110 protein-coding genes, 1 tRNA gene, 1 other RNA gene and 8 pseudogenes (2 of these 120 cut by a window edge) are annotated in these 113,574 nt (G+C 55.5%); 63 read left to right on the top strand and 57 right to left on the bottom strand.

The features are described from left to right. From A3OI_RS0102035 to A3OI_RS19075, 5 genes are all read right to left on the bottom strand, one after another. Positions 1–26, bottom strand: partial view of a 5-formyltetrahydrofolate cyclo-ligase gene (locus A3OI_RS0102035; RefSeq protein ID WP_018402686.1) — the start only. 616 nt of this gene lie to the left of the window's left edge; 26 of the gene's 642 nt are visible here — the first part of the coding sequence; it begins with the start codon at positions 24–26; its stop codon lies beyond the left edge, outside the window. Positions 27–30: 4 nt separating this feature from the next. Next, positions 31–211: non-coding RNA, 6S RNA (gene ssrS, locus A3OI_RS21435), on the bottom strand. Between the two features lie 95 nt (positions 212–306). Further along, entirely contained in the window at positions 307–585 is a 279-nt protein-coding gene (locus A3OI_RS0102030; protein ID WP_018402685.1) for a cell division protein ZapA, read from the bottom strand. Beyond that, a complete protein-coding gene (locus A3OI_RS0102025) occupies positions 585–791 on the bottom strand; it encodes a TIGR02449 family protein (protein ID WP_018402684.1) in 207 nt (68 codons plus the stop codon). The genes A3OI_RS0102030 and A3OI_RS0102025 overlap by 1 nt, the downstream gene beginning before the upstream one ends. Before the next feature lie 100 nt (positions 792–891). Continuing rightward, positions 892–1,299: an FtsX-like permease family protein gene (locus A3OI_RS19075; protein WP_018402683.1), complete on the bottom strand. Its 408-nt coding sequence runs from the start codon at positions 1,297–1,299 to the stop codon at positions 892–894. 401 nt (positions 1,300–1,700) lie between these two features. Between A3OI_RS19075 and A3OI_RS21430 the strand changes: the two are divergent. From A3OI_RS21430 to A3OI_RS0101995, 5 genes and pseudogenes are all read left to right on the top strand, one after another. After that, positions 1,701–2,893: pseudogene (locus tag A3OI_RS21430) on the top strand (IS66 family transposase). Between the two features lie 200 nt (positions 2,894–3,093). Next, positions 3,094–3,702, top strand: coding sequence for a UPF0149 family protein (locus A3OI_RS0102010; RefSeq protein ID WP_018402681.1), 609 nt, complete (start codon positions 3,094–3,096; stop codon positions 3,700–3,702). A 27-nt stretch (positions 3,703–3,729) separates the two neighbouring features. After that, positions 3,730–5,049 (top strand): Xaa-Pro aminopeptidase, encoded by a 1,320-nt coding sequence (pepP, locus tag A3OI_RS0102005; RefSeq protein ID WP_018402680.1) that lies wholly within the window; start codon positions 3,730–3,732, stop codon positions 5,047–5,049. A gap of 2 nt (positions 5,050–5,051) precedes the next feature. Continuing rightward, positions 5,052–6,338, top strand: coding sequence for a 2-octaprenyl-6-methoxyphenyl hydroxylase (gene ubiH, locus A3OI_RS0102000; protein ID WP_018402679.1), 1,287 nt, complete (start codon positions 5,052–5,054; stop codon positions 6,336–6,338). Further along, positions 6,331–7,590: an FAD-dependent oxidoreductase gene (locus A3OI_RS0101995; protein ID WP_018402678.1), complete on the top strand. Its 1,260-nt coding sequence runs from the start codon at positions 6,331–6,333 to the stop codon at positions 7,588–7,590. The genes ubiH and A3OI_RS0101995 overlap by 8 nt, the downstream gene beginning before the upstream one ends. A 47-nt stretch (positions 7,591–7,637) precedes the next feature. Here the strand turns inward: A3OI_RS0101995 and A3OI_RS0101990 are convergent, their stop codons facing one another. The 9 genes from A3OI_RS0101990 to ubiE form a co-directional block, all read right to left on the bottom strand. Next, the gene (locus A3OI_RS0101990) at positions 7,638–8,357 is read right to left on the bottom strand and encodes a 16S rRNA (uracil(1498)-N(3))-methyltransferase (RefSeq protein ID WP_018402677.1); all 720 of its coding nucleotides are present in this window, start codon (positions 8,355–8,357) and stop codon (positions 7,638–7,640) included. Further along, a complete protein-coding gene (tatC, locus tag A3OI_RS0101985; RefSeq protein ID WP_018402676.1) occupies positions 8,354–9,142 on the bottom strand; it encodes a twin-arginine translocase subunit TatC in 789 nt (262 codons plus the stop codon). The genes A3OI_RS0101990 and tatC overlap by 4 nt, the downstream gene beginning before the upstream one ends. Further along, positions 9,139–9,606, bottom strand: a complete 468-nt coding sequence (tatB, locus tag A3OI_RS0101980) for a Sec-independent protein translocase protein TatB (protein WP_018402675.1) — start codon at positions 9,604–9,606, stop codon at positions 9,139–9,141. The genes tatC and tatB overlap by 4 nt, the downstream gene beginning before the upstream one ends. Before the next feature lie 23 nt (positions 9,607–9,629). Next, positions 9,630–9,872 (bottom strand): twin-arginine translocase TatA/TatE family subunit, encoded by a 243-nt coding sequence (gene tatA, locus A3OI_RS0101975; RefSeq protein ID WP_007348467.1) that lies wholly within the window; start codon positions 9,870–9,872, stop codon positions 9,630–9,632. An 86-nt stretch (positions 9,873–9,958) separates the two neighbouring features. Next, positions 9,959–10,288, bottom strand: coding sequence for a phosphoribosyl-ATP diphosphatase (locus A3OI_RS0101970; protein WP_018402674.1), 330 nt, complete (start codon positions 10,286–10,288; stop codon positions 9,959–9,961). Further along, positions 10,281–10,724, bottom strand: a complete 444-nt coding sequence (hisI, locus tag A3OI_RS0101965) for a phosphoribosyl-AMP cyclohydrolase (protein ID WP_018402673.1) — start codon at positions 10,722–10,724, stop codon at positions 10,281–10,283. Before hisI ends, A3OI_RS0101970 begins: the two co-directional genes overlap by 8 nt. 21 nt (positions 10,725–10,745) lie before the next feature. Beyond that, positions 10,746–12,389, bottom strand: coding sequence for a ubiquinone biosynthesis regulatory protein kinase UbiB (gene ubiB, locus A3OI_RS0101960; protein WP_018402672.1), 1,644 nt, complete (start codon positions 12,387–12,389; stop codon positions 10,746–10,748). Continuing rightward, complete coding sequence (locus A3OI_RS0101955) at positions 12,386–13,048, bottom strand: ubiquinone biosynthesis accessory factor UbiJ (protein WP_018402671.1); 663 nt, start codon at positions 13,046–13,048, stop codon at positions 12,386–12,388. Before A3OI_RS0101955 ends, ubiB begins: the two co-directional genes overlap by 4 nt. Continuing rightward, a complete protein-coding gene (gene ubiE / locus A3OI_RS0101950) occupies positions 13,048–13,839 on the bottom strand; it encodes a bifunctional demethylmenaquinone methyltransferase/2-methoxy-6-polyprenyl-1,4-benzoquinol methylase UbiE (RefSeq protein WP_018402670.1) in 792 nt (263 codons plus the stop codon). Before ubiE ends, A3OI_RS0101955 begins: the two co-directional genes overlap by 1 nt. Positions 13,840–13,952: 113 nt before the next feature. Between ubiE and A3OI_RS0101945 the strand changes: the two genes are divergently transcribed. After that, positions 13,953–14,231 carry a polyhydroxyalkanoic acid system family protein gene (locus A3OI_RS0101945; RefSeq protein WP_018402669.1) on the top strand — a complete coding sequence of 93 codons (279 nt, stop codon included), beginning with the start codon at positions 13,953–13,955 and terminating at the stop codon, positions 14,229–14,231. A gap of 199 nt (positions 14,232–14,430) precedes the next feature. Here A3OI_RS0101945 and A3OI_RS0101935 read toward each other — a convergent pair whose 3' ends face one another. Beyond that, a complete protein-coding gene (locus tag A3OI_RS0101935) occupies positions 14,431–15,351 on the bottom strand; it encodes an alpha/beta fold hydrolase (RefSeq protein ID WP_018402668.1) in 921 nt (306 codons plus the stop codon). 231 nt (positions 15,352–15,582) lie between these two features. On the opposite strand from A3OI_RS0101935, the gene A3OI_RS0101930 reads away from it, so the two are divergent. The 4 genes from A3OI_RS0101930 to msrB all read left to right on the top strand — a co-directional run bounded on the left by A3OI_RS0101930 (position 15,583) and on the right by msrB (position 19,736). Then, the gene (locus A3OI_RS0101930; RefSeq protein ID WP_018402667.1) at positions 15,583–16,992 is read left to right on the top strand and encodes a WS/DGAT domain-containing protein; all 1,410 of its coding nucleotides are present in this window, start codon (positions 15,583–15,585) and stop codon (positions 16,990–16,992) included. Positions 16,993–17,114: 122 nt separating this feature from the next. Further along, positions 17,115–18,494, top strand: coding sequence for a class II fumarate hydratase (locus A3OI_RS0101925; RefSeq protein ID WP_018402666.1), 1,380 nt, complete (start codon positions 17,115–17,117; stop codon positions 18,492–18,494). A 163-nt stretch (positions 18,495–18,657) separates the two neighbouring features. Next, positions 18,658–19,293 (top strand): peptide-methionine (S)-S-oxide reductase MsrA, encoded by a 636-nt coding sequence (gene msrA / locus A3OI_RS0101920; RefSeq protein ID WP_018402665.1) that lies wholly within the window; start codon positions 18,658–18,660, stop codon positions 19,291–19,293. Positions 19,294–19,304: 11 nt separating this feature from the next. Beyond that, positions 19,305–19,736 carry a peptide-methionine (R)-S-oxide reductase MsrB gene (gene msrB / locus A3OI_RS0101915; RefSeq protein ID WP_018402664.1) on the top strand — a complete coding sequence of 144 codons (432 nt, stop codon included), beginning with the start codon at positions 19,305–19,307 and terminating at the stop codon, positions 19,734–19,736. Here msrB and A3OI_RS24195 read toward each other — a convergent pair. After that, positions 19,733–19,864: a hypothetical protein gene (locus tag A3OI_RS24195; protein ID WP_267283265.1), complete on the bottom strand. Its 132-nt coding sequence runs from the start codon at positions 19,862–19,864 to the stop codon at positions 19,733–19,735. The genes msrB and A3OI_RS24195 overlap by 4 nt on opposite strands. A gap of 346 nt (positions 19,865–20,210) precedes the next feature. On the opposite strand from A3OI_RS24195, the pseudogene A3OI_RS24190 reads away from it, so the two are divergent. After that, positions 20,211–20,433: pseudogene (locus A3OI_RS24190) on the top strand (malate:quinone oxidoreductase); the annotation flags it as partial. A 56-nt stretch (positions 20,434–20,489) separates the two neighbouring features. After that, positions 20,490–21,716: an ISAzo13 family transposase gene (locus tag A3OI_RS0101900; RefSeq protein ID WP_018402662.1), complete on the top strand. Its 1,227-nt coding sequence runs from the start codon at positions 20,490–20,492 to the stop codon at positions 21,714–21,716. A 27-nt stretch (positions 21,717–21,743) separates the two neighbouring features. Here the strand turns inward: A3OI_RS0101900 and A3OI_RS21425 are convergent. Next, a pseudogene (locus A3OI_RS21425) lies at positions 21,744–21,992 on the bottom strand (IS4-like element ISHch2 family transposase); the annotation flags it as partial. A 53-nt stretch (positions 21,993–22,045) separates the two neighbouring features. Here A3OI_RS21425 and A3OI_RS0101885 point away from each other — a divergent pair. The 8 genes from A3OI_RS0101885 to A3OI_RS0101840 all read left to right on the top strand — a co-directional run bounded on the left by A3OI_RS0101885 (position 22,046) and on the right by A3OI_RS0101840 (position 32,630). Next, positions 22,046–22,759, top strand: coding sequence for a M48 family metallopeptidase (locus tag A3OI_RS0101885; protein ID WP_018402660.1), 714 nt, complete (start codon positions 22,046–22,048; stop codon positions 22,757–22,759). 428 nt (positions 22,760–23,187) lie between these two features. Continuing rightward, complete coding sequence (locus A3OI_RS0101875) at positions 23,188–24,558, top strand: site-specific integrase (protein WP_018402659.1); 1,371 nt, start codon at positions 23,188–23,190, stop codon at positions 24,556–24,558. A 122-nt stretch (positions 24,559–24,680) separates the two neighbouring features. Further along, positions 24,681–25,628 carry a DUF6387 family protein gene (locus tag A3OI_RS0101870; RefSeq protein WP_018402658.1) on the top strand — a complete coding sequence of 316 codons (948 nt, stop codon included), beginning with the start codon at positions 24,681–24,683 and terminating at the stop codon, positions 25,626–25,628. A gap of 163 nt (positions 25,629–25,791) precedes the next feature. Next, positions 25,792–26,148 (top strand): hypothetical protein, encoded by a 357-nt coding sequence (locus A3OI_RS0101865; protein WP_018402657.1) that lies wholly within the window; start codon positions 25,792–25,794, stop codon positions 26,146–26,148. Positions 26,149–26,235: 87 nt separating this feature from the next. Continuing rightward, entirely contained in the window at positions 26,236–27,171 is a 936-nt protein-coding gene (locus A3OI_RS19065; RefSeq protein WP_018402656.1) for a toprim domain-containing protein, read from the top strand. Next, positions 27,168–28,700, top strand: a complete 1,533-nt coding sequence (locus tag A3OI_RS0101855) for a DUF3631 domain-containing protein (protein ID WP_018402655.1) — start codon at positions 27,168–27,170, stop codon at positions 28,698–28,700. Before A3OI_RS19065 ends, A3OI_RS0101855 begins: the two co-directional genes overlap by 4 nt. 427 nt (positions 28,701–29,127) lie before the next feature. After that, entirely contained in the window at positions 29,128–30,108 is a 981-nt protein-coding gene (locus A3OI_RS0101845) for an AAA family ATPase (RefSeq protein WP_018402653.1), read from the top strand. A gap of 8 nt (positions 30,109–30,116) precedes the next feature. After that, complete coding sequence (locus tag A3OI_RS0101840; protein WP_018402652.1) at positions 30,117–32,630, top strand: S8 family peptidase; 2,514 nt, start codon at positions 30,117–30,119, stop codon at positions 32,628–32,630. A 343-nt stretch (positions 32,631–32,973) separates the two neighbouring features. On the opposite strand, the gene A3OI_RS0101835 is transcribed toward A3OI_RS0101840, so the two are convergent. From A3OI_RS0101835 to A3OI_RS0101825, 3 genes are read right to left on the bottom strand one after another with little or no spacing between them, the layout of a single operon-like run. Then, positions 32,974–36,231 (bottom strand): type I restriction endonuclease subunit R, encoded by a 3,258-nt coding sequence (locus tag A3OI_RS0101835; RefSeq protein WP_018402651.1) that lies wholly within the window; start codon positions 36,229–36,231, stop codon positions 32,974–32,976. After that, positions 36,224–37,489: a restriction endonuclease subunit S gene (locus A3OI_RS20980; RefSeq protein WP_155902992.1), complete on the bottom strand. Its 1,266-nt coding sequence runs from the start codon at positions 37,487–37,489 to the stop codon at positions 36,224–36,226. Before A3OI_RS20980 ends, A3OI_RS0101835 begins: the two co-directional genes overlap by 8 nt. Beyond that, positions 37,489–39,588, bottom strand: coding sequence for an HsdM family class I SAM-dependent methyltransferase (locus A3OI_RS0101825; protein ID WP_018402649.1), 2,100 nt, complete (start codon positions 39,586–39,588; stop codon positions 37,489–37,491). The genes A3OI_RS20980 and A3OI_RS0101825 overlap by 1 nt, the downstream gene beginning before the upstream one ends. A 206-nt stretch (positions 39,589–39,794) precedes the next feature. On the opposite strand from A3OI_RS0101825, the gene A3OI_RS21420 reads away from it, so the two are divergent. Continuing rightward, on the top strand, positions 39,795–40,061 hold the full coding sequence (locus tag A3OI_RS21420) for a GIY-YIG nuclease family protein (RefSeq protein WP_081622860.1): 267 nt from the start codon (positions 39,795–39,797) through the stop codon (positions 40,059–40,061). A 417-nt stretch (positions 40,062–40,478) separates the two neighbouring features. On the opposite strand, the gene A3OI_RS0101815 is transcribed toward A3OI_RS21420, so the two are convergent. Further along, a tRNA-Arg gene (locus tag A3OI_RS0101815) sits at positions 40,479–40,555 on the bottom strand. 134 nt (positions 40,556–40,689) lie between these two features. Next, entirely contained in the window at positions 40,690–41,226 is a 537-nt protein-coding gene (locus A3OI_RS0101810) for a YaeQ family protein (RefSeq protein WP_018402647.1), read from the bottom strand. Positions 41,227–41,329: 103 nt separating this feature from the next. Here A3OI_RS0101810 and A3OI_RS0101805 point away from each other — a divergent pair, with 103 nt between their 5' ends. The 12 genes from A3OI_RS0101805 (at position 41,330) to A3OI_RS0101750 (ending at position 52,771) form a co-directional block, all read left to right on the top strand. Continuing rightward, entirely contained in the window at positions 41,330–41,698 is a 369-nt protein-coding gene (locus A3OI_RS0101805) for a CidA/LrgA family protein (protein WP_018402646.1), read from the top strand. Then, positions 41,691–42,422 carry an LrgB family protein gene (locus tag A3OI_RS0101800; protein WP_018402645.1) on the top strand — a complete coding sequence of 244 codons (732 nt, stop codon included), beginning with the start codon at positions 41,691–41,693 and terminating at the stop codon, positions 42,420–42,422. The genes A3OI_RS0101805 and A3OI_RS0101800 overlap by 8 nt, the downstream gene beginning before the upstream one ends. 178 nt (positions 42,423–42,600) lie before the next feature. Beyond that, complete coding sequence (locus A3OI_RS0101795) at positions 42,601–44,163, top strand: ABC transporter substrate-binding protein (protein ID WP_018402644.1); 1,563 nt, start codon at positions 42,601–42,603, stop codon at positions 44,161–44,163. A gap of 123 nt (positions 44,164–44,286) precedes the next feature. After that, on the top strand, positions 44,287–45,336 hold the full coding sequence (locus A3OI_RS0101790; protein WP_018402643.1) for an ABC transporter permease: 1,050 nt from the start codon (positions 44,287–44,289) through the stop codon (positions 45,334–45,336). After that, positions 45,333–46,265 (top strand): ABC transporter permease, encoded by a 933-nt coding sequence (locus tag A3OI_RS0101785; RefSeq protein ID WP_018402642.1) that lies wholly within the window; start codon positions 45,333–45,335, stop codon positions 46,263–46,265. Before A3OI_RS0101790 ends, A3OI_RS0101785 begins: the two co-directional genes overlap by 4 nt. Positions 46,266–46,269: 4 nt before the next feature. Next, a complete protein-coding gene (locus A3OI_RS0101780) occupies positions 46,270–47,268 on the top strand; it encodes an ABC transporter ATP-binding protein (RefSeq protein WP_018402641.1) in 999 nt (332 codons plus the stop codon). Next, positions 47,265–48,278 carry an ABC transporter ATP-binding protein gene (locus A3OI_RS0101775; protein WP_018402640.1) on the top strand — a complete coding sequence of 338 codons (1,014 nt, stop codon included), beginning with the start codon at positions 47,265–47,267 and terminating at the stop codon, positions 48,276–48,278. The genes A3OI_RS0101780 and A3OI_RS0101775 overlap by 4 nt, the downstream gene beginning before the upstream one ends. A 62-nt stretch (positions 48,279–48,340) precedes the next feature. Continuing rightward, positions 48,341–49,258, top strand: a complete 918-nt coding sequence (locus A3OI_RS0101770; RefSeq protein ID WP_026223945.1) for a LysR family transcriptional regulator — start codon at positions 48,341–48,343, stop codon at positions 49,256–49,258. After that, positions 49,248–50,552, top strand: a complete 1,305-nt coding sequence (gene pepQ, locus A3OI_RS0101765; RefSeq protein WP_018402638.1) for a Xaa-Pro dipeptidase — start codon at positions 49,248–49,250, stop codon at positions 50,550–50,552. Before A3OI_RS0101770 ends, pepQ begins: the two co-directional genes overlap by 11 nt. Positions 50,553–50,628: 76 nt before the next feature. Continuing rightward, positions 50,629–50,835: a bacterioferritin-associated ferredoxin gene (locus tag A3OI_RS0101760; protein ID WP_018402637.1), complete on the top strand. Its 207-nt coding sequence runs from the start codon at positions 50,629–50,631 to the stop codon at positions 50,833–50,835. Between the two features lie 94 nt (positions 50,836–50,929). After that, the gene (bfr, locus tag A3OI_RS0101755; RefSeq protein ID WP_007350328.1) at positions 50,930–51,406 is read left to right on the top strand and encodes a bacterioferritin; all 477 of its coding nucleotides are present in this window, start codon (positions 50,930–50,932) and stop codon (positions 51,404–51,406) included. A 9-nt stretch (positions 51,407–51,415) separates the two neighbouring features. Continuing rightward, positions 51,416–52,771: a phosphohexomutase domain-containing protein gene (locus A3OI_RS0101750; RefSeq protein ID WP_018402636.1), complete on the top strand. Its 1,356-nt coding sequence runs from the start codon at positions 51,416–51,418 to the stop codon at positions 52,769–52,771. Between the two features lie 110 nt (positions 52,772–52,881). On the opposite strand, the gene A3OI_RS19055 is transcribed toward A3OI_RS0101750, so the two are convergent. Beyond that, the gene (locus tag A3OI_RS19055; RefSeq protein ID WP_018402635.1) at positions 52,882–53,862 is read right to left on the bottom strand and encodes a phospholipase A; all 981 of its coding nucleotides are present in this window, start codon (positions 53,860–53,862) and stop codon (positions 52,882–52,884) included. A gap of 235 nt (positions 53,863–54,097) precedes the next feature. Continuing rightward, complete coding sequence (locus A3OI_RS0101740; protein WP_018402634.1) at positions 54,098–54,433, bottom strand: hypothetical protein; 336 nt, start codon at positions 54,431–54,433, stop codon at positions 54,098–54,100. A gap of 198 nt (positions 54,434–54,631) precedes the next feature. On the opposite strand from A3OI_RS0101740, the gene A3OI_RS0101735 reads away from it, so the two are divergent. Then, positions 54,632–55,045: a c-type cytochrome gene (locus A3OI_RS0101735; protein ID WP_018402633.1), complete on the top strand. Its 414-nt coding sequence runs from the start codon at positions 54,632–54,634 to the stop codon at positions 55,043–55,045. A 46-nt stretch (positions 55,046–55,091) separates the two neighbouring features. Here the strand turns inward: A3OI_RS0101735 and rep are convergent, their stop codons facing one another. Continuing rightward, the gene (rep, locus tag A3OI_RS0101730) at positions 55,092–57,110 is read right to left on the bottom strand and encodes a DNA helicase Rep (RefSeq protein ID WP_018402632.1); all 2,019 of its coding nucleotides are present in this window, start codon (positions 57,108–57,110) and stop codon (positions 55,092–55,094) included. A 345-nt stretch (positions 57,111–57,455) separates the two neighbouring features. Between rep and A3OI_RS24545 the strand changes: the two are divergent. From A3OI_RS24545 to gshA, 3 genes and pseudogenes are all read left to right on the top strand, one after another. Next, positions 57,456–57,614: pseudogene (locus tag A3OI_RS24545) on the top strand (EAL domain-containing protein); the annotation flags it as partial. A gap of 60 nt (positions 57,615–57,674) precedes the next feature. After that, the gene (locus A3OI_RS0101720; protein WP_018402630.1) at positions 57,675–60,038 is read left to right on the top strand and encodes a Tex family protein; all 2,364 of its coding nucleotides are present in this window, start codon (positions 57,675–57,677) and stop codon (positions 60,036–60,038) included. 39 nt (positions 60,039–60,077) lie between these two features. Continuing rightward, positions 60,078–61,634: a glutamate--cysteine ligase gene (gshA, locus tag A3OI_RS0101715; RefSeq protein WP_018402629.1), complete on the top strand. Its 1,557-nt coding sequence runs from the start codon at positions 60,078–60,080 to the stop codon at positions 61,632–61,634. A gap of 15 nt (positions 61,635–61,649) precedes the next feature. Here the strand turns inward: gshA and A3OI_RS19050 are convergent, their stop codons facing one another. Beyond that, positions 61,650–61,889, bottom strand: a complete 240-nt coding sequence (locus A3OI_RS19050) for a flagellar basal body-associated FliL family protein (protein WP_018402628.1) — start codon at positions 61,887–61,889, stop codon at positions 61,650–61,652. Positions 61,890–61,920: 31 nt separating this feature from the next. Here A3OI_RS19050 and A3OI_RS0101705 point away from each other — a divergent pair, with 31 nt between their 5' ends. Then, positions 61,921–62,451, top strand: a complete 531-nt coding sequence (locus A3OI_RS0101705) for a disulfide bond formation protein B (protein WP_018402627.1) — start codon at positions 61,921–61,923, stop codon at positions 62,449–62,451. A gap of 114 nt (positions 62,452–62,565) precedes the next feature. Beyond that, positions 62,566–63,048 (top strand): Rsd/AlgQ family anti-sigma factor, encoded by a 483-nt coding sequence (locus A3OI_RS0101700; RefSeq protein WP_018402626.1) that lies wholly within the window; start codon positions 62,566–62,568, stop codon positions 63,046–63,048. Positions 63,049–63,118: 70 nt separating this feature from the next. Here A3OI_RS0101700 and A3OI_RS0101695 read toward each other — a convergent pair whose 3' ends face one another. From A3OI_RS0101695 to A3OI_RS0101685, 3 genes are all read right to left on the bottom strand, one after another. Next, complete coding sequence (locus A3OI_RS0101695; protein WP_018402625.1) at positions 63,119–63,835, bottom strand: FKBP-type peptidyl-prolyl cis-trans isomerase; 717 nt, start codon at positions 63,833–63,835, stop codon at positions 63,119–63,121. Positions 63,836–64,011: 176 nt separating this feature from the next. Further along, positions 64,012–64,392 carry a DUF4124 domain-containing protein gene (locus A3OI_RS0101690; protein WP_018402624.1) on the bottom strand — a complete coding sequence of 127 codons (381 nt, stop codon included), beginning with the start codon at positions 64,390–64,392 and terminating at the stop codon, positions 64,012–64,014. After that, positions 64,389–64,949, bottom strand: coding sequence for a TIGR02444 family protein (locus tag A3OI_RS0101685; protein WP_018402623.1), 561 nt, complete (start codon positions 64,947–64,949; stop codon positions 64,389–64,391). The genes A3OI_RS0101690 and A3OI_RS0101685 overlap by 4 nt, the downstream gene beginning before the upstream one ends. A 37-nt stretch (positions 64,950–64,986) precedes the next feature. On the opposite strand from A3OI_RS0101685, the gene A3OI_RS0101680 reads away from it, so the two are divergent. Further along, positions 64,987–66,927: an ATP-binding cassette domain-containing protein gene (locus A3OI_RS0101680; protein WP_026223942.1), complete on the top strand. Its 1,941-nt coding sequence runs from the start codon at positions 64,987–64,989 to the stop codon at positions 66,925–66,927. 80 nt (positions 66,928–67,007) lie between these two features. Here the strand turns inward: A3OI_RS0101680 and ppx are convergent, their stop codons facing one another. Then, positions 67,008–68,534 (bottom strand): exopolyphosphatase, encoded by a 1,527-nt coding sequence (ppx, locus tag A3OI_RS0101675; RefSeq protein ID WP_018402621.1) that lies wholly within the window; start codon positions 68,532–68,534, stop codon positions 67,008–67,010. A gap of 279 nt (positions 68,535–68,813) precedes the next feature. Between ppx and trxA the strand changes: the two genes are divergently transcribed. Together trxA and mobA are read left to right on the top strand one after the other, a co-directional pair. Next, a complete protein-coding gene (gene trxA / locus A3OI_RS0101670) occupies positions 68,814–69,140 on the top strand; it encodes a thioredoxin TrxA (protein WP_018402620.1) in 327 nt (108 codons plus the stop codon). Between the two features lie 114 nt (positions 69,141–69,254). Further along, positions 69,255–69,860: a molybdenum cofactor guanylyltransferase MobA gene (mobA, locus tag A3OI_RS0101665; RefSeq protein WP_018402619.1), complete on the top strand. Its 606-nt coding sequence runs from the start codon at positions 69,255–69,257 to the stop codon at positions 69,858–69,860. Between the two features lie 8 nt (positions 69,861–69,868). On the opposite strand, the gene A3OI_RS0101660 is transcribed toward mobA, so the two are convergent. From A3OI_RS0101660 to moaB, 4 genes are all read right to left on the bottom strand, one after another. After that, positions 69,869–70,351 carry a molybdenum cofactor biosynthesis protein MoaE gene (locus A3OI_RS0101660; RefSeq protein ID WP_018402618.1) on the bottom strand — a complete coding sequence of 161 codons (483 nt, stop codon included), beginning with the start codon at positions 70,349–70,351 and terminating at the stop codon, positions 69,869–69,871. A gap of 3 nt (positions 70,352–70,354) precedes the next feature. Beyond that, a complete protein-coding gene (gene moaD / locus A3OI_RS0101655) occupies positions 70,355–70,615 on the bottom strand; it encodes a molybdopterin converting factor subunit 1 (protein WP_018402617.1) in 261 nt (86 codons plus the stop codon). Between the two features lie 2 nt (positions 70,616–70,617). Beyond that, positions 70,618–71,832 carry a molybdopterin molybdotransferase MoeA gene (locus A3OI_RS0101650; protein WP_018402616.1) on the bottom strand — a complete coding sequence of 405 codons (1,215 nt, stop codon included), beginning with the start codon at positions 71,830–71,832 and terminating at the stop codon, positions 70,618–70,620. Between the two features lie 95 nt (positions 71,833–71,927). Then, the gene (gene moaB / locus A3OI_RS0101645; RefSeq protein ID WP_018402615.1) at positions 71,928–72,500 is read right to left on the bottom strand and encodes a molybdenum cofactor biosynthesis protein B; all 573 of its coding nucleotides are present in this window, start codon (positions 72,498–72,500) and stop codon (positions 71,928–71,930) included. Between the two features lie 432 nt (positions 72,501–72,932). On the opposite strand from moaB, the gene rho reads away from it, so the two are divergent. The 3 genes from rho (at position 72,933) to A3OI_RS0101630 (ending at position 76,916) form a co-directional block, all read left to right on the top strand. Then, positions 72,933–74,195 carry a transcription termination factor Rho gene (gene rho / locus A3OI_RS0101640; RefSeq protein WP_026223940.1) on the top strand — a complete coding sequence of 421 codons (1,263 nt, stop codon included), beginning with the start codon at positions 72,933–72,935 and terminating at the stop codon, positions 74,193–74,195. 206 nt (positions 74,196–74,401) lie between these two features. Next, positions 74,402–75,913 (top strand): 4-hydroxy-3-polyprenylbenzoate decarboxylase, encoded by a 1,512-nt coding sequence (gene ubiD / locus A3OI_RS0101635; RefSeq protein ID WP_018402613.1) that lies wholly within the window; start codon positions 74,402–74,404, stop codon positions 75,911–75,913. 1 nt (position 75,914) lies between these two features. Beyond that, the gene (locus A3OI_RS0101630) at positions 75,915–76,916 is read left to right on the top strand and encodes a 2Fe-2S iron-sulfur cluster-binding protein (protein WP_026223939.1); all 1,002 of its coding nucleotides are present in this window, start codon (positions 75,915–75,917) and stop codon (positions 76,914–76,916) included. A gap of 68 nt (positions 76,917–76,984) precedes the next feature. Here A3OI_RS0101630 and A3OI_RS0101625 read toward each other — a convergent pair whose 3' ends face one another. The 6 genes from A3OI_RS0101625 to A3OI_RS0101600 form a co-directional block, all read right to left on the bottom strand. After that, positions 76,985–78,226, bottom strand: coding sequence for a heme biosynthesis HemY N-terminal domain-containing protein (locus A3OI_RS0101625; protein WP_018402611.1), 1,242 nt, complete (start codon positions 78,224–78,226; stop codon positions 76,985–76,987). Continuing rightward, complete coding sequence (locus A3OI_RS0101620) at positions 78,223–79,386, bottom strand: uroporphyrinogen-III C-methyltransferase (RefSeq protein WP_018402610.1); 1,164 nt, start codon at positions 79,384–79,386, stop codon at positions 78,223–78,225. Before A3OI_RS0101620 ends, A3OI_RS0101625 begins: the two co-directional genes overlap by 4 nt. A gap of 13 nt (positions 79,387–79,399) precedes the next feature. Next, positions 79,400–80,206, bottom strand: a complete 807-nt coding sequence (locus A3OI_RS0101615; protein WP_018402609.1) for a uroporphyrinogen-III synthase — start codon at positions 80,204–80,206, stop codon at positions 79,400–79,402. Then, complete coding sequence (hemC, locus tag A3OI_RS0101610) at positions 80,187–81,128, bottom strand: hydroxymethylbilane synthase (RefSeq protein ID WP_018402608.1); 942 nt, start codon at positions 81,126–81,128, stop codon at positions 80,187–80,189. Before hemC ends, A3OI_RS0101615 begins: the two co-directional genes overlap by 20 nt. Before the next feature lie 129 nt (positions 81,129–81,257). Then, the gene (locus tag A3OI_RS0101605) at positions 81,258–82,007 is read right to left on the bottom strand and encodes a LytR/AlgR family response regulator transcription factor (RefSeq protein WP_018402607.1); all 750 of its coding nucleotides are present in this window, start codon (positions 82,005–82,007) and stop codon (positions 81,258–81,260) included. A gap of 22 nt (positions 82,008–82,029) precedes the next feature. Then, complete coding sequence (locus A3OI_RS0101600; protein ID WP_018402606.1) at positions 82,030–83,100, bottom strand: sensor histidine kinase; 1,071 nt, start codon at positions 83,098–83,100, stop codon at positions 82,030–82,032. Between the two features lie 118 nt (positions 83,101–83,218). Between A3OI_RS0101600 and argH the strand changes: the two genes are divergently transcribed. The 10 genes and pseudogenes from argH (at position 83,219) to A3OI_RS0101550 (ending at position 92,627) form a co-directional block, all read left to right on the top strand. Continuing rightward, a complete protein-coding gene (gene argH, locus A3OI_RS0101595; protein WP_018402605.1) occupies positions 83,219–84,634 on the top strand; it encodes an argininosuccinate lyase in 1,416 nt (471 codons plus the stop codon). A gap of 4 nt (positions 84,635–84,638) precedes the next feature. After that, on the top strand, positions 84,639–84,824 hold the full coding sequence (lptM, locus tag A3OI_RS24540) for an LPS translocon maturation chaperone LptM (protein ID WP_018402604.1): 186 nt from the start codon (positions 84,639–84,641) through the stop codon (positions 84,822–84,824). 13 nt (positions 84,825–84,837) lie between these two features. Then, positions 84,838–86,088 (top strand): diaminopimelate decarboxylase, encoded by a 1,251-nt coding sequence (lysA, locus tag A3OI_RS0101585; RefSeq protein ID WP_018402603.1) that lies wholly within the window; start codon positions 84,838–84,840, stop codon positions 86,086–86,088. Next, entirely contained in the window at positions 86,085–87,095 is a 1,011-nt protein-coding gene (gene dapF / locus A3OI_RS0101580; protein WP_018402602.1) for a diaminopimelate epimerase, read from the top strand. The genes lysA and dapF overlap by 4 nt, the downstream gene beginning before the upstream one ends. A gap of 15 nt (positions 87,096–87,110) precedes the next feature. Beyond that, positions 87,111–87,854 (top strand): DUF484 family protein, encoded by a 744-nt coding sequence (locus A3OI_RS0101575; RefSeq protein WP_018402601.1) that lies wholly within the window; start codon positions 87,111–87,113, stop codon positions 87,852–87,854. A gap of 3 nt (positions 87,855–87,857) precedes the next feature. Further along, positions 87,858–87,980 (top strand): annotated as a pseudogene (locus A3OI_RS24375) (tyrosine recombinase XerC); the annotation flags it as partial. Continuing rightward, positions 87,981–88,394: a tyrosine-type recombinase/integrase gene (locus A3OI_RS24370; protein ID WP_407635506.1), complete on the top strand. Its 414-nt coding sequence runs from the start codon at positions 87,981–87,983 to the stop codon at positions 88,392–88,394. A 39-nt stretch (positions 88,395–88,433) separates the two neighbouring features. After that, a pseudogene (locus A3OI_RS24185) lies at positions 88,434–89,074 on the top strand (diguanylate cyclase). 56 nt (positions 89,075–89,130) lie between these two features. Beyond that, a complete protein-coding gene (locus tag A3OI_RS0101555; protein ID WP_018402599.1) occupies positions 89,131–92,004 on the top strand; it encodes a transporter substrate-binding domain-containing protein in 2,874 nt (957 codons plus the stop codon). Between the two features lie 23 nt (positions 92,005–92,027). Beyond that, positions 92,028–92,627, top strand: coding sequence for a hypothetical protein (locus A3OI_RS0101550; RefSeq protein WP_018402598.1), 600 nt, complete (start codon positions 92,028–92,030; stop codon positions 92,625–92,627). Positions 92,628–92,647: 20 nt separating this feature from the next. Here the strand turns inward: A3OI_RS0101550 and cls are convergent, their stop codons facing one another. Further along, positions 92,648–94,078, bottom strand: a complete 1,431-nt coding sequence (cls, locus tag A3OI_RS0101545; RefSeq protein WP_018402597.1) for a cardiolipin synthase — start codon at positions 94,076–94,078, stop codon at positions 92,648–92,650. Between the two features lie 190 nt (positions 94,079–94,268). Between cls and A3OI_RS0101540 the strand changes: the two genes are divergently transcribed. Both A3OI_RS0101540 and A3OI_RS0101535 read left to right on the top strand, forming a co-directional pair. Further along, the gene (locus A3OI_RS0101540; RefSeq protein WP_018402596.1) at positions 94,269–95,078 is read left to right on the top strand and encodes an alpha/beta fold hydrolase; all 810 of its coding nucleotides are present in this window, start codon (positions 94,269–94,271) and stop codon (positions 95,076–95,078) included. Between the two features lie 127 nt (positions 95,079–95,205). After that, entirely contained in the window at positions 95,206–96,186 is a 981-nt protein-coding gene (locus A3OI_RS0101535; RefSeq protein ID WP_018402595.1) for an NADP-dependent oxidoreductase, read from the top strand. Positions 96,187–96,190: 4 nt separating this feature from the next. Here A3OI_RS0101535 and A3OI_RS19040 read toward each other — a convergent pair whose 3' ends face one another. The 3 genes and pseudogenes from A3OI_RS19040 to tcdA form a co-directional block, all read right to left on the bottom strand. Further along, positions 96,191–96,724, bottom strand: coding sequence for a hypothetical protein (locus A3OI_RS19040; protein ID WP_407635505.1), 534 nt, complete (start codon positions 96,722–96,724; stop codon positions 96,191–96,193). A gap of 52 nt (positions 96,725–96,776) precedes the next feature. Then, positions 96,777–97,007 (bottom strand): annotated as a pseudogene (locus A3OI_RS24535) (sodium:proton antiporter); the annotation flags it as partial. 18 nt (positions 97,008–97,025) lie between these two features. Further along, a complete protein-coding gene (gene tcdA / locus A3OI_RS0101525; protein WP_051078052.1) occupies positions 97,026–97,817 on the bottom strand; it encodes a tRNA cyclic N6-threonylcarbamoyladenosine(37) synthase TcdA in 792 nt (263 codons plus the stop codon). A 200-nt stretch (positions 97,818–98,017) separates the two neighbouring features. Here tcdA and A3OI_RS0101520 point away from each other — a divergent pair, with 200 nt between their 5' ends. After that, positions 98,018–98,596 carry an SDR family NAD(P)-dependent oxidoreductase gene (locus A3OI_RS0101520; RefSeq protein ID WP_081622859.1) on the top strand — a complete coding sequence of 193 codons (579 nt, stop codon included), beginning with the start codon at positions 98,018–98,020 and terminating at the stop codon, positions 98,594–98,596. Between the two features lie 46 nt (positions 98,597–98,642). On the opposite strand, the pseudogene A3OI_RS23575 reads toward A3OI_RS0101520, so the two are convergent. From A3OI_RS23575 to glnK, 3 genes and pseudogenes are all read right to left on the bottom strand, one after another. After that, a pseudogene (locus tag A3OI_RS23575) lies at positions 98,643–98,789 on the bottom strand (anti-sigma factor); the annotation flags it as partial. 165 nt (positions 98,790–98,954) lie between these two features. Further along, complete coding sequence (locus tag A3OI_RS0101515) at positions 98,955–100,223, bottom strand: ammonium transporter (protein ID WP_018402591.1); 1,269 nt, start codon at positions 100,221–100,223, stop codon at positions 98,955–98,957. A 72-nt stretch (positions 100,224–100,295) separates the two neighbouring features. Continuing rightward, positions 100,296–100,634, bottom strand: a complete 339-nt coding sequence (gene glnK, locus A3OI_RS0101510; RefSeq protein ID WP_007350272.1) for a P-II family nitrogen regulator — start codon at positions 100,632–100,634, stop codon at positions 100,296–100,298. Between the two features lie 409 nt (positions 100,635–101,043). Between glnK and A3OI_RS0101505 the strand changes: the two genes are divergently transcribed. The 3 genes from A3OI_RS0101505 to trmB all read left to right on the top strand — a co-directional run bounded on the left by A3OI_RS0101505 (position 101,044) and on the right by trmB (position 103,701). After that, positions 101,044–101,295, top strand: a complete 252-nt coding sequence (locus A3OI_RS0101505; RefSeq protein WP_018402590.1) for an accessory factor UbiK family protein — start codon at positions 101,044–101,046, stop codon at positions 101,293–101,295. Positions 101,296–101,323: 28 nt separating this feature from the next. Next, a complete protein-coding gene (locus tag A3OI_RS0101500) occupies positions 101,324–102,859 on the top strand; it encodes a YifB family Mg chelatase-like AAA ATPase (RefSeq protein WP_018402589.1) in 1,536 nt (511 codons plus the stop codon). A gap of 101 nt (positions 102,860–102,960) precedes the next feature. Next, on the top strand, positions 102,961–103,701 hold the full coding sequence (gene trmB, locus A3OI_RS0101495) for a tRNA (guanosine(46)-N7)-methyltransferase TrmB (protein ID WP_018402588.1): 741 nt from the start codon (positions 102,961–102,963) through the stop codon (positions 103,699–103,701). A 76-nt stretch (positions 103,702–103,777) separates the two neighbouring features. Here the strand turns inward: trmB and A3OI_RS0101490 are convergent, their stop codons facing one another. The 9 genes from A3OI_RS0101490 to A3OI_RS0101450 form a co-directional block, all read right to left on the bottom strand. Further along, positions 103,778–104,326 (bottom strand): hypothetical protein, encoded by a 549-nt coding sequence (locus A3OI_RS0101490; protein ID WP_018402587.1) that lies wholly within the window; start codon positions 104,324–104,326, stop codon positions 103,778–103,780. A gap of 82 nt (positions 104,327–104,408) precedes the next feature. Next, complete coding sequence (gene hemW / locus A3OI_RS0101485) at positions 104,409–105,560, bottom strand: radical SAM family heme chaperone HemW (RefSeq protein WP_018402586.1); 1,152 nt, start codon at positions 105,558–105,560, stop codon at positions 104,409–104,411. Next, entirely contained in the window at positions 105,557–106,168 is a 612-nt protein-coding gene (gene rdgB, locus A3OI_RS0101480) for an RdgB/HAM1 family non-canonical purine NTP pyrophosphatase (protein WP_018402585.1), read from the bottom strand. The genes hemW and rdgB overlap by 4 nt, the downstream gene beginning before the upstream one ends. 22 nt (positions 106,169–106,190) lie before the next feature. Continuing rightward, a complete protein-coding gene (locus tag A3OI_RS0101475; RefSeq protein ID WP_018402584.1) occupies positions 106,191–106,646 on the bottom strand; it encodes a DUF4426 domain-containing protein in 456 nt (151 codons plus the stop codon). Next, positions 106,643–107,248: a methionine biosynthesis protein MetW gene (metW, locus tag A3OI_RS0101470; RefSeq protein ID WP_018402583.1), complete on the bottom strand. Its 606-nt coding sequence runs from the start codon at positions 107,246–107,248 to the stop codon at positions 106,643–106,645. The genes A3OI_RS0101475 and metW overlap by 4 nt, the downstream gene beginning before the upstream one ends. After that, positions 107,245–108,393 (bottom strand): homoserine O-succinyltransferase MetX, encoded by a 1,149-nt coding sequence (gene metX, locus A3OI_RS0101465; RefSeq protein ID WP_018402582.1) that lies wholly within the window; start codon positions 108,391–108,393, stop codon positions 107,245–107,247. The genes metW and metX overlap by 4 nt, the downstream gene beginning before the upstream one ends. Positions 108,394–108,506: 113 nt before the next feature. Then, positions 108,507–109,091, bottom strand: a complete 585-nt coding sequence (locus tag A3OI_RS0101460; RefSeq protein ID WP_018402581.1) for a YggT family protein — start codon at positions 109,089–109,091, stop codon at positions 108,507–108,509. A gap of 25 nt (positions 109,092–109,116) precedes the next feature. Continuing rightward, complete coding sequence (gene proC / locus A3OI_RS0101455; RefSeq protein ID WP_018402580.1) at positions 109,117–109,947, bottom strand: pyrroline-5-carboxylate reductase; 831 nt, start codon at positions 109,945–109,947, stop codon at positions 109,117–109,119. A 73-nt stretch (positions 109,948–110,020) separates the two neighbouring features. Further along, positions 110,021–110,725 (bottom strand): YggS family pyridoxal phosphate-dependent enzyme, encoded by a 705-nt coding sequence (locus A3OI_RS0101450; RefSeq protein WP_018402579.1) that lies wholly within the window; start codon positions 110,723–110,725, stop codon positions 110,021–110,023. Between the two features lie 137 nt (positions 110,726–110,862). Between A3OI_RS0101450 and A3OI_RS0101445 the strand changes: the two genes are divergently transcribed. Both A3OI_RS0101445 and A3OI_RS0101440 read left to right on the top strand, forming a co-directional pair. Further along, positions 110,863–111,897 carry a type IV pilus twitching motility protein PilT gene (locus tag A3OI_RS0101445; protein ID WP_026223935.1) on the top strand — a complete coding sequence of 345 codons (1,035 nt, stop codon included), beginning with the start codon at positions 110,863–110,865 and terminating at the stop codon, positions 111,895–111,897. Positions 111,898–111,970: 73 nt separating this feature from the next. After that, positions 111,971–113,092, top strand: a complete 1,122-nt coding sequence (locus A3OI_RS0101440; protein ID WP_018402577.1) for a PilT/PilU family type 4a pilus ATPase — start codon at positions 111,971–111,973, stop codon at positions 113,090–113,092. A 227-nt stretch (positions 113,093–113,319) separates the two neighbouring features. Here the strand turns inward: A3OI_RS0101440 and polA are convergent, their stop codons facing one another. Then, positions 113,320–113,574: the end of a DNA polymerase I gene (gene polA / locus A3OI_RS0101435; protein WP_018402576.1), read on the bottom strand. 2,541 nt of this gene lie beyond the right edge of the window; only the last 255 of its 2,796 coding nucleotides appear in the window; the start codon falls outside the window, past its right edge — the gene reads right to left on this strand; the stop codon is at positions 113,320–113,322.

The following is a 113,574-nucleotide window of genomic DNA, read 5'->3' as shown; positions in this document are numbered from 1 at the left end:
GAGGGGTGGGCGATGTTGTCGCTCAAAATAAAGCTTCCCGGGCTGCCGTTATCGGATGTAGGCCCTTGAACCCGAAGTTCAAGGTCGGTGGCCGCTGTGACATATTAGGCTTTCCCCCGCAGGGGACGTGCACACAATGCCCTAAAGTGGCCACCTGGGTAAAGCGCATCGGCTCGAGGACGTACCCGACGAGCGCACAGTCCAGGAAGGTGATTCTATTATAGGGTCAAGATGGGGGTTTATTGCAAGTGCTCTTGGTTATTCCGTTAAAAAACGCCACTCAATGCTGTTTTATATGCTTTTTTGTTACTTTAGGGCGATGTTTAGCTTGTCGTCCATGGCCTTTAATAAGGTGCTGCTGCCTTCTGACATGGTGTCGCGCTCCAGCATTTCGTTGGTGATATTCAGCGCCGCCATCACCGCAATTCGCTCGGTTCCAAACACCTTACCGCTGTTACGGATCTCCCGCATTTTACGGTCCAAATATCGTGCCGATCGCAACAATGCTTCCTGTTCCTCTTCGGAGCAGGTAACCAGGTATTCCTTGTCGAGAATTTTCACCTCAAACGTAGATTTGGTGGACATTAATGCTGCTCCAGTGCCCGCAGGCGGCCTATCATGGCTTCAAGTTTGGTTTTCGAGAGGTCGTTCTTGTGAACCAGTTGAGCCCGCTCGCGAATCCAGTCTTCCTGGCGACTTTTTAGTGCCTGGTTTTCCAGTTCAAGTTTGCCGTAGCGCTCAAGAAGCTGATCCAGCTTGTCCGCCAACACCTGTACTTCGGGCTGTTCCATGGGGCGCCTGATCTCGATGGGTGATAAGAACTGTCAACTATAAGTGCGCACGGGATACCGGTCAATTTACAGCTCTGTTATCCCCTTTTGGGTAAAGATTTCAGACGTCATCCAATACTTGCCAACCCGGTCGCCAGGCGCTCAGCGCAGGCACCAAACCAATCACCAGTGCAGCAACCGGCACCGCTGCCAGCAGAACCCACTCGACCTGATTCAGTGGGCGCAGTGTGAGCAAGACGCCGTAGTTAGCTTGCAGCCAAGGGCTGACGGCGGCTATACCGGCAGCGCCCAGCGCCAACGCTAAAACGCAGGCCAGCAGCGCAATTGCCAATGATTCCAGCAGATACAGGCTGGCAATTAAACCCGCAGAGGCGCCGGTTGCACGAAGTATGGCGATTTCGGCTGATCGCTGGGCCTGTAACGTCAGCAGCACCGTGGCCAGGCTAATCAGACATACCACGACCACAAAGCCGGTGATGCCCAGTAGCGCTTTTTCAAACTGGCCCAACAGGCGCCAGAGCTCGCTCAGGGCAACGCCGGGCAGTATCGCGGTTAGCGGCTCTTTACCATAGGTGTTGATGTCGCGCTGGATACGAAAGGTCAGTACTTTGCGTTCTACGCCGGCAAATGCGGCGGTAATGGTAACTATTCAGCTCAAAAAACCTGTGAAAGTTCTTGACAGGGTTTTTGCTTGAATCTCCTCACCTTATCGGCATACGCACCGATGCTACTAGACAGGCCATAAGCGACGACAGGAGAGCGATTGAAGGGCTGTAATGATCGATGACGATCACGGGGCAGCCCCGGTTTTTTTAATCGCCGTATAAGAGCGCTCAGAGCCAAAAATGTTGCCCTGAAAACCCGTGCGATAATGGCTGTCTTACAAAGCCATCCCGGTGGGGGCAGACATTGAAAATAGACACTATCGACATTGATTCGGCCATCGCCTCCGTCAAGAACCTTCTTGAGAAAGAGCGTGACCTGTCGCCTTCATTCAAGGCCGCTCTGGAAGTGCTGCTCGTTTTGGTGGCGCTCCTGCTTAACCGCACGACGCTCAATAGTAAAAATAGTCGTAAGCCGCCCTCAACGGATCCGAACCGTGACACATCTTCCAGAAAGGGTTCCAGCAATAGAAAGCCTGGCGGACAGAAGGGGCGTATCGGAACCACCTTGCAGCAGGTCGATGATCCTGACGCCGTGAAAGAGCTGAAAGTCGATCGACGCTCTCTGCCAAAAGGACGGCGGTATCAAGAGGACGGTTATGAAACACGGCAGGTCATCGATATTGATATCGCGCGATTCGTGACTGAATACCGAGCACAGGTTATTAAAGACGACCAGGGGAATCGATGTGTTGCTGCCTTTCCGGACAGGGTCAATCGGTCGGTTCAGTATGGCATCGGCATCAAGGCCAATGCGGCTATATGTCGCAGTTTCAGCGGTTGCCCTATGACCGAATCCGTGACCACTTTCAGGAGCAGATGGGTATTCCGGTCAGTGCCGGCTCTGTCTTCAATTTCAACAAAGAGGCCTACGAGAAGCTGGATCATTTCGAGCGGTGGGCGAAAGCTCAGCTCGCCAAGTCTGATCTCATGCAGGTTGATGAGACCGGCATCAACCTGAACGGGAAGCGCCACGGGTTGCACTGCGCGTCCAATAGCGCATTGACGCTGCTCTACCCCCACACCAAGCGTGGCACCGAGGCCATGGACGAGATGGGCGTCTTGCCCTTCTTCTTGCCAGCCACTGACGCTGAACGGTGGCGACAGCGCTATCGACAACGTCTCGAAGAAGCAGATATCGAATGTCCACCTCCCGATGAGAGCCTGCGAGAGGCAGGGAAACGCGGCAGGCTAAAACGATCAAAAGCCCGAAACTTGCTGGAAAGGTTGCGAAACTTTGAGAACGACCTGCGCATGACGAAAGTGCAGCAGAAAATATCCGGTTGTTTTCGATCCATGACGGGGGCGAAGATCTTTTGTCGCGTTCGCAGTTACCTGTCAACGTGTCGCAAGCAGGGGGTATCAGCCACAGAGGCTCTGGCTTTACTCTTTCAGGGTAAAAGCCCTGCGTTTATGGATACCGATGAGACTCTATTTTAATGATCATGGTGGATATGAGCTGAATAGTTACATGGATTTTAGAGATGTTAAAGGGTTGCGGGATGTCATGACTGGTTCCTGTAAGGTTATGTTATAACATCTTCGAGCGAGTGTGATGAAAAAGCAACAGAAAGTGCCATGCAGGCGCTGCAATGCTAGGATAATGGTAATCTTTATTATTCATCTATCAGGGTTTTTTCATGTCTTTATCCGATGCTTCCGCTGCTCCAAATATCGAGATTTCTGCGGAATTCGAGCGCTGGGCCAATGTGTTTTTGGCGCACAAAGCGTTCAGCCACCCGTCTGAGTTACACGGCGTGCTGTGTGGTCGTTTCGCCGCCGGTGGGCGTATGCAAGAAGATGAGTGTGCCACCACGGTGTGCGAACATGTCGGGCTGGCTTCGACAGCGTTGGAAGAGTCGCCTGAGCTTAGGGTGTTCGCCGCGGGTATTTACCAGCAAGCCCTGGCGCAGCTCAGCAGTATGGATATGAGCTTTCAGCCCCTGCTGCCAGATGATGACTATGCGCTTGAGCAAAGGCTGGAATCATTAATTTCGTGGGTGCGCGGCTTCCTGGCGGGTATGGCACTGGCGGCGGGTGAGTCGCTTGGCGAGGCGCCGGAGGAAATCCGCGAGCTGATGGAAGACATGGTCGCGATCAGCCAGCTGTCTGACGAAGAAGACGCCAGCGAAGAAAACGATCAGCAGCTGGTAGAAATTACCGAGTATGTCAGGTTGGGTGCGCTGGCGGTGTTTACCGAGTTTAACGAGCCGGAGCAACCGGCCAAGACGCCCCCCACTCTTCATTAAGATTCACTAAAGCCGGTTGGAGACTGTATGACGTCGATGATACCTGTAAAGGAATTTGCGGAACGTCGCCGCAAGCTGATGGACCACATGGCTCCGGATAGTATTGCCATTCTGCCTTCGGCGCCGGAACGCGTGCGTAATCGCGACGTTTTGCATCCGTTTCGCCAAGACAGCGATTTTTATTATTTAACCGGCTTTGGTGAGCCCGAGTCGGTGCTGGTGTTGATTCCCGGGCGCGTTCATGGTGACTCGGTGTTGTTCTGCAAAGAGCGCGACCCGTTGAAAGAACAGTGGGACGGCTTTTTAGTGGGCCAGGAAGGTGCCGTTGAGCGCTATGGCTTGGACGACGCTTTCCCGATTGGTGACATCGACGACATCCTGCCGGGTTTGATTGAGGGCCGCAGCCGCATTTATTACCCGCTGGGAAAAGACCGTGGTTTTGACACCCGTGTGATGGACTGGGTAAAAGTGATTCGCAGCAAAGTGCGCACCGGTGCTCGTCCTCCCGGCGAATTTGCGGCCGTGGAGCATCTTCTGCACGATTTGCGACTTTATAAAAGCGCGAATGAAATCAAAGTGATGGCCAAGGCCGGCGAAATCTCAGCCCAGGCCCACTGCAACGCCATGACACTCGCCCGCGAGGGGCTGAGTGAATACCATCTCGAAGCCGAACTGATTCATACGTTCCGCCAGCACGGCACCCGCGAGACGGCTTACCCGTCCATCGTTGGTGGCGGCGTGAACGGCTGTATTCTGCATTACATCGAAAACAGCGAGCCCCTGAACAACGGTGACCTGGTGTTGATCGACGCCGGCTGCGAACTGGAATGCTATGCCTCTGATATTACCCGCACCTTTCCGGTGAGCGGTCGGTTCAGCGAGCCGCAAAAAGCGCTTTACGACGTGGTGTTGACTGCCCAGTACGCTGCGATTGATGCCGTGCGCCCCGGCAATCACTGGAACCAGCCCCACGAAGCGGCTTTGAATGTGCTTACCCAGGGCCTGATTGATCTGGGCCTGATTGCGGGGCCACTGGATGACGCCATTGCCAATGAAACTTTCAAGCCGTTTTTCATGCACCGCACCGGCCATTGGTTAGGGTTGGATGTGCACGATGTGGGTGACTATAAGGTGGGTGATGCCTGGCGTCAGCTGGAGCCGGGCATGGTCATGACGGTGGAGCCCGGGCTGTACGTGTCACCGAATAACACCGACGTGGATGAGCGCTGGCGCGGAATTGGCATTCGCATTGAAGACGACGTGGTGGTCACCAAAGACGGCTGCCGCGTGCTGACTGACGGTGTGCCAAAAACAATCGACGATATTGAAGCATTAATGGCGGGCTGAGCGTGACGGTAAACGATACGGATACCGATGTCCTGATTGCCGGCGGAGGTCTAGCCGGAGCGACCTTGGCTTTGGCGCTGGCACGCATGGTGCCGCAACTGCGTGTCACCGTGGCAGAGACTTTCCCCCTTGCCAGCAACGCTGAGCCAAGCAGCTACCAGCCCAGCTACGATACGCGGTCCACCGCCTTGGCCTGGGGTTCCAGGCTGATTTATGAGCAGCTTGGTTTGTGGCCTGCATTGGCCCAGCACGCCGCCCCAATACGTCACATTCACGTATCGGATCGCGGTCATTTTGGCGCCGCCCGTCTGCACGCCGCAGAATACCGCCAGGATGCGCTGGGCTACGTGGTGGATAACCGCTGGATGGGCTTGTGTCTGGTGCGTGAGCTGTTAAAAACGCAGGTGCAATGGTTGGCGCCGGCGGAGGTGACTGACATGACCTGCCACGGCGACAATGTGCGCGTGACGGTAACCACCGCAGGTGAAACCAGGGAACTGAGCGCGCGCTGCCTGGTGGTGGCTGACGGCGGCCGTTCCGATTTGCGTGAGCGCCTGGGGTTTCAGGTTCGGCACCAGCCCTACGGCCAGAATGCGTTGATTGCTAACGTAACCACCGCCGACAGTCATCAGTTTGCTGCATACGAGCGCTTCACCGACAGCGGCCCCATGGCGTTGCTACCCCATGGCTCGCCAACGCGCGCGAGCCATCAGTCAGCGCTGGTGTGGACCTTATCGGATTCCGAGCTGGAAGAGGTGTTGGCCATGCCAGACGCCGACAAATGCATGCGTTTACAGCAACGATTTGGCTGGCGCCTGGGGCGCTTCATCCGCATTGGCGAATGCAATCATTACCCGCTGGCGCTGGTGCTGGTAGACAACCCGGTGCGTCCGGGCGTTGCATTGGTGGGCAACGCCGCCCACAGTTTGCACCCGGTGGCGGGCCAGGGTTTCAATCTGGCCCTGCGCGGATTGATGACGCTGGTGGAGCAATTCCGCCTGGCCAGTGAGCAATACCGCAACCCCGGCGAGCTTGCGGTATTGCAGCGTTACCAGCAATTACACCAGAGCGATCGCGTGCAAACCGCTGGTTTTTCTGACTCCCTGATTCAGATTTTTGGCTCGCCACTGCCACCGCTCGCGGCGGCCAGAGATGCCGGTTTAATGGGGTTAGACCTACTGCCCGCAGCAAAACGCTGGTTCGCAGGGAACGCCATGGGCCTGGGCGGTCGCAAAGCCCGCATTCAGCGCCCCGGTTCCCATAACAGCAAGGCGTTGAGCCATGACTGAAGCGCACAGCTCACAAACGCCCGCCGTGGCGGACATTATGATTGTTGGTGGCGGTATGGTGGGGGCGGCCTTGGCTTTGGGGTTGGCGCAACAGGGTTGGCAAGTTGTTCTGGTTGAGTCCAGTCCCCTGGCAAAGTTGCAGGCCGCTGCGCAGCCGGTGACCGGTGTTGATGATTTCGAACCCCGTGTGAGCGCCATCTCCATGGCCAGCCAGCGGTTGCTGGAAGGGCTTGGTGCCTGGGCGGAAGTGGCCGCGGGGCGTCACTGCCCGTACCAGATGATGACCGTGTGGGACGCCGAAGGCACGGGTCGCATCGAATTCGACGCCGCTGAGATGCGCGCCGAAGCGCTGGGCACGATTGTCGAAAACCGCCATATTGTGAGGGCCTTGTTTAACGCTTTGGAAGCCAGCCCGGCAACCATTTTTAGCGGCGCCAAGGTTGCTGACTGGCTGGCGAACGGGCCGGACGGGGAGGGTGGAAATGCACCCGGTATTCGCCTGGAAGATGGCCAGCACCTGCGGGCGCGATTGGTGGTAGCGGCAGACGGCGCGCAGTCGCGGTTGCGTCAGTTAGTAGGCTTGCCCACCCGCGAATGGGATTATGATCAACAGGCCATTGTGGCCACGGTGCGCAGCAAACAGGTGCACCAGTACACCGCGCGGCAAAGTTTCTCCCGCACTGGCCCGCTGGCATTGCTGCCGTTGCAGGCTGACAACGGCGACGAACATTTCTGTTCGATTGTGTGGTCTCAGGACACGCTTGAAGCCCGGCGCCTGATGGCGCTGGATGACGTCGCTTTCAATGCCGAACTGGCGAGGGCAATCGAGCTGCCGGAGGATTCGGTTGAAGCGATTTCCCGTCGCTTTGCCTTTCCTCTGCGCCAGCGCCACGCCATGGATTACACAGCGCCGGGCTTCGCGCTGGTGGGCGACGCCGCGCACAGTATTCATCCGCTGGCGGGCCAGGGTGCCAACCTGGGTTATGGCGACGTGGCGGTATTGCTGGAGGAATTAAAGCGTGCCCGCAAGCTGGGCCTGAACCCCGGCGATGCGCTGGTGCTTGGGCGCTACCAGCGCCGCCGCAAATCGGAAAATTTGACCATGATGGCAGCCATGGAAGGTTTGAAGCAGCTGTTTGGCCGCGACGAACTGCCGTTACGGTGGCTGCGCAATCAGGGCATGAACTGGCTTAACCAGTTGGCACCCCTGAAAAACCGGCTGGCCGCCGAAGCCATGGGGCTAAAGGACTAAACCTTTTAAAAAGCCGGAAGCCCAGCAAAGCTGAGGGTTAGGCAAGCTTACACGCAACCGTCAAACAACCGGCTGACCAGCACAGGTACCGCGGTTTCTACCCGTAGTATACGTTGGCCCAGATGTACAGCCTGGCACCCTGCCTGCTGCAGTTTATTCACTTCGTAATCGGTGAAGCCACCTTCGGGGCCAATGCAAAGGGCCGCCGGGCCTGGCAGGTGCACAGGGCAAGGCTGTGCACTGCCGGGATGTGCCACCAGTGCCTGTTTGCAGGCCAGAAGCGCCGGTAGCTCGTCTTCCACAAAGGGCTTGAACAGTTTGCGAATGTGCACTCTTGGCATCAATGTGTCGCGAGCTTGCTCCAACCCCAGCACCAAGTTGTCATGCAACGCCGGCTCTTGCAGCCATGGGGTCTGCCAAAAGCTCTTTTCTACTTTGTAGCTGTTGATCAGCCACAGTTCTTTTATGCCCAGGGTAGCGCAGGTTTGTAGAGTGCGACGGAACATTTTTGGCCGTGGCATGGCCAGCATCAGTGTAAGTGGCAGAGGTTTTGGCGGGGCTTGGTCAAGGCTGACGTGAAGTTCGGCGTAGTGCGCGGTCAGGTTTGTAACCCGGCCCACACCAATATTGCCGTTCACTTGGCCCACCGGCACGCTATCGCCCACGGCGATTTTACGAATGCTGCGCAAATGTTCCAGGCGACGATCGCTCAAGCGCACGGTATCGGTAGAAATGAAATCCGCGGCGAACAGCAGAGCCAGATTCATTCGCTGCCGGGCTCTTTTTCCTCGCCGGTACCCGCAACTTTGCGCTTCATCAAGCGGCCGAACAGGATGCCGAGCTCAAACAAAATCCACATGGGCAGCGCCAGCAAGGTTTGCGAGATAATGTCCGGCGGGGTCAGCAGCATGCCGATAACAAAGCAACCAACCACCACATAAGGGCGCTTGGCCGCCAAGTCATCCGGCGTGGTGATGCCGGTAATAATCAGCAGAATGGTGGCAATTGGAATCTCGAACGCCACGCCAAAGGCAAAGAACATTTTCAACACGAAATTCAGATAGCTGGTGATGTCTGGCAGTTCCACAATGCCCTCAGGGCCAACCGAGGTAAAGAAACCGAAAACCAGTGGAAACACCACGTAGTAGGCAAAAGCAGCACCCAGATAGAACAGCAGCACTGACGAAAAAAGCAGTGGAAAGGCTATTTTTTTCTCATGGGTGTACAGGCCCGGGGCAATAAAGCTCCAAAGCTGGTACAGAATGACCGGGATGGCGGCAAACACCGCCAGCACCAGGGCCAGCTTCAGAGGGGCAAAAAACGGCGAGGTAACATCGGTGGCAATCATGCTCTGGCCCACCGGCAGCAGGCTGCGGATAGGTTCAGACAACCAAAGGTAAAGTTCGTTGGCAAACGGGTAAATAAAGGCGAAACACACCACCACCGCCAGCACCATCTTCAGCAGGCGGTTACGCAATTCCAGTAGATGTTCAATCAGCGGCATTTCAGGCTGGTCGGGCACGTGGTTAGTGGCCCCGGTCTGTTCTGTCATGAACGCGTATCCGAAGCATCCCCAGAAATGGGGGAAGGTTTGTTAAGGTCGACCAGGCTTTCTGGGGCTTTTCCCAGCGAGCTGTCGGCGGGTTTTGCGATGGAGGGTGTTCCATCTTCGTCCCACAGCTCAGACAGCGCAGACGTTACGTTGCGGTTGGCCTGATCCAACTGGTTCTGCACCGGTTTGACCATGTTTTCGTATTTTTTAGCTTCATCCAGAGCATCACGGACAGTTTTCTGAACATCTTTTAGGCCAACATCGCCAGCTTTGCGCAGCTCCTGGCGCAAGTCTTCGGCCTTTAGCTCACGGTCAAGCTCCGAGGTAAACTGGCTCATCATACGGCGCGCAGACCCTATCCAACGCCCGGCAGCGCGCGCAGCCGAGGGCAAGCGCTCGGGCCCTAGCACCAGCAAAGCAATAACGCCGCAGATCAGTAGCTCAAGAAAGCCGATATCAAACATTCAGCGGGCTCTCCAGCGAATTCTCAGCTTTGGGTTTTATCCCGGGTTTTGTCGTCCGCAGCGGACTGCTGAAACTGTGCGCTGTCTTTCTCCTCCAGGTTATCCGGATTGGAGGTGTCGGTTTTACCATCGTTATCGGTCATGGACTTTTTAAAACCACGAATGGCGCCGCCAAGATCGGTACCGATATTGCGCAGTTTTTTAGTTCCGAACAGCAAAATAACAATGCCAAGTACAATAAGAAGTTGCCAAATACTGATGCCCATGGTGAATCCTCGTTCAAATGTTGGCAGTGGCCGCTATTGTACGCCACTGGTGGCACTGTAAAAAACCTCTTGTGAGGTAGATACCCCTATTCCTGGCGCGACGCTTTTTCTTCCAGGCCCGACAGATCGAATCGCCGTGCCAGTTCGCGAGTAATGTCTTCCGGCCCCGCACCCAGGCGTGACAGCATAACCAAGGTGTGAAACCATAAGTCGGCGGTTTCGGCAATCAGCTCGTCGTTGTTTCCACTGTGCTCGGCGTCTTTGGCGGCGAGCAGGGTTTCAGTGCACTCCTCGCCAACCTTTTCCAAAATTTTGTTCAACCCTTTGGCGTGCAAGCTTGCCACATAAGAGCTATCAGGATTGGCGTTCTTGCGGGCTTCCAGCACCTGCGCCAGTTGTTGCAATACGTCACTCACCGTTGGGCTCCCTGGCACTTTTTGCTGTGTTGTAAATGGCGCTTGGGTCTTTCAGTACCGGCTCTACGCTTTGCCATTGGCCGTGTTGCAGTGATTGGTAAAAGCAACTTCGCCTGCCAGTGTGACAGGCAATCCCGCCTTTTTGTTCGACCTTCAGCAAAATTACATCGGCGTCGCAGTCCAGGCGGATATCCTTTATCACTTGCTGATGGCCCGAACTTTCGCCCTTGCGCCAGAGTTTACCGCGGGACCGTGACCAATACACGGCCTGGCCTTCGGTAACGGTAAGCTGCAGCGATTCGGCGTTCATCCAGGCCATCATCAGTATGTCGCCGCTGTCGGCATCCTGAGCGATGGCGGGTACCAGGCCGTCTGCTGTCCAGCGGATGGTGTCAAGCCAGGCTGGCTGGCATTCATTGGCAGGTGTTTGCTCCATGGGTTCAGTCCTGAAAGCGGGTTAACGGCTGCCGCGCAATACCAGCGCGCCAGCGGCAATAAACAATATCCAGCTCCACACCGGCAAACCGCTGAGCCATTGTTGGCTGGGTGGATGGCTGGCGGCAATCGCAGTTGCGGCTAACAACGCCGCTATACAGCCCCGGCGCCAACGCCGTTCGCTGCGCAACTGCTGTTCTCTCAATAGCGCCAGAGTGTCGCGATTTTGCTGTTCGGTGGGGCCCGCGCCTCGTAGCTGCAATAATGCATCGTGAATCAGCTGCGGCATCTCCGGAGACTGTTCCAGCCAAGCCGGAAAGTGGGTCTGCAAGGTTTTCAAAAACCCGGATGGCCCAATACGCTTGCGCATCCATTGCTCCAAGTATGGTTGCGCAGTGCTCCACAGGTCCAGATCCGGATAGAGCTGGCGGCCAAGACCCTCAACATTCAGCAGGGTTTTTTGCAGCAGCACCAGCTGAGGCTGTACTTCCATGTTGAAGCGGCGGGCAGTCTGAAACAGGCGCAGCAGAAAGTGGCCAAAGGAAATTTCTTTCAGTGGACGCTCGAAAATTGGTTCGCACACGGTGCGAATAGCCGCTTCAAATTCGTTAACCCGGGTTTCCGGTGGTACCCATCCGCTTTGAATGTGTAACTGCGCCACCTGGCGATAATCGCGGCGAAAAAATGCTAGCAGGTTGCGGGCCAGATAGCTTTGGTCGTCTGGGGACAGGGTGCCGACAATACCAAAATCAATGGCGATGTACTGGGGGTCGGCAGGGTTGGAAATATCCACAAAAATGTTGCCGGGGTGCATGTCGGCGTGAAAAAAACTGTCGCGGAACACTTGGGTGAAAAAGATTTCCACGCCTTTTTCGGCCAGCACTTTCATATTCACGCCGGCGGCGTTCAGCGTAGCAACGTCCGCAATGGGCACGCCGTGAATACGCTCCATGACCAGCACCTGCTTGCGGGTGAAGTCCCAGTCGATAAAGGGAATGTAGATCAACGGCGAGTTGTCGAAATTACGCCGCAGCTGACTAGCGTTGGCGGCTTCACGCTGCAGGTCAAGCTCGTCGTGAATGGTGGCGTCGTAGTCAGCGACCACTTCCAACGGATGCAGGCGTTTGCCTTCTACCCAGTATTTTTCAAGCAGGCCGGCCATCAGGTACATCAGGCTGAGGTCTTGACGGATGGTTTTTTCAATGCCCGGACGCAGCACTTTCACCACCACTTTCTGGCCGTTTTTCAGCGTGGCTGCGTGCACCTGAGCCACCGATGCAGACGCCATGGGGTCTGCGCTGAATTCGGCAAACAGCTCGGTGACCGGCGCGCCTAGCGCGCGCTCTATAATGTCACGGGCGCTATCGCTTGGAAACGGTGGCACTTTGTCTTGCAAGGTTTTCAGCGAGTCGGCCATGTCGTCCGGCAGCAAGTCGCGCCGGGTAGACAGTATCTGGCCGAATTTGACAAACACCGGCCCCAGCTCTTCCAGGGCGATGCGCAAACGGTCACCGCGGTCGAGCTTGGGTTGCGGAAACAGATGCCAGGGGGCCAGTATGAAAATGACTTTCAGCACTGGCGGTAGCTCGGCCAGGGGCAGAAAAATATCCAGTCGGTAGCGGCAGAATACCCAAAATATCCGAAACAGGCGTTGCAGACGGCTCACGAATTCTCCTGTTTTTCAGACGATTCAGACGGGAGAGAGGGCGGCTGGCTCTGGGGCAGGAACTCAACGCGGGCGGCCAGGCGCTCAACCCGAAGGCTCAGGGCGTCTATATCCTGAAAGCTGGCCTCAAGCTCGCGGCGGCCGGGTAAGGCGCCGGTTTCTTCGTGCAGGTATTCTTCCAGATTGCTGGCCATGCTCTGTCGCGCATCACGGCTCCACTTCACGCCATTGCGTAAGCGTTTGGCCAGAAAATGCGCGGGCACATCGCCCAGATGGCGAGCCATGGCCGCCTCCCAATCCGGATTCAATTGTTCAATAGCACGCTGAAACTGATGCGCCAGAGCGGTGTCGCCGCTGATGCTCAAACGGCCGTCTTGAATGGCGCCTGTGTCGCCGCTGGTCATGGCATAAAATGCCATAGCCGGCCCACCAATCACCAGCCCGGGCTGAGTGGCCGGCTGGCTGCCCACCAACACGCCTTTGGCGCCTTGGGTCAGGGTAAGGGTTAATGCGGTGGGCGCCGTCAGGTCAAACTGTACCGGGGCCGTCAGCGCTGCCAACAACGATTTGCGGCCGGCCGGGTCAAACTCCAGGGCTTGGTTCAGCGCCGTTTCAACAATGGCGCTGGCAGCGCTGAGCAGGGTAGGGCCAGGGAACATCAGGGTTTGATTCCCACGTGCAGGGCCACAATGCCACCGGTCATATTGTGGTATTTGCAGTTGGCGAAGCCGGCGGTTTCCATCATCGCTTTGAGAGTGTCCTGGTCTGGATGCATACGGATGGATTCCGCCAGGTATTTGTAGCTCTCGCTGTCGCCGGCAATCAACTTGCCCATAAACGGCAAAGCGGTGAATGAGTAAGTGTCATAGGCCTTGCTTAGCAGCGGGTTAGTGGGCTTGGAAAATTCCAGCACCATCAGTTTACCACCGGGTTTTAGTACCCGAGCCATGTCCCTCAGGGCCTGGTCTTTGTCGGTCACGTTGCGCAGACCGAAGGCGATGGATACGGCATTAAAACTGTTGTCCGGAAATGGCAAGTGTTCAGCATCGGCCTGCACGTATTCAATGTTGCCAGCGTAGCCGCGGTCTGCCAGGCGGCTGCGACCGACTTTCAACATGGAGGCGTTGATGTCGGCCAGCACCACTTTGCCACTGGGCCCGACCAAATCTGAAAACTTCATAGTCAGGTCACCGGTACCGCCTGCGATGTCCAGTACCTGGTGCCCCGGGCGCACGCCGGAGAGCTCAATCGTGAAGCGTTTCCACAGGCGATGAACGCCCATCGACATCAAATCGTTCATGAGGTCGTATTTGCTGGCCACGCTGTGAAAAACCTCGGCTACCTGGCCGGCCTTCTGGCTTTTTGGTACATCGCGAAAACCAAAATGGGTAACGTCATCTTTCGGCTTATCCGGTGTTGCGGTGCTGGCTGGCGTTTGCTGCTCGCTCATGGAACTGTCCTGTCAGAATCTGAATCCCGTATTCTAACGTCTGCGGGGTTGGCTACAAGTTTAATACCGCCTTACACTGTAAAACCTGTCATTTCGCGAGAGAAAACTGATTTATGTCCGTTATTGATATTCACCGCACTCACACCATGGACAAACAGCACGCCCGCGAAGCGGCTGAGACCCTGGCCGCCGACCTGTCCAGCCGTTTTAATGTGAATTACGCGTGGGAAGGCGATGTTATGAAGTTCAAGCGCAGCGGAGTGCAAGGCCAGCTCACGATTAATCACGGCGACTTGCACGTCTACTTGGAGCTGGGGCTGCTGTTGCGGCCTATGAAGGGCCGGATTGCACAGGAAATCGAATCCCAGTTAGGTCAGATTATTCGCGTTTGAAGCCGTAAAGCGGCTCGCATCAAAGCGAGGCGGGCAGTTCAAAGGGCTGCAACTGACGGGCGTTATCGCTGTGAACGGCGGTTTCAACCAGGCGCTGGCGATACATGAAAAGGCTCCGGCTGGGCGGTTGAATCGGGGGCGGCAGTGTAACCGAGTAGCGTGACGTGTGCTGAAGTGTCATCAATAGCTATTGGGGACATCAGGCGTCAGCAGTCGCAACCTGCGCTAAATCCGGTATCCATTTTTTGTCATCCAGAATGATAAAGTGACTGGGCGCCGTGGTTTCCACAATCTTCAAGTTTTCGCCACCTTTGCGGGCACTGGCCAGCATGGCGTTGCGGTCGAGCACCCGGTCAGTGGCTGGAATCAGCACAATACCGCGTGTGACGTGCTGGTAAACGCTGGTGTCGGTGCGCTCCATCCAGGCCAGCAGATTGTCGATATTGCGCACAATGGTCAGGTGATCTTTGGTGGCGTGGAACAGTTTTCTGAGCAGTTTTTTCTTGCGCCGGTTCATTTTGCCAAAAAATGTCTGGTTGTAAGCCGAATTGGGAGTGCTGTTCAACAGGCGGACAATCCATGGCCACATACTGGGGCTGAGCGGCTCAAGTAATGCCAGCATCAGTGGGTGAGCGCGGCCCTGGGGCAGTATCGGGGCCTCCAGTACCAGCTCTATATCGCGGTAAAGCTCCGGCCATTGGCGGATAGCTTCCAGTGCCACCGCGGCACCGCGGGAGTGGCCGTGAATGCGCACATTGCTGCTGCCGATAAGGTTGCGCATGGCCTGGTTGAGTATGCATGCATCGTATTCGATGGTGCCGGCCAGATGCTTGATGTCCACCGCCCAGTCGGGCGTCTGCGGCACAACGCCGCTAACGGGCACGTGGTAATTGCTGCAGGTAATCAGGATCAGTTCGGTGGTGGGGGCGTTATAGGCTTGGGTAAAATAGCAGTGATTTTCCATAAAACCGTGTATACACACCACCGTGTTCTCGGCCGGGCCACTGTGATTGCGCACAGAAATCGCACCTTCGCCGATAGAAAATACCTGGCCCGAAAACATCTCGGCGTAAGCGTTTTTGATAGGTTTGATCAGTTTTCGAATATGGCTTGCCTGCATAATCTCTCCTGATCGCTATAGCGAGCGCCCACATTGACAGCACGGTGCCTTGGCTCTGTGCTTATTATAGGCCTGCTGGTAAAGCCGTGCGCAACACTTTTACCCTGCGCCGGGTATAAGCAGGCTCTGGAGGCGCCGGTGGATGTCTGGCACAATATCGCCCTATTCTCACCCTCAGGATTCGCCGAGATTACCGCAACTTAGCCCATCCTATACAAAAGGCAGCGGATTTTGAGCCAGCAAGCTTTGCATTTGATGTTGCCTGCCGACGCAGGCTGGCTGGCTGCCGAACGGCCGGAAAACCCGCTGGTTACCACCGTATTGCTTCGTGTTCAGGGGCTGACGCCTGCTCGCCTGCGCGAATTCTTGCATGTTTACTGGGGTGCCTGGGAGCGTTTTCGTTTTCGCCCGGAACCTTATGCTGGCTATTGGCGCTGGCAGGAAAGTGCCGATTTTGATGTGCGCCAGCATCTGGATATTGTGCTGGACCGTTTTACGGCACCCCAGCAGCAGCCCTGGATAAACGCCGTTATCAGCCAGCCGCTGCCCATTTACCGGCCATTATGGAAATTCTGGTTGGCGCCCAACGCCGTTGGTGGTGGGTTGTTGCTCATGCGGATACACCATTGTTACGCCGATAGCGCTTCGTTGGCGCAACTGCTGGAACAACTGTTCACCGCGTCGCCGCAGCAACACCCGGTACTTTACGGTGCAGCGCACCCGGCAGACCTTGAACGCTGGCTGCAGTGCGCTAAAAATTGGCTGAGTGAGCGTGTTTTTGGTGCCGAGGGCCCTCCGCCCGAAAACGACGCGGTACAGACGGCAGCCGCTGCTGCTGGGCAGCTGCCGGGCACTTTTAGCTCAAGCGCTGCCACGGCGCTTGAGCTAGCGGGCCAGTTAGGCAGTTACCTGGCCCAGCCAGACGACAGCCCCAGCAACCTGAGCAGGCCATTAACCGGCCAGCGCCAGTGCTGTTGGTCGGCGGCGATTCCCGATGCGCGTTTACAGGCGGCGGCCCAGACGCTGGGCGTTAGCAGCCGCGACGTGTTGGCGGCCTGTATAACGGCGGCTTTGCAGACGCAGCTCGGGCTGAGCCCGCAGGCGCTGGAACAGGCCCAAATTAACCTGTTACTGCCAGTGGATGTTCGTTCCCAACTGCCCGCCAGTTTAAGGCCAGCGCTGTCTGAGCCGGGTAATGGCAGTGGCAGTGAGCGGTTGTTGCTGCCAATAGACGGCGACAGTTTTGTGGAACGGGTGTATCGCATAAAACAGGAGGTTCGCCGCCTTCGCGACAGTCTGCAACCGTTGTTAACCTGGGGCCTGACCGCCTGCAGCGCTTTTTTGCCTGAAATGATAAAACAGACGCCACTATGGCCTTTTCCCGCTCGCCCCAGTGCAGCACTGGCCAGCTTCGACGGTGCCGGAGTGGTTCGCTATCTGGCAGGTTGTCGGGTTGACGAACTGGTGGCCTGGAGCCCGCAAATTGCCGATGCGGGAGTCAGCGTGACCGCTTGCCGCTACGCCGGCCAGCTGCGACTGACAGTGGTTGCCGACCATTCTGCCAACCTGGATGTGCAGCGCTTTCAGAGCGATTGTATGGTGGCTTTGAATCAAGCGTTTGTCAGCCATCTGGATAATTGAGCCCCCATAACGTCGCGCATTGTCAAAAAACCTGCTGAGTGTCTACAGTATTGGGATCGGCGCCCCAGGATCTCACATCCTCAAGTGTGCGGCAGAGACCATAATTTCTTCAAGGAGGTTCCATGAGCAATGAACGGGTAGAAAGCGACAGCCTTGGCGAAGTCAGGGTGCCGGAAAACGCACTTTGGGGTGCACAAACCCAACGCGCCATCGAGAACTTCCCCGTCAGCGGGCAACCCATGCCGCCGGCGTTCATCGCCGCCGTGGTGCAGATAAAAAAAGCCGCGGCGGAAGCCAATGCCAGCCTGGCCTTGCTCAATGGCCCGGTTCGCGATGCCATTGTGCTAGCCTGTGACCAGTTGCTGGCCGGTGATTACTATGATCAGTTTCCGGTAGACCGCTACCAGACCGGCTCTGGCACCAGCACCAACATGAATGTTAACGAGGTGATCGCGGCACTGGCCCAGCTCAGTGGTGTGGTGGTTCATCCCAACGACCACGTGAATATGAGCCAGAGCTCTAACGATGTCATCCCGTCGGCTATCCATATCAGCGCGGTGATAGCGATTCACCAGAACCTGGTGCCGGCGCTGACCCATTTACAAGGCGTTCTCTACGAACGCGAAGCCATGTATGGCGAGCAGGTAAAGACCGGTAGAACCCACCTGATGGACGCAATGCCGGTGACCCTGGGCCAAGAGCTTCGTACTTGGCGCGAGCAATTGAAAGCGACACAGGCGCGCATCGAACGTGCAGCAGATGAGCTTCTGGCGTTGCCCCAGGGCGGCACGGCTGTAGGCACCGGGATTAATGCCGTTAGCGAGTTTGCGCCTGAGTTTACCCGCTGCCTGAAAGCCAATACCGGTTTTGGCTTCAAGCCACTAGCCCATAAGTTTGTGGCACAGAGCGCAGTGGACGCGCCGGTGGCGCTGTCGGCGCAGCTGCGTGGGCTTGGCATAGTGCTGACAAAAATCGCCAACGACTTACGCTGGATGAACAGCGGCCCCATTCACGGGTTGTCAGAAATTAGCCTCCCGGTACTTCAGCCAGGCAGCAGCATTATGCCGGGCAAAGTAAACCCGGTAATCCCCGAGTCTGTGGCTATGGTCGGCGCACAAATCATGGGGCTTGATGCCTCTATCGCCTACGCCGGGCAGTCTGGTAATTTTCAGCTCAACGTGATGTTACCGTTGGTAGGTGCCAACCTGCTGGAGATGATTGGCCTGTTAAGCAATGCCAGCAGTCTGCTGGGTGACAAAGCGCTAAAAGGCTTTACCGTAAACGCAGAGCATCTAAACGCAGGTGTTGGCCGTAATCCCGTGCTGGTGACGGCGTTAAACCCCGAAATTGGTTACAGCCTGGCGTCCGAAATTGCCAAAGAAGCCTACGCCAGTGGCCGCCCGGTAATTGATGTGGCTGAAGAGCGCAGTGGTCTCAGCCGCGAGCGGCTTGAGCAGCTTATGGGCCCGTTAAAACTGACCCGCGGCGGGCTGGCAGGATAGCGAGTGTCCATTATGGCTCATTCGTGAACCTACTGAGCTTCTGAGAGTCCGAAGAGCCAGGCGGGACACTAGTGGTCCGCGTGATCAGATTGAACGAACAATAGTCACACAAACAAGCGTATTTGCGGAGGTAGTAGTGACAACATCCTGTAGCGTCCCCGGCATGACCGTGCCGCGCAGCCGGTTTCCGGATCCAGAGCAGGATCTTCCTGCAGACCAGGACAGCGGTCAGATAGTACTTGCGGGTGGCTGCTTCTGGTGCGTGGAGGCGGTAATTATTGGCATGAACGGCGTGCACTCGGTTGAATCCGGCTACGCTGGCGGATCTGCTGGCAGCGCTAACTATCATGCTGTATGCACCGGTACCACTGGCCACGCCGAAGTAATCAAGGTTGAATACGATCCGACTCAGGTGTCGTTGGGCAGCTTGCTGAAAGTATTCTTTTCGGTGGCTCACGACCCCACCCAGCGCAACCGCCAGGGTAACGATATTGGCACCCAGTACCGTTCGGCCATTTTTTATCAGTCGGCACAGCAACGCCAAGTCGCGCAAGCTTATATCGAACAGTTGAACCAGGCAGGCGTGTTCCACTCGGCGGTTGTGACTGAACTGGAGCCGCTGGAAACTTTCTACGTAGCAGAAGCAGATCACCAGAACTTCGCCGCTCGCAACCCGGGTCAGCCCTATATCATGGCGGTTGCTGCACCCAAAGTGCAGAAATTGGTTGACCAATATAGCGATCGGCTAAAGCCGGGCGTAGCGTCTACATCTACCGACGACCACTCGAATAAAGCGTAAGGAGCACTATTTTGGTCGAATCTGCAGCAGGATACGATTTGACGCCGCTAACAGCGGAACAGATTGAAGAGAAAGCCGTTGGCCTGAGCGCCGACGAGCGTCGGATATTGTTAGACCATGGCACCGAACCTCCGTTTTGCGGCACGCTGCTGGACAACAAAAAGCAGGGTGTTTACGAATGCCGGTTGTGTGACTTGCCGTTGTTTAACTCTAACGCCAAGTTTGATTCGGGTACCGGCTGGCCCAGCTTTTTTCAGCCCTTCGATCCGCAACACATTCATTATATTGAAGATGATGCACTGGGCATGCGTCGCACAGAAGTGCGCTGCCCGCGCTGTGACAGCCATCTGGGTCACGTTTTCCCAGACGGCCCGGCGCCCACCGGTCAGCGCTACTGCCTGAACTCGGTGGCCTTGGTGTTCAAGGAAAACGCCGGCGATTAGCCGGTGGCGGGTATCATGGTGGTTAACAGGTAGCCGGTGTACGACACGTAGACCAGCATCAGAATACCACCGTCTAACCGACTGATGATGCGGCTGCGGCCCCGTCTACAAACTTGTCGGCGCTCCACACCAGAAGAATCAAGCCGGCAATTATTGCACCTATCGCCAGTAACATGCGTGCTACCTCTTTACCAAGCCGGGGGGTGTGAGACTAAAGTTGCGGTGATGTTGTCTGGCAAAGGCGGGAAAATCAAGTACAACGGAGACAGGCTCCCGGGGCCAGGCGAGTCTTTACGTGACGAGCAGCCGTTGCCTATTACAATTTAATAGTGCGCCGAAAGCCGGGATAATCGTCACATCGCATTCAGGAAACAGTTGCCAGCATTATTATCTCCATCTGGCTGGTTTCCGACAGGCTCTTTTGCTGATCGTGAAAGAGCACACAAGCTCAATGCTCGCTAGGGTGAAAAACCAATGGCCGTAAGACAGGCAGACGCAGTGCTGGTCGGTGGGGGCGTGATGAGCGCTACCCTCGGCATGATACTGAAGCAGCTAGACCCAACCATGGACATCGTTCTGGTGGAGCGTCTGGACCATATTGCCCGATCCGAAAAAATTCATAAACCGTACCCCGCACCAGAGCTTTGTCTGGGGCGGAAAAGACGTTGCCTTCCTTAAACGCCGCTTCGAACGCCTTAGGCAGCGTTAACAAATAAGGTGTGCAATATTTTGTAATCGGATATTCTCTGATGCATGGTAACTAATTTACACATTGGTCAACGCTGGGAAGTCATGCGCGATGCGCTTGACGAGCGCCAGCGAAGGTTGTTGGTCGCGGTAGAGGCTAAGGTGTTGGGGCGCGGAGGTGTGTCTGCCGTGGCTGCGGCTACGGGCATTTCGCGCACCACCATCATGGCCGGAATCAGTGAGATCGAGGCCATAAAATCGACTGATCGCACGGGAGATCGGGCGGCCCTGTGGACAACGAACACACGTCAAGCGGGTGCGGGGCGTAAGAAGATAGAGACCAAGGATGTCACCTTGCTGCCTGACCTATTGGCGTTGGTGGATTCAACTACCCGCGGTGACCCGGAATCGCCGCTACGCTGGACTTGCAAGAGTTTGCGTAATTTGGCCGATGAGCTCAAGGCAAAAGGCCACACGGTGAGCCACGTCGTGGTGGGCAAGCTCCTGAAAAAGCAGGACTACAGCCTGCAGACCAATGTCAAGGTGCTTGAAGGCAATCAAAGTCCGGACCGTAACGCTCAGTTCGAGCATATCAACGCCTCGGTGACGGCGGCTCTGCAGGCCAATCAACCCGTGATTTCGGTGGACACGAAGAAGAAGGAATGGGTGGGCGCCTACAAGAACGCAGGCCAGGAGTGGCTACCCGGCGGCGAGCCTGTCAAGGTCAAGGTTCACGACTTCATCGACAAGGAGCTCGGGCGTGCCAATCCGTATGGGGTTTACGACATCGGAGCTGATGAGGCTTGGGTGAGCGTTGGCACAGACTATGACACCTCGGCCTTCGCCGTGCAAACCATCCGGCGTTGGTGGTTTAGCATGGGGGTCCAGCGCTACCCGCAGGCAAAACAATGGGTCATTACTGCCGATGGTGGAGGCAGTAACGGGCATCGTGTGCGCCTGTGGAAACTAGAGTTGAGTCACCTTGCTCAAGAGACCGGTCTGGACATTCAAGTCCATCACTTTCCACCAGGCACCCGCAAATGGAACAAGATCGAGCACCGCCTGTTCTCGTTCATCACCATGAACTGGCGTGGGCGTCCGCTGATCAGTCATGAGGTCATCGTCAACCTTATCGCCAGCACCAAGACACGCAGTGGCTTGACGGTACGGGCCGAACTCGATACTGCTGAATATCCCAAGGGGTTGACCCTCTCTGATGCAGACTTATCCGCCATCAACATCGAACGTAGCGAGTTTCACGGCGACTGGAATTATTGCATTCGCCCTGAATGACTTGTTCAGTTTATTTATTAACAAGCGCTTACTGAAAGCCTGGGCGGTGACGACCCGGGTTTCAAAGACGGAGCCATTGAGGGTCTGAAAGAAGGCATCCAGTTCGGTTTGCAGGGCGCTTTTGGGCTGATTCAGCAGAAACAGGATCAGATTGCGGAAGGTCAGATGGCGTTGGCGGGTAACGTGTTTTGGGTGGGTTCGATGCTGGGCAATAAACTCGGGGCAGCTCAGTAAACTGGTTATTTTATGTACAATTTTCGGCCAGCCGGCTTTGATGTCGATGTTCAAAATGTGATGGAGCTGGCGAAAGCTCAGAAGGACTATCGCTGATGCCCCATATTCAGATTGGAACGATTGAGCTGCTGCTCAATCGAAAGCCAATAAAAAATCTACACATCAGTGTGCTGCCGCCAGATGGTCGGGTACGAGTGTCGGCGCCCGAAAAAATGACCGATACGGCTATTCGCATGGCGGTTATCAGCCGTATTCCCTGGATAAAAAAACAGCAAAGCGACTTTGCCAAACAGCCCAGGCAGTCTGACCGGGAAATGCGGAATGGAGAGAGCCATTACTTGTGGGGGCGGCACCATCGCTTAAGCGTAGTGGAACGGGCAGGGCGCCACGAGGTCAAGGTGGGGCGGGGCAAAATTGATCTCTATGTGAGTGCAGGCACATCCATCGAAAATAAAGATTTGCTGCTCTCGCAATATTACCGCAGCGCACTGAAGTCACGCGTCAGCGAGCTTTTGCCCTATTGGGAAAAAGAAATCAGTGTTACAGCCAATAGCTGGGGCGTAAAGAAAATGAAAACCAAGTGGGGTAGCTGCAACACGGAAGCAAGGCGTATTTGGCTGAATCTGGAGCTCGCGAAAAAGCCCCCTGAATGTCTTGAATACATACTGGTGCATGAACTGGTTCACTTGCTGGAGCGCAGACACAACGAGCGATTTAAGGCGTACATGGACAAACACCTGCCGGACTGGCGAGAGCGCAGAAGCCTGCTGAATAAGATGCCGTTGGCGCACAATAATTGGATTTATTGATTTTTAAGGAATGCCCATCTGCCTTTATCTTAGGCATTTAGCATGAGCATCTGCAGTAGAATATTGTGCCCAAACCATCGTGTGCTCAAGTTGGTGCAAGGGTCATGATCATCGCATCAGGGAAAAGCAGTTTATAATTTTGGGCACTCCACGGGCACCGTTTGGGCACAGCCAATAAAAAAGGCCCTACGCTTTCACGTAAGGCCTTGAAAAATATGGCGCGCCCGACAGGATTCGAACCTGTGACCACTGCCTTCGGAGGGCATTATAGCCATATTTCAAGAGAAACAAACAGGAACAAAACGAATATAATATATTATTAAAATCAAATAGTTGATCGACTATCTGAGGTTGCTGCTTGTTTCCCGCTATACCTTGTTTTATCCTCCATCTGTCACCTAGTTGTCACCTAGAGAGCAGGGCGAGATATGGCAAGTACCACCAAGATGAAGCTGACCGCCAGGGCGCTTGAGCAACTGGCCAAGACACCACCAGAAAGTGATGTGTGGGATACCGACCTGGCCGGCTATCACGTTCGCGCTGGGCAGCGTGGCCTTACCTTCCGGCTCTACTATCGAACTAAGACCGGCCAGCGTCGAATGATGACTCTTGGGGCGTACGGCACCTTAACCGCTGCACAGGCCAGAAGTAATGCCACCGAAGCACTGGCTGTAGTGGCTCAAGGTGGCGATCCACGAGCAGTGCTGGAAGAAGCCCGAGCGGAAGCCCAGCGCCAGCATGCGCGGACATTACGCGCCTACTTGGATGGCCCATATACGGTGGTGCAAGGTCGCAAGAAGGATGGCCACTCTGCGCTATTGCGGATTCGCCGCGCCTTTGCTGACTGGCTTGATAGGCCTATGGGTGAGTTGTCCCATGCTGATATTGAGCGTTGGCAGGGTGAGCGAGAAGCCAAGGGTGAAGCCTTCACTACCAGCAAGCGAAGCCTGGGGGCACTCAAAACGCTTCTCGCGCATGCGGCTGAGCGTAAAGTGATACCAAATAATCCGCTGGCGGGAATTAACTTACAGCGTCCCGCCACAACGGAAGAGGAGATGGCCGAGCAGGCGTCTCAGCGACGGTACCTGGAAGCGGAAGAAGTTGGGGCGCTATTCAGTGGGCTAGATGCCTACCAAGACCTTAAGCGTCAGGAGCGCCAACGGAGCAGGGTACGTGGCAAGGCGTACTTACCTGACCTTGATGATGTCACCTATGTGGATCATGTGAAGCCGTGGATATTAATCATGTATTACACCGGCTTTCGGCCTGGCGATCTGTTTGGTCTGCGCTGGGAGCACGTCAACCTTACCTTTGGCACCATTCGTAAAGTAATCGAGAAGACCGCGCACCATCATCCAGAGCCGATGATCTTTCCTATGTCCAGCGCTGTGGTCAGCGTGCTCAAGGTTTGGCGTCGCCAGCAAGGCAAACCCCAAACCGGCCTGGTATCCCCCTCGGTTCGTACTGGAAAGCGTATGGATCGGACGGCGATGCAAAAGCCATGGGCTAAGGTTCGAGAGTTAGCCGAGCTGCCAGGTAGTCTGGTGATGTACAGTCTGCGCCACAATTTCGCTAGCCAGCTGGTAATGGCAGGGGTGGACTTGTTGACGGTTGCCAAGCTGATGGCCCATAGCGATATTCAGACCACTATTCAGCATTACGCACACTTGCGACCTGACCACACCCGCGATGCCGTAGAAGCGTTTGCTCAGCAGGTGGCTGAGCCTGACACAAATGAGTTGGGTGATGAAAATGATGAAGAAGGAGCGGTGGATGCGCCGTTTCAGGTAGTTAGATAGAGGTGGCGCTGATAGCGCAAGCCTGACCAAGTTGGCGGGCCTAGGGTAGCTCCCGAACGTGCGGCAACTTCACCGCACTGGCCTGCCGCCTTTATATGGAGTGAGCGGAGGAAGTGGCTCAGATGTCGAAGAAGATAAACGATGTTTCGCAATTGCCTGAGTGGTTTGATATTGAACCATACACTCAGTGGCGGGATAAGGATCCTCATCGTGCTGTTTGTGCGATCTATGGTCGAATCTATACGTCGAATTTTATTAGGTCTATCCCTCACGATTACACTGGGCCGTTGTTGTACGATTCAACTATAAGCTCGATATTTAGTAGAATGGCAGATGCATCTAAAGCGCCCTTGGATTACGACGGTATGGGCATAGCGGGAGAGTTGTATGCTGCCGAGCAGCGCCACCGTCTTGGTGAGGATGAATTTGCTGAAATGGAAGCGGGGGATGATTCATCGGATGCATTTGTAGAGGCAAGAAAAGTAGTAAAAAGAATCGTAGGTGACAATTTCGGTGTTAGCCCCCACAGCAATGTCCGTTTCGTAACCATGTGGGATGCGATGGCTGCGATGAAGGAAAATTCTGCCCTCATTGAGCGTATTGAAAAAGCGGCGAGCTGTTTGTCAGAAGAGAGGGGTTGGGATATTGAAGATGTCAGGCATGTCATGTTTTCGCATGTTTCATTAGAAGATCTTAATGATTTCAGTTATGTAAATATAAATGGAACATCGACGATTGAAGTAAGAGTTGAAGGGATACGGCGCTATCTTTTGAAAAATTGCTCTAATAAATTTAATGTCTCCTGTGTGAAGCCGTCAGAAGTCAAAAAACTGTTTGAATATCGCGCAGCTGCCTATTTTGATCTAACGATCTGGGCGAGCCTGACCCGCTCAAAAATAACAGCAAAGTGCATGGCTAGCGCTCTTTTTCCTCACGATGATAAGTTCGGGGAGCTTGAAATGCGACCATCTCGCCCTGTCGGAAAATTTTTCAGGCGACTGGAGTCTGAGAAGGAGTACATGTTGAAGTTGATGAAAAAGGCAGAAGAGCTAGATTCACTGAACTTTTGATTTTTATTTTGATTTCTTTGGGTTCGTTTTTATGACGAGTAAAATGAATGCAGATCCGAAAAATCAGATTTGCATTCAAATAAATATTTACGAACCTGAATCTTAATAACCAGCAGGAACAAGGATCATCCAAGACATCCAACACAGATAGAGGATGTTTACGATGATCGTTAAGAAGTTCGACCCCACCACCACATTGTCCGATGCACTGGCCAAGTACCACGACGGATTCGATCCAGCACTGATTGAGCTGCCCGAGTCCGCCGTCTTCCCATACCTGATTGCTGTGCAACCCACCACTGCCCGAAAGGCACGCTGTACCGGAACCTTGCTAGGCAGGCCTGCCCCGCGCTTCGTTCGTCATGGACGTGCGATTCGTTATCGCCTGAAAGATGTACTCAACTGGCTGGTGGATGGCGAAAGCTATGCCAGCACGGCGGAAGCCTCTGAGACGATGCGCAAGCGACACATCAACGAGTCCCACCGATTGGAAGCTCAGGAGGGCCATCGCTATGTATGAGCTTGCTCACACCCGGGTAACTATTTGGCTTTGGCCGACTCGGCGGCCGACTAATTTCGAGCGTGGTCGAGAGAAGGAGGAGGTTGAATGAAAGGCATGAAAAAGCCCGCGACGATAGGGCGAGCTAATTCAGAACAGTTGAGCGGGCAGGCTCACAGGCACCGTAGCATTGAGGACGCTCTTTCTGAAGCGTTGACCATTCGTGGTGTCACTGATTTTTCTATCTGCAACGATGGTGAGATTCAGCGTCTTGACGCACCGGATAAAAAGCGCGGTAATTTGAATGTCTGGTACGTGGTGTTAAGCCATGAAGTTGCTGTATTCGGCTTTTGGCACACGGACGAAAAGTACATCATCACCTTGCGTAGTAAATACGATCCCGTTGCTGTTGAACGAGCTCGCCAGGCTGCAGGCAGGGCGGCACGTAAACGGCAGTGTCAGAAATCACACGACGAGTCCCAGGTTGCAGTTCATGCTCAGAAAATTTGGTATACGGCATCAGGGGCACTGGTCAATCATCCTTACTTGCTCTCCAAAGGTGTAGGTGCCCACAGGCTCAGGGAGTCAAACGGTGAGCTACTGGTCCCGATTTATGCCAACGGCAAGCTGGTTAATCTGCAGCGTATCAACCGCAACGGGAGCAAGCGCTTTCTGAAAGGTGGTCTCATCACTGGTGCGGCGGCGTTGGTGGGCAAAGTCGCAGGTGCTCAGACTGTCTACCTGTGCGAAGGCTGGGCGACAGCCGCTACTATTCATGAGGCCAGTGGCTTTCCTGTGGTAGCTGCGATGACCGCCGACAACATGGAGCCTGTTGCGAAGCGCATTCGAGTCGCCTTTCCCGCTGGTGTGGAGATTATTGTTGCTGCAGACAACGACCGGTATAAGCAACACAACAAAGGCTATGCCGAGGGGAAAAAGGCCGCTGACACCATTCTCGCTAAACTGACGTTGCCGATTTTTTCCTGCTCCGGTTGCCAATGCTCGGATTTCAACGATCTGGCCCAGTGCAAGGGGGCGAAATGAGCGTGGCAAAGCAATTACAGTCAGGCATAAGTGCCAAGAATCGCGATGAAGAAGCCATGGCGAGGGTCATGGAAGCGCTTGGTAAACTGGGTGATGACCCTGGCGCCATTTTTGAGCAAGGAATCCTCGAGATTATTTTTACTATTCGTCAGAAAAGTCCAGCCAACTGGCAACGCATCCGTGCCAGTGCAAAAAAGGCCAGGGTGTCGATTGCGGAATTGGATAAGCTGACTCAGCAGGATAAGGAAGAAGCTAATAATAGCTTCTTTCCTACTGTCGAGCCGTGGGACGAGCAGGTAGATGGCGCTGCACTGGTGCGCGAGTTATCGGACACTCTGCGCCAGTACGTGATCTGCGAACCGGTAGTGGCCGATGCAGCTGCTTTATGGATTGTGTTCACATGGTTCATAAATGAGGTTCACGTAGCTCCCATCGCCAACATTACCGCACCGTTGCCCAACTGCGGGAAGTCCACTCTGCTAGACTTTATGGAGCTCTTCGCCTTTCAGCCGCTCAAGTGCGATGGCATTAGCTCTTCCGCGCTTTTTCGCTCCATGGACAAGTGGCAACCGTCACTATTGATTGACGAAGTGGATACTTTTTTGCGCGATAATGAAGATGCTAGAGGCGTGCTCAACTCGGGGCATAAGCGAAACGGGTCCATCATCCGTGTGGTGGGAGAAAGCCATGAGCCTACGCGCTTTTCTACATGGGGTGCCAAAGCATTGTGCGGCATAGGGAGCATCGCCAGCACCCTAGAAAGCCGCTCAATTCGTTTTGAGCTTCGCCGCAAGCTGCCTAGTGAGTCTGTTGATAATATTCGCTTCATGGAGACTGGATTGGAGGTTCGCCTGAAAAGACAGCTATGCCGCCTGCACGATGATGTCGCAGATGAAGTAATAGTTGCTCGCCCTGACCCAGTGCTAGGACTCAACAATCGAGCTCAAGATAACTGGGAGCCGCTGCTACAGATTGCCGATACTATCGGCGGGGAGTGGCCGGAACGCGCCCGGGTCATCGCAATAATCATTACGCGTATGGATGAGGCGGAGCAGGCTCCAGATGTAGGCACGGAGCTGCTTAAGGACATCAAGGCGATATTCGAAAATAAGAACGCCGAGCGCATTTTTAGCGCCGAACTGGTGGATACGCTTTGTGCTGACGGTGAAGCGCTATGGAATACATGGAATCGCGGAAAGCCGATCACGGCCCGACAAGTATCCACTAAGTTGGCAGGCTTTAGCGTTAAGTCCAAAGATGTGCGGATTGGTACCACCGTGAGAAAGGGTTACATTAAGTCTGACTTTTTGGACGCCTTCAAGCGCTACCTCTCCGCTGGCACTTCTGACTCAAGCGCTACACCGCTACAGGCCGGTCGGCATGCGGGCTGCAGGGCTAGTCTGTCCGCTACAACTAGCGTGGTTGTAGCGGATGAAGGGCGTCCCAACGTCAGCAGTCGTGCGGGTTGTAGCGCTGTAGCGGATGGAAATGCCTATGCGTCAGCGAAGTATGGTTCGGACGGGTTCTGATGATCGCCTGTCCGCATACCACCTAAATGCCCGCATCATCCGGTTGAGCCTCTATTCAAGCAGGGGCTCGTCATTCTCATTGATGCTCCTGGGCTCCACCATTCTTAATTGCTTGCCTGTCGGCAACGATTTAATCATTTGCTGCTTGCTGGTGGGGATAGTTGCTGTGCTAAGCAAGTTTTATTTCTCCTGGTAAAGTATTGGAATGCAAAGGTGCGTGAATGGAAGTGCCCGAACTTGGTGTTTGAGCAGGAAGCAATAAAAGCTTAATTTTCATTATTTTAGCTCGTATTAGCTGACCATTAAAGATCACTAAACAGTATGTTAAAACGCGTAAGCGTTAGGCGGAGGGTAGGGAGTATATGATGGCGCTAGCTGATATACTTGTGCACGTATAGGCACTGAAAAATCCACGCTTGGGTAACATATGGCAACCGCAGAGCAAATCAAAGCATTGTTGAAAAGTCACGCTGATCGCGATGATCAGCGTTTCTATTCTATTGCTCTGCAAGTGGCGGCTAAGGAAGCCCGTAAGGGGCATCACAACGTTGCCACGGATCTCAAACTAGCGATTGAAAAGTCTCAAAAGTCTCTGCGGCCCGTCACTTCAACTAAACCAACACCTCTCACCCAGCCGCTAAAAGGCGAATTAAAAGGCTTACTCGAGTTAACCCCAACGGGTGTCCGAAAAAGTGAGTTGGTTCTATCTGATGAAGTGCGTGAGCGTCTAGAACATGTTCTACTTGAGCAGCGTCAAAAAGCAAAGTTGTCACAATTTGGGTTGTTGCCTAGGCGTAAACTGTTGTTTACCGGTCCTCCTGGCACAGGAAAGACCTTTTCGGCTGCGGTCTTAGCAGCTGAGCTTAAGCTGCCGCTATACACGGTTGTTCTCGACAGTTTAATAACACGATTTATGGGTGAAACTGCAGCCAAGCTGCGTTTAATTTTTGATCATATTCAGCAGACGCGAGCGGTATACCTTTTCGATGAGTTTGATGCCATAGGCACGCAACGTGGCGCAGCTAATGATGTCGGTGAGATTCGGCGAGTACTTAATTCTTTCCTTATGTTCGTTGAACAAGATCGCTCGGAAAGCCTCATCCTTGCAGCAACGAACCACCCAGAGCTTTTAGACAGGGCATTGTATCGTCGTTTTGATGACATCATTGAGTTCCAGAAACCTGGGCCGGAGCAGGTGAAGCAATTGATGAGCAATCGGCTTGTGGCTTTCGACACGTCGTCGTTGGACTGGGAGGTTTTGTTATTTGAATCAGAAGGACTCAGCGCGGCGGAGGCGACCCGCGCTTGCGAAGATGCTGCAAAGGAAGCAGTTTTGCATCACGATGCACAAATTAATACGGCGTTAATGAAGAAGGCCATTCAACGTCGCCAGGCAGGGAGGCGCTGAGATAAGGTATGGCGGAGCGAAAGTCGCATATTCTGTTAAATGGATTTGTCCAGAATGAGGAGTTTCGATCCAGAAATGGCGGTTCAGGCCCAGGAGTGCCACTAAGGAATCGCTTAGCCCACGGCGCCGCGTTGCAGAGTCAGTACGATGCTATCCTCCAAGAATTTAATGGCAGCCGCTCGAATGCGCCTGAGCCGATTACTGATGAAACTGGCATTTATGTTGAAATTATCGGGTTTCCTGGAATGCCTTTACCTCTTCAGAAACTCGACAATCAGGATTTCCGGTTAAGAGCTTGTCGGACTTTCGATCAGGTAGAAATTGCAACAGTGTTTATTCCTGAATCTCGGAGGCAAGCATTCCACAAAAAAATTTCCGAATACCTTACCCAAACAAGCAATGGTGGTCGTCCCCGCAATCAACCACTGATCGATAGCATTAGTGGTATTAAATTGGCTGATCTTCGAGCTTTCTGGACCGATGCTCCCAGTCGCTTTCCAGACGACGCTAACCGAGAAATCTGGTGGGAGCTGTGGTTGAAGGCCCCTCCTAATAGCATCAGCCCTTCGGTTGTCGTAGAGCGTTTGGTTGAGCGTATTGGTGGCACTCTGGGAAACACTTCGCTCACTTTTTTTGACAGCTATGTCGCTCTAGTCAAAGCGTCTTCAACACAACTCGCAGCCGCGCCAGAACTGATTGCCAATCTCGAAGAGCTCCGGCGCGCAAAAGACACTCCGAGCATCTTTATTTCTATGTCACCTAAAGCACAATTTGATTGGGTGCAAGATCTTACACACCGCATACAAGTGAAACCTGACGCAAATGTGTCAATTTTGGTTCTCGATGGCGGAGTGAATTTTAATCATCCAGTTCTTTCCCTCGTCACCAGTGATTCTGAGGCTGAGTGCTGGAATCCAAATTGGTCAAAATATGATGAGTATCAACAGAGAACCATTTTCAACGAGCATGGTTCATTGCAAGCTGGCCTGGCCATTTTCGGGGAATTGCAGCAAGTCATTTCAGAGCAAGGACCAATAGAACTATCTCACAGAATTGAGTCGGGGAGGATTCTTCCTCCACAGGGCGTAAATGATCTAGAGCTTTATGGTGCAATTACTGTTGGTACGATTTCAAAATTAGAGATCAATAATCCTGACCAGAGCAGAGTCTACTCGCTGGCGGTCACAGCCGAGCCAGATGCCGTGGGAGGGATGCCAAGCTCATGGTCTGCAGAAATTGATCAGTTTAGTTCTGGCACCGAAGATGGCCAAAAGAGGCTGTTTATAATTTCAGCCGGGAATGGTTTCGATTTGATGCCAGGAGCGGAATTTTGGGACCAAATCCAATTAGCGGAGATAGAAGATCCGGCCCAATCATGGAATGCATTGACTGTCGGAGCATATACAGAAAAAACCACGAATGACGATCCTTCGTTAGATGGCTGGTCGCCAATTGCAAGAGCTGGAGATCTTGCGCCTGCAACTAGAACATCTGTTAATTGGGGGTGGAAGAAACAGGCGCCTTATAAACCAGATGTCGTTGCTGAAGGTGGGAACCGGTTACTTTCACCTGACGGAAATTTTGTAACTGATGATGACGTAGTCTCTCTGCTAACAACGTCGGGAAGAACCACCGGGCCACTTTTTGAGACCTCCAGAGATACCAGTGCTGCGAGCGCTTTGGTCTCTCGGCAAGCAGCAATTTTGATGGTGGAGTATCCTGAGTACTGGCCAGAAACGATACGTGCTCTGATTGTCCATTCAGCCGAATGGACTGTCGTTATGAGGAAGCGTTTTAGCTTGTTTCGGCAACAACACTCGCCCTCGCGAGCAAAAGAGCTAATGCTTCGTTGTGCGGGTTACGGAGTCCCCGACCTCGAGAGGGCTCGCTATAGCGCAAATCATATTTTGACCTTGGTCACTCAAGAGAGCATGCAGCCATTCCTAAAGTCTGATGAAGCCCGCACATCTTCTGATCCAAAGCTTAATGAAATGCAGCTTTACACGCTTCCGTGGCCGTTGGAAGCGCTTAAGCTGCTGCCTTTAGAGCAGGAAGTTCGGCTGAAAGTGACGCTATCCTATTTTATCGAGCCGAATCCTGGGCGCCGAGGCTACCGGGATCGCTATCGGTATCAGTCCCATGGCCTGCGTTTTGATGTTATTCGCCCGGGAGAGACAGTAGATGTGTTCCGAGCATCGATCAACAAAATCGCTAACGACCAATTGGGAGATTATGATGGTCGGGAGGGTGATCCTGGAGGTTGGCAGTTAGGACCTTCATTGCGTACTCGCGGCTCTCTACATTCAGACACTTGGATAGGCACCGTGGCAGACCTACTCGATATGAATACTATTGCTGTTTACCCAGTCAGCGGTTGGTGGAAATATAGGTCAGCGCAGAATCGTTGGGAAAACTCTGTTCGATACAGTCTAATTGTGAGCATAGACGTACCCGATGAAGACGTTGATATCTATACGGAGGTCGAAAATCAGATTGTTACGCAGGTTGAAGTTGATGTTTGAGATCTGCATTGTTGAGATAATGCCCTTTTGCGACTCACAAGCGTCGGCATGCGCAGTTCTCAAATTAAGCTTGGCAGATTTTAAAAATCTGTGATCTTTCTGGTTGGCGAAGTAGATATTTCTCTACGGCGATAATGTCGCCACCGTATGTCATATAGCTGCAAGTCTGTAGTCTTACAGGTTGTAGCTGACGAGAATATCTGTGCGGCAGCAAAGTATGATTCGGAAGGGTGCTGATGGCTGTCCGTCCGCAGGTCACCTAAATACCCGCATCATCCGGTCGAGCCTCCGTCCAAGCAGGGGCTCGCCAACCCTGCCATCTTCTTTGAATATCCAACCGGAACTACGCCGCCCATCTTTGGTGATTGATCGCCAAATCAAGAGTCAACTCATAAACCTTGTCGCGCTTCTGTATGAACAGATCCTTGTCATAGCTGTCTTCGGGAAGATATTTATCCAGTACCGAGCCAACCTCGTCTCGCACGAACAGTCTGGTTTGACTATCTTTGTACCAGTCCTGCACCAGCACTTTCGGCTTTTCCTCGGTCAGTCGGTTTAACAGCACCTTAGCCGCCATACGGACTTTCTTTTCGTCGGCTTTAGTCATGTTGTCTTTGCAGAGAAGGTCGTATATTTCCAGCTCATCTTCGGTCAAGCCTTCTCGGATATGGCGATCTTCTTCGTCCTTCAGTGATTCGGCAAATTTCACCAACTCGGCAAAATCGCTGTCAGCTGAACTACTGCCCGCGTTATAATTTTCGATGATCTCTTGCAGGCGCTCAGCAAAATCTCGTCGGGTGCGATTATTGTTGAGCATATCCTGGAGTTTCTTTTCCAAAAATGCGCGCAAGTCGGCGATCTCGATATTTTTGTACTTGGCCTGTTTGAAGTCTTCTTTCAGCTTTTCAAAGTCGATCTTACTGAGATCCCACCCCTGACCCTTTTGTGTAATTCTCCAACCGCCCTTTTCCTCCTTGGTTCCAACGAATTTTTCATCATCCACAATCAGGCTTTCATCGAGTAGTTCATCAATCTTTCGGGTGACCGAATCAATGTCTTGCTGTTGAATAATGCTGTCGATAACACCGCGTAGATACTGGAACAAAGCTACCTTGCGTACGACTGGGTCACCTAAAATCTCCGGCTTGCAGGCCTCATAGAGTGCGGTAATAGTGTTTTCGAACACATTGAAGGATTGCCGCCATTCATCTTTCGAGAGCAGCGTATCTGCCCAGCTTTCAAACAAGCTGACCTGTTTGAAGACATCGTCCGCTGTAAGTGCAGTGTCGATAGTGATATCGCGCTCGGCACAAAAGGTGCGTGCTTGCTCTATGGCGTCAATCAGCAGGGCGAACAATGCGTCCTTGTCTCTGACTGGCGGATCCTCCTGCCCTTCACCGCCCTGGCCGTAATCTTTGATTGCCTTCTTAAGCCTGCCGATCACACCGTAGTAATCAACGATTTCGCCGTTGGTCTTTTCTACCCCGTTAATACGGTGCGAACTCACCCGGTTGGCGCGGGCAATGGTCTGCATCAGGGTATGGTCTTTCTGTGGTTTGTCGAGGTACAGGGTCGAGATTGTCGGGGCATCAAAGCCGGTGAGCCACATGGCGCAAACAAACACCAGTTGCAGCGGGTGTTCCGGGTCTTTGAAGTTGTATTCCAAGTCATGGCCGTGAGCGTCCAGCTGCTCCATGCGTTTACGGTGCGGTCGAATATCCAGGCCCTGAGCGTCAAACTTTTCTTCCTCGCCATTTTCGGCGCTGACCACCACCGCCATTTTCACCTTGCGCATCCATTCGAGTCGTTTCTGCAAGCGCGCCTTGTGCACCTCGTCCAAAGTTTTTTTGATTTCGCCGCGCAGCGACTTGATCTCGTCCTTAAACAGTCGTCGCACCTTATTGCACATCTTAACGGCGGTGAACTTGTCCACCGCAATCACCATGCCTTTGCCAAGGTAACCCCGACGTGGAAAGTGGAAGACAATATCTTCGGCGACTTTCTCCAGCCGATCATCGCGCTTAATCACTTGCAGCTCCGTTGCGAAGCGGCGTTCCAGCTTTTCCTGCTGTATGTCGTCGAGGTTTTCATCTTCCAGAATTTCGTAGAACTCGTCGCTCAAGTCTTCGTTCTGGTTCAACACCTCGGGCACACGCTTTTTGTAGAACAGCGGCACGGTTGCGCCGTCGTCCATGGACTGGCTGAAGTTGTACTCCGATACATAATCGCCAAACCATTCGTTGGTCTTGCGCTCGCGCCCCAGCAAGGGCGTGCCGGTAAAGGCCAGATACTGGGCGTTGGGCAGCCCGGCGCGCATATTCTCGGCCAGAGACTTGTACTGGGTGCGGTGTGCCTCATCCACAATCACAATAATGTCATCGCGCTCGGACAACACCGGGTAGCGCTTGCCCTTGGGCCAGCGGAATTTCTGAATCAGGGTAAACACCAGCTTTTTGTTCTGGCCAAGGAAGGTGCGCAGTTGCTCGCTGTCTTTGGGCTGTGCGGTATCGGCTTTTTTTACCGTTTCGGTATTGAGGAAGTTGCGGTAAATCTGCCCATCCAGATCCGCGCGGTCGGTCACAACCACAAAACTGTAATTGCCTGGCACCTTGCGGATGATTTTGCGGGCATAAAAAATCATGGAAAAGCTCTTGCCCGAACCCTGGGTGTGCCAGAACACTCCGAGCTTACCGCCGAATTCTTCCCGGCGCAGAAACTTGTCAAAGCCCCGGTTTACACCGATGAACTGATGGTTCTGGGCGATAATCTTCTGGGTGCCCTTATGGTAAACCACAAAGTTTTCCAGATAGTCCAGTAGCTTGTTCTTGGCACACAAGCCTTGCAGAAAACGCTCGGCGCTGGTGCCCTCGGCGCGGATCTGGTCGCGACGCACCTTTTCCTTTTCGTCCTCCGGACGCAGCCAGTGGAAAAAGTGTTCCCACTCGGCGCTCAGACTGCCCAGGCGGGTTTCGATGCCGTTGCTAAACACACAGAAGGCATTGGTGAGAAACAGCTGAGGGATATCCGCCTTGTAATTGGTCAGGTTGTCATCGTAGGCGGTGCGCAGTTTGACATTGGAGTTCTTAAGCTCGATAAACACCAACGGCAGGCCATTAATATAGAGCAGAATGTCCGGCCTGCGGTAACCCGCCTTGGCTGCCGCACCGGTGCTCTGAATCCACAGCTGGGTAACAGCCAGAAAATGGTTGTTGTCGGGCCTGTCGAAATCGATTAGCCGCACTCGCTCCTTGCGGATGCGGCCATTTTTATCCTTGTCATCCTTAAACTCGACGCGTACTCCATCACGGATCAGGCCATCCAACTCACGGTTGGCGGCAATGGTGGCCATAGCCTGGCGACGGTCGCAGACCTGATCTACCGCAACATCAATGGCGGTTTCGGGAATTTCCGGGTTTAATGCCACTGCCGCTACTTTCAGTCGGTCACGAAAGATGACTTCTCGCTTGTCTGAACGCCCCGAACCATCATCCAAATCCGCCGGATCGCTAGTATAGCAATTCAGCGAATCGTAGCCATACAGATGCTGCAAGCGCTGAACCATCGCTTGCTCGATGACGTCTTCGGACAAGAAGTTAGGCATAACTGGCCCCTGGTTCGACTTCGGTGCGTGAAGACGCTTCCTGCATACTGGGTGGAAACTGAATATCCAGGTCTTCCACCGAGAGCTTGCCGGAGATTAGGCGCGGGAGCAGCAGGCCGTGAGCATTCACCGCCTGTTGGTTTGCGCGAAGCAGTGTAGCTATCATATTAAAAATTTCTTCAAACCTTGCTTGATATTTCTCCAGCAAGTCGAGAGAAGGAATCTTGATTTCTAACTTTTCAAGAAACGCCCAGTCTGCTCTCGGCATTTTTGTACCTTTTGACGCAGTTGTGGCCAGCTCAATAAAGGTATCGCTAAACACGGTAAACAACAAAAATCCTTCGTAAACTTGATGGCGCGGGCGCAGAACAATAGTGTCTGAAGAACATGCTCCTGAAAAATGCGCTAATCCAACCTTGTGTAAGTAGGGGCGGATTTTGCTGAACAGAATATCGCGTTCTTTAAAGTGAAGCTTATTGCTATCTATGCTATCAGCGGTAGCCCACTCCTTAAACGCAATCGATTTACGGGGAATATGTTCAAGCCCGATGTAGATTTCATCATCTGCCAAGTCCTTCTTCTTAACACCTGACCGTATCTCTGAACCGATCGTGCTAATCGGCTCCACATTCCACCCTTTCGGCACACCTTTAACAAAACGGGTGTCCTGATGGCCAAGGAAACGCATACGGACGAACCATTCACGGTAGATTTCCTCGGCCATCTTCTCCAAAAGCACGATGCGGCGCTTGTTGACCTCGATCAGGTCGTCGTAGGCGGTCAGAATGGCGGCGATTTTGCGCTGTACGGCCAATGAAGGAAGCTTTAATAATACTCTTTTAAGGAATTTAGCATCCGCTCGCTGGCGACCACTCGCACCGACCATGCTGTTTATTGCACTTTTCCAAAGCAGATCGCTTCGCGAAAGGTAGTATAAAAAATCACCGTCCAGTTTCTCTGGCTTTGGCCGGAAAACAAAAAACTCTGTCGAGCCAAAACCCTTTTCACCAGAAACACTCTTAAACTGCGCGACCTTTCCATTCTCAAGGCATGGCGTGATGCGCGCCATAAGTACATCTCCGTCAACAAACCGACTATGACTGGAACCATCGAATAATTTATGTTCAGCACTTGCAACAAAACGTGAGAACGGTGTTATCGCAGACATGTCCACAAACGTATAACTGTCGCCTTTTCTCAGTGGAACCCTTGGTGGGAAATCAACCAAATCACCAAATGGATATTCCTTCCAGTCCATTATTCGCCTCCAGTCGTGGAAGCAATATTTGTGGCGATAACATCTGCCAGAATTTTTGCATCGGAGTTAAGCAGCGAAAGCTCATCGTTTAAGCTCACGAGTTCAGCAACAAACTCTTCCTCCGTTTTCCCGTCCTCCTCAATCACCACACCTACATAGCGCCCCGGATTGAGCGAGTAATCCTGCTCCTTAACCTCATCCCGGTTCGCTAATTTGCACAGACCGGTGACATCTTCGTATTCGGCTTTGGGGAAGCGCTCCTGCAACCACTGGATATGGCCAAAACTACTTTCGGCGTTCTTTACTTCCTTATGCAGCTCTTCCAACGCGACTTTAAGCTGCCTAGTAGCGCGGTCGGCGGTCTGACGTTTGCCGGCTAGTTTTGCAGCTTCTGCCAGCGTCTTTTCGTGGCGGCGTACGGCCTTGTCGATCTGTTTCAGGTTGTCGTGCAATGTGATGAAAAACGGATCGAAGGTCGCACGCAGTGCCTGCTGGGCGGCATTCGTGTGATCTATGCCTTCATTGGCACCATTCTGCTGCTGATAACCTGCCCAGGCTGTTTCCAGCGGTGCGAGGCTGTCCCAGGCCTTGACCAGGCTGGCCACGGCTTGCTTGCCTGAGTCGTCATCCAGTACGGCGAGCAGTTGGTCGGCGACTGGTTTTACCTGCTGGTTATTGGCTGCCAGGCGCGACATGCCCTGCTGGAAATAACGGTTGATCAAGGTAACAAACTCATCACGACGGCCCTTGTGCAAGCGGCTGATGATGGCGATGTTCTGAATTTGCTCTTCCGAGAACTCTCGGTGGGCACGGTCGATTGGAGTAAAAATATTACGCGCGTCGATAAACAGAATGCGTTCGTCGATCTGGCCCTTATCAAAGAACCACAAGGTGGCTGGCAGGGTGACGGTGTAGAACATATTCGACGGCAGGGTGAGCATGCCGTAGATCAGGTTGTTTTCAATCAGGGTCTGGCGGATGTCCGCCTCGGAGTGGCGCGCGTCGGAGGCAGAGTTGGCCATGACCAACCCGGCACGGCCGCCAGGGCTGGTATTGCTGGGTTCCTTCAGCGACGTGGCGAACAGATTGATCCACAGGTAGTTGGCGTTGGGTACTGTCTCTTTGCCCTGTTCGGATTTGGCCGCCTTGGTTTTTTTGCGGGGGATGCCGTAGGTGTTAAAGCGCGGATCTTTTTCTACCCCGGACAGCGAAACCTCATCGACGTTAAACGGCGGATTGGCGAGCACATAGTCAAACTGGCCAAAGGAGTTAAAGTGGTCGTCGTAGTAGGAGATGCCCTGCATGATCTGCCCGCGCAGACCATTTACAGCTAAGTTCATGCGCGCCAGTTTGACGGTTTCCGAGCTTTTCTCCTGCCCGGACACATATACGCTGGTGTCTTCGCCCTGTGCCTTGAACTCCTCGCAGTGCTTTTCGATGAACTGCGCCGATTGCACGAACATACCGCCCGAACCACAGGCCGGATCGAACACCGAGCCGCCATGGGGCTCGATGATCTCCACCATCAGCCGCACCACTGAGCGCGGCGTAAAGAACTCGCCGCCACCCTGGCCTTCGGACATCGCAAACTTTCCCAGAAAATATTCATAAATCTGCCCAAAAACATCGCCGGTGGCATCGTCCGGAATATTGTCGAACTGGCGCAGCAGATCGAACGGCATCAGTCGGGTCTCAGCCGAGCGTGTGAGGCGGTAATACTCATCCTTCGGAAGACTGCCTTGTAGCTCGGGCTTGTATTCCTCGATCGCCTCCATCGCTGTTTCAATAGCCTTGGCGATGTCCTGACTCTCGGGCAGGTTTAGCAGGTAGCTGTAGCGAGCATGGTCTGGAAGATAGAACCCGCACTTGGCAATCGCGATTTCGTGAAGCGGTTTCTCACGACGGGTGCTTTTGAGCTCCTGGTGTTCGCTGAGAATCGCTTCTTCATGGCGCTGATAATTAATGTCGGCGAACTTGAGGAAGATCAGCCCAAGCACCGGTGTGCTGTATTCAGACGCCTTCAAATCGGAATTCGCACGCAGATTGTCAGCGGCAGCCCAGAGGTCGTCTTCGAGTTGTTTCAGTTGTTCTTTATTCAAGGGTTAACCTGCTTCTTTAGTTTCGGTTGCTTTGCCCAATGCTGAGCACAGCGGGACACGTCAGTGGCGCCCGGCGGCCTAAGGCCGCGTAATGGTGCGACTTGTAAGCTGGTCGTAACGATGAAGCCACTCCCTGGCAACCAATATGGTAGCCCATTCCATTGCGGGCCTTGCACCAAGATCTGCTGGTGCATAATGTTAAAAATATGGCAGTCGATGGGGTGAACGAACCGAGAGCCAGATTACCAGAACCACACTGCTTTGGACGACTGGTTCACGCCATGCTTCACCACCAGCATTTGAATGTCACCCTGCACAGCCGCGATGGCGGCACCTATCGGCCAAGAGAGTGGTTCGATGTCGAGCTCGATACCGCTCGGCAGGTAGTTACCAAAATCGTCCATGGCAGCATTGCCAGGTACCGGATGGATAACACCATCGAGCGACTGGTTTTGAAGAAAGGCGATGAATGACTGGGGCTTGAGCTAGTTTAAGACCTAAATTATTGCGCTTGGTCCGGCTTCATCCCTGGTTACCAAAGGGTGGTTAACAAAGGGGTTAACAGGGAAACCAAGGTTTTACTCCATAGGTTCTGTCAAAGATATACGGCGGTATCCAAAACAGAGGTATCCACTTTGGTATCCATGGAAACCGCTGATTTTGGATGGTTACCATGGAAACCCGTAATTCCGAAGTAAGCTCATCTTAGCGGTTGCGCCAGGTTCTCATGTTGCTGGAGCGAGGGTGAGTAACGGCCTGGTGAGAGTGGGTGGGCTGTTACCTTACGTTTCAAACTTCTCCGAGTGTCACCTATATGTCACCTAGAGTAGTCTGCAACGAAAAACCGCCACTCGGCATAATCCGTAAGTGGCGGTTTTTGTTAAATAATATGGTGCGCCCGACAGGATTCGAACCTGTGACCACTGCCTTCGGAGGGCAGTACTCTATCCAGCTGAGCTACGGGCGCTTACGAGCTTAACGGCTATGCGCTAATTTCGAGTGCGTAATCTTACGTTTGCCGCGGGCGACTGTCCAGCCTTTGCCGGGCAGCAACGCTTAATTTGCTGGTTTGGTCCTGTACAAGAGGGCAACTCAGCTTAGTCATGCGAACGGCTCGGGCGTTAGGGCCACAAGCCCGTGTTCATTACTGAAGGTCACTTCGCCGTCCTGAATGGTTACCTGAAGGCTCATGGCGCGCTGGGCCAGGCCTGCCAGTTGTTCGGTGGCTTCCGGGTCCAGATTCACGCAGGTCAGGTTGTTAAAACGGGCCAGTTTTGCTTTATTTTTGTCCCACCATATGGGGACTCCGCGGCCGCCATAGGTGTACAGGATTACCTGTTTTGAGCGATTACAGGCTTTGCGCAGGCGGCTTTCGTCTGGCAGGCCCAGTTCAATCCAAAGTTCAATTTCGTTGCTCAGGTTTTTTTGCCACAGCTCCGGCTCGTCGTCTGAGCTCAGGCCTTTTGTGAACTCCAGCTGGTCACTGGCGTTTAGTGCAAACGCTAGTAGCCGCACCATCATGCGTTCGTCGTTTTCAGACGGGTGGCGGGCCAGAGTTAGCTGGTGGTCGGCGTAATAGTGACGATCCATATCGGCAATATTCAGCGTGGCTTTGAAAATGGTAGCTTTGAGCGCCATGGGTTTCCTGTGGTAACAGCGGGATGGTTTGCGCCCTTGTGGTGCGTGAGTAACAATGCGCGCGACGAGTGTAATTCATTTAGGGAGTAGCTGGGCGCCGCCTATGTCGATATTACGGGGTTTTCTGATTCTGGTGCTGTTTTTCCTGCTAGGGGAATCACTGCGGCTGGTTTTTCTAGTGCCGATTAGCGGCGGCATTCTGGGGTTGATGCTGCTCACGCTGTATTTTATGGCGACCGGTGGCGTGGGCAATGCTGTGGCCAGTGCCAGCCAGGCTCTGATCTCGGTGCTTATTTTGCTGATCATGCCCGGCCTGACAGAGATATTTTTCATCTCCGGTAAGTTCACCGGGCAGTGGCTGGCGGTGAGTGTGTCTTTGCTGGTGGGCACCTTTTTGAGTGTGGTCACCACCTTGGTTTTATTAAATGTGCTGGCGCGCAAACTGCCCTCTGGCTCAAACAACCATGAATAGTCCGTTGACGGTTTGGGAGCGTTTACTGACGCTGTCTCACGTGCTGGCAGACACGCCGATGCTGGCCATCGCGATGACTATATTGGCGTTTTTTGCAGCGAACAGTGTGTACATCGCTATTGGCCGCCCGGTGTGGCTGCCACCGGTTGTGCCCGCAGCCACCATTCTGGCCGGCATGATTGCGTTGCTAGGCTTAGATCCAGACAGTTATCGCGAAGGTGCGAGCTGGCTAATGCTGCTGCTGGGCCCGGCTACAGTGGCGCTGGGCGTGCCGCTGTATCAAAACATTCATCATATTCGTGCCATGCTCTGGCCTATCGTTCTCACCTTGCCTATAGCCGCCTCGCTGGCGGTGTTGTACACGCTGGTAATTGCCTGGGCGCTGGGTGCGTCGCCAACGGTTATGGCGTCGCTAGCACCAAAATCGGTTACGGCAGCCATCGCTCTGGGTATTGGTGGCATCATTGGCAGCTCGGTTCCGATGTTGATGGCGGCTCTGTTGATTACGGGCGTATTTACCACCTTGTGCGTCGAGGTAGCCACCCGCCTGCTGAAAATTACGGATGAGCGGGTGATCGGTTTTGCGCTCGGCTTGAATGGCCACGCCATTGGCACCGTGCGGGCGTTTGAAATCAGCAGTACCGCAGGTGCTTTTTCTTCATTGGGCATGAGCCTGACAGGGCTGTTTACCGCGCTGCTGCTGCCGGTTCTTTTCAACCTGTGACAGGCTCTTCACTCCAACCCGTGCGTTCATTCAAGCGCTTGTATGCATCTTGTGTATAGGGGTATGTCGCAATTTCAATTGCCGTTTAGCTGTGAGTTGACTAGGTTGTTAGTGGGTATCTGGCGTTCTTGAGCGCCGATTCGTCCGTACAATTCTTAAAACAGCAACGGAAAACGCGATGAGAAAGCTACTGACCGCATTTGTTGGCTCTATGGCTTTGGCCGCAGCGCCCTTGGCGCTGTCTGCTGAAGCGACCAAAGAACTGAAAATGGCGTACGACGCCGACCCCGTCACTTTAGACATCCACGAGCAGTTGTCTGGCGGTATGCTGCAGTTGTCACACATGAGCTTTGACCCGCTGATACGCTGGAACAAAGACCTGGGTTTTGACGCCCGCCTGGCGGAAAGTTGGGAGCGTGTGGATGATAAAACCATGCGCTTCAAGCTGCGCGAGGGCGTTAAGTTCCACTCCGGTAACGAGCTGACCACCAAAGACGTGAAATTTACCTACGAGCGTTTGAAAGAAAGCTCCGATTACAAGGCGATCTTTGCACCGTTTACCGGCATCAACGTGATTGATGACTACACCTTTGAGCTGGTTACCGCCGAGCCTTACCCGCTACTGCTGAATACTGCGACGTATATTTTCCCGCTAGACAGCGAGTTCTACTCGGGTGAAACCGAAGACGGCCAAAGCAAAGCGGCCATTTCCAAGCACGGCAGTTCCTTTGCCTCGGGCAATCTATCGGGAACTGGCCCTTTCGTGGTTACGTCGCGCCAGCAGGGCGTGCGTATGGAGTTTGAACGCTTTGCCGATTACTGGGATGAAGCATCGCCCGGCAACGTCAAGAAAATCGTGCTGACCCCCATCAAAGAAAACAACACCCGCGTATCGGCGTTATTGTCTGGCGGTGTGGATTTTATCGCTCCGGTACCGCCAACCGATCTGGACCGCATCAAGCGCGACAAAGACACAGACCTGGTGACCATGAGCGGTACCCGCATCATCATGTTCCACCTGAACCAGGATCGTGTTGAAGCCTTCAAGAATCCCAAAGTGCGCCAGGCGGTGGCTTACGCCATTAACCAGGAAGGCATTGCGGCTAAAATCATGAAAGGCTTTGCGACACCCGCGGCGCAGATGTCACCGGCCGGCTATTCTGGCCATAACGAATCTTTGAAGCTGCGTTATGATGTGAAAAAAGCGCAGGAACTGATGAAGGAAGCCGGTTACGAAGACGGCTTTACCATCACCATGATGTCGCCGAACAACCGCTACGTGAACGATGACAAAATCGCTCAGGCGGCTGCGGCCATGCTGGCGCGCATTAACATCACGGTTGACCTGAAAACGCTGCCCAAAGCCCAGTACTGGCCGGAATTTGATGCTCGCTCAGGCGACATGATGTTGATTGGCTGGCACGCCGATACCGAAGACTCTGCGAACTTTTTCGAGTTCCTGACCTTCTGCCCGAACGCCGACACCGGCGCTGGCCAGTACAACGCGGGTAACTACTGTAATCCGGAAGTAGACGCGCTGGTGGCAAAAGCCAATGTTGAAACCGATCGTGAAAAACGCGCTGAGATGTTGCAGGAAGCAGAACAACGCCTGTATGACGACGCTGCGTTTATTCCGCTGCACTGGCAGGATCTGGCCTGGGCCTCAAAGAAAAATGTGAAACTTGACCCCATTCTGAACGTGATGAACCTCCCGTACTTGGGAGACCTGGTGGTCGAGTAATCGTCTCTGATCACTCTCAACAGTACTTGATCAACCCGTAAAACCCGGCCGGCTGCGGGCACCCACTCTACCCAGGGCGCCCGCAACCGGTTTTTTTATTGACGCCTAATCCGGACATTTTCCATGCTAGCGTTTTTGGTTCAACGGATTTCTCAGGCATTTCTGGTCATGTTCGTGATCAGCATGATCGCGTTTGCCATTCAGGACGGCCTGGGTGACCCGCTGCAGGAACTGGTGGGCATGTCGGTGTCGCTTGAGGAGCGCGATGCACTGCGTGACGAGATGGGGCTGAATGACCCGATTTACGTGCAGTATGTGCGCTTTGCCGGCAATGCCCTGCAGGGAGATCTGGGCATTTCGTACTTCTACGGCAAGCCTACGTTACAGGTTATTGCGGAACACCTTCCGGCTACGCTGGAACTGGTGATTGGTGCCAGCCTGATTATTATGGTGTTCTCGGTGCCCATCGGGGTGTACGCGGCCATTCGTCCGCAGGCATTTCTGTCGAAATTTTTTATGGGCATCAGCACCGTGGGCATTTCGATTCCGGTGTTTTTGACCGCCATTATGCTGATTCAGCTGTTTTCGATTGGGGTTACCATTGAAATGTTCCCAACGGATACCGGTTGGGGCGCCTGGCTGAATGGTGCGCTGTCTACCGATGGCGGTTTGCCCTCTTACGGTCGCGGTGATGAGCTTACCCATTTGTTCGGCACCTGGAATTCAGGGTTTTTCTCATCAGACGGCCTCTGGCACCTGGTGCTCCCCTGCGTGTCTCTGGCGTCTATAATGCTGCCGCTGTTTATCCGGCTGATTCGTGCGGAAATGATGGAGGTGCTGCAAAGCGACTACATTCGCTACGCCCGGGCCAAGGGCCTGTCTTCCGGCCGCATCAACTTTCTGCACGCCCTGAAAAACACCATGCTGCCGGTCATTACCGTAGGCGGTGTGCAACTCGGCATCATGGTCGCTTACACCATTCTTACCGAAACCGTATTCCAGTGGCCGGGCATGGGCCTGATGTTTCTGGAAGCCATTACCCGCAGCGACATTCCGCTGATTGTGGCCTACCTGATGGTGGTGGGGTTGGTTTTTGTGATTACCAACACGATTGTGGATCTGATCTACGGCCTGGTGAACCCCACTGTAAAACTGACAGGTAAAAAAGCATGATGACCGCGACTGTCTCCCGTTGGGCTCGCGTCCGCGACTCTTTCCTCTGGTACAGCTTCAAGCGCGACAAGGTCGCCATTATCAGCTTCATCGTATTGTTGGCGATGGTTCTGTCGGCGATTTTCGCACCCTTGTTAGCACCGACTGATCCTTACGATCTGGCGCTGATCGACATCATGAACTCGGAGTTACCGCCGGTTGGTATGAGCGGCGCCGACGGGGCCTTCCCGTTGGGTACCGATGCCCAGGGCCGGGATATGCTGTCGACCATTTTGTACGGCACCCGGGTGTCGCTGATGATCGGTTTTGGTGCGGTTATTCTGCAAGCCGTACTGGGCATTTTGTTTGGTCTGCTGGCCGGCTACATGGGCGGTCGAGTAGACGCCATTCTGATGCGCATCGCCGACGTGCAGCTGTCGTTCTCTACCTTGATGGTGGCGATTATTGTGGGCGCGGTGTTCAAGGCCAGCTTTGGCAGCCTGATGTTTGGTGAAATCGCCATTTACATGCTGATTTTTATCATCGGGTTGGCCGAATGGCCGCAAATTGCCCGCACCGTGCGAGCCTCGGTGCTGGCAGAGAAGAAAAAGGAATACGTGGATGCGGCCAAGGTGATGGGTTTTCGTACCAATCGCATTATGTTCCGCCACATTCTGCCCAATACTCTGTCGCCCATTTTCGTGATTGGTACGGTGCAAATTGCCAACGCCATTATTTCCGAAGCGGCTCTGTCGTTTCTTGGCCTGGGCATGCCAGAAACCCAGCCGTCGCTGGGCTCGCTGATCAAATCCGGCTTCGACTACATTCAGAGCGGTTCCTGGTGGATCACCCTGCTGCCCGGCCTGGTGCTGGTGGTGTTGGTGCTGGTGATCAACCTGCTGGGTGACTGGCTGCGCGATGTAATGAACCCACGGCTGTACAAGGGATAATCCGATGGCATTGCTGGAAGTAAAAAATCTGAATGTTCGCTTTGCCGTGCGCGGTGGCGATTTGACAGCCCTGCGGGGCATCAGCTTTTCGCTGGACAAAGGCGAAAGGCTGGGCCTGGTGGGTGAATCCGGCGCGGGTAAATCCGTGGCGGCATTTTCCATTCTCAATCTGATAGCGCAGCCGGGCTACATTGCCGGCGGGCAGATTCTGTTTGAAGGCAAAGACCTGGCGGCCATGAGCGAGCGTGAACTGCGGAAAATCCGCGGCAACCGCATCGCCATGATTTTTCAGGACCCGATGATGACCCTGAATCCGGTGCTGACCATTGGCACCCAGATGGTCGAAGCCATCAAGGCCCACCGCCGGATCAGCACCAAAGACGCGCGGGCCATTGCGGTAGACAAACTGCGCAAGGTACAGATTCCATCGCCCGAGAAACGCCTGAACCAATACCCCCATGAACTGTCTGGCGGTATGCGCCAGCGGGTGATTATTGCCATTGCCTTGCTGCTAGACCCGGAGATTATTATTGCGGATGAGCCCACGACTGCTCTGGATGTAACCATTCAGGCCGAGATCATGGCTCTGCTGCTGGATTTGTGCGAACAGGAAAACGTTGCGCTGATGCTGATTACCCATGATTTGGGTGTGGTATCTCAGGTGTCCCAGCGCATGCTGGTGATGTACTCCGGTCGCATTATCGAGCAGGGGCCTACCCGGGAAATCATCAACGATGCCCAGCACCCGTATACCCAGGGGCTGATAAACGCGTTGCCGCAAATGGGCGAGCCCGGTGCGCGGTTGTTCCAGATACCGGGCGCCATGCCGTCGTTAAAGAATGTACCCACGGGTTGCCCGTTTAACCCGCGCTGCTCATTCGCCACCGATGAATGCCGCAGCACTATGCCTGATTATGTGCGGGCCGGTAATGTAGATGTGGCCTGCTATGAGGTAGAACGTTTGATTGCACAAGAACAGCAAGCCCGGGAGGTGGCCCCATGAGCGCCTCGCCGTTGGTTGATATTCGCGGTCTGGAGAAGAAATTCGATCTGACTGGCAGCCTGTTGGAGCAGATCAGCTTTAAAAACGGTCGCTTTCAGCGCAAACAGGAAGCGGTACACGCCATCAACGGCGTGAATCTGCAAGTGTTCAGAGGTGAAGCGCTGTGCGTCGTGGGGGAGTCTGGCTGTGGCAAGTCTACGGTTGCCCGCACCATTATGGGCCTGCTGTCGCCCACCGCCGGTGAAGTGCACTACGAAGGCAAGCGCATCGACACGCTGGAAGGCAAAGCGCTGTTGCCGTACCGCAGCAAAATGCAGATGATTTTTCAGAACCCTTATGCCTCGTTGAATCCGCGGATGACCATTCAGCAAACCCTCGAAGAGCCGATCCACTTTCACCACCCCGAGTGGAGCAAAGCCGACGTGCTTAATAAAGTACAGGATGTAATGCAATCGGTGGGGATTGATCCGGATTGGGGCAGCCGCTTTGGTCACGAGTTCTCTGGTGGCCAGCGTCAGCGTATTGCCATAGCCCGCGCCTTGGCGGTAGATCCGGAATTTATTGTGGCGGACGAGCCCATTTCGGCATTGGATGTGTCTATTCAGGCGCAAGTGCTGAACCTGATGATGGACGCCCAGGAATCGCGCAATCTGACCTATCTATTTATCACCCACGATTTGGCGGTGGTGGAGCACTTTGGCACTCGCGTGGCGGTGATGTATCTGGGCCGGGTGTGTGAACTGGCGCCGACCAAGGCGTTGTTTGCCACCCCGCGGCACCCTTACACCCAGGCATTGCTGTCCGCGATACCGCGGCTGGAAGACGGCCGGCCCAATTACATTCGCCTGCAGGGCGAGGTGCCCACGCCGGTTGACCTGCCCCCGGGCTGCGTGTTCCATGGCCGCTGCCCTTACGCCAACGATCGTTGCCGCCAGGAAATCCCGGAATTATTCGCCACAGATAGCGGGGGCCAGGTGGCCTGCCACGGTGTGGAAGAAGGCCGTTTGTGAGAACCCGTTAGCCGATGCGTTATGATGCAAAGCCAATGGTCCGCAAAGCCGTGGGGGGGAATATGGAAGTACGCTGGATGGAAGATTTTATGGCGCTGGCCCGCACCCGCCATTTTTCCCGTGCGGCTGAGCTTCAACACGTCAGCCAGCCTACCTTCAGCCGGCGTATTCGCCTGCTGGAAGACGCCATGGGTGCAACCTTGGTTAACCGCCAGACGCTGCCACTGTCGCTGACCCCCGCGGGTGAGGTTTTTGCCGAGTTGTGCGCGCGGGTCACCCGCGATGTTCGCGACACCCGCGAGCGGGTAAAACACCTTGAATCCGAAGCCAGTGCCCGCATCAGTGTGGGTTCTACCCAGGGTCTGTTCTCCCACTTTTACCAGACCTGGGCGCAACAGGCCGGGGTAGCCGAGCGACTGCAACTGAACCTAAAGGCCACCAACTGGATAGGCGAGCAATTTCTGGACGCGCTCGACAACGGCGACTGCGATCTCGTGCTGTGCTACTGGCATGAAGACCTGCCCTGGCGTGAGCGGCTCAACAGCAGCGCCTACCGCTCCCTGACCCTGTCAAAGGAGGCACTGATACCGCTGAGCATCGGCGACGAACAGGGCGCCCCGCGTTTTGTTCTGCCTGGCAGCGCAGCGCAGCCGGTGCCGCTGATTGCTTACCATCCGCGGGGGTTTTTACAGCCCGCCATTACCACCCATCTTGCGCGGCAGAAGATCACCGCCAACCTGTTGCCGCTGAATGAAAATGCTCAGTCGGCCAGCGTAAAAGCGCTGGTAAAGCAAGGCTTTGGCATGGGCTGGTTGCCCCAGCGCATGGCACAAAAAAGCGAAGAATCTGGCAGCCTGGTGCGCGCCGGCGATGAGCGATGGGACGTAACACTGGAAATTCGATTGCTGCGCCTGAGCCAACCCCGTACCCAAGAATTCAATACACTCTGGAACACATTGGAAACTCAATATGACCGATAACCAAATTCTGGCCCTGCAACCTGCTCACATTGCCGAATTGCAGCAGCGCTACCAGCGAGCGTTGGCGGACCTCGGCTACAGCGCTCTGTTGATCAGCGCCGGCGCAACACCCGTGCGCTACGGTGACGACCAGGGCGCGCCTTTCCAGGGCTTTGGCCCGTTCCTGCACTGGACCGGCCTGACCGGTTACGAAAACGCCTGGCTGCTGATTCAGACAGGTGCAACGCCGGTGCTGTGGTTGTATCAGCCGGTGGATTTTTGGCACGCGACTTTGCAGCTGCCAAGCGAGCCCTGGCAGCAGGCAATGGATATTCGCTACATTGCCACACGCGGCCTGCCGCCATTGCCGGCTGGGACCAGCCAGAGTGAAGGGCTGGCCGTTGTGGGCGATCCGGCGCTGCTTACGGCCGTGCCAGGTGACCATAATCCGGCGGCCTTGACGGCGGCTCTGGATGAAACCCGCATGCACAAAACCGACTATGAAGTGGCCTGCCTGACCCGTGCCAATAATATTGCGCTGGCAGGCCACCAGACTGCAGCCGCGGCGTTCGCCGATGGCGCCAGTGAATTTGCGATCAACCTGGCGTATCAGCAGGCTACCTTGCAGCGTGAAACCCAGGCGCCTTATCACAGCATTATCGGCTTGAACGAACACGCCGGTACTTTGCATTACCAGTATTACGACACCACGGCACCGGCGCAGTCCCGCAGCCTGTTGATGGATGCGGGTGTGCGCTATCGCGGTTACTGCTCGGACATTACCCGTACCTACGCGGCCGCGGGCGAAAGCCGGTTCGCAGCACTGGTAAAAGGTATGGACCTGCTGCGCGAACACTTGTGCAAGATGGTTGCACCGGGTGTTGAGTACCTGGCCATTCACCGCAAGGCTCACTCCGGTGTCGCTGCGCTACTCAGTGCCAGTGGGCTGGTAAGCGGTATCAGCGATGAAGCCATGGTAGAGCAGGGTGTCACCCGGGTGTTTTTCCCCCACGGCATCGGCCATTTTCTAGGCATACAGGTGCACGATGTGGCTGGGAAACCCGTACCGTCGCCAGCGGAAGCGCCGTTTTTACGTCTGACACGAACGTTGGAAGCCGGCATGGTAGTGACCATCGAACCAGGTCTGTATTTCATCCCTTCGCTGCTGGAACCCTTGCTAAAAGGACCATTGGCGCAGCATATCAACACCGCGATACTGGGTGAACTGAAGGGCTGCGGGGGTGTGCGGCTGGAAGACAACGTGCTGGTGACCGAGACGGGTGCACGAAATCTGAGCAGATTGAACGAAAATTAATCCGCAAAGGGCTTGAACTTTAAGATCGCAATGGCAATAATTATCACTAACATTTCATTGCGTAAGTGAGAGCCCTATGTATGTGTGCCTTTGCCACGGCGTAACCGATCGTGATATCCGTGCCGCAGCGGACAACGGTGTAACGTCCATGCGTCAGTTGGGTAAAGAACTGGGCGTGGGCACCCAGTGCGGCCGCTGCGCACCAACCGCTCGTGAAATCCTCCGCGGTTACAACGCTCCAGATTATATGGCATTGGCCGGCGTGCTGGCCCACCCGGCCTGAGTGCCTGGCTACCTTTATTACCGCAGCGATTCTAACTATTGCCATAACGCGTTATTCTTACCCGAACTGATCAAAATCTTTAGGGAGAGGCGCTATGAAAGGTGATAAACAAGTTATTCAGTTCTTGAACAAGGTTTTGGGCAACGAGCTGACGGCTATCAACCAGTATTTTTTGCACTCACGCATGTACAAAGACTGGGGCATCGCCAAGCTTGCCGCTAAAGAGTACGAAGAGTCTATTGACGAAATGAAACACGCCGATCAGCTGATCGAACGCATCCTGTTTCTGGACGGCCTGCCGAACCTGCAAGATCTGAACAAGCTGATGATTGGCGAGCACGTTCAGGAAATGATCGAAAGCGATCTGAAAATCGAACACCTTGCCCATAAAGATCTGAAAGATGCCATCGTTCACTGCGAGTCTGTTCAGGACTACACTAGCCGCGAGCTGTTCCGCAGCATTCTGGACAGTGAAGAAGAGCACATCGACTGGCTGGAAACCCAGCTGGAAATGATCAGTCAGATGGGCATTCAAAACTACATCCAGTTACAGTCTGCCGCAGCGGAGTAAATGTCGACAATGGATCTGTCCTGCTTTAAAGCGTATGACCTTCGTGGCCGTGTTCCAGACCAACTGAACCCTAAGCTGGCGGAGCTTATTGGCCGTGCCTATGTGGAAGTAACCGGCGCGAAAAAAATCATCGTCGGCTACGACATTCGCTTGTCCAGCCGCGACATCAGCCAGGCATTGTGCTCGGGTTTGATGGCCGCGGGCGCAGATGTATACGACATCGGCTTGTGCGGCACGGAAATGGTGTACTTTGCCACCAGCCATTACGACATGGATGGCGGCATTATGGTGACTGCCAGCCACAACCCCCGTGACCACAACGGCATGAAGATGGTAGGGCCAGAGTCGCGACCGATCAGTTCAGACAATGGCCTGAACGATATTCGTGACCGGGTGCTGGAGCCGTTTGCCGATGCGCAACAACAGGGCCGTTACGAAACCCTGGAAACCATGAGCGCCTACATTGATCACCTTCTGGGCTATATCAACGGTGCAGATCTGAAGCCGCTGAAACTGGTGGTCAATGCGGGTAACGGCGGTGCCGGGCTGGTGATTGATGAGCTTGAGGCGCACGTGCCGTTCGAATTTGTGAAAGTACACCACAACGCAGACGGCCACTTTCCCAACGGTGTTCCCAACCCCATACTGGAAGAAAATCGCGCAGCCACCGCAGATGCGGTAAAAGCCAGTGGAGCTGCCATGGGCATCGCCTGGGACGGTGATTACGATCGCTGTTTTTTCTTCGATGAAAATGGCCGCTTTATTGAAGGCTATTACATTGTGGGCCTGTTGGCCGATCAGTTTCTGCGCAAGACCGGCCCGGGTAGGGTGATTCACGACCCGCGTCTGATCTGGAACACGTTGGACCTGGTTGCCGCTGCTGGCGGAGTTGCCGTCGAAAGCAAAACCGGCCATGCGTTCATCAAGCAGCGTATGCGCGATGAAGATGCGGTGTACGGCGGTGAAATGAGTGCCCACCATTATTTCCGGGATTTTGCTTATTGCGACAGCGGCATGATTCCATGGCTGCTAGTGGCCGAGCGCTTGTGCCAGGCTGGTTGCACGCTGTCATCGTTGATTGATGCCCGCATTGAAGCCTACCCGGCCAGCGGCGAGATTAACCGCACGATCGCAGACCCCGCTACTGTCATTGCCGCCATCGAAGCAAAATACGGCGCTGATGCAAAAAGCGTGAGCCACGTCGATGGCGTGAGTGTGGAATACGATGATTGGCGCTTTAACCTGCGGATGTCCAACACCGAACCGGTGGTAAGGCTGAACGTTGAGTCCCGTGGCGACATACCGTTGATGCGAGAGAAAACTGACGAACTGCTGGTGGAAATGGAGCGCTTGAACGCCCTGTAAACGTGATTGTGACTTGCTCTGTGTAATCGGTGCCAAGGCCCTGCCGGACGATCAAATCTGGGGGGCCTTTTTGCTTCTTTAGGCTTCCAGCCTTGGCGTTGCGCTAACGATTAAAGCCAGTCGTTCAGCATAATTCCCACGCCGACCCTTTGAATGCGCTCGTTGTAGTCAATTAGGCTCTCACCGTAACCGTTGTAATAATGCACGAAGCCTTTGATGGTATCGCCCATGGGGAAGCTGTAGCCAAACTCCACCGAGGTTTTGTTGTCTGAGGTGCGCAGGTTGTTCAGCAGCTTCAGTGAGAAGGTGCGGTTTTCCGTCAGTTTGTAAACTGCGTGGTAACTGCCATGGCCCAGATAGCTTTCAATATCGTCGTTGTCGTCTGTGTTGCCGTCTGGCAAGCGTATCCAGGGTTTAACCATGAACAGCCAGCGGTTGTAAGTGTAAGTTCCCATGCCAACAATGCGGTTCCAGCTGCGTGAGCGCGGCTCGGCCTGACCGTTTGACTGGTGGTTAATGCCCAGATCCACCGTGTTCAGGCGGCCCGGCCCAATGTTCCAGTCGGGTTGGTAGCGCAGGAATAGTTCAGGCTCGTAGTTGGTTTCACGAAACGGCGCGGACTCATCCTGATTGTAAAGCTGCCAGAAAGACTTCTGGGTGTAGCCGAACCAAAGGGTAGCGCGTTTATCCATAAAGCCGGTGAGCAGCGGAACTTTGAAGCTGATCTGGTACTTGGCTTCTTCCTGCTTAAGGTCGTAATCGTAGCCGGTCACGCCCAGGCGTGGGCTTGTGGGTGTCTGGTTTGGGTGATCGGACCAGGTGACTGGCAGAATGTAGTTCGGGCGGTGGCGAATAAAACTGCCAGAGAACGAAAACAGAGCTTCTTCCGCTTCCATATAGCGGTCCAGGATCGATGACACGACAGCGGTTTTGTCGTCTGCCCCGGGGTTATCTGGCGTTTCTTCCATGTTTCGTTTGCTTGGCGGTAGTGCCTCGGTGGCGACCTCTACCCGCTGCCGTTGCTCGGTGCTGGCGTTGTCGCGGGCTTGATCAGGCTGGTAAACCTCATCGAAACAGGCCAGGCGCTGCAATCCATCGCGAATCAGTGCGCAGTCTTGAGCGGACAGCGGCTGAACAGCCTTGGGCTCAGCGTCGGTTTGGGCACTGGCCGTAGGCGCCTATGCCAAAGTGCACAATGCGGCGGATAGTGCCGTTGCCAGCAGGTGGCGGCGCTGCCGGATAATGGTTAACGCAGGTGTGAATAGCATGGTGGTAGTGTCTCTGTGACCTTCAACGGAAGAAAAACGGCGTGCAAATGGTGGCGTTTTACTGGGCGTTCAGGCTGATCCAGGTATTTGCTACGCCGTATAACCACACACTGGACATAGTCAATGCCAGCAATGCGAAAATCAGTTTATGGTGATTTTGCCGCTCTGCGCCGGCGGTAACCACCCAACGCAGGTACATCAGGCCAATAAAACTGGTAAAAACCAGCAGGCTGGCCACAGCGGGTATCAGCAGCCAGGCGGGCGCCAGAACTTCGCCCGGTGGCGTACTGTAACCAAACCAGGTCATAGAGCCCAGCAGTGTAGCTAGCGCGGTAAACTCTAGAATTAAGAGCGGCTTGCGCAAGCGGTGGGAAGAGTGACCAAGTTCTGTCATGGTGAATTCCTGAGCGATAAACGGGCCGAGAGCGTATGGTAACCATAACGGCGCGACAGGTCTTGTGATTTACCAAATGGCAACAGATGGTGCTGAAATTGATGGTTCAGTCTGCGTGTTGGTTTTTTTGCCGAGGCACAGCCGCTATAATGCGGCGACTTATTATTAAAACGCTTGAATGCGAGGTGCATTGTGAAGATGAAGAGAATTCTGGCCGCTGTTCTGCTTGGTTTTGGTCTGACAGCCGGCGCCGTTATGGCAAATGTTGATGACGAAATTCTGTCCCGTATCCAGCCGGTAGGCAGTCTCTGCTTACAGGGTGAAGATTGTGGCGCAGCGGCAGCTCCAACGGTTGCAGCCAGTGCTGGCCCTCGCTCTGGCTCTGAAGTTTATGGTGCGGTGTGCATGGCATGTCACACCACGGGAGCGGCTGGTGCGCCGGTTATTGGCGATGCCAGTGCCTGGGCTCCACGGATCGAACAGGGCATGGACACTCTGATTACCCACGCTATCAATGGTTACAATGCCATGCCAGCCAAAGGCGGCTGCGCTAGCTGCCCGGACGAAGAAATCCAAGCCGCGATTGAGCACATGGTGGCGGAAAGCAAGTAACACCATGCAAGCAATCGAGCAGCTCGCTCAGGCGAGCTGCTCGATTTCAGACGCCTAAATCGCCCAATAGCGCGCTCAACGTTGCCTTGCCCTTTTTTTGATTCACTTCTACGTCTGCCTCTCCCATACCCAGCCAGCGCACATCACCTTCCGGCAGTTCGTCTAGAAAGCGGCTCGGAATGGTTTCTATTTTTTCGCCGTATTGCCGGCGAGACGCGGCATAGGTCAGGGTCAGGGTTTCCCGCGCCCGGGTAATACCCACGTACATCAGCCGCCGTTCTTCCTCGATATTTTCTTCTTCAATGCTCATCCGGTGCGGCAGAATTTCCTCCTCCAGCCCGATGATGAACACATGGGGAAACTCCAGGCCTTTGGATGCGTGCAGAGTTAGCAGCTGAACTTTGTCGCTGTCGTCTTCCTCTTCGCGCTGTTCCATCATGTCCCGCAGGATCAGCTTGGTAATGGCGTCTTCCACGCCAATTTCGTCCGCGGTGCCTTTGCCATCGTCAAGCATGCGCTGGATGGAGTCCACCAGATACCAGATATTCTCCATGCGCCGCTGCGCCTGTTTGGGAGAGCCAGAATGCTGGTGCAGCCATTCCTCGTACTCTATATCGGTAAACAGTTGCTTGATTACCTGCACAGGGTCATCGCTGTGTAACCTTTCACAGGTAGCGTCTGCCCAGTGGGCGAAGCGACGCAGACGCTCCAGGCCCTTGTCGGTCACGTGGCTTTGCGCGCCCATATCGCCCAGCGCTTTGAACAGGCTGACGTTGCGAGCGCGGGCGTAGTGGCTTAATTGCTCGAGTGTGCGTGGGCCAATCTCACGGCGGGGCACGTTAACCACCCGTAAAAACGCGGCATCGTCCGTGGGATTGATCAGCAAGCGCAAATACGCCATGGCGTCTTTGATTTCACTTTTGGCAAAAAACGATTGGCCGCCGGAAATGCGATAAGGAATTTGATAGGCCTGTAGCTTCACTTCCAGCAGTCGGGCCTGATGGTTACCCCGGTAAAGCACCGCAAAATCTTTGAATCCCAGGCCCTGCTTCAGCTTCTGATCCAGTATTTCGGTGGCTACACGCTCGGTTTCTGCTTCTTCATTGCGGCAACGGATAATGCGGATTTCTTCGCCAATGGTGTGATCGCTCCACAGCACTTTTTCATAGGCGTGTGGGTTGTTGGCAATCACCGTGTTGGCGGCCCGCAGTATGCGGCTGGTGGAGCGGTAATTCTGCTCCAGCTTAACCACTTTCAGGCTGGGGAAATCCTGTTCCAGCTGTGCCAGATTCTCCGGCCGCGCTCCGCGCCAGGCGTAAATCGACTGGTCATCATCACCCACTACGGTAAAAGCGGCGCGCCCTGCCACTAAGAGCTTCACAAGCTCGTATTGGCACACATTGGTGTCTTGGTACTCATCCACCAGCATGTAACGAATTTTACGCTGCCATTTCGCCAGCACGTCCGGGTGCTGGCGAAACAGCATCACTGGAAGCAGAATCAGGTCATCGAAGTCAACGGCGTTGTATGCTTTCAGGTACTCGTTATAGTACCCATAAATGATGGCGATTCTCTGTTCACGCTCGTCTGCAGCCTTGCTCAGTGCTTCGGCAGGCGTACGCATGGCGTTTTTCCACGAAGAGAGGGTCATCTGTACCGGGTTCAGTTCATCACCAGCGTCGGTGCTGCCATGAGTTAGCATTAAATCCTGCAGCAGGGCTTTGGCGTCTTCGGCATCAAAAATGGAAAATCCGGGGTGATAGCCCAGGTGGTCATGTTCCTCGCGGATTATGTTCAGGCCCAGGTTATGAAAGGTGGACACGGTTAATCCACGGGTTAGCTTTCGATCGATGATGCGGCCAACACGCTCTTTCATCTCCCGTGCGGCTTTGTTGGTGAAGGTCACGGCCGCAATGTGCCGGCCAGGAATGCCCAGTTGTTCAATTAGAAACGCAATTTTGCGGGTAATTACGCTGGTTTTGCCGCTGCCGGCTCCCGCTAGTACCAGCATGGGGCCATCGGCATAGCGCACGGCTTCGCGTTGTCTGGGATTGAGTTTTGTCACGGCGTCACAGCAGCCTGGTTGCAAAGTGCGTTAATATCATGCTTATTCTACAGCACCTGGGCAATCGGCACCCTACCGGAAAGTCAGCTATTGTTAATGAATTGTATGGCTTGAATTACTGCGCATTGGTGCAGAAAATCTTACAAACTCATGGATTCGCAGAGGGTATCGCCTTTAGCTTTTTTTGATCAGCCTTGCATCCGCCTGTTGGTGCTGACTCCGGATTATCGCGATTTCCTAAGGTTAAACAGCTGGGCAGCGGCCAGTGATGACCTGGCCATGAGCGCTGCCTGGTGTGCAGACACCGCAAGTTTCGAGCGTGCTATGGCTGAGAAGCCGTTTGATATGAGCGTAGTAGCAGAGGGCGTGGAAACCTACGCGCAGATGGAGTTTTTACGGCAACTGAACTGCGACCTCGTACAGGGTTACTATTTTGCCCGGCCGATGCCTTGGGGCCAGCTGGTACAGTTCCTCCGTAATCAGAGGCAGTCTGCTTGCCTGTAATCCTGCGCCGCTGTACCTTTGCCACTTTGTTTGTCAGCGAACGTGATTAGCAGAGGTAGCATGAACAGTATTTCCCGACGCATTGCGAATGAGCTTGGTGTACGTGAAGAGCAGGTTAACGCCACCGTTGAACTGTTAAACGGCGGTGCGACTGTGCCCTTTATTGCCCGCTACCGCAAAGAGCTGACCGGCGCGCTTGACGACATACAGTTGCGAGCCCTGGAAGAGCGCCTGCGCTATCTGCGCGAACTGGAAGGCCGCCGCGCCACCATCCTCGCCAGTATTGACGAGCAGGGCAAGCTGACCGATGTGCTGAAAGCCAGCATTAACGGGGCAGACACCAAAAATCGTTTGGAAGATCTTTACCTGCCTTACAAGCCCAAGCGCCGTACCAAAGCCCAGATTGCCCGTGAAGCCGGTCTTGAACCACTGGCAGATGGCCTTTATAACGACCCAACACACGTGCCAGAGGTTTTGGCAACGCAGTTCGTTAACGCCGATGTGGCTGACAGCAAGGCAGCCTTGGAAGGCGCCCGTGCCATTCTGATGGAGCGCTTTGCCGAAGACGCTGAACTTCTGGGCCAGTTGCGCGGTTTCATCTGGCAGCAAGGCCAGCTGAAAGTCACCGTTATTGCCGGCAAAGAGGCCGAAGGCGCCAAATTCCGTGATTACTTTGATCACAGCGAAGCGTTAAAAAAAGTGCCGTCACACCGCGCTCTGGCTATTCTACGTGGCCGCAACGAGGGCATTCTGAGCTACACCATTGCCGTTGGAGAAAACAGCGACGATCGTCGCCAACCACACCCGGCGGAATCTTACATTGCCGCCCACTGGAATGTCCGCGACCAGGGCCGGGCGGCCGACAAGTGGCTGGCCGAAGTGGTGCGCTGGACCTGGCGGGTAAAGCTGTCTGGCCAGCTCGAAACTGACCTGATAGGCCAGATCCGAGAGGCCGCTGAAACCGAGGCTATCCAGGTATTTGCTGATAACCTCAAAGATTTGTTGTTGCTGGCTCCGGCCGGGCCCCGGGCCACTCTGGGCCTGGATCCAGGCCTGCGTACCGGCGTGAAAGTGGCCGTAATTGACGGCATAGGGCAGGTGGTGGACCACGGGCCTATATTTCCCCACGCCCCACGAAACCAGTGGGAAGCGTCGATAGAGCAATTGGCCAAATGGTGTCGCCAGTACAACATCGAACTGGTGGCTATTGGCAATGGCACTGCCTCGCGGGAAACCGATAAACTGGTGGCGGATCTGTGCAAGCGCTACCCGGAACTGAAATTGGCGCGCATTGTGGTCAGCGAATCGGGTGCGTCTATTTATTCAGCGTCGGAATTCGCCTCGCGGGAATTGCCGGACCTGGATGTCACCATTCGCGGCGCGGTATCCATTGCCCGGCGTTTGCAGGACCCGTTGGCGGAATGGGTTAAAATCGAGCCAAAATCTATTGGTGTGGGCCAATATCAGCACGACGTATCGCAGGTACAGCTATCGCGCAGCCTGGATGCAGTAGTAGAAGACTGTGTAAACGGCGTAGGAGTCGATCTGAACACCGCGTCGGTGCCGTTGTTAACCCGGGTGTCTGGGTTAAACCCCACCATTGCCCAGAATATCGTGGATTATCGCAGCCAGAATGGCCAGTTCCGTAACCGCAAGCAGCTGATGAAAGTACCGCGTTTGGGCGCTCGCAGCTTCGAACAGGCGGCGGGTTTTTTGCGCATCAGCGATGGTGATAATCCGTTAGATCGGTCTTCGGTGCACCCGGAGGCTTATCGCGTGGTGGAAACCATCGCCGCTAAAAATCAGCGGGATATGAACAACCTGGTGGGTGATGCGGCATTTTTGCGCAGCCTGAACCCGCAGGATTATGTAACCGAACAGTTTGGCTTGCCTACGGTCAAAGACATCTTCGCCGAGTTGGAAAAGCCGGGGCGCGACCCACGGCCGGAATTCCGCTTCGCCAGCTTTGAAGAAGGCGTAGAAACCCTGAAAGATCTGGAGCCGGGAATGGTGCTGGAAGGGTCGGTCACCAACGTCACCAATTTTGGCGCCTTTGTGGATATTGGCGTGCACCAGGACGGCCTGGTCCATATATCGGCGTTGGCAGACCGTTTTATAAAAGACCCGCGGGAAGTGGTGAAAGCTGGCGACATCGTAAAAGTGAAGGTGATGGAGGTGGATATTCCGCGTAAGCGCATCGCTTTGACCATGCGCATGGGTGATCAGCCTGGACAGCAGCCGGCTGAACGGCCCCGTGGTGATAAAAATCCAAGCCCAAATCGCAACACTGCGGCTAGCACGCGTAAACCGGCGCCGGCTGCAAGTCAGAATCAGAATCAGAATCCGGGCCAGGGTCAAGGTCAAGGCGCCATGGCAGGAGCTCTGGCTCAGGCCATGGCGTCGGCCAACAAGCGCGACCGTTAATTTACTTGGCAACCACAGCGGTTGCAGCAGGAGTTTTTCATGGCTCAATCACGCCATCACATATTTAAGCAGTTTGCCGCCAGCGATTGGCAGGGCTTTCGTAAAGGTGTTGAAAAAGAAGGTTTGCGTGCCGATGCCAGCGGCTTCATCGCACAAACTCCGCACCCGCACGCTCTGGGTTCGGCGTTAACCCACCCACGCATTACCACCGATTATTCGGAATCTCTGCTGGAGCTGATTACGCCGGTGTATGACACCACCGCCGGCATGCTTGAAGCGCTGGGCCACACCCATCAATTTGTGCAGCAGAACTTGGGCGACGAAGTATTCTGGGCCGCCAGTATGCCCTGTGGCCTGGATGGTGACAGCAGTATTCCCATCGCCAATTACGGCAGCTCCAATGTGGGTAAGATGAAACACGTGTATCGCCAAGGCTTGGCGGTGCGCTACGGGCGAATGATGCAAAGTATTGCCGGGACCCATTACAACGTGTCGTTACCCGAAGGGTTTTGGCCGCAGTGGCAGCAGGCTGTGGGCAGCAGCGAGCTGAGCCTGCAAGATTTCAAATCCGAGCAGTACTTCTGGTTGATTCGTAATTTCCGCCGCCGTAGTTGGCTGTTAATGCTGCTGTTTGGCGCTTCACCGGCGCTGGATCAGAGTTTTGTTGCCAACGTAAGGCACAACCTCAGCAGCTTTAATGCAAATACTTTTTATGGTGAGCAGGCCAGCTCGTTGCGCATGGGCGATTTGGGTTACCACAACAATGCCCAGGCATCTCTGAACATCTGTTTTAACGAGCTGAAAACCTATACCCGCACTCTGGAACGAGCCATTCACACGCCCTGGCCGCCCTACGAAAAACTGGGCATAAACCGCGACGGTGAATACATTCAGCTCAATACCAGCGTGTTGCAGATTGAAAACGAGTATTACAGTGCCTTACGGCCGAAGCGCACCGCCGCCAGTGGCGAAAAACCCATCCACGCGTTGATGAGCCGCGGGGTGGAGTACATCGAGGTGCGTTGTCTGGATCTGGACCCGTTTGCAGCCGTGGGTATTACCGCGCCGCAAGTGGATTTTCTTGACCTATTTTTGTTGGATTGCCTGTTACAGGACAGCCCGCGGATTGGTGACGACGAGTGTGCCCGGCTGGATAACAATTTCAAGGATGTTGTAGCGCGCGGACGCGGGCGCGACTTGGCGTTGCAGCTGGGCAGTCGCAGTGTTAACGCTGGAGAGACGGCGCTTGAACTTCTGGATTCGCTGCAGCCCCTGGCGGAACAGCTCGACGGTTGGAATGGCGACACCACTTACGTGCGGGCTCTGGCGGAGCAGCGGCACAAGTTGGAAGGCAGCTGGTGTTTGCCATCGCAGCAGGTCCTGGATGCAATGGCCAGTAGTGGCTTGGGCCACCGCGACTGGGCGCTGGAAATGTCCCTCCAGCATAAGCACAGCTTGCTCGCGCAGCCGCTGCCAGATGCCGTGCAGCAGCAATATACAGCGTTTAGCCTTGAGTCCTTGCAACAGCAGCAACAGATTGAAGCCGCGGATACGCTAAGCTTTGCCGATTACCTGAGCCAGTATCAGCAAAGCTGAGCGCCGGAGTGACGGTCACTTCTGCACCACAAACTCGGTAAACAGCACGTCGCTAACGGCTTCACCGGTGTGCTGGCTTTCCAGTACCTTATTGATGCGGGAGGTCGCTTCTGTTGCCAGTGTTTGCTGAGTGCCTGGCCGGGTAAGCGCATCAATATCGCTTTGTTCGCCAAACAGCAGCACCAGCTCATAAACGGGGCGATGAAGATTCTTGGCAATGCAGTCATAATCCTGATAATCAAGGTAGTTTAACAACGATGATCACAATAGCAGGCTGGCAGCCTGGATGCAGTCCCATTCCTATTTTCGAGGTGATCTTTTGACCAGCAGAATCATGTTTGCTGTTATTTTTCTGGTGTGTGCCGCACTGCTCGCGGTGGCATTTTATATGGAACATGTGATGGGGCTGGAGCCTTGTCCTTTGTGCTGGCTACAGAGGTTTGCCTTCATGGCAGCCGGGTTGGTCAGCCTGTTGGCGTGGCTAAACGGCCCGGGGCCGATCGCCACACGGATATACGGTCTTTTTCTGGCGCTGGCTGCGGGCACGGGGTTGGGCTTGGCCAGTCGCCAGCTCTGGCTGCAAAGCTTGCCTGCGGACCAAGTGCCGGCTTGCGGCCCATCGGTGGATTACATGCTGGATGTGCTGCCTTGGTCGGAAGTACTGGCGACCGCGGTTCGCGGAACCGGTGACTGCGCGGCGGTGGTCTGGCGTTTTCTGGGCCTGAGCATTCCGGGGTGGAGCGCGCTGTTTTTCGTTTGCGTGGCGCTGGTCGGTCTTTATCTGTGTTTGCGCCCCGCGCCGAAGCGGCCCTGGTAAGGCCGAAGCCACAAACGGTTGCGGCTGGTCACTGCCATAGGGTAACTTGCAGTGACTTATGTGAAAGTTCAGAAGGCATCAGCCAGATAGAACACCAAGTGGAGTACAGGCGTTATGTTGGAGCATTGTCGAAATGCCCGTGAGCGGTGGGGTGGGGTCAGTGATCTGATCGACCGTTGGCTTAAGGAGCGTCAGGATGTACTGGTGCGTTATTGTGAACTGTCTGCCGAAAACGACTATTCCCAGACCGAAAGCCTGAGACCAAAACTGGTTCTGCTGTGCGAAATGCTGATGGATTACGTTTCCGCCGGGCACTTTGAAATCTACGAGCAACTGGTGCGTGAGGCGCGGGAATTTAACGACGACGAGGGCCTGGAACTGGCCGCGAAGGTTTATCCGCGTATTACCGAAACCACCCAGGTGATTCTTGATTTCAATGACAAGATAGATGGCCGCGAACTCTCCGAATCGGAAATGCAGGCGCTGTTTACGGAGTTATCGCGAGTGGGTGAAACCCTGGCCAGCCGTTATGAGCTGGAAGACCTTCTGATTGCTCACCTACACACCGCTAACGCAGACAAAGCAGAGCCCGCTTAAGGGATCTGTGGGTAAGCCCAGGCGGCGAGCTCTTGTAGACCGTCGCCCAGGTGCTAACTACAACATACAGCTACTGGGCGCTGTCCGGGTTAATCGCCAAGAGTTCCACGTCAAAAACCAATGTTTCATTGGGGCCAATCGCGCGATTGCCGCCCGGGCCATACGCCAGGTCTGACGGAATATAGAGTTTGTAACGCGCGCCTTCGTTCATCAGTTGCAGGCCTTCGGTCCAGCCGGGAATAACCTGGTCCAGGCGGAATGAAACCGGTTCACCGCGCTCGCGGGAGCTGTCAAACACCTCGCCACTCAGCAGTTCGCCCGTGTAATGGACTCTTACCGTGTCGCCGGTGCCGGGTTGCGGGCCATTGCCGGCTTCAAGCACTTCGTACTGCAAGCCGGAATCCGTGGTTGTTACGCCTTCGCGCTCGGCATTTTTAGCCAGAAAGGCGTTTCCCGCATCCACATTTTTCTGTGTCATTTCTTCAATCTGTTTGGCTTGATCTTCCTGCAGCTGCTGCTGGTAAGACATCAGCGCTTCCTGGATTTCTTCCTGGGTCATCCGGCGTTGTGCCTGGTCGCCGTTGTTGCCGTGCTGGATGCCCTGCAGAAACTGCTCCATCTGCAGGTCTGGCAGGTCGTTACTCATGCGCTCACCCATAACCAGGCCCATGCCGTAGCTGACCTTTTCGCTGTTGGATTCTAACGCGGGGTCTTTCGGTGCTTCTTGAGCGGAAGAGCAGCCTGCAACAAGGCCGGCAATCGTCAGTGCAAACAGCGTTTTCTTCATGAATCCATCCTTCATATTAGTAAATGAGTCGCAACGTCGGGGCTTGGCCGGCGCTGGCTGACTGAGGGTATTCGATATAATGCTGGCGAAAAGGTACCTATAACACCGGCTTTACGCTACTGAACATCTGTTAATGGCCCGGTGGTAGCCACTCACTTAACTGTCTGAAGCACCTACTAACTTCCTGAAGCGCCTACGCCCATGTTGAATGGCGCGCTATACGGTGCCTGCCAGTCGACTTTAGACTCTGTGCTGCCAGCCGTGCCACGGGGTGGGTTCGTCCGTTCTATGGCCAAGGTGTTCCAGGGCCCCTTGGGCGGTGGCTGGTCAGCATAATGCCAGTTGCCATTGGTATCTTGCCACTTGAAAATGATGTCGGGTGAATCTATCACCACTGACTCTGGAACCAGGGTTTCGAAGGCGGGAATTTCTGTCGGTTTTGTTTCTTCAGCCAATGGCTGTGCCACTTGCTCGGGCGTTCCCAAACCAAAAATAATCAGCAATAACAATACGCCCAAGGCAGGAAAAGCTAGCCGTACCAGCCATTTAATCATCATGTTGATTGCGCTCCGGGGCGCGAAAAAGTCAAAGCAGACGCCAGTTGATGAATATCTGAGGCAGCTGCTCGTGCGCTGTCTGCACAAGGCGCCGCTGCTGTCAGATTGCCGATGATCAAAATGTTGCGATCTTGCATTGCCGGCTCTTCTGTTTCAATGTTCAGTGTTTGCCACGCCAGAGCGAGTTCGACACGCTCTGCTTCGAGTTCCAGGCGAGCCACGTCTGCGCGCAAGTTATAACAACTTTCCGACTCTTTCGGCAGTGCCCTTTTTATGTCACGCAGTGCCACGGTTACACGGTTGCGCCACTCTGTTACCGTAACGGCTTCTAGCCCGGTGTAAGTTCTGCGCTGATTCGCCAGCCAGGCCGCACATAGAATGCGGGTCACACTCCAGCCTTGTTGTTGCAATAACAGGCAGGCAGACGCTACGCCCGGTTTTTGCCAGCATGATAAGGCAAAAGACCAAAGCTCTGTGTCGGTCTGCAAATCTGCCGGCAGTGCCAGGCTGGCCGCGGTTTGCGGTATGATCGCAATATCGTCCGGTGCAGTCTCCAAGGCTTCCCTGAAATTATTAAAGTGCCAGAATTAAAACATGTTAACAATTAGTGATCTTAGTTTACAACGAGGTGGTGCGTGGTTGCTAGAAGGCGTCAGCCTGACCGTGCAACCGGGCCAGCGCATGGCCATTGTGGGCGCCAATGGTGCCGGCAAGTCCAGTCTGTTTCAGCTTTTATTGGGTGATTTGGCGCCAGAGCATGGCAATTTCTCTCTGCCCGGAGGCTGTCGCATCGCTCACATGGCTCAGGAAGTGGAGGCGACCGGGCGTAGCGCGCGAGACTTTGTATTGGACGGCGATTTCGATTTGCGCCGCCTGGAACACGAACTGGCAAGAGCGGAAGCCGCACAGGACGACCTGGCCCAAGCCCGTATCCATGGCGAGCTAGATCTGCATGAGGCGTGGTCTGCATCGCGCCGCGCCGAGTCGCTGCTACGCGGGTTGGGCTTCAGTGATGGCGATGCTGATCACCCGGTTTCGAGTTTTTCGGGAGGCTGGCGGATTCGTCTGAATTTGGCTCAGGCGCTGATGCGCCCGTCCGATTTGATGCTGCTGGACGAGCCGACCAACCACTTGGACCTGGACGCCTGTCTTTGGCTGGAAAACTGGCTGCGGCGCTACTCCGGAACCCTGCTGTTCATCTCCCACGACCGGGATTTTATGGATAGAGTCGCGACACATGTCGTGCACTTTGATCGGCGCGATCTGGCACTGTATAGCGGTAATTACTCAGCCTTTGAAGTCCAGCGCAGCGAGCGCCTGGCCCAACAGCAGGCCGGATTCGAGCGTCAGCAAGCGCGCATTGCTGAAATTCAGCGTTTTATTGACCGATTCAAGGCTCAAGCCACTAAGGCTCGCCAGGCCCAAAGCCGGGTAAAATCTTTGGAGCGCATGGAGAAAATTGCGCCTGCACACATTGATTCACCGTTTAACTTCCAATTTCCGTTAGCCGAAAAGGTGTCAAACCCGCTGCTGAGTATTCGCCAGGGCCAGGCCGGCCACGGCGACGTGACCATTCTGCGCAACCTGAACCTGAGCCTGTTACCCGGCAGCCGCATTGGTCTGCTTGGCCCTAATGGTGCAGGTAAATCCACCCTTATGGACAGTCTGCGGGGTGAGGCCACGCTGATTAACGGTGAGCGCACCTGCGGCGAGCATCTGGCCATTGGCTATTTTGCCCAGCATCAGCTCGAATCCTTGGATCTGGACGCCAGCCCCTTTTTGCACCTGCAGCGCTTGAGTCCGCGGGCGTCGGATCAGAGTATTCGCAATTTTCTCGGCGGTTTTGACTTTCATGGTAATGCGGCCCTGTCACCGATACGTTCCTTCTCCGGCGGCGAAAAAGCCCGGGTGGCGCTGGCAGTGATCGCCTGGCAGCGGCCCAATCTGCTGCTTTTGGATGAGCCTACCAACCATCTTGATCTGGAAATGCGCCAGGCGCTCACCATGGCCCTGCAGAACTTTGATGGCGCCATTGTGGTGGTGTCGCATGATCGCCACTTGCTGCGCAACACCGTCGACGAGTTCTGGCTGGTGAACGATGGCCGTGTCGTTGAGTACCAGGGCGACCTCGAGGATTATGAGCGTTGGCTGGCTGATCGCCGCAAAGACGATACCGAGGCGCCGAAGCGACAGTCTGTTGCCGCAGAGGGCGGCCAGGACGCGGCAGTCAATGGTGAAAGTGCCGATGACCGCAAGGTCCGCAAGCGCGCCGAGGCGGCTGTGCGCCAGAAAATCAGCCCGTTCCGCAAACAGCAGGCCACACTGGAAAAACAGATGGATAGCATGCAGGCTGCGCTGGCGGAGATGGACGCCGAGCTGACCAATTCGGCGCTGTACAGTGACAGCGGCAAACAACAGTTGAAAACGCTGTTGGGGCGGCAGGCAGAGGCGCGCCAAAAAATGGCAGTTGTAGAGGTTCAGTGGCTGGACGTCAGTGAAGCGGTCGAAGCTCTGGAAACGGAGCTGGAAAGTTAAGGTTGCTTTACCACTTTGCAGCAGAAACCTGCACTTCCGGCGCCAGTTTCTTACTCGGTGACTTCTTATTCAGTGATTCTTTATTCAGTGATAATGTCCAGACTGAAGTCCTGACGTAGCAGGTAGTCCCGTTCATTTTCCAGGTCTGCCAGGGTTAGTGGGCGTTGTTCCAGCCAGCCCTCAGGGAAGCGGATGCTGAGCTTGTTCGCCGACGCTTCCAGTGTCAGCTCTGGTGGTTCTTCGAGATTGCGGGCGTGCTGTAGCAGCACACCCAGGCGCACCAGTATGCATAGATAGCGCAAGCGCGGGATGTCTTCCGCTAAGGCTCCAGCCCAAATGGCTGCGGTAAACTTGCGCCGGTGCCCGCGCACCAAGGCCGCCAGATCCCACTGAAACTGCTGGGTAAAGCCGGGCAAGTCCGAATATTGTAAAAGATAAGCGCCGTGCTTGTGATACTGACTGTGTGAGATGGTTAAGCCGATTTCATGCAACTTGCAGGCCCAGCGCAGGGTGTCTTCGTCACTGAAACTGTTTATCTTCCAGGTTTCCGCGACCTGTGCCCAGGCAGCCACCGCGCTGGCTTCTACGGCGGCGCCGTGCAGCTGGTCAACGTGGTAGCGTTCTTGTAACGCAGAAATGGTTCGTTCCCGCACGTCTTCATGGTGTATTCGCCCAACAATTCCGTACAACAGGCCTTCGCGCAGCGCGCCATCGGCAAAGCTCATGGTTTCAATGCCCAGTGACTGAAACGCGCCCATCAGAATGGCGAAACCGCCAGGAAAAATACTTTGCCGGTCTGGGCGTACACCCAGTTCGCCTAACCGCTCAACGTGGCCCATGCTGACCAGCCGTTTACGCAGTTCCTGCATAGCTTCCAGGGTAATGGTGCCATCGGTAATCTTGAGCGTGGCCAGAACCTGGCCAATGGCTTTTACCGACCCTGAAGAACCCACAGCGCTTTGCCAGCCCATTGCACGATACTGGCGGCGGATACTCTGCAGCTCTTGTTCGGCGTGGGTGATGGCGTTGTCTAAACCGCGACGGCTGATTTTTCCGTCCTGGAAGTAGCGATTACGAAACGACACGCAGCCCATGTGCATGCTTTCCAGGGCTTCCGGCTCAAAGCGCTGACCAATCACGAATTCGGTGCTGCCACCGCCTATGTCGATCACCAACCGGCGGCCGGTGTCGTCAGAAAGGGTGTGGGCAACGCCCAGATAAATCAGTCGCGCTTCCTCGCGCCCGGCAATCACTTCTACCGGGTAGCCCAGCACGTCCTCAGCGCGGCTGAGATACTCGTTGGCGTTGCGAGCAATGCGCAGGGCGTTAGTGCCAACAATTTGCACGGCTTCCGGTGGCATGCCCTGCAGGCGCTGGGCAAAGCGGCTCAGGCAGGCCAGGGCCCGCTCTTGAACTTCGTCGGTCAGGCGGTTCTGGCCGTCAAGCCCGGCTCCGAGCTGAACTTTTTCGCCCATTTTTTCCAGGGTACGAATTTCACCGTGCACCAGGCGCGCAACCACCATGTGAAAGCTGTTTGAGCCCATATCGATAGCGGCAAGCATATCAGGAGGCGCGGAAACGTTTTCGGCGTTGGGTTCTGCCGTCACGGGGTTATGAATCCTTGTGGGATGAACGTAGGGCGTACTATAGCGATAACCCGAGGGCCTGTCAGCCAGCCTGGCCTCATGTGGTTTAACGGGCAGGGAATTACCCCGCCTGTCAGCGAAGACTTCACAACAGACGGAGCAATGGCGTAAAGTATTGGTCATTGAAAGCATGGTCCACGAAGAGAACGTGAGTTATCGCGCGGTTTTCAAAATGACAGCGATAGTCAATACAGCTAACTGCATTTGTTACCGGGCAGATGCCAGAAACAGGAAATGAGAATGAGCGCAAATATTGTTAATGTAACCGATGCTTCTTTTGAACAGGACGTACTGCAGTCTGATGTGCCGGTACTGGTGGATTACTGGGCTGAGTGGTGTGGCCCCTGTAAAATGATCGCGCCGGTGCTGGAAGAAATTGCCGAGGAATACGCCGGCAAACTGAAAGTCTGCAAACTCAACATTGATGAGAACGAGCAAACACCACCTAAGTTCAACATCCGTGGTATTCCTACGCTGATGCTGTTCAAGAACGGCAATGTAGACGCAACCAAGGTGGGTGCTTTGTCTAAGTCCCAGCTGGCAGCGTTTCTGGACAGCAATCTTTGATTGCATAGCCCGACTGAAAAGCCGACTGAAAAGCCAGGCTGAAAAACCGCCCCGGAGCGCTGCTCTCGGGCGGTTTTTTTATGGTGCCAGGCATACGGCCATAAAGGGAAAGTGATGAACGCTGATACCAACGATTCCCAAGCGCCCTCTCTGGTAGCCGGTCTGTTGCTGGCAGGCGGCGCGGGTACAAGAATGGATGGCAAAGACAAAGGCATGATGCACTGGCGTGGCAAGCCCATGGCAGTCTGGGTTGCAGAAGCCCTGAAAGCCGCAACCGGTTCGCTGTTGATCAGCGCCAACCGTTCCCTGGAGGAATACAGCCGCTTGGGAGACGTGTTCACTGACGCTCCCGAGTTTGCCGGACAAGGGCCGCTGGCGGGCCTTTTAGCAGGTTTGCAGGAGGCCGAGGCGCGTGGAAACGGGGCTGTGCTGGTGTGCCCCTGCGACACGCCGGGCGTTACCCCTGCGCTAATGCAGCAGCTGCTGCAGGCCTGGTACAGTGCCCCCGGTCAGCCAGTGATAGCCCGGTGCAACGGGCGCGACCACCCGTTGCACGGAGTTTATCCGGTGGCTATGGCGGCTGCGCTTGAGCAGCAGCTGCGTAATGATAACCGCCGCGTTATGATGTTTGCCCGCAGCCAACAGGCTCAGTCTGTAGATTGCCCTGCGGCCTCCGAGCTGTTCACCAACCGCAATCGGCCGCAGGATCTGAAGGATTAACGTTCTTGCTACCAACCTTCTGTGCGCGCAACGTCTGACGCTTTCTGCTCGACCCAGTGCTCACCTGCGTCTGTCAGCTCTTTCTTCCAGAACGGCGCCGAGGTTTTTAGCGCGTCCATAATAAACTCGCAGGCGGCAAAGGCATCGCCCCGGTGGGCACTGCATACACCTACAAACACAATCTGTGACTGCAGGGGTAAGCGGCCTATGCGATGTATCACTCGCGCTTTGCGCACATCCCAGCGCTGGGCAGCCTGAACTATCAGATCGCTGATGACCTGTTCGGTCATTCCTGGATAGTGTTCCAGAAACAGCCCGGTTACGTCCTGACGGTCACCGCTGTCGCGTACCAGTCCGGTGAATGTGGCGATAGCGCCCGTGCCCGCGCCGCTGTCGCGCAGTTGCGCGTATTCCTGCGCCGCATCAAAATCCATGTTTTGGATACTGACGCTGGGCACAGCCTTTGAACAGGCAGAAGAATTTTTTGGCATTCACTAACCTCCTGTCACCGGTGGGAAAAACGCCACTTCATCGCCTGCGCTAACCGCTGACTGCGGTTTCGCCATGGCCTGATTGATGGCAATCATTACCGGTTGGCCGGTGTTCAGCTGGGCCCAGGGCCCGCCCCGTTTAGCCAAGGTGGCCAGCAGGTCTGCGGCGGTCTGGCCCGCGGGTGCTGGCATGGTTAAGTGTTCGGTGCCCAGCTCTTCGCGCAAGCGGGCAAAAAAACGGACGTTAAGGCTTTGCTCAGACATAGTCAGCTCACCAATTCAGAAAACGGAAAGTAAGTGACGGTGTCGCCAGGGCTCAGGGTGTTGTGTTCTGGAACTACTGCCAGGCCATCAGCCCAGCAGGCTGAACTGAGAACACCGGAACTCTGGTTGGGGAACGCTTTGATGATGGTAGTGCCCCGATCCTGCTCCAGCCTTGCTCGCACAAATTCCCGCCGCACGGAGGCCGACGCCACGCTGAATCCGGCCGCGACCTGCTGCCCTAAAGGATGGATGTGCAGGCGCCCCTGGCACTGGCGAATATACGGCATGCCTACCACCAAAAATGTGACCAGCACCGCCGCCGGATTGCCGGGTAAGCCCAGTACCGGAATGCCGCCGATATCGCCAAACGCCAGCGGCTTGCCGGGTTTGATCGCCATGCGCCACAGTGATAGCTGGCCGGATTCTTCCAATACTGCGCGCACGTGGTCTTCTTCACCCACAGACACGCCGCCACTGGTGATCACCAGGTCGGCGGCTTTGGCTGCCCGCTGTAGAGTTGATCGGGTACCCTCGCGGGTGTCCGCCAAGCTCTCACACAGCACCACTTCGCAGCCTGCTTGATCCAGCAGGCCTAACAAGGTGTAACGGTTGGTGTTGTAGATCTGACCGGCTTCGAGCGGTGTGCCCGGGTCAACCAGTTCATCGCCGGTGGTGAGTATTGCCACTTTCAGCTTTTTGAACACTTCAACCTCGGCAATGCCCATGCTGGCCAACAGGCCCATTTCCTGGGGGCGAATTAGGGTGCCTTGGGCCAGAGCCAAGTCGCCCGCGGCCAGGTCCTGGCCGCGACGGCGGATGTTCTGATCGAGCTTTACGTCGCCGTCGATCAGCACGCCATCGGCATCAACCTTTGTACGCTCCTGCATCACAACGGTATCGGCACCTGATGGAATTTCGGAGCCAGTAAAAATCCGCGCGGCGGTGCCGGCAACCAACGCCCCCGGTGCCTGGCCGGCGGGAATGCGCGCCGAAATCAAAAGCGGCTTTCCAGGCTGAAAATCCTCTGTGCGCAGAGCGTAGCCATCTACCGCGCTGTTATCGGCTGGCGGCACATCGGCGGGCACGGTGTAGTCCCGAGCCAACACCCGGCCCAGAGTACGGTGAACCGGGGCAAGCTCAACCTCCGCTGGCGGCGCGGCAAGGGTCAGCAAATGCTGTATAGCATTTTCAACGGGGGTCAGATCGACGGCGGCCATGGTACTTGCTTTCTTTGTTAGGGGTGATTAGGCGTGAAAATCGGATAACTGATCGGCTGTTAACGCGTTTTCTACCTTATTTTTTACCGTATTTGCTAGCGCACAGCGCGCTTGCCAATCACTTGATTCAGACGCTCTGTTGCCCGTTCCGGCTTGCGCCCGACCAGTGCAGAGAAATTGCAAGGGCCGTGGCGGCTGTCCAGTTGGGTGGACAGAATACCGTTCCAGCCGGTGCGACAGGCGCCGGTAGAGCCAGGCAGGCAGAATATGACCGTATGATTGGCCAGTCCGCCAAACGCCCGGGACTGGATAGTCGAGGTGCCAATTTCTGCGGCTGACAGCCGGCGGAATTCCTCACCAAAACCTTCAATGGTTTTGTCCAGCAAGGGCCCAAGGGCCTCCGGCGTGCTGTCGCGCTCATGGAAGCCTGTACCACCGGTAATAACAACGGCATGAACCTGTGGGTCGGCTATCCAGCCGCTGATCAACGCACGCATCAAATAAACATCGTCTGGCAAAATGCGCCGCGCAATCAGATTGTGGCCGGCCTCGACCACGCTGTCTTCCAGAAACTGGCCAGAACCGTCCTGGCTTTCGCCGCGGGTGTCCGACACTGTCAATATGGCAATATTCATAGGAATCAGTTCCTGGCTTGGCTTGCTGCTCATGGGCGGCTCCTGTTTTCGGCGATAAAAAGTGTGAAAGAGTTTGGCCTTTAGTATCCGCATCGTGGGGCGTTAATGGAAGGGGAGTAACTCTTTGTGGGGAACCGCCCCAAACTCATAGGAACCGCCCAAGGCAAGCCTCTGAACGTAAGCGAAGCCTGGATAAAACGGCCTGAACGCGCAATCCCTTGCGAAATTGGTGGTTTTTTCGGCTCTGGCCTTGACATTCGGCGCCGAGGTAGCAGATTATCGATCCTGCCCGGCGAACGATTGTTCCCACTCTCTGGCTTCCGTACTCATATTCCGGACTTTATTATCTCCCGGTTGCTCCATCTGGCCAGCATCCCGTTCTTTAGACTGTACTTATCAATTCGTTCCGGGGCACCCCTTCACCCTAACGTTCGCTTTCTTCCATTCCTGAAAATTCAATAAACTATGAATCTTACTGAACTCAAACAGAATTCCATGCCCGAATTGCTCGAAATTGCGCAAGAAATGGGCCTCGACAATCTTGCACGCTCGCGCAAGCAAGACGTTATCTTCACCATACTCAAGCGCCACGCCAAAGGCGGAGAAGACATTTACGGCGATGGTGTACTGGAAATTCTGCAGGACGGTTTTGGTTTCCTCCGTTCTGCCGATGCCTCTTATCTGGCGGGTCCTGATGACATTTATGTGTCACCCAGCCAGATCCGGCGATTTAACTTACGCACTGGCGACACCATTTCCGGGAAAATTCGCCCGCCCAAAGACGGCGAGCGCTATTTTGCGCTGTTGAAGGTCAGCGAGATCAACTTCGACAAGCCCGATAACGCCCGTAACAAGATCCTGTTTGAAAACCTGACCCCTTTGTTCCCAGACGAGCGCATGCATCTGGAAGCCGGTAACGGCAGCACGGAGGACTTGTCTTCCCGCGTATTGGATCTGGTTGCGCCTATTGGTAAGGGCCAACGTGGTTTAATTGTGTCGCCGCCCAAGGCTGGTAAAACCCTGCTGATGCAGAGTATTGCCCAGTCAATCACCCGTAACCATCCGGAATGTCACATTATTGTGCTGCTGATTGACGAGCGCCCGGAAGAAGTAACGGAAATGCAGCGCACCGTGCGCGGCGAAGTGATTGCTTCAACCTTTGACGAGCCGCCAGCCCGCCACGTACAAGTGGCAGAAATGGTTATCGAAAAAGCCAAGCGCTTGGTTGAGCACAAAAAAGACGTGGTTATCCTGCTGGATTCCATTACCCGTCTGGCTCGTGCCTACAATACCGTGATTCCATCCTCCGGCAAAGTACTGACCGGCGGTGTTGACGCCCACGCTCTGGAAAAGCCCAAGCGTTTCTTCGGCGCCGCGCGTAATGTCGAAGAAGGCGGCAGCCTGACCATTGTGGCCACCGCTCTGGTGAACACCGGTTCCAAAATGGACGAAGTGATTTACGAGGAATTCAAAGGCACCGGCAACATGGAGATCCACCTGGATCGCAAGATTGCCGAGAAGCGTACCTATCCGGCCATCAACATCCGCAGCTCCGGCACCCGCCGCGAAGACCTGCTGATGAGCGAAGCCGACATCCAGAAAGTGTGGATACTGCGCAAGCTACTGCACTCCATGGACGACGACACCGCAGCAATCGATTTTTTGCTGGATAAGCTGAAAGACACCAAGACGAATGACGACTTCTTCCAGTCTATGAAACGCCGTTAAGATTTTTTCGCATTTGTTTGGGGTGTTGCGCCGTGCCGGGGAAGGCTTTCCCCCGGCACAGCTCCCGGAAATTTAAGCGCGCGTTGAACTCAACGTAAAGGCCGTTCCTCATTCTGTTGATGCTTCAGGCTCGACTGAACCAGGCTCCAAATCTGAACCAATCGCTCGAAACCCACGTAAATGGCCGGAACTAACCGGAGCAACGCATGAAATACAACGACCTGCGGGATTTTATCAACCAGCTGGAAAAGCTGGGCGAACTCAAACGCATTTCAGTCGAAGTAGACCCCCACCTGGAAATGACCGAAATCTGCGACCGTACACTGCGTGCTGGCGGACCGGCCTTGCTGTTTGAAAATCCTAAAGGGTATGACATGCCGGTGCTGGCCAACCTGTTTGGCACCACTAGGCGGGTTGCTTTGGGTATGGGGCAGGAGAACGTTACCGCGCTGCGCGATATCGGCAAACTACTGGCGTTTTTGAAAGAGCCTGATCCCCCCAAGGGTTTCAGAGACGCCATCGAAAAACTGCCGCTGTTCCGACAGGTTATGCGCATGAGCCCTAAAGTTTTGCGCTCTGCACCCTGCCAGGACGTGGTGATCGAGAAAGACAAAGTCGACCTTTACCAGATGCCCGTGCAGCACTGCTGGCCGGGGGATGCTGGCCCGCTGGTTACCTGGCCGCTGGTCATTACTCGTGGCCCCCATAAAGAACGCCAGAATCTGGGTATTTACCGGCAGCAGGTGATTGGACGCAATCGCCTGATTATGCGCTGGCTTAGCCACCGTGGTGGTGCGCTGGATTTTCGCGATTGGCAGAAAGCCAATCCCGGCCAGCCGTATCCGGTGGCTGTCGCTCTTGGTGCGGACCCCGCAACGATTCTGGGAGCGGTGACGCCGGTGCCTGACTCGCTGTCAGAATACGCCTTTGCAGGTTTGCTTCGTGGCAGCCGTACCGAGTTGGTGAAGGCCGGGTTGAGCGATCTGCAGGTGCCCGCAAGCGCCGAGATTGTGCTGGAAGGGTTTATTTACCCCGACGATATGGCGCCGGAAGGCCCGTTTGGTGACCATACTGGTTATTACAACGAGGTGGGTCAGTTTCCGGTGTTTACTGTAGAGCGTATCACCCATCGTAAAGACCCCATTTACCACAGTACCTACACCGGTCGCCCGCCCGATGAACCGGCGATTCTGGGCGTGGCGCTGAACGAAGTGTTCATCCCCATTCTGCAAAAGCAGTTTCCCGAGATTGTTGATTTCTACCTGCCGCCAGAGGGCTGTTCATACCGCCTGGCGATCGTAACTATGAAAAAGCAATACCCGGGACACGCTAAACGGGTGATGATGGGTGTGTGGTCATTCCTGCGCCAGTTTATGTACACAAAGTTTGTTATTGTGACTGACGACGACATCAATGCCCGCAACTGGGAAGACGTTATCTGGGCTATGACTACCCGTATGGACCCGGCACGTGACACCATGATGGTGGAAAACACCCCCATCGACTATCTGGACTTTGCCTCACCGGTATCGGGCCTGGGCTCGAAAATGGGCATGGACGCGACGAATAAGTGGCCTGGTGAAACCGACCGCGAGTGGGGTGAGCCCATTACCATGACTCCCGAGGTAAAACAGCGGGTGGATGAACTGTGGGATAGCCTGGGAATTACCCTGCCGGCGAATTCCGGGGTTGAATCTGTGCCTGGCCGCCCCGACTGATATGGCGGACAGTTACCGGGTCCGGTTACAGCCCTGTGGACTGGAATACCGGGCCAATGCCGGTGACGATCTGCTTAGCGCCGCAGCGGCTGCAGGTATCGCAGTGCCCATGGCGTGCCGCAACGGTGTGTGCGAGATCTGTGAAGCCCGCATGCTTGCCGGCATGGCTGTAAACACGAGAAATCAAAATACACTAGCTGTTGCCCGCCGCCTGATGCTGTGTCGTACTCGGGCCCTGGCTGATGTGGAACTGGAGATAACGTCTGTGATCGCTGCTGGAAGTAATCCGCCGCGGAAAGTCCTTGCTAAAGTGCTGGACGTCCGCCCACTCAATCACGATATTTTTCGGATTGAGCTGCAATTACCGCGGCGCCGCGAGCTGTCGTTCCATGCTGGCCAGTATTTGGCGATTCACCTGGATAACGCAGGCCCTGCCTATTTTTCCATTGCCAGCAGTCCGCAGCAGGCCAATATAGAATTGAACATTCAGGCTTCGCCGGGGTGGGCGTCGGGGCAGATTATTGTAAACGCGCTGCAAGTGGGCGCCGAAGTGATGGTGGAATTGCCCCATGGTAAAGCCTGTTTGGCGGCGATACCCAAAAAGCCGCTGCTATTAATCGCAGCAGGCACCGGATTTGCGCAAATGAAAAGCCTGATAGAGTACTTGCGCAGCACCGATTACAACCAGCCGGTGGTGTTGTTCTGGGGCGTGCGCCAGCGACAGGACTTGTATTTGCAAAGCCTGGCCGAGCAATGGGCCAAAGACTGGCCGCCATTCCACTTTGTGCCGGTGGTTGGGGATAACGAAGACAACGAATGGTCCGGGCACCATGGCCAGCTGGCGCATGCTGTGTTGGGCGCCGACATTGATTTTAGCAATGTTGAGGTACACGCCAGTGGCTCGCCCACCATGGTGTACACCCTGATGGACGCCTTGAAAGACGCCGGAATGCCAGCGGACGTGTTCTTTTCAGATGTGTTGGAATATGCGCCGCGGTCATAGCCGCGGCGCACACTCAGCCCCAACCCCAACCCCAACCCCAACCCCAACCCCAACCCCAGCCCCAGCCGTCAGGCTTTTGGCATAGGCAGGCGGGGCAGGCCGTTATCCTTTTCCAGGCTCTGCATCAGCAGATTTATGCTGGCGGTGTCGTGCCCCATGTGAGCGTTCAAGCGGCTCAGCTCGGCCAGGGTTTCACGCTTGTGCTGCAGTTTCAGGCTGGTTTCAAAGTATTCTCGTGCCTTCCCCCACAGCTCATTGCGCAAGCTTAACCGACCCAACGCCAGCAGCAGTTCGGCGTTATTGGGGCGGTCTTTCAGCCACTGTTCGGCCAGTAGTAGTTGCTCGTCAGGCGCCTGGCTTTCTACTCGGCCGTAAAGATTAATCAGCTCGTCGCTCCAGTGATTACGCAGCACTTTGCGCAGCAGTATTTCGGCCTGCGCCTCATCCCCCAGGCCAGCCAGAAGGCTGGTGTAATTGAATATTGTGCGTTCGTCACGGCGCATAGATCTGGGTAACTGATCCCACAGACCGGTGAGTGAATCCAGGCTGGCGGCGGGATTGCTGGCTTGTTCCTTACGGCACTTGCTGGCGGCTTTTTCCAACAGGTTGTGCCAGGTCTGGCGCTCAAGATCGTCCAGTTCGGCTGGAACAAGAATGTTGTACTTGCGCAATTCCGGTAGCAATTTGGAAAGCTCACGCCAGTCTTCCAAACGCAAATAAGCGGTTTTCAGCAGCTTGAGTACAAATGGATGATGAGGCGACTGCTTGCGCAGGCGCAGCAACGTGGCCAAGGCCTGTTCCACCCGATTGCCCGCCAGCTGCAGCTGGGCCTGGGTAATGCCGACGGCCATATCAGACCCCGGCGTGCTCTCAAACGCTTTGCGCAGCAGTTCGTCTACCGCTTCGTGGTCACCGCACTCAAACGAGGCCTGTGCCGCTGCCAGATAGTTGATCAGCGGCGTATCAGCGTTGCTTGCCGATGAGGTCAACATCTTTTTTGCTCGCGGCCAGTTGCCTTCGGCTAGCGCTAAAAGCCCTTGAGTGGTGCGGCGGCGCGCACGGCTCTCTTTGCCGCGGGCTATCCAGCCCGACATCATGCTGGTGCCGTTGCGTAAGCGCCGCACCAGGCCAATCAGCATGACTGTCAGTACGACCAATGCCACCAGCAGTGCCAGGCCTACCCAAAAATTGGTTTCGACCAGATAATTGCCAAAGCTGACTCGAATGTAGCCCAAGTCATACTGCAGGCCGAACGCCAGCCCGGTTCCCAGCAGCAGTGCCAGTACAATAATGACCAGCAAACCTATCATGAGTTGCCTCCGTTACCGGTGGCCCCATTGACTGGCGCATCGCCATTCTGGTCATTGCTGTTTGCGGAGGCATCCTGATCGCCATTATTGTTCGCGCCGCGGCCGGCAACACGCTGTTTTAGCAGTCCCAAAGAGCGGCTGATGTCTGGTAGTTCAGGGTCTACATTGCGGCTGGCGAGCTCGCCCAAAGTGTCTGCCAGAGCGCCAACACGGGCGTTATCGGCGTTATACCACTCCTGCACCGTGGTACGGGCTTTTTCCAGGGATTTCTGATACAATGCCTGGTTGCCGCGCAGTACCGCCAGTTCGGCTTCTTCCAGCATCAGCTGCAGATTCAGACGGGCGTAGGCGGATTGATCCGGCGACAACAAGGGTTTTACCTGTTCATCCAGCCGCCTTACAACAACAACCTGTTTGAGCGTGCGGGTAAATGACTGCCAGGCGCGAACCGCCATGTTGGGCTCGCCCGCGTCGACGTCGGAGGCATCGGCTGAAAGCATGAAGCCAGGCGCGTTTTCATGAATCAACGCCTGGTTGGTAAGCTGATGAATACTATCTATAACGGCTTCCAGTTGTAGGTACAGGCCTGTTCTATCCACCGCGACAATGCTCTTTAGTGCCAGCATTTCCCGAGCTAATTGTTGGCGCACCGGATACACGCCGATATCATCCGACTCGGCCAATACGTCATCTGCAGCCTGCAGCGCAGAAGCCGCACCTTTTATGTCTTTCTCGATCAGCAGGCGTTGGTTGGCTACCCGCAACAGATACTCGGCTTCGGCCAACAACCAGTCGGTGCGGGTTCGATTGCCGGCTTCCAGCAGGGTGGTGGCGTTGTGGTCTATCTGCCGCTGCTGGGTGGCAATCAGTTCTCGCTGTGCGGCCACCGCGTCGGTCAGCGACTGCAGGCGCTGAGCCTGCTGACTGCCGCGTTCACCGTAGCGTGAATCAAGCTGGGCGGTTTCCTGTTGCAGGTCTTTAAGGACTTGCTGGCTGGTCTGATTGTTATTCCACTGCTGCCAGTTCCAAAGCACCAGTAACAGCACCAGAACCAACGCAATTATGCTGATCAGCCACAGCGGCCAGGTACGCGCTGGCTCCGGCTGCTGTTGTTGGACTATGGGGGCGGGGAGTTGTTTCTGTGTGTTGGTCACGGGCATCCTTACTTCGCTTTTACAGGGCCACCGTCTGGCCAGTGAGTCGTGCTGTCACACTGGCCACTATGTTGTTGTCTGTCAGGCCTGCTGGAACATGTGGGTTAATGAAGCCGGCTGTCTGAGCCTGCTCGGCCACCCGCTCCACGGGCACAATCAATAGTTTCCGATACAGATTATGGTCGTTCTTCGCACACAGCGCGACGAGATTTTTCAGGGTTTCACCCGATAAGGTAATCACAGCGTCCGGGTTAAAGCCATCTAGAGCATGCGCCAATTGTGCCGCGGAATACTGTGGACAAAAGCGTTGGTATAAGGGTAGCACAGTTATTTGAGCGCCCCGCTGGCGCAGGGTGTTCCGCAATAAGTCGCGACCGTCGCCGCCGCGGGCCAGCAGAACTCGCTGGTTTGCCAGGTTTTGTAGCGGCGGCAATGCCAGCAAGGCTTCGCTGGTCCAGCCTTGTGCGGGCCTGCGAGCAGTAATTCCGTAGCGTGACAGTTCAGCAACGGTGCCGGCGCCCACGCCGTACCAGTGAATGCCTACGGGCAGTTGCGGCCACCAGGCATCAACCTGCTCCAGCAGTTGGCGCGCAGCGTAAGGGCTTACCGCCACAATATGCTGGAACAGGTCCAGGTTTTGAATGTGGGCCTGGTGTTCTGCGCTCAGTGCCAGCGGCGCGCGGTCAATCAGCGGTAAGCACTCGGCCTGTGCCCCGGCTGCCTGAAAGGCCATCGCCAGGCGATCAGCCTCTGGCTGCGGGCGGCAGATAAGAATGCGCCGCCCGGCAAGGGGCAGTAACGCAGACTCAGGTCGGAGTGTAGCCATAGACTTCAGCCAGTACTTTGTCAGCGCCCTGTGCCAGCAGGTCTTCGGCTAATTCGCGGCCCAGGCGTTCCCCTTCGCTGCGGTGTACGCGGCCTTCGGCGCGGAAAATAAGGCTGCCGTCCACCGCGCCCACCAGGCCGCGCAACCACAACATATCGTTGTCTTCCAGCAGCGCATAGGCTGCAATGGGCACCTGGCAGCCACCGTTAAGCCGAGTGTTCAGTGCGCGCTCAGCTTTGACCCTATCCGCACTGTCGGTGTGGTTCAACGGTTCCAGCATGGTCCGCAGTTCCTGATCGTCAAGCCGGCATTCAATGCCTAAAGCCCCTTGGCCCACAGCCGGCAGGCTTAGCGTGTCTGGCATGCAGTTGCGAATGCGGGCTTCGAAACCCAGTCGCTTCAGGCCCGAGCTGGCCAATATGATGGCGTCGTAATCGCCGGCGTCGAGCTTTGCCAGGCGGGTGTTTACATTGCCCCGCAGCACGCGAATTTGCAGGTCCGGGCGGTTGGCCCGTAATTGAGATTCGCGGCGTAGACTGGATGTGCCCACTACCGCGTTCTGCGGCAGGTCATCCAGGCTGCTGAAATGGTTGCTGACAAAGGCGTCAGTCGGGTCGTCACGCTCGCAGATGGCTACCAGTCCCAATCCTTCGGGGAAGGCCATGGGCACGTCTTTCATGGAATGTACGGCCAGGTCGGCGCGGCCGTCGAGCATGGCTTCTTCCAGCTCTTTGACGAACAGGCCTTTGCCACCCACCTTGGCCAGCGGCACGTCCAGAATCTTGTCACCCAGGGTTTTAATCTTGACCAGTTCCACTGTGACGTTGCTGTGCAATCGTTCCAGCTCGGCTTTGATAAATTCTGCCTGCCACAACGCCAGTGCGCTGCTGCGGGTTGCAATGCGAAGATTTCTTGCGGACATGACACTCACTGTCGGTTCGTTAAATGTGGATCAAGGGTACCTTGTCGCCCAAAAAAAGTCTCGCTAAGGTCGGTCAGGTTGCTTGCTAACGTAGGCCAGCTCGCTCGCTAATGCAGATCAGGTTTTTCGCTAGTGTCTACCAGGTCGATAGTCCTGCAGCCACTGGCGTAGCTCGCTGGCGTGGCGGCGGCTAACCGGCAGCTCGCCAAGGCCATCACGCAGAACCAGAATCGCCTGGCCGCGAACGTTGCGGTGCAGCGCCTGAATAAATCGTGTGCCAACCAAGGTATTACGGTGCACCCTCAAAAGGTGGTCACCGTAATGTTGCTCCAGCTCTTTAAGGGTGTAGTCGCACAATACGTCACCCTGTAAGTGGTGAAGGGTGACGTATTTTTGGTCAGCCTGGCAGTAAATCAAGGAAGCCAAGTCGATCAGTTCGGTACCGCGATACGTGCGCACGGCCAGTTCGCCACCGGCGGGGGCAGTGCTGGCCGGTGGCTGCTGTTGCAGGCGGTTGGTTTTTGCAGCCCGTTGCAGCGCCTTGGCCAGGGCGTCTTTGCGTACCGGCTTCATCAGGTAAGCAGAAGCGTTTACCTCAAACGCCTGCAGTGCATAATGATCGTAGGCGGTGCAGAAAATGACCGCGGGCGGGCGCTCAAGCTGGCTCAGGTGGGTGGCCACGTCCATGCCGTCGGCGCCGGGCATGCGAATGTCCAGCAATACAATGTCCGGCTCCAGTTCTGCAACGGCTTGCAGTGTTCTGTCGCTGTCGGTCGCTTCACCGCAAACGCTGTATCCGGGAAGTCCTTCGACTAGCCTCCGCAGGCGGTCGCGGGCCAGGGGTTCGTCGTCGGCAATCAGAATTCTCTGGCTGGTCATAGGCTTTTTGTGGCGCTTCTTTTCATAATGTTTCTCGCTTCGCTTCTGTTAATGATGTGTGTCGCTGCGCTCCCTGGCGGTCTACTTGCTGCGCGGGCAGGCGTAGGGTCACGGTGTAAATGTCGCCCTGATGGCTGTGTTTGAGCACCGCACGGTCGCCGAATAACGCCTGGATACGGGCCTGAATATTGTCCAGCGCCATGCGGTTGCCGCCGTGGCCGCTGTGGCCGGGTTCGGGTTTTGGGTTCTGCACGAGCAAGTATACAAAATCGCCGCTGGCCTGCGCTTCTACCCGCACAATGCCGCCTTGGGCACGGGGTTGAATGCCGTGGTAAATGGCGTTCTCAACCAGCGGTTGCAGGGTTAGGGGCGGAATAGCCTGGTTTTGCAAGCCGTCAGCGATATGCCACTGCAGTTGAAGGCGATCCCCCAGACGTAGGGCCTCGATATCCAGATAGCGTTGGCACAGTTCCAGTTCGCGCTGCAGGGGAATCAGCTGTTCGCTGGTGCGCAGGCTGGCGCGGAAAAGCTCTGACAGGTCCAGCACCGCGTCTTCCGCCCGCTGGGGGTCGCTGGCGATAAGGCTGGCGATAGTATTCATACTGTTGAATAAAAAGTGGGGCTGAATTCGGCTCTGCAGCGAGCTTAAACGTGCTTGCAGTTCGGCTTCCTGTTGTTGTTGCCATTGGTGCTGAAGATAAAAGTAGCGAAGTACCATTAAGGTGATCAGCATCGCCAGCAGCATTTTTTTGGCAATGTTATGCCATTGAGGCGCGCCGGGCCCCGGATTTAGCACCCGGTCGGCAAACAGGCTGAAAGCGAAGACATCCGCCAGCACCAGAACAACAATGGCAAGCGTTGCGCTGGCCACAGACAGCTGCGCCAGGCGCGGACGCAGCGGGCAGATCATGGCGATACTGGTGAGCACGGTCCACTGTACAAACAACGACAGCAAGCCAAAATACCCCCAGTCAATCCAGCCGTGCTGCGTCTGCACCATCGCCAGTGCCAGCACCATCAGTTCGCTGGTAACGAGTAACATGAACAAGGCCCGCACCCGGCACAGGTCTGGCACAAAAAATCGCGAATCCACGGCGGTCGCGCTGTTACTAAGTGTCTGCTTTAACCGGGTCAGAATGTTATACTCCCGCTACTTTTTATTTACCCATTTTGGCCCTGTGACCTCGGGCTGCCAGCAGGAACTATAGATCATGACGGATAACAAATCGCCGGAGCAGGCCTCAAGCTCGGAAAAACCTTGGGGTGGACGTTTTACCGAGCCTACCGACGCCTTTGTCGAGCGCTTTACCGCCTCTGTCGGTTTTGATCAGCGCCTTTATCATCACGACATCACCGGCTCCATTGCCCATGCCACCATGCTGGCAGCGGTGGGCGTTCTGACCGACGAAGAGCGCGACACCATTCTGGAAGGGCTTAAGGCGGTTAAGGCCGACATTGAAGCCGGTACGTTTCAGTGGTCGGTCAGCCTGGAAGACGTGCACATGAACATCGAAGCGCGTCTGACCGATCGCATCGGCATTACCGGTAAAAAACTGCACACCGGCCGCAGCCGTAACGACCAGGTGGCCACCGACATCCGGCTTTATTTGCGTGACGAGATTGACGTGATTGCCGAGGAGATCAAACGCCTACAGGCCGGGCTGCTGAACTTGGCTGAACGCGAAGCCGACACCATCATGGCGGGCTTTACCCACCTGCAAACCGCGCAGCCGGTGACTTTTGGCCATCATTTGTTGGCCTGGTACGAAATGTTGGTGCGCGACGGCGAACGCCTGCAGGATTGCCGTAAGCGGGTGAACATCATGCCCCTGGGCGCTGCGGCGCTGGCCGGCACCACTTATCCCATTGACCGGGCGATGACCGCCAAACTGCTGGGTTTTGACCGTGCCTCGGAAAACTCGCTGGATTCGGTCAGCGACCGTGATTTCGCCATTGAATTCTGCAGCTTTGCCGCGCTGCTGATGACTCACCTTTCGCGCTTTAGTGAAGAGCTGGTGCTGTGGACTTCTGCGCAGTTCGATTTCATTGATTTGCCAGACCGTTTCTGCACCGGCTCGTCTATTATGCCGCAGAAGAAGAATCCGGACGTGCCAGAACTGGTCCGGGGCAAGACCGGTCGGGTGAATGGCCATTTAATCAGTCTGCTCACGTTAATGAAAGGCCAGCCGCTGGCCTATAACAAAGACAACCAGGAAGACAAAGAGCCGCTGTTTGACACCGTAGACACTGTGAAAGGTTGCCTGAGAGCCTACGCCGACATGGTGCCGGCTATCACGGCCAAGGCCGACAATATGCGGGTAGCAGCCAAGCGCGGCTTTTCCACCGCGACGGATCTGGCCGATTATCTGGTCAAAAAAGGCATGCCGTTCCGCGACGCCCACGAAGTGGTGGGCAAGTCCGTGGCCTTTGGCGTAGAGCAGAAGCGCGATTTGTCAGATATGACACTGGCGGAGCTACAGTCTTTTTCGGGTACTATCAGCGAAGACGTATTTGACGTGCTGACTCTTGAAGGCTCGGTGCAGGCACGTGACCATCTGGGCGGCACCGCGCCGGCGCAAGTTCGGGCAGCCGTTAAGCGCGCCCGTAACGCACTTAAGCAGGGTTGAGGTAATGGGTCTGAAATTCCCCGCGGTTGTTAAAGTCGCAGCGCTGTTAAGCCTTTTGTTGGTGGTCGGGCTTTCAGGCTGCGGCCAGAAAGGCGATCTCTACCGCGAAGCGCCTAGCAAGGAACCCTTAGCAAAAAGCGCGGAGCCGACGCCCGTGCCCATATCAGAAACGTCGGGTCAGGCCCGTTAATTCAGGAATTTTTATGGATTATTTCATTTACAAGAACGATGAGCTCTGGGCCGAAGACGTGCCGCTGGCGCGCATTGCAGAGCAGCACGGCACGCCGGCTTATGTATACTCCCGAGCGACCCTTGAACGCCATTACCGCGCTTACGACAACGCTCTGCAGAATCACCCGCACCTGGTGTGTTATGCGGTAAAAGCCAATAGCAATCTGGCGGTGTTGGACGTGCTGGCCCGCCTGGGTGCGGGTTTTGATATCGTATCCGCCGGTGAGCTGGAACGGGTGATCCGAGCCGGTGGTAACCCGGCCAAAGTGGTTTTTTCCGGCGTTGGCAAACAGCCCTGGGAAATGCGGCGCGCGCTGGAAGTGGGTGTGCGTTGTTTTAACGTAGAGTCTGATATCGAGCTGGACCGCTTGAACGCCATTGCCGGTGAGCTGGGCGTGAAAGCGCCGGTATCTCTGCGGGTAAACCCCGACGTAGACGCTGGCACTCATCCTTATATCTCTACCGGTCTGAAAGAAAACAAATTCGGTATCGATATTGACGTCGCGCCGGCGATATATGCCCGCGCCGCCAGCTTGCCTCACCTCGACGTGCGCGGTGTGGATTGCCACATTGGCTCACAGCTGACCACGGTGGCGCCATTTCTGGACGCTCTGGATCGGGTTCTGGCACTGGTGGACAACCTGGCAAAGCAGGGGGTCGAGATAAAACACCTGGATTTGGGCGGTGGCCTGGGCGTTACCTATAACGATGAAACACCGCCGCAGCCCGCCGAATACGTGGAAGCGATTCTTGAGCGTCTGGGCGACCGCAAATTGGAACTGATTCTGGAACCCGGGCGCTCAATCGCGGCCAACGCCGGCGTGCTGCTGACCCGTGTCGAATTCCTGAAGTGTACAGAGCACCGTAACTTCGCGATTATTGACGCTGCCATGAACGACCTGATTCGCCCCGCGCTCTATGGCGCCTGGCAGGCCATTGTGCCGGTGGCTCCCCATAGCAAGGGCGACGAAAAAGCCTGGGATCTGGTGGGCCCGGTGTGCGAAACCGGTGATTTTCTGGGTAAAGATCGCCAGCTTAGCTTGAGCGCCGGCGACCTGCTGGCGGTACGTTCGGCCGGGGCTTATGGCTTTGTGATGAGTTCCAACTACAACACCCGTAATCGCCCGCCTGAATTGATGGTCGATGGCGATCAGGTGCATGTGGTTCGCCGTCGCGAAACCCTGGAAGAACAATTGGCTCCCGAGAGTAGCCTGCCGTTATGAGTGGCGACGGGGAGCTCTTGGCCAACGTTGACGGCACTGCCTCCCGGCGCGGCGCTGGCGGCGCCTTTGTTGGTAGTCCGAGCGCCGCTTCTGGTGGCACTCTCGGCGGCAATGCGGGCGGCATTCTGCGTTTTACAAAAATGCACGGCCTGGGTAATGATTTTATGGTGGTTGACGCCATCAGCCAGATGTTTCGCCTGCGCCCGGAAATGATTCGCGAGCTGGCCGATCGCCATTTTGGCATCGGTTTTGATCAGCTGCTGGTGGTGGAGCCGCCAGGGCTGCCCGATGTGGATTTCCGCTATCGGATTTTCAATGCCGACGGCTCGGAAGTGGAGCAATGTGGTAATGGAGCTCGTTGTTTTGCCCGTTTTGTGCGCGATCAGCGCCTGACCAACAAAAAAGTGATGCGGGTGCAAACAGCGGGCGGCATTATTGAGCTGCGGGTGGGGAAAGACGGGTTGGTGAAAGTAGATATGGGCGTGCCAAGGCTTGAACCCGCCACGGTACCGTTCAGCGCTGACGAATTTGCACCGGTTTACAACGTAGACGTAAATGGCCAGAACATAGAGTTGTCGGCGGTGTCTATGGGCAACCCCCACGGCGTTCTGCTGACTGACGACGTCGACAACGCTCCGGTGGCAACGCTGGGACCGCTGTTAGAGAAGCATTGGCGCTTTCCTGCCAAAGCCAATATTGGGTTTATGCAGATTGTGGGTCGCAGCCATATTCGCTTGCGGGTGTTTGAACGTGGTTGTGGTGAAACTCTGGCTTGCGGCACTGGCGCTTGCGCTGCGGTTGTTGCAGGATGTTTGCGGGGTTTGCTCGATCCGCGGGTAGAAGTAGAACTGACCGGAGGCCGGCTGATTATCGAATGGCAGGGGCAGGGAGCCGCTGTTATGATGGATGGCCCCGTTGCTAGCGTTTTTGAGGGCCAGCTGCGACTGCCCGCAGAGCCCGGCATTCGCCGCCGTAAACCCGCCAGAACCGGCAGGCAACGATCCTGACACCAGGAGCACACGATGACAGATTCAGCGGCCCGCCAAGAGGCCGGCGTTCCAAATGCAGAGCAAGTGGCGCAATACCTGCATGACAACCCTGATTTTTTTGTTGGACAGAGCGACCTGCTGCGCGACCTGACTTTACCCCACGATAGCGGGCGGGCCATTTCGCTGGTTGAGCGCCAGGTTCATCTTTTTCGCGAGCAGAGAGACACTCTGCGTCATGAGCTGGTTGAGTTGGTGGGCATCGCGCGGCAGAACGACCAGCTGTTCCAGAAAAGCAAGCGCTTACTGATGCAGATTATCGAAGCCAAAAATCTGAACGACATGGCGGCGGTGATTGATGACAGTATTCGCGGTGACTTTGGTCTGGACGCGGCCAGTGTGATTCTATTTACCGATGGCCCCCTACCGCAGGCGGCCCAAGGCGCCCTGCATGTGGTGTCGCCGGCGGTAGCGCACAAACGGCTGGGTAATTTGCTGGATGGCGGCCGCGCAGTGTGCGGCCAGTTCCGCGAAAGCGAGCGCGCTTTTTTGTTCCCTGATCGCGACGAGCCGGTTGCCTCGGTGGCTCTGGTGCCGCTGCGCAACCACGAACTTGTCGGTGTGTTTGCCATTGGCAGCTGTGTACCGGGTTATTTTGACCAGAGCATGGGTTCGCTGTTTTTAAGTTATATCAGCGACACTTTAAGCCGGTTACTACCGCCCATGGTACAGCGCCACTTGGTAGCATTGCCGCTAACCGACATTGCCGAGTCTCGTTGACCGATGCTCTGGGCCGGTGACAAACCGCGACACACTGGCCTGTTTCAGGGTGTTGACGGCTTCATTCGCCACCTGGCCTCTGAAAAACGCCTGTCACCGCTCACCTGCGAGCATTATCAGCGAGATCTGCTGCGCCTGCAGCGTTGGCTTCAAGAGTGCTATCAGACGCACTCTCTTGATCAATCTCAAGACGGCTCTCAAGAACACTCTCAAGAACACTCGGAAATCAGCTGGCAAAACCTCAGCAGTCACGACATCCGCCGCGGCGACCGCCTTAGCCACCGAAGTATTCAGGTGCGACTGGCGCGTTGGGGCTTGGTAAAAGGCGCCGATCAGAAACTGCACCCACACATGCTGCGGCACTCATTTGCCAGCCACTTATTGGAATCCAGTGGCGATCTGCGGGCGGTTCAGGAGTTGCTGGGCCATGCGGACATTGCGACCACTCAGGTCTATACTCACTTAGACTTTCAACACCTTGCCAGTGTGTATGATCAAAGTCATCCAAGAGCAAAACGGCGACGAATCAATCATGAATAAGCTGATCAGCACACGGACGTGTAACGCGCAGGAGGCCCCATGAGCGCAGAGCTGTCTTGGAAAGACCAATATCTACGGGAGTTGGATGCGGCCGAACACCGTGAGCAACAGTGGCAACAGCACCGCATGTTGCTTGAGCGAATGTTGGGGCGGATGAAGGGGCAGTCTGAAGCGCTGGCGACTCAGTTGGAAACCATGCAGCAGAAAATCGTCACCATGGAAACCGAGTCTGAGCTGATGCGCGAACAGGTTCTTAAAGAGCGGTGGCAGCGTTATAAAGGTGAAATGACAATTGCCATTGTCGATATCGACCTCTTCAAGCGCATTAACGATTCTTACGGCCATAAAGCGGGCGATAGGGTGCTGCAACTGCTGGCGCGGGAGTTGAAAAAAGACTGCGTTCGACAGATTTTATCGCCCGTATTGGCGGTGAGGAATTTGTGGTGTTGCTACCGGAAACCACAGGTATCCAGGCCAAACAAGTAATAGACAGCTTACGCGCTAATGTCGCAAAGTTGCCGTTCCACTTTAGCAATCAGCCGGTTACCATTACCTTTTCGGCAGGGATTGCGAGCATCAGAAGTGGCGATGACGAAGACACCCTGTTCGAACGCGCCGACCGCACGCTTTATATGGCCAAGAATGCCGGCCGCAACCAGGTTAAGGTCAGCACGGACTAAACGGGCCAAGTCCGCTGTTATCGCGTTCAGCTCAACCAAACCTTTGAGGAACCTCAGTGAAGGCTGCGCATGTTCTAATTTTGTGTTGGCTGTTAAGCGGGCTTCATACTCCGCTGCGCGCCGAACCGGCGAACATGCTGGGTGCTCCGGTTGTAGTCGGAGCCCCGCCTGCCAGCGCCAGCCCGTTTAACGAACCTGAGCTTGCCGCTAAGCCGCCTTTGGGTCTGGCGCCGGAAAGCGCCGACCGGCTTTGGTTGGCCGAACACGAGCGGGTTACCGTGTTGGTTAAGGCGGAGCAGGTACCGCTGGTGTTTAATACCGGGAGCGGTTCCCTGGCTGGCATCTATATCGATTACCTGGCCAAGCTGTCGATAAAATTGGGTGTGCCGGTAGAACCACGGCCGCCGGGTAGTGACGTGGATGCCGCACTGGTAACCCGTTTCAGCGATGCACCGCCAGCCACCGATTTTGTGCATACCCAGCCTTTGATGTCGTTAACTTACGGCTTGTTCGCCCGCGCCGGTGATGGCATTATTCGCAGCCTGGCAGACTTGGAAAACAGCCGGGTGGCGGTGATTAGCAACGATGTGAATCAATACCCGCTGCTTGACCCCGTGGAGAACTTTGAGCCAGTTATGGTGGCCGACGTTGCCGAGGCGGTGAACGTGGTGCTGTCAGGGCAGGCGGTTGGGTTTCTGGGGCCGGTGCCGGTGGTATCGGATTATCTGCAATCGGCGCGGGTGAATGGCATTAGCCTGGCTGTCCTGCCAGACCAGAAAACCATTGATGTTGTGCTGCGGCTACCCGCGAGCGAAGCTGAATCACCCCTGTTGCGACTGCTCAACGACGCCATAAACCGCATCGACCGCAACGAGCACCGCCAAGTACTGGAAGCCTGGCTGACCACGGAAGTGCCGCCCCAGGAAAAGCCCGGCAACGACCTGTCAGCGCGGGATTTGGCCTGGCTCAAGGGCAGCGCCAATTTGGTTGTGGCGTACCGCACAGACTGGCCGCCATTCGAGTTTCAGCAGGATGGAAAGCCCGCTGGCCTGGTACCGGATTTAATGTCGCGGCTGGAAGCCAAGCTGGGCGTGCGCTTTCAGAACACCGCGCCGATTGACCGGTTGCAGGCTGAAGAACAGCTCAAAACCGGCGAAGTGGATATTTTACCGGGCATTTCACGCACTCCCCGCACAGAACAGGACTTTCTGTTTACCCGGCCCTATCTGACCGTACCTATTGCTCTGGCGATCCGCGACGACGGCCGTTTCATTGGCGATTTGCGTGAACTACGCCAGGAAAAAGTGGGGGTGGTGAATCGCCATGCCGCTCACGATTACCTGTTGATCAATCATCCGAATCTGAATATCTATCCGATGACCAGCGTGGAAGAGGGCTTGCTGGCGCTGTCGAACGGCGATCTGGACGTGATGGTAACGCACATTCCGGCGGTCAGTTACACCGTGACCCGCCTAGGACTAACCAACCTGCGCATTACCAGCGTGACGCCCTATGAGTACGAATTGCGATTGGCGGTGCGCAAAGACAATCCGGATTTGCAACGCATCCTCAACAAAGCGTTGAGCAGCATGGAAAGCCTGGAAACCGAAACCATTTATAACCGTTGGATTCACCTGGATATTGAACAGGCGACCGATTACACCGTGGTGCGCCGGGTGACTCTGCTGGCGGTGGTGGTGGTGCTGATATTCTTGTACTGGAATCGCAAACTGTCGCGGGAAGTGGACGAGCGAATCCGCTCGGAAAACGCACTGCGGCGCAGTGAAGATGAACTGCGGGCGGCTAAGCTTGAAGCCGAGCGTTTGGCGCGGGAAGCGGAAGCCGCTAGTCTGACAAAAAGTGAATTCCTGGCCAACATGTCCCACGAGATTCGCACCCCGATGAACGCGGTGATCGGTTACAGCGATTTGTTGAGCAATACGGTAACAGACCCACAGCAGCGCAATTATCTGGACGCCATTCGCGCCGGTAGCCGCGCATTGCTGATGCTGATTAACGACATTCTGGACTTGTCACGAATTGAAGCGGGCAAAATGCGGCTGGATTATGCGCCGGTGTCTATGCGCAGAATGCTCGGCGATGTGTTGCACATTTTCGACCTGCGTGCCCGCGATCAAGGCGTTACCCTGGAGGTCAGCGTGGGTAAAAAGATGCCGGCAGCGCTGATGCTGGACGAAACACGCCTGCGCCAGGTGCTTTTCAACCTGGCGGGTAACGCTATAAAATTTACCCACGAGGGTGGGGTAACGGTACGCGCCAAGGCCAGCCCCTTGCCAAAGCAGAGCTATCCGCCGGGCACCAAACCCGGAGAACCCGAGCACCCGCGTTACCGGCTGGAAATCACTGTTACTGACACCGGAATCGGCATTGCGACTGACCAGCAAGAGCGAATTTTTGATGCCTTCGAGCAGCAGGAGGGCCAGAACTCGCGGCGCTACGGCGGCACTGGCCTTGGGCTGGCCATCAGCCGTAAACTGGCGCTGATGATGGGCGGAGAATTGACCCTGAAAAGCACCCTTGATGAAGGTTCAGTGTTCAAGCTGATTCTTCCGGATGTGGCCTCAACCGGCGAAGAAGTCGAGGAAGAAGGCAAACCGGAAGAAGGTGAGCGCCTGCTGGCGCAGACTTTGAGTATGCAGGAACGGGGTTGGTTGCGGCAGCAGTTGGCGGAAGATTTCGGTGACGAGTGGGAAAGCGTGCGCAAAAGCGGTGATCCGGAGAAAATGCGCGATTTTGCCGAACGTCTGGTGGCATGGGGCCAGCGCTACCGTTCGCACTCGGTATCCAGCTATAGCGAAAAGCTGCTGGCAGACGTGTTGGCGTTCAACCTTGACGCGGTGAATAGTTCATTAGAGTCGTTCCCGCGTCTGCTGGGCCAGGGTAAAGGGCAGGGTAACCAGTCATTCTGATTCGATAGCAGAGGTAGCGGCATATGTTCCAGCTCATATTCAAAGGCGAGTGTGTTGCAGACACTGACCCTGCTACAGCTCGCAGTAATGCGCGGCAATTATTCAAGGCCAATGATACCCAGCTTGACCGCATGTTCAGCGGCAAACCGGTGGTTATTCGCAACCAGCTCGACCAGGCCGAGGCCGAAAAATACCGCGCCTTACTGCAAAAGCACGGCATGCGGTCTTACGTTCAGGCTATGGCACCCGTGCAAGCCGGCGCGCAGGCGCAACCAGCGCGTTCAAACCCTGCACCTCAGTCAGCCGCTGCTTCTCAGCCACCGCAGCGCAAAGCCAGTAGCCCCTTCGCGGTAAATCAGGCGAGCGGCGGTGGCCTGCCCATCGCTGGCGAGCGCACCGATGCGGTGCTGGCGGGGTCCGCGTTGACTCTGGACCCACCGGGCGTAACCCTAGCTGAATCCGTGCCGGTAGAGGTCCTGAGTTTTGATCATCTTGATGCCTGGAGCCTGGCGCCGGCTGGCAGCGATATTGGCAGCAAGGAAGAGTTGCCGCCGCCCATCGTGCCAGATACGTCGCACCTGGCCGTAGAGCCGCTGCCGTCTGATGACGAAGGCCCGCGCTGAAATTGCCATCGGTCAACCGTTTACAGCAGCGGTGCGGCCAGGCGTATGGCGCGGCAGGTAATTCGAAACGCCAGGGAACGGTCGCGATAATCGCGCTCGTCCATCAAGTGGGACTGTTTGAAGTCCTTGGTCAGCATCGCGTCCACTTCCTCTACAAACTTGCCTGATGTGTTGATTGCGGTAATTTCAAAATTCAGGCGCATTGAGCGGTTGTCCAGGTTTGCCGTGCCGACCGCGGTATAACGGCCGTCCACCAGAATCACCTTCTGGTGCATGAAGCCGCGCTGATAGCGATAAATCTGAATGCCGGCCTGGCAGGCCTGTACCAGATAGGAATAGGCTGCCAGGCCAATGATGCGGCTGTCGGATTTTTCCGGAATTAAAATTCTGACGTCTATCCCTCTCAGCGCTGCCAGCTGCAGAGCGTTCATTATCTGAAGGTCCGGCACAAAATAGGGTGAGGCAATCCACACCCGCTCACGGGCATTGTTGATGCAGTTGAGGAAGAACAGCGTGCAACTCTCCCAGCGGTCGGCGGGTCCGGTGGGCAGAATCAGAATTTGCTCGTCACCCGGGGTGTTGTGATGGGGCGCCCAGTTCAGCTCTGGAAAGGTGTCGCTGGCCCAGTTCCAGTCTTCCAACCAGGCCAGTTGTAACCCGGTTACCGCGGGGCCTTTGATGCGGCAATGAGTGTCGCGCCAGGGTTCCTGGTCCATCGCTTTGCCCAGATACTCGTCCCCCAGATTGATACCGCCAACAAAGCCAACTTTGCCATCACACACCAGAATTTTGCGGTGGTTGCGAAAATTCATCTGAAAGCGCCAGCGGCGTACGTTGCCATCGCCAAAGGCGGCGGTGTGGGCACCCGCCTGCGTCAGTTCCCTGATGTATTTGCGAGGCAAGCCAAAGCTGCCGATATTGTCGTGCAAAAACCACACTTCCACCCCTTCCGCCAGCTTGCGTTCCAGGATGGACTTTATGCGCTGCCCAACACGGTCAGAGCGCACAATGTAGAACTCCAGCAGGATGTAGTGCTGGGCGTTTTCCATACAGTCAAACAGGGCGTCGAAAGTGGCTTCGCCGTCGCGCAGTAACGTGCTGTGATTGCCTTGGGTAAACGGCTGGCGCGCCAGCTTGCTGAGTACCTGAAGTTCGTCGCTGAAGTGTTCGTGCGCGGGTGAGCGTAACGAGGTTTCTTGCTGTTCAAACCGGTTCAGCAGATTGGTCAGCGCCTCGTCGCCCATGCGTCGCGCTTTAACGTACCCACCAAAGCGCGAACGCCCAATAAGCAAGAACAATGGTAGAGTAATCCACGGCAGCGCCAGCAAGGCGAAAACCCATGCCAAAGCTCCCTGTGCCGTGCGATAAGTCATCAGAATCCGGTAGATGCACACCAGAGATGCCACATACACCAGAGCAACAATAACGGCAATCAGTGAGAATTCGGGCATCTGGATTCCTGTATTGGAGGGCACTGCGGGCGCGGTGTTGTAATGGGTCAAGATAGCATGGCGCCTGTCATCGGGCACATTTGTGGCACTGCATGTGGCGCTGCGGCCGATGTGAGGAGCGCAGGATCTTTGTCGCTGCGGCTGTTCCAGTGCTAATCTAGCGTCCAAAAGCGCCGTAAGGAACTCTCTGATGACTGTTGAACTCAATGCCCGCCAAGCCGGACCGGCTGAATCCGGGCGTTTGCCATTAATTGTCTTGCACGGGTTGTTCGGTTCGCTGGACAACTTGGGCGGGATAATCCGACGTTTGGAAGACCGTTGGCAGATTCACGCCCTGGATCAGCGCAATCACGGCCAGTCGCCCCACACCGACACCATGGACTACCCAGCCATGGCGGCGGACGTACTGGCCTACATGGATAAGCAGGGCCTTGAACGCGCCTGCGTGCTGGGCCATTCCATGGGTGGCAAAGTGGCGATGCAGCTGGCATTACTGGCGCCGGATCGAGTTGACCGGGTGATTGTTGCCGATATTTCGCCGGTCGCTTACAAGCCGCGCCACGATGCCATTCTTGAAGGGCTTAAAGCCATGGACTTGAGCTCGGTAAACTCGCGCACCGAGGCGGACCGGCAGATGGCAAACTTTGTGGCCGACGCCGGCGTTCGCCAATTTCTGCTGAAAAATCTGGAACGGATTCCGAAGGATCAAGCGACTGAAGGCGGGCCGGTCTTTCGCTGGTTGCTGAACCTGGCGACAATCGAGCGTTGTTATTCAGAGCTCACCGATGCTCCGCAAGGTGAAGGCCCGTTCGAAGGGCCGGTGCTGTTTATTAAAGGCGCAGATTCGGCGTATTTACAAAGCAAGCACAAAGACATCATCTTGCAGCTGTTTCCCAACGCCAGCGTAAAGGTGATTGAGGGCACAGGCCATTGGCTGCACGCCGAAAAACCGGACACCTTTGCTACCTTGTGTGTGGACTTTCTTGCCACCGACGATTAAGTCAATATAAGGCTAAGCGTGATGTCTTGAATCAAGGGACACGCTGCCTTATCTGATACACTCGAAATGTGCAGAGTTCACTATTATTTCTGCCGAACGATGACTGACCCCTTTGCCGGAGCATCCCATGGAAGACACCTTTAACACCAGCATGCGAAAAGTAGTTTACGAAGAGTTTGGTGACCGTGATGTTTTGCAGCTTGTTGATGCTCCAGTGCCTGGGCCCCAGGCGGGCCAGGTGCTGATCAAGGTCCACGGCGCCGGGCTTAACCCGATTGACTGGAAAACCCGCAAAGGCTTGGGTTTTGTGGCCAAGCAGCTGAGCGAACAAGAGCTGCTGCCGTGGACGCCGGGCTATGATCTGGCCGGTGAAGTTGTCAGCGTAGGCGATAATGTGACCACCTTGGCACCAGGGGACCGGGTGATGGGGCTGGTAGGTTTCGCCCTGACGGGCGGCAGCTATGCCAGCTATGCGCTGGCTCAGGCCGATGAACTGGCCATTGTGCCGGAAAACCTGGATTTGGTGACTGCCGGGGCGTTGCCGTTGGCGGCGCTGACTGCCTGGCAGGCGTTATTCGAGGTGGCTGACCTGCAGGCCGGTCAAAAAATTCTGATTCACGCCGGCGCCGGCGGTGTCGGGCACCTGGCCGTGCAATTTGCCCTGACCCAGGGCGCCCACGTCATTGCGACCGCCTCAAAGGGCCACCACGACTTTCTTGACCGCCTGGGTGTGCACGAAATCATCGATTACACCACCACTGACGTGGCTCAGGAATGCTTTGGCCTGGATGTGGTGTTGGACCTGGTGGGCAGCGATGCTGGCCGGCGCTCTTTAAACTGTCTGGGTGAAAAAGGTGTGCTGGTAACGGTGCCCACTGTGACCGCAGATGTGATTATCTGTGCCGCCGAAGCTATGGGCCTGAGAGCACACGGCATGACGGTGCGCCCGGATGTGTTTCATCTTGAGGAAATCGCCGAGCTGATTGAAGACGGCGATGTCACCGTTCATATCGAAAAGGTGTTTTCACTGGCAGAGGTTGCGGCCGCCCACGAGTTGCTTGAAGGCGGCCACGTTTGCGGCAAGCTGGTACTGGACTGCCGCGACTGATTGGTTATTTTGCGCCGTTGGCGCCGTTGGCGCCGTTACCTTCGGCGTTATCACGGTCTTTGCGTTCCTTGCGCTCTTTCGGTGCGCGAGCCGGAACCAGGCTGATCAGCGTGGAATCTTCATCGGGCTTGAGTTTGTCCATGGTTTTTACCGAGTAGCCCTGGCTTACCAGGCTGGCCAGTTTGGCGTAGCTGACGCCGTTGAAAAGGCCGCGTGTCTGTTGGATTTTTTCGGCCGTTTGATAGGTGGCCAGGGAATTCATGTGCTTGTAGGGTGAAATGACCAGCAGGTTGCCGACTCCGGTCAAATCCAGCTGGTTAGACGCGTGCTCAGACACCGGATTGCCAAAATACACTTGCAGATTCTCCATTCGCGCCACCAGCATCAGTATGGCCAGGACCCACACAAGGCCCCAGCCCAAATCAGCAATAGCTGAAAACTCAATGCGCGCCGCCAGAATGATAAACAGCGCGGAAATCAGCAGTACGCTTAGGGATTCCTTGAACTCCAGAATACTGTCGACCGGCACCTGCTTCATGTTGGCCATCCACAAACCCATGATGGTTACCGTCAGCAGGCCGGATTCGTCGCAGCGTCAGGCTACCTTCAAACAAGATAATGGCCACAGCCAGTGACACCATCGGAAATAGCAGGTCGCCAAACACATCTTCGGGATTCAAGTAGCCCAGCACCGGGCCCGACGCAATACCGCCGGCCAGCAAAAACAGTATGGCCGGCATACGTACGTGCCAGGCCAGCCATTGGCAAAACAGTGATAGCACACCGATAGAAGCGAGCAGCAAAACAGTGCTTACGGGCATAGAAATCGGTTCCGTGAATTAGGGTTGGGCGCGTTGTGCAATTTTGTTAAGCAGCCGCGAGGCCGCAAAAAACCCGAAGCTGGCAGTCACCGGGCTGGCGGCGCCAAAGCCGGTGGCGCAATCCAGCCGAACCGGGCCTGCGTTAACCGGTTTTTGCAGGCAGGTTGTACCGTCGGCGGCGGGATACGTCAGCTGTTCCAGCGAATATACGGCTTCTATGCCGAAACGCCGCTGCGGATTGCGGGAAAAACCGTACTGTCGGCGCAGCAAGTTACGCACTTTGGCCAGCAATGGGTCCTGGGTCGTTTTGCTTAAATCGGCCACGCGAATCTGGGTTGGGTCCATTTGCCCTCCGGCGCCCCCTGCACACACAATCGGCAACTTGTTGCGCTGGCAGTAAGCTAATAAAGCGGCTTTTGGCTTCACACTGTCTATCGCATCGATTACACCGGTGATGTCGGCGGTTATCCGTTGCGGGATGTTATCGATAGTAATAAACGCAAACTGGGTGCGAATATCTGCGGTAGGATTGATGGCCCGCAAACGCTCGGCCATGGCATCGGTTTTGGTTTTACCGTACTGGCCATTGAGCGCGTGCAGCTGGCGGTTGGTGTTGGATACACAGATATCGTCCATATCAATCAGCGTTAGCGTGCCAATACCGCTGCGCGCCAAAGCTTCCGCCGCCCAGGAACCCACACCGCCAAGGCCTACAATGGCAATGTGGGCCTGGCGAAAGGCCTCAAGCGCACTGCGTCCATACAGGCGCTCAATGCCGCCAAAGCGGAAGGCGTAATCGTCGGCGTTCATAATCTCTCCAATGGGCTTGTGCCTGCTATTGTAACCCAGCGCTGGCAGATACAAAAAAGCTGAAATAATGAAGTAATGGCGCGGAATGTTGACTCTTTGAGCTTTGGCAGGCGTAACGTTTATTGCGTAAAGCACGGCTTAGCTCTGCATGGCAACGAACAGCCGTGCATAACTCTTTTAAACTGACCTTGGTGAACACTATGCGGATTTTGATTGCGGGTGTGTCTGGCGCCATTGGCGCAGCACTGGCCGAAAAACTCGGGGCCCTGGGTCAGGTTGCCGCGGAACTGGCCGCTATCGTGCCAAAAGCAGAAGGGCTGGATATGATCATCTACGCTGCGGGCATGTTACACGGAGCGAATATGAAGCCAGAGAAGCGCCTGGAAGATTTGCAGGCCAGTTCCCTGGCGCGGGCCATGGCGGTAAACGCCAGTGGTTTCGGGTTGCTGGTGCAGGCGATTTCCGCCAAGGTAGGGGGCATCGGCGACAACCGTTTGGGGGGTTGGTATGCCTATCGTAGCTCCAAAGCAGCACTGAATATGCTGGTAAAAACGCTGTCTGTGGAATTACCCAGGCGCATGTCGCCGGTGACTTGTATTGCCTTACATCCGGGCACAACCCGCTCAGCGTTGAGTGAGCCTTTTTCACAATCGCTGGCTAACCTGGAAGTGCACGATGCGGATGAAACCGCGGCTAACCTGTTAGCGGTGATTGACCAGATTGACGAATCTGCAAATGGCAGCTTTTTATCGTGGGACGGCAGCACACTGCCTTGGTAAAAGCAGTGTGCTGCTAACATCTCGTCTGGCTAATTCGAGAATCTGCTCAACTCATGAAAGGGTTGAGCAGCCGGGTAAAGGTACCCGTTAGTTTCAGCGGTGCGCTAAGCACCGATAAAGTGATGCAGTCTTCGTGACCAACAGCCACCGGGCGGTGATTGTCGCTATGGTCTAACACTGCAAAATCCCACTGCCTCAGGTTTGTCAGTTGAAATATTTACGTCTGTTTGTCACTGGCAGATCACCAACCTGGCTCGGGTCTTAACGGAAACTCTTTGGAATGGGGTTCTAACGGGGCGGGGGCAAACACCCTGCTTGCAAAAAGGCGTTTTGGCGGGGATTGATGCCGACTGCAGCATTACTTGCTGCTGACAAACTCCGGGTAGGCTTCCATGCCACATTCGGCAATATCCACGCCCTCGTACTCTTCCTCTTCGCTGACGCGTATGCCCATGACGGCCTTGATGATGCCCCAGGTAACCAGGCTGGCCAGAAACACCCAGCCAAATATGGTGGCTGCGCCAATCAACTGGCCACTGAAGCTTGCGCCATCGTTGGTCACCGGCACCAGCAGCAGGCCTAGCAGGCCGCAAGCGCCGTGGGCTGAAATGGCGCCGACCGGATCATCAATGCGCAGTTTGTCCAGACCGATAATGCTGAACACGACTGCGATACCGCCGAGCGCGCCCCAGAGAGTTGCCTGCAAGGCCGCCGGTGTGGAGGGCTCGGCTGTAATAACCACCAGGCCAGCGATAGCACCGTTCAACAGCATGGTCAGGTCGGCTTTGCCAAACAGTATGCGAGCGGTAATCAGTGCGGCAATGGCACCACCCGCCGCAGCTGCGTTGGTGTTCAAAAACACCACGGCGACCGAATTGGCACTGGCAATATCGCCCAGTTTGAGTACCGAGCCGCCGTTAAAGCCGAACCAGCCCATCCACAATATGAGGGTGCCCAAAGCCGCTAAGGGCAGGTTGGCGCCGGGGATGGCGCGTATTTCGCCCTTCGGGCCGTATTTGCCTTTACGAGCGCCCAGTAAAAGAACACCCGCCAGAGCCGCCGCGGCACCGGCCATATGCACAATACCAGAGCCGGCAAAGTCACTGAAGCCCAGATCACCAAGATTATAAAGGCCAAACACGTCTGCCCCGCCCCAGGTCCAAGCGCCTTCCAGCGGATAGATCACGCCGGTCATAACCACCGCAAAGGCCAGGAATGCCCAGAGTTTCATCCGCTCGGCGACTGCGCCGGAGACGATGGACATGGCCGTGGCCACAAACACCACCTGGAAGAAAAAGTCTGCGGCTGTGGAGTAAATGGCCCCGCCTTCGAAGCCATCTTCGCGGCCGGCGAAATCGGTCAAAACCGAAGCTGTATCGGTTTGGCCAATGCCCGAAAGCAAGATGGCGCCGTCGTACATGATGGCGTAGCCGCACACCATATACATGGTGCAGGCGACGGCGTACAAGGCGATGTTTTTGGTAAGGATTTCGGTGGTGTTCTTGGCGCGTACCAGGCCGGATTCGAGCATGGCAAATCCGGCGGCCATCCACATGACCAAGGCACCGCACATCAGAAAATAAAAGGTATCAATCGCGTACTGTAACTGAAAGACATTGCTGTCCATAAAAGACCCTCCGCACAAGGCTCTATTAAATGAAAAAGTTTTTGCGTTGGTAGCTAAAGCATCAGAACGGGTTCAGACCGCTTCCTCGCCCGTTTCGCCGGTGCGAATCCGGATGGCCTGCTGTAACTCGGTCACAAAGATTTTGCCATCACCAATTTTTCCGGTGTTGGCGGCCTTGGTTATGGACTCGATGACCTGATCCATCAGATCATCGCCAATGGCGACCTCTACTTTTACTTTGGGCAAGAAATCCACCACGTATTCGGCGCCACGATACAGCTCGGTGTGGCCCTTCTGGCGGCCGAAGCCTTTAACTTCGGTAACGGTGACACCCTGAACACCGATCTCGGACAAGGCTTCACGCACGTCGTCCAATTTGAATGGTTTGATGATTGCTGTAATCAGTTTCATTGATTTCTCCTTGGTAAAACTGTGCCAACCGGCAGCGCCATAAGGCTGCTGATTGGGACCGGGATGCGGCCACCCCGCACGGCAATTGTGCGGATTGTGTACGGGGCTTTAGCATCGGATGTGCCAACGCAAAAAAATAGTTTAAAAACAAATGGATAAAATTAAATCAATGGTTCCAGGCTGGTTTTCTCTGCACCATAACGGCGCGTTTTGAGCGCCATGGAATCATAATAGCGCGTTCCACTACACTCTTTGCATCCTTATTACTCTGTGGATTCGCTTCGCCGTCACAGTATGGCAGGGCGGGCGGTGTGATACACTGCTGAGCAGCAATTCCGCGGTGGATAGGGCCTTTGAAGCCGCTGCCGCAAAGCTTGTTTCGGCGTGTTTACACAGATAAGGGGTGTTCATGAAAGGTCCACAGGACATTTTTTCCCAGCTGCAGGGTCAGTTTGGTCAATTCGTACCGGATATGGCTCGTGCTGCCAAAGACGACTTTGAAGCACAGGCGCGGGCCAGTGTAGCCTCGGTACTGTCGCGTCTTGAGTTGGTTACTCGCGAAGAGTTTGATGCCCAGCAAGCGGTATTGTTGAAAACCCGCGCCATGGTGGAAGCCCTGGAAGCCCGCGTAACCGAACTGGAGCAGTCAACCAAAGGCTGACGGAAAATAATAACCATGGAAGGTTACTATGCTTGCTATTGTTCAAACCCGTGCCTGTGTTGGCGTGTCTGCGCCGCCGGTCAGCGTTGAAGTACACCTGTCCGGCGGCTTGCCGGCGCTGTCGATTGTAGGCCTGCCAGAAACCGGTGTGCGTGAGAGTAAAGAACGGGTGCGCAGCGCCCTGATTAACGCCGGTTTTGATTTCCCCGCACGTCGTATCACCATCAATCTTGCCCCTGCCGATCTGCCCAAAGAGGGCGGCCGTTTTGACCTGCCTATTGCCCTTGGCATTTTGGCGGCTTCTGGCCAAATTCCGGCCGCGGCGCTGAATGCCTACGAATTTGTCGGTGAGCTGTCGCTGGATGGCGCGCTGCGCCCCCTGAAAGGCGTATTACCGGCGGTTCTGGCGGCTCGCGCAGAGGGCCGCCAACTGTTGGTGCCCATGGCCAATGCCGCCGAGGCGGCATTGGCCAGCGAACACGACGTACTGGCTGCCAGCCATTTGTTGGCTGTGTGCGAGCATTTGCATGGTCGCGCCCGGCTTGTGCCGCTGGCGCCTGCGGATTTAAGCGGCGCAGACAGCGGGCAAGCGACAATCGGGCCCGACCTGGCCGATGTTCGGGGCCAACAGGTGCCGCGCAGGGCGTTGGAAGTGGCCGCTGCAGGCGGTCACAATCTATTGTTTTTTGGCCCGCCTGGAACCGGTAAAAGCATGCTCGCTAGCCGTCTGCCGGGCATTATGCCTGCGCTTGCCGACACTGCTGCAATGGAAGTGGCGAGCGTGCATTCTGTAGCAGGTCTGACAGTGGCCGATGGCGGTTGGCGCCAGCCGCCTTTTCGGGCGCCACACCACACGGCTTCCGCGGTGGCCATGGTGGGTGGCGGCAGCAGCCCGCGGCCCGGGGAGATTTCTTTGGCCCATCGCGGCGTGCTGTTTTTGGATGAACTTCCGGAATTTGAACGGCGGGTGCTGGAAGTGCTGCGCGAACCGATGGAAACCGGCGAAATTCACATCAGCCGCGCTGCGCGCCAGGTTACATTCCCCGCCCGCTTTCAGGTTGTCGGTGCTATGAATCCGTGCCCCTGCGGTTACAGTGGCCACCCCACCATCGAATGCCAGTGCAGTCCCGCCCAGATTATCCGCTATCGCTCGAAAATTTCTGGCCCGCTGCTGGACCGTTTCGATTTGCACGTAGAAGTGCCGGTGCAAGGTGGTGATGTGTTTATGCAGCACGGTGAGCCCGGCGAAAGCAGCGCCCAGGTGCGGGCGCGCGTTGTAGCTGCTCGCAGCTTGCAAAACGCCAGAGGCACGTTAAACGCCGAGTTGTCGGGCAAGGCGCTGCAAACAGCGTGTCAGCTTGACAGTGACAGTGAGCAACTGTTGCTGCGGGCAATGGAAAAACTCGGGCTGTCTGCCCGTGCCTTGCATCGGATACTGCGGGTGGCGCGCACGCTGGCTGACCTTGATGCCAGCACCAATGTGGCCCGCGCCCACCTGGTGGAAGCCTTGGGTTATCGCCAGTTAGACCGCCGTAACGGCCAAAGTTCTCTGGTTTCGTCTTGAGCCGCTGTCGTTAGCTCACCCTGTACTCTGGTGATCGGGCGTCTGGTAAACTGGCACTATCGATTCGCAAGAATCCGCCAGCAGCGGTTTGAGGATGTATAATGACTGAAGCAAATACCCCACAGGATCACGCTAAAAACGGACGCTCCGATGAGTCCCCGGTAACCACTCGCCGCGGTGTACGCAGTTTTGTGCTGCGCCAGGGCCGGATGACCGAAGGTCAGCGCAAGGCCTACGAACGCAGCTGGCCCAAATTCGGCCTGACGCGAGAGCACGGCATGATTGATCCGCGCCAGGTGTTTGGCCGCGATGCCATGCTCAATCTCGAAATCGGTTTTGGTATGGGGCGCTCGCTGGCGGATATGGCTGAGGCTGCGCCAGAGCAGGACTTTATTGGTGTGGAAGTGCATCTGCCGGGCGTAGGTGCCTTGCTGAAAGACATTGAAGACCGTGGTTTGGAGAACATCCGCATTTACAGCATTGATGCCAGCGATGTGATTGACCTGTGCCTGGCAGATGCCTGCCTTGACCGGGTAATGGTGTTTTTTCCGGACCCCTGGCACAAAAAACGCCACCACAAGCGCCGCCTGATACAGCAGGAATTTGTTCAACGCCTTCGCCACAAGCTAAGAGTTGGGGGCATTCTGCACCTGGCCACAGACTGGGAAAACTACGCCGAACACATGATGGAAGTGATGGCTGATTCCGAAGGCTTTGCCAATACCCAGAGTGAAGGTGGTTTCTCGCCGAAACCGGAAGGCCGCCCGGTGACCAAATTCGAACAGCGCGGTGAACGCCTGGGCCACGGTGTCTGGGATTTGTTGTTTTACCGAACCAATTGATGAGCGGCCAGCACAACACCCGCTGACGATTCGCTGGTCGCCGTTTTTGGTTCCGTTTTACAACGTGCTTGCCAGCTCACGCGTGAGTAAGCGGGTGCCGCCGGGCGGCGCGAATAATCACCAGCCCCGCGCTGCCCAGCAGTAAACCGGTAAATTTTACCAGTGCAGAAAACGCGACAACCAAGCTGGTCAGGTCGTCTGGCTCTTTCAAATTGTTCAGTAGCAACAGGTTTTCAACGCAATCGCTGACGGCCGCCAACGCAAAGAGAGTAAGCACCCAGCGGCCTGCCGTGCGTTCGCGCACACCGGGGCGGTCTTTTAGAAGATGGTGGGTTAGCAGGAACAGCGTAGCGGAATAGAGCGCAACCAGTAAAAAATCCAAAAGCAACGAGATTCTGGCCCACGCCTGTTGTTGCGGGCTCCAGCTTTGCAATATATCGCGGGTATGTGCAGCGTTGCCCGCCAGTTGTAGATTAACGATGCCTTGAGGCGCCTGGGGCGTATGTAGCAACTGGTTGATCAGCAGCAGGGCGATAGCGAGGAGTGCGGACAGCGCAAAGCCGACTTTTAGTTGCGTAGAGAGGCGCCGCCTGTCTGGCGTGCGTTGAATTGGGGCAAATTCCATTGGGTGTGCTCCCTTGCTGCTGGCGCTGTGATTATTGCCGCCATTATCATCGCTGCCATCACGTTGTCATCACTACAGCCGTCTACAAAAACCGCTGTAGCAGGCTGTTCAAATAGCGTTGGCCGAGTTCGGTGGCTTGAATGCGTTGAGGATGCATCAAACCCTCCTGCCTTAATGTTTCAAGTTGTACCGCAATCGTGCTTAAGGGTAAACCCGTGCGTTGTTGAAACAGGTTTTCGGGCACGCCCGCGCCAAGGCGCAGCGCGTTCATCAGAAACTCCAGCGGCCGCTCAGCCACTGCTATCGCTTCACTGCCGGCGGTGCGGCTGCCTATTCGATTCAAATAGGCTTGCGGTTGGCGGGTTTTCCAGTAGCGCAAAATCTGGCCATCCGGCTGACTGATTTTACCGTGGCCTCCGGCGCCCAGGGCCAAATAGTCGCCAAACGTCCAGTAATTCAGATTATGGCGCGATGCCATATTCTGCTGGCTCCAGGCAGACACCTCGTAATCGGTAAAACCGTGGCTGCGCAGGTGGTCGCCGCCCTGACTGTAAATATCCCACAGTCGATCGTCGTCTGGCAGCTCCGGTGGCTGGCTGTAGAACTCGGTGTTAGGTTCTACCGTAAGTTGATACCAGGACAAGTGCGGTGGTTGATACGATAGGGCCTGAGCCAAGTCGTCCAGTGCCTGTTCAGGCGTTTGCCCTGGCAAGCCGTGCATAAGGTCAATATTGAAGTTGTCAAAACCGGCCTGGCGCGCCGCTGTTATGGCGTTGTGGGCGGCCTGGCTGTCGTGAATGCGCCCAAGCACCTTTAAGTGCTCTGGGTTGAAGCTTTGCACGCCTATCGACAGCCGGTTGATACCGGCCTCGCGGAACGCCTCAAAACGGCCCTGCTCGAGAGTGCCGGGATTGGCTTCCAGAGTGATTTCAGCGTCTGCCGCAAATTCCAGCCGTGTTTTAAGCTGGCGAAACAGATCCCTGTAAAAACCACCGCTCATCAGCGATGGTGTGCCACCGCCAATAAACACCGTTTGTATGACGCGGCCTGCGGCCAGGCGTAAATCCTGATCGAGGTCGTCCAGCAGCGCCTTTAAATACGCGCTTTCAGGAATGTCCCCGGTAATAGCATGGGAATTGAAGTCGCAATAGGGGCATTTGCGCACGCACCAAGGCACGTGCAGGTACAGGCTCAGCGCAGGCTCAACGGCCACAGGTGTCGGGTTTAAACTCAAGAGGCTTCCCGCCGCTCGCGTTTCAACTGTTCAGTCATCATCGCTAGCGCTTGGCCGCGGTGGCTAAGCTGGCCTTTTTCTGCGCGGCTTAACTCGGCGGCGCTGCAGTTGCGTTCGGGCACAAAGAATATCGGATCGTAACCAAAACCGCCGGCGCCTGAAGCCTGGCGCAATATACGGCCGTGCCATTGGCCGTGACACACCAAAGGTGTGGGGTCATCGGCGTGGCGCAAGTAAACCAGCACGCTGTGGAACTGGGCGCTGCGTTTGCCGTCTGGCACATCGGCCATGTTGGCTAACAGCGCATTCAGGTTGTCTCTATTGCTGGCGTCGTCGCCGGCATAACGCGCCGAGCGCACGCCCGGCTGGCCGCCCAGGGCATCTACAGCCAAACCGCTGTCGTCTGCCAATGCCGGCAGGCCGGTAATACGGGCTGCGTGGCGGGCTTTAAGAATGGCATTTTCAACAAAGGTGACCGCCGGTTCTTCGGCTTCACCGACGCCCAGTTCGCCCTGGGCAACGGACGCCAGCCCCAAGGGAGCTAGAAGATCATTGAATTCCGCAATTTTGCCAGGGTTGTTGCTGGCAATAACCAGTGTTTGGGGCATTGAAGGCTCAGTTGTTAAAGGCTTAGTCGTTAAACAAGGCTTGGGAAAATCGTACCGGCAGTTTCTGGTCGTGACCCGTTGGGCGCGCGGTGACATTGAACGTCAGCAATTCAGCCGTGCCATACTGGTACTCGGCAATGAAGTATATCGCGCTGCCTTCCTGTATGCGGCGAAACGCCAGAAAACGAACTTGCTGGATGTCGTTGGTGACTCGGCCCTCTACCTGGCCCGCTACCGGCGACAAAGTACCGTCGGCGTTGGTTTGCATAATGGCAACGTTCACAATGCCGATGCTTTTACTGCGCTGAAGATTGTTTTCTTTCGCAATTTCCGGTGTCAGAAATGTGCTGGGCAGCACGCTCCAGGAAACGGTGTATTCACCGAAATCCTTACTGTCGGCCTGGGCCAGGCCAGCAAGGCACAGCAGCACCAGCGCAAACGCCGAGCGCATAAAAACCGGGTGTTTGGCAATCATCATTGTGAATTCTCCCTGGTGATGCGGTAAATCGCGATTTCGCCCAGCAGGTTTGGCCACAAACGGGCCACCCAGCTGTTCTGATGCTGGCCGTCTACAACCTTGCGGCTGGTGATGCGTATGCTTTTCTGGCGGCACAGAGCTTCAAAGTCCTGGAACGTACACAGCCGTATGTTGGGGGTGTTATACCACTTATACGGAAGTGCTTCGGATTCGGGCATGCGTCCGCTCAACGCCAATCCCCATCGCAAGCGCCAATGGGCAAAGTTGGGAAAGGTAACAATGCCCTCGTTGCCCAGGCGCAGCATTTCGTCCAGCACTTTGTCGGGTCGGCGTACCGCTTGCAGGGCCTGGGTCATCAGCACGACATCGAAACTGTTGTCGTCAAAATTGGCCAGCCCCTGGGTGTCGAGATTTTGTTCTATTACTGATACACCGCGGCTCATACAGTGTGTGATGTGCGCCGGATTAATCTCCAGGCCATAGCCGCTTGCGCCGCGTTCGCGCTGCAGAAAATCGAGCAGCATGCCGTCACCGCAACCCAGATCCAATACGTGATGGCCCGGTTTTATCCACTGCTGGATAATTTCAAGATCGGCTCTCATGCTCCAACCTCCCGCGCAACACGGTCCATATAGGCGGTGAATACATCGGTATAACGTGGCGTGGGAATCAGAAACCCATCGTGACCCCAGGGTGCGTCAATTTCAGCGTAGCTGACTTTGCAGCGAGCGGCGATCATGGCTTTAACCAACTCTTCAGAGCGCTCTGGCGCAAAGCGCCAGTCGGTACTGAATGACAACACCAGGAATTCGCAGCGTGCGCCCTGCAGGGCTTTGGCCAGGTCACCGTCGAATTCGTAGGCGGGGTCGAAGTAGTCCAGAGCCTTGGTCATCAGCAGGTAGGTGTTGGCATCGAACGATTCGGAAAAACGTTCGCCCTGATAGCGCAGATAGCTTTCTACCTGAAATTCCGCGTCGTAGCCGAATTTGTAAGCTTCTTCGCGCAGCTCACGGCCAAATTTCTCACCCATGGAAACCTCAGACAAGTAGGTAATGTGGCCCACCATGCGCGCCAGCATCAAACCGCGCCGGGGTAGTGTGAGATTGTCGCTGTAGCGCCCGGCGTGAAATTCTGGATCACTGGTAATGGCCTGTCGCGCTACCTCGTTAAAGGCAATGTTCTGAGCGCTCAGGCGCGGCGTTGACGCGATAACCGCCGCGTGGCGTATGCGCTCCGGATAGGTAAGGCTCCATTGCAGTGCTTGCATGCCACCCAGCGATCCGCCCACCACCGCAGCCCAGCATTCTATGCCGAGCTTGTCGGCCAGCCGCGCCTGGCTGTTGACCCAGTCAGTTACCGTGACAACTGGAAAGTCCGGGCCATACAGTGAGCCCGTGTCCGGGTTGGTGCTGCTGGGGCCGGTGCTGCCGTGGCACCCTCCCAGATTGTTAAGGCTCACCACAAAAAAACGGCGGGTATCAATGGGCTTTCCGGGACCAATACAACTGTCCCACCAGCCTGCTTTGCGTTCGTCGGCGCTGTGATAACCGGCGGCGTGATGGTGGCCGCTAAGGGCGTGACAAATCAAAATCGCATTGCTGGCGCTGGCATTCAGTTCGCCATAGGTTTCCACAACCAGCTCATAGCGGCACAACACCTTGCTGCAAGCAAGCTCCAGCGGTGTATCAAAATGGTAGGTCTGCGGGGTAACAAGCCCAACAGAATCTGCGGGCAATGGATCGGGCATTGGCGCGATGACTTCCTGGCTGGAATCGAGAAATACGGATGCGCCACAGAGGAACGACGCTCAGGCGGTTTAGTGTAAAGGCGGCAGCAGCGAGCTGCAACTGCCGACCTGAGTTACATTCCTGCCAGCAGCGCCGGCATGCCGGTGGCTACCTTCATGTGATCAATCATCACGGTAATAACCTGCAGTATCAGAAATACAATAATGGGTGACAGGTCCAGGCCGCCCAGTGATGGCACCACTTTGCGCACCGGACGCATGACCGGTTCGGTAATCTGAGCCACCAGCTGAATCGCCGGGTGGCTGCTGCCGGGTGCGATCCAGCTGATAACCACCACGGCAATCACCGCCCAGAAATACAGAGATGCTACCAGTCCCGCCACGTTCAGCACCGACCAGGACAACAGCCACGCCGGATTGAACAGCGCTGCGCCGGCGTCATATAGCAGCAATACCAAGGTAAAGGTGATAGCTTGAATCAGTATGGCCAGCACGATAGCCGCGCCATCAATACCGCCCCAGCCAGGAACAAGCTTGCGCACAACGCGCAGGGGAGGATTGGTGACCTTCACCACGAACTGCGAAATAGGATTGTAAAAATCGGCTCGCGCCAGCTGCAGCAAAAACCTCAGCAGTACCAAGGTCATATAGAACGACGAGGCGATCGACAAAATTGTGAGCAGAATCTTCGGCAGCATCAGCGGGTGTCTCCGTTTGCTATGGTTATTTACCGGCCAGTTCTTTGGCCATTTCCTGGGAGCGGGTATAGGCCGCTGAGTAGGCTTTTTGCACCAGTTCGCGCAAACCACCTTGCTCGAAAGTATTCACTGCCTGCTCGGTAGTGCCACCGGGTGACATCACATTACGTTTGAGTTGCGCCGGTTCCAGGTCACTACGAGCCGCCATTTCTGCGGCACCTGCCATGGTTTGGATGGCCAGTTCCCGAGCTGTTTCTGCTGCCATGCCAGCGTTAGTGGCGGCTTCTTCCAGAGCTTCCAGCATTAGGAAAAAATAGGCAGGGCCACTGCCAGACAGCGCGGTTACCGCGTGTAGTTGTTCTTCCTGCTGCACCCAGTTGGCAGAACCTACGCTGTCAAAAATAGCCGTAACGTCATTTTTCTGCTGTTCGCTGACCCGCGAGTTGGCAAACAGGCCGGCGGCACCTTTACCCACCAGTGACGGCGTATTGGGCATTACCCGCACCATGGGTACGCCACCGCCAAGCCATCCGTCGATCGTGTCGGCGGTCAGGCCTGCTGCAATTGAGACCATCAGTGGCCGGGTATTGCGCACCACCGCAGCAATGTCTTCACACACGCTGGCCATTACTTGCGGCTTTACCGCCAATACAACAATGTCAGATTGTTGGGCGCAGTAGCGGTTGTCGGTGGTTACGCAGATGCCGAAACGCTTGCGCAAGCCTTGCAGATGCTCGTCGTCTGGGGCGCTGACCCAAATTTCGCCGGCTTTATAGCCGTTATCCAGCATGCCGCCAATAATGGTGCTCGCCATATTACCGGCACCAATAAATGAAATGGTCGGTGATTTGCTCAAGATTCACTCCGGGGTTTGACCCAATCGAAAAAATGGTTGTGCCTGTTGCGGATTATAACAGGAATCGATGTTTTCAGCTCTTTTGCTGGCGTGGACCAAACACAGCCGTGCCTACTCTTACCCAGGTTGAGCCTTCGCCAATGGCCAGCTCCAGATCGTCAGACATGCCCATAGACAAGGTGTCCAGCGGCCCGGCACCGGGCTGGTCCTGGCGTAACTGGATCAAGGCATTGTTCATGGCCCGAAAGCTCTCGCGCAATGCAGCTTCCCCGCGCTCTGGGTCCGGAATAGCCATAAGTCCGCGCAATGTCAGTTGCGGTAGTTCGGCAATCGCGGCTGCCAGCGCCGGCAGTTCGCCTAGCGAGCAGCCGGATTTGCTGGGTTCATTATCAATATTAACCTGCACGCAAATATTCAAGGGCGGCAAGGCAGTGTCGCGCTGGTCGTTCAGGCGGCGGGCTATTCTCAGGCGTTCAACACTGTGTACCCAGCAAAACGCAGACGCTATTTGTGTGGTTTTATTGGATTGAATCGGCCCTATGAAATGCCAGCGTAACTCCGGTATATCCTGCAGGTTCGCCATTTTATCCAGAGCCTCTTGCAGATAATTTTCACCGAAATCCTGCTGGCCTGTCGCCACAGCTTCGCGCAACTCGTCTGCCTGGCGGGTTTTACTAACCGCCAACAAGCGCACAGAATGGAGCTTTCGACTCGCTTGTAGTGTTGCTTTTTCGATGCGCTGGGTTACGCTCTTGATGTTGTCTGCTATGCTGCTCATGGTGTGAAATCGCTCTGCTTGTAAAGCGTCAGGTAGCGTTACACGTTACCCGCAGGTCACTGAAATGCCAAGTGATCACCGGTCTTGATGTGCTGGTTACGGCAGCCGGCGAAAAAGAAAAACTCCCGGGGAACTCTATGGATATTACCGAACTGCTTGCCTTCTCGGCGAAACAGGGCGCGTCAGACTTGCACCTTTCTGCTGGCTTGCCGCCGATGATTCGTGTGGACGGTGATGTACGCCGTATCAACCTGCCTCCTTTGCCACATAAGGAAGTGCACGGGCTGATTTACGACATCATGAATGACAAGCAGCGCAAAGACTACGAAGAGTTCCTGGAAACCGACTTCTCGTTCGAAGTGGCTGGGGTTGCCCGCTTCCGGGTTAACGCCTTTAACCAGAATCGCGGTTCCGGTGCGGTGTTCCGGACCATTCCCTCGAAAGTGCTGACCATGGAAGACCTGGGCATGGGCCAGGTGTTCAAAGATATTTGCGCGGTGCCACGGGGGTTGGTTCTGGTAACCGGGCCCACCGGTTCTGGCAAGTCCACCACGCTGGCGGCCATGGTAGACCACATCAACGACCACCGTTACGAACACATATTGACCATTGAAGATCCCATTGAGTTCGTGCACGAATCCAAAAAGTGCCTGGTTAACCAGCGCGAAGTGCACCGCGACACCCTGGGCTTTAATGAAGCACTGCGCTCGGCGCTGCGGGAAGACCCGGACATTATTCTGGTGGGCGAGCTGCGTGACCTTGAAACGATTCGTTTGGCGCTGACTGCAGCTGAAACCGGCCATTTAGTATTCGGCACCCTGCACACCACCTCGGCGGCAAAAACCATTGACCGGGTGGTTGACGTGTTTCCGGCCCAGGAAAAATCCATGGTACGGTCGATGCTGTCTGAATCTTTACAGGCGGTTATCTCGCAAAACCTGATGAAGAAAATGGGCGGCGGGCGTATTGCTGCCCACGAAATCATGATTGGCACCTCGGCTATTCGCAACTTGATCCGTGAAGATAAAATCGCGCAGATGTACTCGTCGATACAAACGGGTGGCTCGCTAGGCATGCAGACTCTGGATCAGTGTCTGGAACGCCTGTTGCAAAAGGGTCTTATCTCGCGCGAACAGGCGCGTTTGAAAGCAAAAATGCCCGATGCCTTTTAATCCTGACGGGATCTTCGCCGGCTGATACAAAACGACTCGGGCGCTTGGGCGCGCCCAACAAAAGGTGATGAAAATGGAATTTGAAAAGCTACTGCGGCTGATGGTTGAGAAAGGCGGCTCGGACTTGTTCATTACCGCCGGCGTTGCGCCCAGTATGAAAGTGAACGGCAAGGTGTGGCCTGTCACAAAGACCGCCCTAACACCCGATATGACCCGCGAGCTCGTTTACGGCGCCATGAGCGACAAGCAACGCGCCGAGTTTGATGAAAGCCACGAGTGCAACTTCGCCATCAGTGCCCGTGGCATTGGTCGCTTTCGGGTTAGCGCGTTTTTCCAACGCAATCAGTGCGGCATGGTGCTGCGTCGTATTGAAGTAAAGATACCGGGAATCGACGATCTTGCGCTGCCTGACATCGTTAAAGAGCTGGCCATGACCAAGCGCGGGCTGATCATGTTTGTCGGGGCTACCGGCACGGGCAAATCCACCTCGCTGGCTGCGATGATCGGCTACCGCAACCACAACAGCCGCGGTCATATCATTTCTATCGAAGATCCGATTGAATTTATTCACCAGCATGCGGGCTGCATTGTGACCCAGCGCGAAGTAGGCATAGACACCGCCAGCTTTGAAGTGGCGCTGAAAAACACCTTGCGCCAGGCGCCAGATGTGATCTTGATAGGTGAGGTGCGAACCCGCCAGACCATGGAATATTCCGTACAGTTCGCCGAAACCGGGCACTTGTGCCTGGCGACTCTGCACGCCAACAACGCCAACCAGGCGCTGGACCGGATTATCCAGTTTTTTCCACCCGAACAGCACGGCCAAATCTGGATGGACCTGTCGCTGAACCTGCGCGCCATTGTGGCGCAGCAACTGGTGCCCACGCCAGACGGCAAGGGCCGGAAAGCGGTTATTGAAGTGCTGATCAATACGCCGCTGGCGGCTGACCTGATTCGCAAAGGCGAAGTGCACAAGCTCAAAGACCTGATGGCCAAATCCAACGAAATTGGCATGCGCACTTTTGATCAGGCGCTGTATGAGCTGTATTCCGAAGGTTCAGTCACTTATGAAGATGCCCTGGCGCATGCCGACGCACCCAACGATTTGCGTTTGATGATAAAGCTTGGAACCGATGCCCAAGGGGTGGACAAGTTGTCGTCTTCGGTGGACAAGCTGACCATTCAGCAGGACTGAAGCACTAAGATAAACGTCTCGAAGAATGTGTTATAAGCAATTGATGGCAATTGCAATTGTGACGGCCGTAACCACCTGAGTATACTCCGGCCGTTCATAATCAGGCGTCATCAAAAAAATGAAATCAACCCGTCTTGGCCGTGCTATCCGCCTGACCAGTCTGGCTGCCATCGCAGCGCCTACGACAAAAATGCCCGCTTGAGCTAGCACTCAGCGGGCGTTTTTCGTTAGTGGGCCTGATCCCAGTTGTCACCTACGCCGGCCTCTACCAGCAAGGGTACAGCGAGTTTCGCAGCGCCCGACATGCGCTTGATCAGTCCTTCGCGGACCGCTTCTACCGCCTCTTCTTTTACTTCGATGATCAGTTCGTCGTGTACCTGCATGGTCATGCGGGCGCTGTCCGGGTATTCGGCCAGCAGCCAGCGTTCCACTTCAATCATCGCGAGCTTGATGATGTCGGCAGCGGTACCCTGCATAGGCGC

Origin of the sequence: Marinobacter gelidimuriae (assembly GCF_000372805.1) — a bacterium.
GTDB lineage: Bacteria > Pseudomonadota > Gammaproteobacteria > Pseudomonadales > Oleiphilaceae > Marinobacter > Marinobacter gelidimuriae.
This window is presented reverse-complemented; position numbering and strand designations above follow the sequence as displayed.

Coding starts and splice junctions, on each gene's coding strand:
- A3OI_RS0102030 (WP_018402685.1), bottom strand. CDS start 585: ATGTCCACCAAATCTACGTTTGAGGTGAAAATTCTCGACAAGGAATAC.
- A3OI_RS0102025 (WP_018402684.1), bottom strand. CDS start 791: ATGGAACAGCCCGAAGTACAGGTGTTGGCGGACAAGCTGGATCAGCTT.
- A3OI_RS0102010 (WP_018402681.1), top strand. CDS start 3,094: ATGTCTTTATCCGATGCTTCCGCTGCTCCAAATATCGAGATTTCTGCG.
- pepP (WP_018402680.1), top strand. CDS start 3,730: ATGACGTCGATGATACCTGTAAAGGAATTTGCGGAACGTCGCCGCAAG.
- A3OI_RS0101995 (WP_018402678.1), top strand. CDS start 6,331: ATGACTGAAGCGCACAGCTCACAAACGCCCGCCGTGGCGGACATTATG.
- A3OI_RS0101990 (WP_018402677.1), bottom strand. CDS start 8,357: ATGAATCTGGCTCTGCTGTTCGCCGCGGATTTCATTTCTACCGATACC.
- tatC (WP_018402676.1), bottom strand. CDS start 9,142: ATGACAGAACAGACCGGGGCCACTAACCACGTGCCCGACCAGCCTGAA.
- tatB (WP_018402675.1), bottom strand. CDS start 9,606: ATGTTTGATATCGGCTTTCTTGAGCTACTGATCTGCGGCGTTATTGCT.
- tatA (WP_007348467.1), bottom strand. CDS start 9,872: ATGGGCATCAGTATTTGGCAACTTCTTATTGTACTTGGCATTGTTATT.
- hisI (WP_018402673.1), bottom strand. CDS start 10,724: ATGGAGCAAACACCTGCCAATGAATGCCAGCCAGCCTGGCTTGACACC.
- A3OI_RS0101955 (WP_018402671.1), bottom strand. CDS start 13,048: ATGTTCCCTGGCCCTACCCTGCTCAGCGCTGCCAGCGCCATTGTTGAA.
- ubiE (WP_018402670.1), bottom strand. CDS start 13,839: ATGAGCGAGCAGCAAACGCCAGCCAGCACCGCAACACCGGATAAGCCG.
- A3OI_RS0101945 (WP_018402669.1), top strand. CDS start 13,953: ATGTCCGTTATTGATATTCACCGCACTCACACCATGGACAAACAGCAC.
- A3OI_RS0101935 (WP_018402668.1), bottom strand. CDS start 15,351: ATGCAGGCAAGCCATATTCGAAAACTGATCAAACCTATCAAAAACGCT.
- A3OI_RS0101925 (WP_018402666.1), top strand. CDS start 17,115: ATGAGCAATGAACGGGTAGAAAGCGACAGCCTTGGCGAAGTCAGGGTG.
- msrA (WP_018402665.1), top strand. CDS start 18,658: ATGACCGTGCCGCGCAGCCGGTTTCCGGATCCAGAGCAGGATCTTCCT.
- A3OI_RS0101900 (WP_018402662.1), top strand. CDS start 20,490: ATGGTAACTAATTTACACATTGGTCAACGCTGGGAAGTCATGCGCGAT.
- A3OI_RS0101885 (WP_018402660.1), top strand. CDS start 22,046: ATGCCCCATATTCAGATTGGAACGATTGAGCTGCTGCTCAATCGAAAG.
- A3OI_RS0101875 (WP_018402659.1), top strand. CDS start 23,188: ATGGCAAGTACCACCAAGATGAAGCTGACCGCCAGGGCGCTTGAGCAA.
- A3OI_RS0101870 (WP_018402658.1), top strand. CDS start 24,681: ATGTCGAAGAAGATAAACGATGTTTCGCAATTGCCTGAGTGGTTTGAT.
- A3OI_RS0101865 (WP_018402657.1), top strand. CDS start 25,792: ATGATCGTTAAGAAGTTCGACCCCACCACCACATTGTCCGATGCACTG.
- A3OI_RS19065 (WP_018402656.1), top strand. CDS start 26,236: ATGAAAGGCATGAAAAAGCCCGCGACGATAGGGCGAGCTAATTCAGAA.
- A3OI_RS0101855 (WP_018402655.1), top strand. CDS start 27,168: ATGAGCGTGGCAAAGCAATTACAGTCAGGCATAAGTGCCAAGAATCGC.
- A3OI_RS0101845 (WP_018402653.1), top strand. CDS start 29,128: ATGGCAACCGCAGAGCAAATCAAAGCATTGTTGAAAAGTCACGCTGAT.
- A3OI_RS0101840 (WP_018402652.1), top strand. CDS start 30,117: ATGGCGGAGCGAAAGTCGCATATTCTGTTAAATGGATTTGTCCAGAAT.
- A3OI_RS0101835 (WP_018402651.1), bottom strand. CDS start 36,231: ATGCCTAACTTCTTGTCCGAAGACGTCATCGAGCAAGCGATGGTTCAG.
- A3OI_RS20980 (WP_155902992.1), bottom strand. CDS start 37,489: ATGGACTGGAAGGAATATCCATTTGGTGATTTGGTTGATTTCCCACCA.
- A3OI_RS21420 (WP_081622860.1), top strand. CDS start 39,795: ATGGCAGTCGATGGGGTGAACGAACCGAGAGCCAGATTACCAGAACCA.
- A3OI_RS0101810 (WP_018402647.1), bottom strand. CDS start 41,226: ATGGCGCTCAAAGCTACCATTTTCAAAGCCACGCTGAATATTGCCGAT.
- A3OI_RS0101805 (WP_018402646.1), top strand. CDS start 41,330: ATGTCGATATTACGGGGTTTTCTGATTCTGGTGCTGTTTTTCCTGCTA.
- A3OI_RS0101800 (WP_018402645.1), top strand. CDS start 41,691: ATGAATAGTCCGTTGACGGTTTGGGAGCGTTTACTGACGCTGTCTCAC.
- A3OI_RS0101795 (WP_018402644.1), top strand. CDS start 42,601: ATGAGAAAGCTACTGACCGCATTTGTTGGCTCTATGGCTTTGGCCGCA.
- A3OI_RS0101790 (WP_018402643.1), top strand. CDS start 44,287: ATGCTAGCGTTTTTGGTTCAACGGATTTCTCAGGCATTTCTGGTCATG.
- A3OI_RS0101785 (WP_018402642.1), top strand. CDS start 45,333: ATGATGACCGCGACTGTCTCCCGTTGGGCTCGCGTCCGCGACTCTTTC.
- A3OI_RS0101780 (WP_018402641.1), top strand. CDS start 46,270: ATGGCATTGCTGGAAGTAAAAAATCTGAATGTTCGCTTTGCCGTGCGC.
- A3OI_RS0101775 (WP_018402640.1), top strand. CDS start 47,265: ATGAGCGCCTCGCCGTTGGTTGATATTCGCGGTCTGGAGAAGAAATTC.
- A3OI_RS0101770 (WP_026223945.1), top strand. CDS start 48,341: ATGGAAGTACGCTGGATGGAAGATTTTATGGCGCTGGCCCGCACCCGC.
- pepQ (WP_018402638.1), top strand. CDS start 49,248: ATGACCGATAACCAAATTCTGGCCCTGCAACCTGCTCACATTGCCGAA.
- A3OI_RS0101760 (WP_018402637.1), top strand. CDS start 50,629: ATGTATGTGTGCCTTTGCCACGGCGTAACCGATCGTGATATCCGTGCC.
- bfr (WP_007350328.1), top strand. CDS start 50,930: ATGAAAGGTGATAAACAAGTTATTCAGTTCTTGAACAAGGTTTTGGGC.
- A3OI_RS0101750 (WP_018402636.1), top strand. CDS start 51,416: ATGGATCTGTCCTGCTTTAAAGCGTATGACCTTCGTGGCCGTGTTCCA.
- A3OI_RS0101740 (WP_018402634.1), bottom strand. CDS start 54,433: ATGACAGAACTTGGTCACTCTTCCCACCGCTTGCGCAAGCCGCTCTTA.
- A3OI_RS0101735 (WP_018402633.1), top strand. CDS start 54,632: ATGAAGAGAATTCTGGCCGCTGTTCTGCTTGGTTTTGGTCTGACAGCC.
- A3OI_RS0101720 (WP_018402630.1), top strand. CDS start 57,675: ATGAACAGTATTTCCCGACGCATTGCGAATGAGCTTGGTGTACGTGAA.
- gshA (WP_018402629.1), top strand. CDS start 60,078: ATGGCTCAATCACGCCATCACATATTTAAGCAGTTTGCCGCCAGCGAT.
- A3OI_RS0101705 (WP_018402627.1), top strand. CDS start 61,921: ATGCAGTCCCATTCCTATTTTCGAGGTGATCTTTTGACCAGCAGAATC.
- A3OI_RS0101700 (WP_018402626.1), top strand. CDS start 62,566: ATGTTGGAGCATTGTCGAAATGCCCGTGAGCGGTGGGGTGGGGTCAGT.
- A3OI_RS0101695 (WP_018402625.1), bottom strand. CDS start 63,835: ATGAAGAAAACGCTGTTTGCACTGACGATTGCCGGCCTTGTTGCAGGC.
- A3OI_RS0101690 (WP_018402624.1), bottom strand. CDS start 64,392: ATGATGATTAAATGGCTGGTACGGCTAGCTTTTCCTGCCTTGGGCGTA.
- A3OI_RS0101680 (WP_026223942.1), top strand. CDS start 64,987: ATGTTAACAATTAGTGATCTTAGTTTACAACGAGGTGGTGCGTGGTTG.
- trxA (WP_018402620.1), top strand. CDS start 68,814: ATGAGCGCAAATATTGTTAATGTAACCGATGCTTCTTTTGAACAGGAC.
- mobA (WP_018402619.1), top strand. CDS start 69,255: ATGAACGCTGATACCAACGATTCCCAAGCGCCCTCTCTGGTAGCCGGT.
- A3OI_RS0101660 (WP_018402618.1), bottom strand. CDS start 70,351: ATGCCAAAAAATTCTTCTGCCTGTTCAAAGGCTGTGCCCAGCGTCAGT.
- moaD (WP_018402617.1), bottom strand. CDS start 70,615: ATGTCTGAGCAAAGCCTTAACGTCCGTTTTTTTGCCCGCTTGCGCGAA.
- A3OI_RS0101650 (WP_018402616.1), bottom strand. CDS start 71,832: ATGGCCGCCGTCGATCTGACCCCCGTTGAAAATGCTATACAGCATTTG.
- moaB (WP_018402615.1), bottom strand. CDS start 72,500: ATGAGCAGCAAGCCAAGCCAGGAACTGATTCCTATGAATATTGCCATA.
- rho (WP_026223940.1), top strand. CDS start 72,933: ATGAATCTTACTGAACTCAAACAGAATTCCATGCCCGAATTGCTCGAA.
- ubiD (WP_018402613.1), top strand. CDS start 74,402: ATGAAATACAACGACCTGCGGGATTTTATCAACCAGCTGGAAAAGCTG.
- A3OI_RS0101630 (WP_026223939.1), top strand. CDS start 75,915: ATGGCGGACAGTTACCGGGTCCGGTTACAGCCCTGTGGACTGGAATAC.
- A3OI_RS0101625 (WP_018402611.1), bottom strand. CDS start 78,226: ATGATAGGTTTGCTGGTCATTATTGTACTGGCACTGCTGCTGGGAACC.
- A3OI_RS0101620 (WP_018402610.1), bottom strand. CDS start 79,386: ATGCCCGTGACCAACACACAGAAACAACTCCCCGCCCCCATAGTCCAA.
- A3OI_RS0101615 (WP_018402609.1), bottom strand. CDS start 80,206: ATGGCTACACTCCGACCTGAGTCTGCGTTACTGCCCCTTGCCGGGCGG.
- hemC (WP_018402608.1), bottom strand. CDS start 81,128: ATGTCCGCAAGAAATCTTCGCATTGCAACCCGCAGCAGCGCACTGGCG.
- A3OI_RS0101605 (WP_018402607.1), bottom strand. CDS start 82,007: ATGACCAGCCAGAGAATTCTGATTGCCGACGACGAACCCCTGGCCCGC.
- argH (WP_018402605.1), top strand. CDS start 83,219: ATGACGGATAACAAATCGCCGGAGCAGGCCTCAAGCTCGGAAAAACCT.
- lptM (WP_018402604.1), top strand. CDS start 84,639: ATGGGTCTGAAATTCCCCGCGGTTGTTAAAGTCGCAGCGCTGTTAAGC.
- lysA (WP_018402603.1), top strand. CDS start 84,838: ATGGATTATTTCATTTACAAGAACGATGAGCTCTGGGCCGAAGACGTG.
- dapF (WP_018402602.1), top strand. CDS start 86,085: ATGAGTGGCGACGGGGAGCTCTTGGCCAACGTTGACGGCACTGCCTCC.
- A3OI_RS0101575 (WP_018402601.1), top strand. CDS start 87,111: ATGACAGATTCAGCGGCCCGCCAAGAGGCCGGCGTTCCAAATGCAGAG.
- A3OI_RS0101550 (WP_018402598.1), top strand. CDS start 92,028: ATGTTCCAGCTCATATTCAAAGGCGAGTGTGTTGCAGACACTGACCCT.
- cls (WP_018402597.1), bottom strand. CDS start 94,078: ATGCCCGAATTCTCACTGATTGCCGTTATTGTTGCTCTGGTGTATGTG.
- A3OI_RS0101540 (WP_018402596.1), top strand. CDS start 94,269: ATGACTGTTGAACTCAATGCCCGCCAAGCCGGACCGGCTGAATCCGGG.
- A3OI_RS0101535 (WP_018402595.1), top strand. CDS start 95,206: ATGGAAGACACCTTTAACACCAGCATGCGAAAAGTAGTTTACGAAGAG.
- A3OI_RS19040 (WP_407635505.1), bottom strand. CDS start 96,724: ATGAAGCAGGTGCCGGTCGACAGTATTCTGGAGTTCAAGGAATCCCTA.
- tcdA (WP_051078052.1), bottom strand. CDS start 97,817: ATGAACGCCGACGATTACGCCTTCCGCTTTGGCGGCATTGAGCGCCTG.
- A3OI_RS0101520 (WP_081622859.1), top strand. CDS start 98,018: ATGCGGATTTTGATTGCGGGTGTGTCTGGCGCCATTGGCGCAGCACTG.
- A3OI_RS0101515 (WP_018402591.1), bottom strand. CDS start 100,223: ATGGACAGCAATGTCTTTCAGTTACAGTACGCGATTGATACCTTTTAT.
- glnK (WP_007350272.1), bottom strand. CDS start 100,634: ATGAAACTGATTACAGCAATCATCAAACCATTCAAATTGGACGACGTG.
- A3OI_RS0101505 (WP_018402590.1), top strand. CDS start 101,044: ATGAAAGGTCCACAGGACATTTTTTCCCAGCTGCAGGGTCAGTTTGGT.
- A3OI_RS0101500 (WP_018402589.1), top strand. CDS start 101,324: ATGCTTGCTATTGTTCAAACCCGTGCCTGTGTTGGCGTGTCTGCGCCG.
- trmB (WP_018402588.1), top strand. CDS start 102,961: ATGACTGAAGCAAATACCCCACAGGATCACGCTAAAAACGGACGCTCC.
- A3OI_RS0101490 (WP_018402587.1), bottom strand. CDS start 104,326: ATGGAATTTGCCCCAATTCAACGCACGCCAGACAGGCGGCGCCTCTCT.
- rdgB (WP_018402585.1), bottom strand. CDS start 106,168: ATGCCCCAAACACTGGTTATTGCCAGCAACAACCCTGGCAAAATTGCG.
- A3OI_RS0101475 (WP_018402584.1), bottom strand. CDS start 106,646: ATGATGATTGCCAAACACCCGGTTTTTATGCGCTCGGCGTTTGCGCTG.
- metW (WP_018402583.1), bottom strand. CDS start 107,248: ATGAGAGCCGATCTTGAAATTATCCAGCAGTGGATAAAACCGGGCCAT.
- metX (WP_018402582.1), bottom strand. CDS start 108,393: ATGCCCGATCCATTGCCCGCAGATTCTGTTGGGCTTGTTACCCCGCAG.
- A3OI_RS0101460 (WP_018402581.1), bottom strand. CDS start 109,091: ATGCTGCCGAAGATTCTGCTCACAATTTTGTCGATCGCCTCGTCGTTC.
- A3OI_RS0101450 (WP_018402579.1), bottom strand. CDS start 110,725: ATGAGCAGCATAGCAGACAACATCAAGAGCGTAACCCAGCGCATCGAA.
- A3OI_RS0101445 (WP_026223935.1), top strand. CDS start 110,863: ATGGATATTACCGAACTGCTTGCCTTCTCGGCGAAACAGGGCGCGTCA.
- A3OI_RS0101440 (WP_018402577.1), top strand. CDS start 111,971: ATGGAATTTGAAAAGCTACTGCGGCTGATGGTTGAGAAAGGCGGCTCG.